This is a genomic window from Vreelandella halophila, from assembly GCF_009856365.1.
In the GTDB taxonomy this organism is placed as follows: Bacteria; Pseudomonadota; Gammaproteobacteria; order Pseudomonadales; family Oleiphilaceae; genus Halospina; species Halospina utahensis_B.
Genome location: NZ_WMEX01000002.1, coordinates 53254 through 167215, shown reverse-complemented (window position 1 = coordinate 167215; position 113962 = coordinate 53254). Strand labels below are relative to the sequence as shown.

107 protein-coding genes (2 of these 107 running past the window's edge) are annotated in these 113962 nt (G+C 62.8%); 54 read left to right on the top strand and 53 right to left on the bottom strand.

Going from position 1 to position 113962, the window contains the following annotated elements; translation table 11 throughout:
• The 9 genes from GLW01_RS04105 to GLW01_RS04065 all read left to right on the top strand — a co-directional run.
• Positions 1 to 350: the final stretch of an Hpt domain-containing protein gene (locus tag GLW01_RS04105; RefSeq protein ID WP_160898220.1), read on the top strand. It extends 6745 nt beyond the left edge of the window; only the last 350 of its 7095 coding nucleotides appear in the window; its start codon lies beyond the left edge, outside the window; its stop codon occupies positions 348 to 350.
• Positions 347 to 1387 carry a chemotaxis protein CheB gene (locus GLW01_RS04100; RefSeq protein ID WP_160898219.1) on the top strand — a complete coding sequence of 347 codons (1041 nt, stop codon included), beginning with the start codon at positions 347 to 349 and terminating at the stop codon, positions 1385 to 1387. The genes GLW01_RS04105 and GLW01_RS04100 overlap by 4 nt, the downstream gene beginning before the upstream one ends.
• Positions 1388 to 1409: 22 nt before the next feature.
• Positions 1410 to 1868 carry a chemotaxis protein CheW gene (locus GLW01_RS04095; protein ID WP_151440111.1) on the top strand — a complete coding sequence of 153 codons (459 nt, stop codon included), beginning with the start codon at positions 1410 to 1412 and terminating at the stop codon, positions 1866 to 1868.
• 38 nt (positions 1869 to 1906) lie between these two features.
• Positions 1907 to 2395, top strand: a complete 489-nt coding sequence (locus GLW01_RS04090) for a Fur family transcriptional regulator (protein WP_160898218.1) — start codon at positions 1907 to 1909, stop codon at positions 2393 to 2395.
• The gene (gene znuC / locus GLW01_RS04085; protein ID WP_151440113.1) at positions 2388 to 3122 is read left to right on the top strand and encodes a zinc ABC transporter ATP-binding protein ZnuC; all 735 of its coding nucleotides are present in this window, start codon (positions 2388 to 2390) and stop codon (positions 3120 to 3122) included. The genes GLW01_RS04090 and znuC overlap by 8 nt, the downstream gene beginning before the upstream one ends.
• Positions 3119 to 3925, top strand: a complete 807-nt coding sequence (locus tag GLW01_RS04080) for an iron chelate uptake ABC transporter family permease subunit (protein ID WP_151440114.1) — start codon at positions 3119 to 3121, stop codon at positions 3923 to 3925. Before znuC ends, GLW01_RS04080 begins: the two co-directional genes overlap by 4 nt.
• A 73-nt stretch (positions 3926 to 3998) precedes the next feature.
• The gene (locus tag GLW01_RS04075; RefSeq protein ID WP_160898217.1) at positions 3999 to 4703 is read left to right on the top strand and encodes a PAS domain-containing protein; all 705 of its coding nucleotides are present in this window, start codon (positions 3999 to 4001) and stop codon (positions 4701 to 4703) included.
• Between the two features lie 73 nt (positions 4704 to 4776).
• Positions 4777 to 5727: a DnaJ C-terminal domain-containing protein gene (locus GLW01_RS04070; RefSeq protein ID WP_151440116.1), complete on the top strand. Its 951-nt coding sequence runs from the start codon at positions 4777 to 4779 to the stop codon at positions 5725 to 5727.
• 2 nt (positions 5728 to 5729) lie between these two features.
• Positions 5730 to 6053 (top strand): chaperone modulator CbpM, encoded by a 324-nt coding sequence (locus GLW01_RS04065; protein ID WP_151440117.1) that lies wholly within the window; start codon positions 5730 to 5732, stop codon positions 6051 to 6053.
• A gap of 3 nt (positions 6054 to 6056) precedes the next feature.
• On the opposite strand, the gene GLW01_RS04060 is transcribed toward GLW01_RS04065, so the two are convergent.
• Positions 6057 to 7139 (bottom strand): patatin-like phospholipase family protein, encoded by a 1083-nt coding sequence (locus GLW01_RS04060; RefSeq protein WP_160898216.1) that lies wholly within the window; start codon positions 7137 to 7139, stop codon positions 6057 to 6059.
• Between the two features lie 8 nt (positions 7140 to 7147).
• Positions 7148 to 8047: an alpha/beta fold hydrolase gene (locus tag GLW01_RS04055; protein ID WP_160898215.1), complete on the bottom strand. Its 900-nt coding sequence runs from the start codon at positions 8045 to 8047 to the stop codon at positions 7148 to 7150.
• Positions 8048 to 8279: 232 nt separating this feature from the next.
• Between GLW01_RS04055 and folE the strand changes: the two genes are divergently transcribed.
• The 5 genes from folE (at position 8280) to GLW01_RS04030 (ending at position 13404) form a co-directional block, all read left to right on the top strand.
• Positions 8280 to 8846: a GTP cyclohydrolase I FolE gene (gene folE, locus GLW01_RS04050; RefSeq protein ID WP_151440120.1), complete on the top strand. Its 567-nt coding sequence runs from the start codon at positions 8280 to 8282 to the stop codon at positions 8844 to 8846.
• A 16-nt stretch (positions 8847 to 8862) separates the two neighbouring features.
• Positions 8863 to 9237, top strand: a complete 375-nt coding sequence (gene folX, locus GLW01_RS04045) for a dihydroneopterin triphosphate 2'-epimerase (RefSeq protein WP_151440121.1) — start codon at positions 8863 to 8865, stop codon at positions 9235 to 9237.
• A gap of 71 nt (positions 9238 to 9308) precedes the next feature.
• Positions 9309 to 10895, top strand: a complete 1587-nt coding sequence (locus GLW01_RS04040; RefSeq protein ID WP_160898214.1) for a putative bifunctional diguanylate cyclase/phosphodiesterase — start codon at positions 9309 to 9311, stop codon at positions 10893 to 10895.
• 5 nt (positions 10896 to 10900) lie between these two features.
• Complete coding sequence (locus GLW01_RS04035; protein WP_151440123.1) at positions 10901 to 11425, top strand: DUF411 domain-containing protein; 525 nt, start codon at positions 10901 to 10903, stop codon at positions 11423 to 11425.
• Positions 11426 to 11454: 29 nt separating this feature from the next.
• The gene (locus GLW01_RS04030; protein ID WP_160898213.1) at positions 11455 to 13404 is read left to right on the top strand and encodes a VacB/RNase II family 3'-5' exoribonuclease; all 1950 of its coding nucleotides are present in this window, start codon (positions 11455 to 11457) and stop codon (positions 13402 to 13404) included.
• Positions 13405 to 13410: 6 nt separating this feature from the next.
• Here GLW01_RS04030 and hemH read toward each other — a convergent pair whose 3' ends face one another.
• On the bottom strand, positions 13411 to 14505 hold the full coding sequence (hemH, locus tag GLW01_RS04025) for a ferrochelatase (RefSeq protein WP_160898212.1): 1095 nt from the start codon (positions 14503 to 14505) through the stop codon (positions 13411 to 13413).
• Positions 14506 to 14651: 146 nt separating this feature from the next.
• On the opposite strand from hemH, the gene GLW01_RS04020 reads away from it, so the two are divergent.
• A complete protein-coding gene (locus tag GLW01_RS04020) occupies positions 14652 to 15062 on the top strand; it encodes a flavodoxin family protein (protein ID WP_160898436.1) in 411 nt (136 codons plus the stop codon).
• A gap of 60 nt (positions 15063 to 15122) precedes the next feature.
• Here GLW01_RS04020 and GLW01_RS04015 read toward each other — a convergent pair whose 3' ends face one another.
• Together GLW01_RS04015 and GLW01_RS04010 are read right to left on the bottom strand one after the other, a co-directional pair.
• The gene (locus GLW01_RS04015; protein ID WP_151440126.1) at positions 15123 to 15596 is read right to left on the bottom strand and encodes a Spy/CpxP family protein refolding chaperone; all 474 of its coding nucleotides are present in this window, start codon (positions 15594 to 15596) and stop codon (positions 15123 to 15125) included.
• A 102-nt stretch (positions 15597 to 15698) separates the two neighbouring features.
• Positions 15699 to 17141 carry a phospholipase D-like domain-containing protein gene (locus tag GLW01_RS04010; RefSeq protein ID WP_160898211.1) on the bottom strand — a complete coding sequence of 481 codons (1443 nt, stop codon included), beginning with the start codon at positions 17139 to 17141 and terminating at the stop codon, positions 15699 to 15701.
• Positions 17142 to 17297: 156 nt separating this feature from the next.
• On the opposite strand from GLW01_RS04010, the gene rapA reads away from it, so the two are divergent.
• Together rapA and GLW01_RS04000 are read left to right on the top strand one after the other, a co-directional pair.
• A complete protein-coding gene (gene rapA, locus GLW01_RS04005) occupies positions 17298 to 19952 on the top strand; it encodes an RNA polymerase-associated protein RapA (RefSeq protein WP_160898210.1) in 2655 nt (884 codons plus the stop codon).
• A 125-nt stretch (positions 19953 to 20077) separates the two neighbouring features.
• The gene (locus GLW01_RS04000) at positions 20078 to 21190 is read left to right on the top strand and encodes an alkene reductase (RefSeq protein WP_160898209.1); all 1113 of its coding nucleotides are present in this window, start codon (positions 20078 to 20080) and stop codon (positions 21188 to 21190) included.
• Positions 21191 to 21213: 23 nt separating this feature from the next.
• Here GLW01_RS04000 and GLW01_RS03995 read toward each other — a convergent pair whose 3' ends face one another.
• Complete coding sequence (locus GLW01_RS03995; protein WP_151440130.1) at positions 21214 to 21627, bottom strand: hypothetical protein; 414 nt, start codon at positions 21625 to 21627, stop codon at positions 21214 to 21216.
• A gap of 240 nt (positions 21628 to 21867) precedes the next feature.
• Here GLW01_RS03995 and GLW01_RS03990 point away from each other — a divergent pair, with 240 nt between their 5' ends.
• A complete protein-coding gene (locus GLW01_RS03990; RefSeq protein ID WP_160898208.1) occupies positions 21868 to 24321 on the top strand; it encodes an acyl-CoA dehydrogenase in 2454 nt (817 codons plus the stop codon).
• Between the two features lie 79 nt (positions 24322 to 24400).
• Here the strand turns inward: GLW01_RS03990 and GLW01_RS03985 are convergent, their stop codons facing one another.
• The 5 genes from GLW01_RS03985 to GLW01_RS03965 all read right to left on the bottom strand — a co-directional run bounded on the left by GLW01_RS03985 (position 24401) and on the right by GLW01_RS03965 (position 28878).
• Positions 24401 to 25876 (bottom strand): DUF5666 domain-containing protein, encoded by a 1476-nt coding sequence (locus GLW01_RS03985; RefSeq protein WP_160898207.1) that lies wholly within the window; start codon positions 25874 to 25876, stop codon positions 24401 to 24403.
• Positions 25873 to 26223 (bottom strand): hypothetical protein, encoded by a 351-nt coding sequence (locus GLW01_RS03980; protein ID WP_160898206.1) that lies wholly within the window; start codon positions 26221 to 26223, stop codon positions 25873 to 25875. The genes GLW01_RS03985 and GLW01_RS03980 overlap by 4 nt, the downstream gene beginning before the upstream one ends.
• Positions 26216 to 27028, bottom strand: a complete 813-nt coding sequence (locus GLW01_RS03975) for a DUF6502 family protein (protein WP_160898205.1) — start codon at positions 27026 to 27028, stop codon at positions 26216 to 26218. The genes GLW01_RS03980 and GLW01_RS03975 overlap by 8 nt, the downstream gene beginning before the upstream one ends.
• Positions 27029 to 27147: 119 nt before the next feature.
• Entirely contained in the window at positions 27148 to 27585 is a 438-nt protein-coding gene (locus GLW01_RS03970; protein WP_160898204.1) for a hypothetical protein, read from the bottom strand.
• Between the two features lie 420 nt (positions 27586 to 28005).
• A complete protein-coding gene (locus tag GLW01_RS03965) occupies positions 28006 to 28878 on the bottom strand; it encodes a pirin family protein (RefSeq protein ID WP_160898203.1) in 873 nt (290 codons plus the stop codon).
• A 117-nt stretch (positions 28879 to 28995) separates the two neighbouring features.
• On the opposite strand from GLW01_RS03965, the gene GLW01_RS03960 reads away from it, so the two are divergent.
• Complete coding sequence (locus GLW01_RS03960; RefSeq protein WP_160898202.1) at positions 28996 to 30420, top strand: phospholipase D-like domain-containing protein; 1425 nt, start codon at positions 28996 to 28998, stop codon at positions 30418 to 30420.
• On the opposite strand, the gene GLW01_RS03955 is transcribed toward GLW01_RS03960, so the two are convergent.
• A complete protein-coding gene (locus GLW01_RS03955) occupies positions 30421 to 31710 on the bottom strand; it encodes an HD-GYP domain-containing protein (protein WP_151440136.1) in 1290 nt (429 codons plus the stop codon). It lies immediately after the preceding gene.
• Positions 31711 to 31823: 113 nt separating this feature from the next.
• Here GLW01_RS03955 and GLW01_RS03950 point away from each other — a divergent pair, with 113 nt between their 5' ends.
• Positions 31824 to 33008 carry a lytic murein transglycosylase gene (locus GLW01_RS03950; RefSeq protein ID WP_160898201.1) on the top strand — a complete coding sequence of 395 codons (1185 nt, stop codon included), beginning with the start codon at positions 31824 to 31826 and terminating at the stop codon, positions 33006 to 33008.
• Here GLW01_RS03950 and GLW01_RS03945 read toward each other — a convergent pair.
• From GLW01_RS03945 to GLW01_RS03865, 17 genes are all read right to left on the bottom strand, one after another.
• Entirely contained in the window at positions 32982 to 33884 is a 903-nt protein-coding gene (locus GLW01_RS03945; protein ID WP_151440138.1) for an acyltransferase, read from the bottom strand. The genes GLW01_RS03950 and GLW01_RS03945 overlap by 27 nt on opposite strands.
• A 12-nt stretch (positions 33885 to 33896) precedes the next feature.
• Positions 33897 to 35729, bottom strand: coding sequence for a glutamine--fructose-6-phosphate transaminase (isomerizing) (gene glmS, locus GLW01_RS03940; protein WP_160898200.1), 1833 nt, complete (start codon positions 35727 to 35729; stop codon positions 33897 to 33899).
• 2 nt (positions 35730 to 35731) lie between these two features.
• Complete coding sequence (gene glmU / locus GLW01_RS03935; protein ID WP_160898199.1) at positions 35732 to 37123, bottom strand: bifunctional UDP-N-acetylglucosamine diphosphorylase/glucosamine-1-phosphate N-acetyltransferase GlmU; 1392 nt, start codon at positions 37121 to 37123, stop codon at positions 35732 to 35734.
• 108 nt (positions 37124 to 37231) lie between these two features.
• Entirely contained in the window at positions 37232 to 37654 is a 423-nt protein-coding gene (locus GLW01_RS03930; RefSeq protein WP_151440141.1) for a F0F1 ATP synthase subunit epsilon, read from the bottom strand.
• Positions 37655 to 37683: 29 nt separating this feature from the next.
• Positions 37684 to 39075 (bottom strand): F0F1 ATP synthase subunit beta, encoded by a 1392-nt coding sequence (gene atpD / locus GLW01_RS03925; RefSeq protein ID WP_151440142.1) that lies wholly within the window; start codon positions 39073 to 39075, stop codon positions 37684 to 37686.
• A gap of 36 nt (positions 39076 to 39111) precedes the next feature.
• A complete protein-coding gene (atpG, locus tag GLW01_RS03920; protein WP_160898198.1) occupies positions 39112 to 39972 on the bottom strand; it encodes a F0F1 ATP synthase subunit gamma in 861 nt (286 codons plus the stop codon).
• 65 nt (positions 39973 to 40037) lie between these two features.
• Entirely contained in the window at positions 40038 to 41582 is a 1545-nt protein-coding gene (gene atpA, locus GLW01_RS03915; RefSeq protein WP_151440144.1) for a F0F1 ATP synthase subunit alpha, read from the bottom strand.
• Positions 41583 to 41651: 69 nt separating this feature from the next.
• The gene (locus GLW01_RS03910; RefSeq protein WP_151440145.1) at positions 41652 to 42188 is read right to left on the bottom strand and encodes a F0F1 ATP synthase subunit delta; all 537 of its coding nucleotides are present in this window, start codon (positions 42186 to 42188) and stop codon (positions 41652 to 41654) included.
• Positions 42189 to 42200: 12 nt separating this feature from the next.
• Complete coding sequence (locus GLW01_RS03905; RefSeq protein WP_077529950.1) at positions 42201 to 42671, bottom strand: F0F1 ATP synthase subunit B; 471 nt, start codon at positions 42669 to 42671, stop codon at positions 42201 to 42203.
• A 79-nt stretch (positions 42672 to 42750) separates the two neighbouring features.
• On the bottom strand, positions 42751 to 42975 hold the full coding sequence (atpE, locus tag GLW01_RS03900; protein ID WP_077529949.1) for a F0F1 ATP synthase subunit C: 225 nt from the start codon (positions 42973 to 42975) through the stop codon (positions 42751 to 42753).
• 55 nt (positions 42976 to 43030) lie between these two features.
• Positions 43031 to 43882, bottom strand: coding sequence for a F0F1 ATP synthase subunit A (gene atpB / locus GLW01_RS03895; protein WP_151440146.1), 852 nt, complete (start codon positions 43880 to 43882; stop codon positions 43031 to 43033).
• Between the two features lie 17 nt (positions 43883 to 43899).
• A complete protein-coding gene (locus GLW01_RS03890; RefSeq protein ID WP_158223020.1) occupies positions 43900 to 44277 on the bottom strand; it encodes an ATP synthase subunit I in 378 nt (125 codons plus the stop codon).
• Between the two features lie 106 nt (positions 44278 to 44383).
• Positions 44384 to 45268, bottom strand: a complete 885-nt coding sequence (locus GLW01_RS03885) for a ParB/RepB/Spo0J family partition protein (RefSeq protein ID WP_151440147.1) — start codon at positions 45266 to 45268, stop codon at positions 44384 to 44386.
• 46 nt (positions 45269 to 45314) lie between these two features.
• Positions 45315 to 46109: a ParA family protein gene (locus GLW01_RS03880; RefSeq protein WP_095616140.1), complete on the bottom strand. Its 795-nt coding sequence runs from the start codon at positions 46107 to 46109 to the stop codon at positions 45315 to 45317.
• Positions 46110 to 46114: 5 nt separating this feature from the next.
• On the bottom strand, positions 46115 to 46768 hold the full coding sequence (gene rsmG / locus GLW01_RS03875) for a 16S rRNA (guanine(527)-N(7))-methyltransferase RsmG (protein ID WP_160898197.1): 654 nt from the start codon (positions 46766 to 46768) through the stop codon (positions 46115 to 46117).
• Positions 46769 to 48655 carry a tRNA uridine-5-carboxymethylaminomethyl(34) synthesis enzyme MnmG gene (gene mnmG / locus GLW01_RS03870; protein WP_160898196.1) on the bottom strand — a complete coding sequence of 629 codons (1887 nt, stop codon included), beginning with the start codon at positions 48653 to 48655 and terminating at the stop codon, positions 46769 to 46771. It lies immediately after the preceding gene.
• Between the two features lie 286 nt (positions 48656 to 48941).
• The gene (locus tag GLW01_RS03865; RefSeq protein ID WP_202405556.1) at positions 48942 to 49487 is read right to left on the bottom strand and encodes a DUF3833 domain-containing protein; all 546 of its coding nucleotides are present in this window, start codon (positions 49485 to 49487) and stop codon (positions 48942 to 48944) included.
• 167 nt (positions 49488 to 49654) lie between these two features.
• On the opposite strand from GLW01_RS03865, the gene GLW01_RS03860 reads away from it, so the two are divergent.
• Positions 49655 to 51475 carry an acyl-CoA dehydrogenase C-terminal domain-containing protein gene (locus GLW01_RS03860; protein ID WP_160898195.1) on the top strand — a complete coding sequence of 607 codons (1821 nt, stop codon included), beginning with the start codon at positions 49655 to 49657 and terminating at the stop codon, positions 51473 to 51475.
• A 47-nt stretch (positions 51476 to 51522) separates the two neighbouring features.
• On the opposite strand, the gene GLW01_RS03855 is transcribed toward GLW01_RS03860, so the two are convergent.
• The 6 genes from GLW01_RS03855 to rpmH all read right to left on the bottom strand — a co-directional run bounded on the left by GLW01_RS03855 (position 51523) and on the right by rpmH (position 57782).
• Positions 51523 to 53694 carry a TonB-dependent receptor plug domain-containing protein gene (locus tag GLW01_RS03855; RefSeq protein ID WP_160898194.1) on the bottom strand — a complete coding sequence of 724 codons (2172 nt, stop codon included), beginning with the start codon at positions 53692 to 53694 and terminating at the stop codon, positions 51523 to 51525.
• Between the two features lie 191 nt (positions 53695 to 53885).
• The gene (mnmE, locus tag GLW01_RS03850) at positions 53886 to 55253 is read right to left on the bottom strand and encodes a tRNA uridine-5-carboxymethylaminomethyl(34) synthesis GTPase MnmE (RefSeq protein ID WP_160898193.1); all 1368 of its coding nucleotides are present in this window, start codon (positions 55251 to 55253) and stop codon (positions 53886 to 53888) included.
• 14 nt (positions 55254 to 55267) lie between these two features.
• Positions 55268 to 56986: a membrane protein insertase YidC gene (yidC, locus tag GLW01_RS03845; protein WP_160898192.1), complete on the bottom strand. Its 1719-nt coding sequence runs from the start codon at positions 56984 to 56986 to the stop codon at positions 55268 to 55270.
• Positions 56987 to 56994: 8 nt separating this feature from the next.
• Entirely contained in the window at positions 56995 to 57243 is a 249-nt protein-coding gene (gene yidD / locus GLW01_RS03840) for a membrane protein insertion efficiency factor YidD (RefSeq protein WP_225741705.1), read from the bottom strand.
• Positions 57244 to 57247: 4 nt separating this feature from the next.
• Complete coding sequence (rnpA, locus tag GLW01_RS03835; RefSeq protein ID WP_160898191.1) at positions 57248 to 57637, bottom strand: ribonuclease P protein component; 390 nt, start codon at positions 57635 to 57637, stop codon at positions 57248 to 57250.
• 10 nt (positions 57638 to 57647) lie between these two features.
• Positions 57648 to 57782 (bottom strand): 50S ribosomal protein L34, encoded by a 135-nt coding sequence (gene rpmH, locus GLW01_RS03830; protein ID WP_077529936.1) that lies wholly within the window; start codon positions 57780 to 57782, stop codon positions 57648 to 57650.
• A 626-nt stretch (positions 57783 to 58408) separates the two neighbouring features.
• Here rpmH and dnaA point away from each other — a divergent pair.
• The 6 genes from dnaA to gyrB are packed head-to-tail and all read left to right on the top strand — an operon-like array spanning position 58409 to position 66797.
• Positions 58409 to 59929 carry a chromosomal replication initiator protein DnaA gene (dnaA, locus tag GLW01_RS03825; RefSeq protein WP_225741706.1) on the top strand — a complete coding sequence of 507 codons (1521 nt, stop codon included), beginning with the start codon at positions 58409 to 58411 and terminating at the stop codon, positions 59927 to 59929.
• Between the two features lie 44 nt (positions 59930 to 59973).
• Positions 59974 to 61077 (top strand): DNA polymerase III subunit beta, encoded by a 1104-nt coding sequence (dnaN, locus tag GLW01_RS03820; RefSeq protein ID WP_151440157.1) that lies wholly within the window; start codon positions 59974 to 59976, stop codon positions 61075 to 61077.
• 35 nt (positions 61078 to 61112) lie between these two features.
• A complete protein-coding gene (locus GLW01_RS03815) occupies positions 61113 to 62495 on the top strand; it encodes an ABC1 kinase family protein (RefSeq protein ID WP_160898190.1) in 1383 nt (460 codons plus the stop codon).
• An 11-nt stretch (positions 62496 to 62506) separates the two neighbouring features.
• Positions 62507 to 63256, top strand: a complete 750-nt coding sequence (locus GLW01_RS03810) for a glutathione S-transferase N-terminal domain-containing protein (protein WP_151440159.1) — start codon at positions 62507 to 62509, stop codon at positions 63254 to 63256.
• 3 nt (positions 63257 to 63259) lie between these two features.
• Entirely contained in the window at positions 63260 to 64363 is a 1104-nt protein-coding gene (gene recF, locus GLW01_RS03805) for a DNA replication/repair protein RecF (RefSeq protein ID WP_160898189.1), read from the top strand.
• Positions 64364 to 64388: 25 nt separating this feature from the next.
• Positions 64389 to 66797: a DNA topoisomerase (ATP-hydrolyzing) subunit B gene (gene gyrB, locus GLW01_RS03800; protein WP_151440161.1), complete on the top strand. Its 2409-nt coding sequence runs from the start codon at positions 64389 to 64391 to the stop codon at positions 66795 to 66797.
• 3 nt (positions 66798 to 66800) lie between these two features.
• On the opposite strand, the gene GLW01_RS03795 is transcribed toward gyrB, so the two are convergent.
• The 3 genes from GLW01_RS03795 to glyQ all read right to left on the bottom strand — a co-directional run bounded on the left by GLW01_RS03795 (position 66801) and on the right by glyQ (position 70777).
• Positions 66801 to 67628 (bottom strand): hypothetical protein, encoded by an 828-nt coding sequence (locus GLW01_RS03795; RefSeq protein WP_160898188.1) that lies wholly within the window; start codon positions 67626 to 67628, stop codon positions 66801 to 66803.
• A gap of 108 nt (positions 67629 to 67736) precedes the next feature.
• Positions 67737 to 69818 (bottom strand): glycine--tRNA ligase subunit beta, encoded by a 2082-nt coding sequence (gene glyS / locus GLW01_RS03790; protein ID WP_160898187.1) that lies wholly within the window; start codon positions 69816 to 69818, stop codon positions 67737 to 67739.
• Between the two features lie 2 nt (positions 69819 to 69820).
• On the bottom strand, positions 69821 to 70777 hold the full coding sequence (gene glyQ / locus GLW01_RS03785) for a glycine--tRNA ligase subunit alpha (protein ID WP_151440164.1): 957 nt from the start codon (positions 70775 to 70777) through the stop codon (positions 69821 to 69823).
• Positions 70778 to 70892: 115 nt separating this feature from the next.
• Between glyQ and GLW01_RS03780 the strand changes: the two genes are divergently transcribed.
• Both GLW01_RS03780 and GLW01_RS03775 read left to right on the top strand, forming a co-directional pair.
• On the top strand, positions 70893 to 71789 hold the full coding sequence (locus tag GLW01_RS03780; RefSeq protein WP_151440165.1) for a lysophospholipid acyltransferase family protein: 897 nt from the start codon (positions 70893 to 70895) through the stop codon (positions 71787 to 71789).
• A 12-nt stretch (positions 71790 to 71801) separates the two neighbouring features.
• The gene (locus tag GLW01_RS03775; RefSeq protein WP_160898186.1) at positions 71802 to 73607 is read left to right on the top strand and encodes an ABCB family ABC transporter ATP-binding protein/permease; all 1806 of its coding nucleotides are present in this window, start codon (positions 71802 to 71804) and stop codon (positions 73605 to 73607) included.
• Here the strand turns inward: GLW01_RS03775 and GLW01_RS03770 are convergent.
• The 6 genes from GLW01_RS03770 to def are packed head-to-tail and all read right to left on the bottom strand — an operon-like array spanning position 73571 to position 81158.
• Positions 73571 to 75463, bottom strand: coding sequence for a sensor domain-containing diguanylate cyclase (locus tag GLW01_RS03770; protein ID WP_151440167.1), 1893 nt, complete (start codon positions 75461 to 75463; stop codon positions 73571 to 73573). The two genes, GLW01_RS03775 and GLW01_RS03770, sit on opposite strands and share 37 nt — an antisense overlap.
• A gap of 44 nt (positions 75464 to 75507) precedes the next feature.
• The gene (locus tag GLW01_RS03765) at positions 75508 to 76956 is read right to left on the bottom strand and encodes a TrkH family potassium uptake protein (RefSeq protein WP_160898185.1); all 1449 of its coding nucleotides are present in this window, start codon (positions 76954 to 76956) and stop codon (positions 75508 to 75510) included.
• A gap of 10 nt (positions 76957 to 76966) precedes the next feature.
• Positions 76967 to 78349 carry a Trk system potassium transporter TrkA gene (gene trkA, locus GLW01_RS03760; RefSeq protein WP_160898184.1) on the bottom strand — a complete coding sequence of 461 codons (1383 nt, stop codon included), beginning with the start codon at positions 78347 to 78349 and terminating at the stop codon, positions 76967 to 76969.
• A gap of 30 nt (positions 78350 to 78379) precedes the next feature.
• Positions 78380 to 79696 carry a 16S rRNA (cytosine(967)-C(5))-methyltransferase RsmB gene (gene rsmB, locus GLW01_RS03755; RefSeq protein ID WP_095616113.1) on the bottom strand — a complete coding sequence of 439 codons (1317 nt, stop codon included), beginning with the start codon at positions 79694 to 79696 and terminating at the stop codon, positions 78380 to 78382.
• On the bottom strand, positions 79693 to 80634 hold the full coding sequence (gene fmt, locus GLW01_RS03750) for a methionyl-tRNA formyltransferase (RefSeq protein ID WP_151440171.1): 942 nt from the start codon (positions 80632 to 80634) through the stop codon (positions 79693 to 79695). Before fmt ends, rsmB begins: the two co-directional genes overlap by 4 nt.
• 14 nt (positions 80635 to 80648) lie before the next feature.
• Positions 80649 to 81158 (bottom strand): peptide deformylase, encoded by a 510-nt coding sequence (def, locus tag GLW01_RS03745; RefSeq protein WP_151440308.1) that lies wholly within the window; start codon positions 81156 to 81158, stop codon positions 80649 to 80651.
• A 188-nt stretch (positions 81159 to 81346) separates the two neighbouring features.
• On the opposite strand from def, the gene GLW01_RS03740 reads away from it, so the two are divergent.
• The 7 genes from GLW01_RS03740 to GLW01_RS03710 all read left to right on the top strand — a co-directional run bounded on the left by GLW01_RS03740 (position 81347) and on the right by GLW01_RS03710 (position 87662).
• Positions 81347 to 82369: a LysM peptidoglycan-binding domain-containing protein gene (locus tag GLW01_RS03740; RefSeq protein ID WP_160898183.1), complete on the top strand. Its 1023-nt coding sequence runs from the start codon at positions 81347 to 81349 to the stop codon at positions 82367 to 82369.
• 29 nt (positions 82370 to 82398) lie between these two features.
• The gene (gene dprA, locus GLW01_RS03735; protein WP_160898182.1) at positions 82399 to 83550 is read left to right on the top strand and encodes a DNA-processing protein DprA; all 1152 of its coding nucleotides are present in this window, start codon (positions 82399 to 82401) and stop codon (positions 83548 to 83550) included.
• 57 nt (positions 83551 to 83607) lie between these two features.
• Positions 83608 to 84180: an L-threonylcarbamoyladenylate synthase gene (locus tag GLW01_RS03730; protein WP_340162429.1), complete on the top strand. Its 573-nt coding sequence runs from the start codon at positions 83608 to 83610 to the stop codon at positions 84178 to 84180.
• Positions 84181 to 84213: 33 nt separating this feature from the next.
• Complete coding sequence (hemF, locus tag GLW01_RS03725; protein WP_160898180.1) at positions 84214 to 85140, top strand: oxygen-dependent coproporphyrinogen oxidase; 927 nt, start codon at positions 84214 to 84216, stop codon at positions 85138 to 85140.
• A complete protein-coding gene (gene aroE / locus GLW01_RS03720; protein ID WP_160898179.1) occupies positions 85133 to 85954 on the top strand; it encodes a shikimate dehydrogenase in 822 nt (273 codons plus the stop codon). Before hemF ends, aroE begins: the two co-directional genes overlap by 8 nt.
• Positions 85955 to 86042: 88 nt before the next feature.
• A complete protein-coding gene (locus tag GLW01_RS03715; RefSeq protein WP_151440177.1) occupies positions 86043 to 86816 on the top strand; it encodes a motility protein A in 774 nt (257 codons plus the stop codon).
• A 12-nt stretch (positions 86817 to 86828) separates the two neighbouring features.
• Positions 86829 to 87662 (top strand): flagellar motor protein MotB, encoded by an 834-nt coding sequence (locus GLW01_RS03710; protein ID WP_151440178.1) that lies wholly within the window; start codon positions 86829 to 86831, stop codon positions 87660 to 87662.
• Between the two features lie 69 nt (positions 87663 to 87731).
• Here the strand turns inward: GLW01_RS03710 and GLW01_RS03705 are convergent, their stop codons facing one another.
• A complete protein-coding gene (locus tag GLW01_RS03705; RefSeq protein WP_151440179.1) occupies positions 87732 to 88190 on the bottom strand; it encodes an Hsp20/alpha crystallin family protein in 459 nt (152 codons plus the stop codon).
• Between the two features lie 138 nt (positions 88191 to 88328).
• Positions 88329 to 88868 carry a gamma carbonic anhydrase family protein gene (locus GLW01_RS03700; RefSeq protein WP_160898178.1) on the bottom strand — a complete coding sequence of 180 codons (540 nt, stop codon included), beginning with the start codon at positions 88866 to 88868 and terminating at the stop codon, positions 88329 to 88331.
• An 83-nt stretch (positions 88869 to 88951) separates the two neighbouring features.
• Between GLW01_RS03700 and GLW01_RS03695 the strand changes: the two genes are divergently transcribed.
• Together GLW01_RS03695 and GLW01_RS03690 are read left to right on the top strand one after the other, a co-directional pair.
• Positions 88952 to 91024 carry a M3 family metallopeptidase gene (locus GLW01_RS03695; protein ID WP_160898177.1) on the top strand — a complete coding sequence of 691 codons (2073 nt, stop codon included), beginning with the start codon at positions 88952 to 88954 and terminating at the stop codon, positions 91022 to 91024.
• Positions 91021 to 91284, top strand: a complete 264-nt coding sequence (locus GLW01_RS03690) for a YheV family putative zinc ribbon protein (RefSeq protein ID WP_198949356.1) — start codon at positions 91021 to 91023, stop codon at positions 91282 to 91284. Before GLW01_RS03695 ends, GLW01_RS03690 begins: the two co-directional genes overlap by 4 nt.
• A gap of 9 nt (positions 91285 to 91293) precedes the next feature.
• Here GLW01_RS03690 and GLW01_RS03685 read toward each other — a convergent pair whose 3' ends face one another.
• Genes GLW01_RS03685 through GLW01_RS03675 form a run of 3 tightly spaced genes read right to left on the bottom strand, consistent with a single transcriptional unit; the run spans position 91294 to position 93274 of the window.
• A complete protein-coding gene (locus GLW01_RS03685; protein ID WP_160898176.1) occupies positions 91294 to 92199 on the bottom strand; it encodes an ABC transporter substrate-binding protein in 906 nt (301 codons plus the stop codon).
• Between the two features lie 12 nt (positions 92200 to 92211).
• Positions 92212 to 92598 carry a DoxX family protein gene (locus tag GLW01_RS03680; RefSeq protein WP_160898175.1) on the bottom strand — a complete coding sequence of 129 codons (387 nt, stop codon included), beginning with the start codon at positions 92596 to 92598 and terminating at the stop codon, positions 92212 to 92214.
• 22 nt (positions 92599 to 92620) lie between these two features.
• A complete protein-coding gene (locus tag GLW01_RS03675; protein ID WP_151440185.1) occupies positions 92621 to 93274 on the bottom strand; it encodes a hypothetical protein in 654 nt (217 codons plus the stop codon).
• A 264-nt stretch (positions 93275 to 93538) separates the two neighbouring features.
• Between GLW01_RS03675 and coxB the strand changes: the two genes are divergently transcribed.
• Genes coxB through GLW01_RS03660 form a run of 3 tightly spaced genes read left to right on the top strand, consistent with a single transcriptional unit; the run spans position 93539 to position 96882 of the window.
• Positions 93539 to 94321, top strand: a complete 783-nt coding sequence (gene coxB, locus GLW01_RS03670; protein ID WP_160898174.1) for a cytochrome c oxidase subunit II — start codon at positions 93539 to 93541, stop codon at positions 94319 to 94321.
• Between the two features lie 31 nt (positions 94322 to 94352).
• Positions 94353 to 95939 (top strand): cytochrome c oxidase subunit I, encoded by a 1587-nt coding sequence (ctaD, locus tag GLW01_RS03665; RefSeq protein ID WP_160898173.1) that lies wholly within the window; start codon positions 94353 to 94355, stop codon positions 95937 to 95939.
• Positions 95940 to 95994: 55 nt separating this feature from the next.
• Entirely contained in the window at positions 95995 to 96882 is an 888-nt protein-coding gene (locus GLW01_RS03660) for a cytochrome c oxidase subunit 3 (protein ID WP_151440188.1), read from the top strand.
• 16 nt (positions 96883 to 96898) lie between these two features.
• Here GLW01_RS03660 and GLW01_RS03655 read toward each other — a convergent pair whose 3' ends face one another.
• Complete coding sequence (locus GLW01_RS03655; RefSeq protein ID WP_151440189.1) at positions 96899 to 97105, bottom strand: DUF2909 family protein; 207 nt, start codon at positions 97103 to 97105, stop codon at positions 96899 to 96901.
• Positions 97106 to 97150: 45 nt separating this feature from the next.
• Here GLW01_RS03655 and GLW01_RS03650 point away from each other — a divergent pair, with 45 nt between their 5' ends.
• The 9 genes from GLW01_RS03650 to GLW01_RS03610 all read left to right on the top strand — a co-directional run bounded on the left by GLW01_RS03650 (position 97151) and on the right by GLW01_RS03610 (position 106909).
• The gene (locus tag GLW01_RS03650) at positions 97151 to 97861 is read left to right on the top strand and encodes an SURF1 family protein (protein WP_151440190.1); all 711 of its coding nucleotides are present in this window, start codon (positions 97151 to 97153) and stop codon (positions 97859 to 97861) included.
• A complete protein-coding gene (locus GLW01_RS03645) occupies positions 97862 to 98458 on the top strand; it encodes a hypothetical protein (protein ID WP_160898172.1) in 597 nt (198 codons plus the stop codon).
• Positions 98459 to 98472: 14 nt separating this feature from the next.
• Positions 98473 to 99534 carry a COX15/CtaA family protein gene (locus GLW01_RS03640; protein ID WP_160898171.1) on the top strand — a complete coding sequence of 354 codons (1062 nt, stop codon included), beginning with the start codon at positions 98473 to 98475 and terminating at the stop codon, positions 99532 to 99534.
• Between the two features lie 15 nt (positions 99535 to 99549).
• Entirely contained in the window at positions 99550 to 100452 is a 903-nt protein-coding gene (gene cyoE / locus GLW01_RS03635; protein WP_151440193.1) for a heme o synthase, read from the top strand.
• Positions 100452 to 101117 (top strand): SCO family protein, encoded by a 666-nt coding sequence (locus GLW01_RS03630; protein WP_151440194.1) that lies wholly within the window; start codon positions 100452 to 100454, stop codon positions 101115 to 101117. The genes cyoE and GLW01_RS03630 overlap by 1 nt, the downstream gene beginning before the upstream one ends.
• A gap of 84 nt (positions 101118 to 101201) precedes the next feature.
• Entirely contained in the window at positions 101202 to 101855 is a 654-nt protein-coding gene (locus tag GLW01_RS03625) for a TetR/AcrR family transcriptional regulator (RefSeq protein WP_151440195.1), read from the top strand.
• Positions 101852 to 102934, top strand: coding sequence for an efflux RND transporter periplasmic adaptor subunit (locus GLW01_RS03620; RefSeq protein WP_160898170.1), 1083 nt, complete (start codon positions 101852 to 101854; stop codon positions 102932 to 102934). The genes GLW01_RS03625 and GLW01_RS03620 overlap by 4 nt, the downstream gene beginning before the upstream one ends.
• A gap of 2 nt (positions 102935 to 102936) precedes the next feature.
• On the top strand, positions 102937 to 106008 hold the full coding sequence (locus tag GLW01_RS03615) for an efflux RND transporter permease subunit (RefSeq protein WP_160898169.1): 3072 nt from the start codon (positions 102937 to 102939) through the stop codon (positions 106006 to 106008).
• Positions 105998 to 106909, top strand: coding sequence for an alpha/beta fold hydrolase (locus tag GLW01_RS03610; RefSeq protein ID WP_225741707.1), 912 nt, complete (start codon positions 105998 to 106000; stop codon positions 106907 to 106909). The genes GLW01_RS03615 and GLW01_RS03610 overlap by 11 nt, the downstream gene beginning before the upstream one ends.
• 9 nt (positions 106910 to 106918) lie before the next feature.
• Here GLW01_RS03610 and GLW01_RS03605 read toward each other — a convergent pair whose 3' ends face one another.
• Together GLW01_RS03605 and GLW01_RS03600 are read right to left on the bottom strand one after the other, a co-directional pair.
• Positions 106919 to 108145: an NADH:flavin oxidoreductase/NADH oxidase family protein gene (locus GLW01_RS03605; RefSeq protein WP_160898168.1), complete on the bottom strand. Its 1227-nt coding sequence runs from the start codon at positions 108143 to 108145 to the stop codon at positions 106919 to 106921.
• A gap of 37 nt (positions 108146 to 108182) precedes the next feature.
• Entirely contained in the window at positions 108183 to 108785 is a 603-nt protein-coding gene (locus GLW01_RS03600; RefSeq protein ID WP_151440199.1) for a TetR/AcrR family transcriptional regulator, read from the bottom strand.
• Positions 108786 to 108928: 143 nt separating this feature from the next.
• On the opposite strand from GLW01_RS03600, the gene GLW01_RS03595 reads away from it, so the two are divergent.
• From GLW01_RS03595 to GLW01_RS03585, 3 genes are all read left to right on the top strand, one after another.
• Entirely contained in the window at positions 108929 to 109768 is an 840-nt protein-coding gene (locus GLW01_RS03595) for an ion transporter (protein WP_160898167.1), read from the top strand.
• A 59-nt stretch (positions 109769 to 109827) separates the two neighbouring features.
• Positions 109828 to 111138, top strand: a complete 1311-nt coding sequence (locus GLW01_RS03590; RefSeq protein ID WP_160898166.1) for a serine hydrolase domain-containing protein — start codon at positions 109828 to 109830, stop codon at positions 111136 to 111138.
• 112 nt (positions 111139 to 111250) lie between these two features.
• A complete protein-coding gene (locus GLW01_RS03585; protein WP_095616082.1) occupies positions 111251 to 111502 on the top strand; it encodes a hypothetical protein in 252 nt (83 codons plus the stop codon).
• Positions 111503 to 111516: 14 nt separating this feature from the next.
• On the opposite strand, the gene GLW01_RS03580 is transcribed toward GLW01_RS03585, so the two are convergent.
• Positions 111517 to 112629: a hypothetical protein gene (locus GLW01_RS03580; protein WP_160898165.1), complete on the bottom strand. Its 1113-nt coding sequence runs from the start codon at positions 112627 to 112629 to the stop codon at positions 111517 to 111519.
• Positions 112630 to 112720: 91 nt separating this feature from the next.
• Here GLW01_RS03580 and GLW01_RS03575 point away from each other — a divergent pair, with 91 nt between their 5' ends.
• On the top strand, positions 112721 to 113962 hold the 5' portion of the coding sequence (locus tag GLW01_RS03575) for a response regulator (protein ID WP_160898164.1). 2295 nt of this gene lie beyond the right edge of the window; only the first 1242 of its 3537 coding nucleotides appear in the window; its start codon is at positions 112721 to 112723; its stop codon lies off the right edge, out of view.

Genomic DNA, 113962 nt, shown 5'->3' with positions numbered 1-113962 from the left:
CGGTTACGGTCCGCAAGGTCACCTCGCGGCTGCTGGAACGCCACGGTATGGAGGTGCTGCTGGCCAAGGACGGGCTGGACGCCGTCGGCCAGCTCCAGGACCGGCGCCCGGATATTGTCCTTCTGGACATCGAGATGCCGCGTATGGATGGCTTCGAAGTGGCCAGCTTCATCCGGCATGACAGTAAGCTCAGCGACGTGCCCATCATCATGATCACGTCCCGGACCGGCGATAAGCACCGGGAGCGGGCCGAGGCCATTGGCGTCAACCATTACCTCGGCAAGCCGTTCCAGGAGCAGGAGCTGCTGGACACCATCATGGAGCATGCCAGCGTCGGAGCGGAGCAATGAGCACGGGCAGGGGCGTGATCGTCATCGCCGACGACGTGCTCCAGCGCCACCGGCTGCAGCAGGCGCTGGACCGGCACGGCCTGCCCGTCGCGTTCATCGGCGACCCGGAGCGTTTTGCCACCCTGGACCCGGCCCCCGAGTCGGATCTCTGCCTGGTGGAACTCACCGATGAGGAGGAATATCCGGAGCTGATCGAGGCGCTGCTGGCGGAGGACGAGCGCCCCCTGCTGTTCGGCCCGGGCGCGGCCCCGGAGCCGGGTCGCCAGGAATACGTGCGCTGGGAGCGGCGCCTGTTCGCCAAGCTGGAGGACCAGCTGGGCCGCCTGGAGGCTCTTGAGAATGAAGGCAGCCTGGATGCACTGGCCGCGCAGCCGGAAACCCGGGAACGCCTGCCCATGCCCAACTGGCTGGAACCTGTGGGAGAGGACGAACCGGCCCGGGAGCTCTGGGTTCTGGGCGCCTCACTGGGTGGCCCCGCGGCAGTGAAGGCCTTCCTCGATGCCCTGCCCGGGCGTCTGCCCATCGCCTTCGTCTACGCCCAGCACATCGATGCCCATTTCAGCAGCGTGCTCAGCCGGGTGCTGACCCGCGACTCGGAATGGCATCTGGTCAATGCCGAACAGGACCGCACGCTGCGCTGCGGTGAGATCCTGCAAGTGCCCGTGGAACAGGCGCTCTGGCTGGACGGGGACGCCCGGATCCAGCTACACGAGGAGTCCTGGTCCGGCCCCTACGGCCCCTCCATCGACCAGGTGATGACCCACATCGCCCGGGTGCACGGCGGCCACTGTCACAGCATCATCTTCAGCGGTATGGGCAACGACGGCGCTCTGGCCGCGCCCGCCCTCAACCAGGCGGGCGGTCACGTCTGGGTCCAGCGCCCGGATACCTGCGCCAGCCCGGCCATGCCGGAATCCGTCCAGGCCACCGGCACGGTGGATTTCCAGGGCGATCCACGCGAGCTGGCGGCACGGCTTCTGCGCGTGCTCGAGGAACAGACCCTGCTGACGGGCCGCTCCCGATGCCATTCAGCCTGATTCGACCTGCAAGGAACCCATCATGGCGGAGAACCCCGAACAACTGTCCTGCGTGCTGATCCCGGTCCAGGACACCACCCTGCTTCTGCCCAACGTCTCCATCGCCGAGATCGTGGACTACGAGCCCGACCCGGCGGACGAGGACCAGGAATGGGTGCTCGGCCGGCTCCAGTGGCGGGGCGTGAGTCTGCCGGTGCTGTCCTGGGAGGCAGCCAACGGCGGCGACCCCTTCCCGCCCGAGGGTCGGCGCGGGCGTATACTGGTGCTCAACACCATCACCGAACACCATGAGGCCATGCCCTTCATGGCCATGGCCACCCGGGGCATCCCCCGCCAGGCCAAGGTCAGCCCCGAAGAGCTGCGCCGGGAGCCCGAAGCAGCCGGCGACGCGACCCTGATGGAGGTCGTTTTCGAGGGGGAGCACTGTGTGATTCCGGACATGTCGGTGCTCGAGGACCTGGCCCAGCGCGCCGCCGGCTGAGGTTCCGTCCCTGTGGAGCCAGTGTTACCCTGTAACATATGACGCATCCACTGCCCTACCGCTCCCACGACCATGAGGCCTGCGTCAGCCAGGCCCTCAGCGACGCCCGACGTATCTGCGCCGAGAAAGGCGCACGCCTGACACGGCTGCGGGAACAGGTACTGGAACTGGTGTGGCAGTCCCACCGGCCCCTTGGGGCCTATGACATTCTCGATATCCTCAACGGGGAAGGCCGCCGGTCGGCACCACCCACCGTCTACCGCACTCTGGACTTCCTGCTGCAGATGGGCCTGGTTCACCGGATCGCCTCGCTCAATGCCTTTGTGGGCTGTAACCAGCCGGACCATCACCATACCGGCTGCTTCCTGATCTGCCGCCAGTGCCACAACGTGCTGGAGATTGAGGCATCCGGCATACAGAAGGCCATCGACAGTGAGGCCCGGAGCCACGGGTTCCTAAATGAGGAGACAGTGGCCGAAGTGACCGGGCTCTGTCCCGCCTGTCGGGAGGAAGACGGCCATGACTGAACCCGTGGTATCACTGGAGGACGCCGGCCTGCGCTATGGCGAAACCCATGTCCTGCACGACCTGACCTTCAGCATGAGCGAAGGGGACATCGTCACCGTCATCGGCCCCAATGGCGCTGGCAAGACCAGCCTGATCAAGCTGATCCTGGGCATCGAGAAGCCCAGCTCCGGCCATGTGCGCCAGCGCGCGGGTACCCGGGTGGGTTACGTGCCCCAGCGCATGACCCTCCAGCCTACCCTGCCGCTGACGGTGGGCCGCTTCCTCGGGCTCGCCGGCGGCGACCCCAGCGCCATTGAGGCGGCCCTGGCGCGCACCGGCGTGGCCCAGCTGGCAGACGAGTCCGTGCATCACCTCTCCGGCGGCGAGTTCCAGCGGGTACTGCTGGCGCGGGCCATACTGCGCCGCCCCCAGCTGCTGGTGCTGGACGAACCGGCCCAGGGGCTGGACGTTAACGGCCAGTCCGCGCTCTACGAGCTGATCCGCTCCCTGCGCGATGAGCTCAACTGCGCGGTACTGACCGTCTCCCATGACCTGCACGTGGTCATGGCCTCGACGGACACGGTGCTGTGCCTGAACGGTCACATCTGCTGCCGCGGCCAGCCGGAACAGATCTCTCAGGATCCGGCCTTCACCCAGCTGTTCGGCGAAAACCTGGCCAACACCCTGGCGGTCTACCATCACCACCATAACCACAGCCATGACGTGCACGGAGAGACCGTGCCATGATCGACCTGATCCTGAACGACTTCTTCTGGCGCGCCATGGCGGGCGGCCTGATGGTGGCAATGGTCGCCGGGCCCCTGGGCTGCTTCGTGGTCTGGCGGCGCATGGCCTATTTCGGGGACACACTGGCGCACTCCGCCCTTCTGGGCATCGCGCTGGGCACCGCCTTCCAGGCCAATCTCAACCTGAGCATCGTCCTGGTGTGTGTACTGCTGGCAGTGATCCTGATGCTGCTCTCACGCCAGCAGTCACTGGCAAGCGACACCCTTCTGGGCATCCTTTCCCACAGCTCCCTGGCCATCGGGCTTGTGGTGCTGGGGATGATGCAGGATTTCAGCATCGACCTGACCGGTTACCTGTTCGGGGATCTGCTCGCCATCAACCAGCGGGACCTGCTCTGGATCGCCCTCGGCGGCGCCTTCATCCTGATGCTCACGGTCTGGCTCTGGCGCGGCCTGCTGATGATCACCATCCACGAGGAACTGGCGACAGTGGAGGGCCACCGCACCGGTCTGCTGCGGCTGGCGCTGATGCTGATGCTGTCGCTGGTGATCGCCACCGCCATGAAGATCGTGGGGGTTCTGCTGATCACCGCTCTGCTGATCATACCCGCAGCCGCCGCCCGGCCGCTGGCCGCCACCCCCGAGCGCATGGCGGTGATCGCCTCCCTGCTGGGCATGGGTTCGGTGGTGGCAGGCATGACCCTGTCCTGGCACGTGGACACCCCAGCCGGCCCCTCGGTAGTGGTGGCCGCTTTCGGTTTCTTCCTTCTCCTCTGGCTCGTGCGGGCTCGCGCGCCGGCCTGAGACACCCACCGCTTGGTCTGCGCACACCACTGCGCTACAGTGAAACAAGGCAGACAGCGGGGGAGCCAGGACGATGGAACCGGAAAGCGTACCCGATACCGATCAGCCGGGCTGGTACCGGGCACTGCCCCCGATCGTTCTGGGTGTGGGGCTGGCTCTGAGCCTGCTGCTGTGGTCCGAGACCCGCCAGGCACTGGCCCGTGCAGCCACCACCGGCGACGACCCGGTCTTCCCGGGCCTCCTTCTGCTGTGCGGTGTCCTTCTGAGCGTTGGTATGGCCCTGGTCACCTGGCAGCTCGTGCGTGCCCACCGACTCATGATCCGCCGCGAGGTGCGCCTGGAACGGCTGCGCCAGCGCGACAGCCGCGCCCTTGAGAACAAACGCCTCGAAAAAGAAGTAATGAGCCGGGCGCTTTCAGACAGTGAACAACGGACCCGTGACTTCATCCGCCTGGGCACCGGTATTGCCCTGGAGCTGGATGATGCCCGGACCATCGGCTATGTCTCGCCCCAGGTTGAAAGCTGGCTGGGGCATACCCCCTCCACTCTGGCGGGCGAATGCTTTGCCTCTCTCCTTCCGGAATCCGAACACGAGCGTCTTGATGAAGCCCTGGAAACCAGCCGTCGCGAGGCCCGCCACACCACCCTGGACACCTGGCTCACGGAGCCTGGGGGCGAGCCCCTGTCCGTGCAGGTACGTATCTGCGCCATCGTGGACGCGCTTTCCCACTGCCAGGGCTTCCGTGTGGTCTGCTCACCACGTGGCCCCATTGAATAGCAGTGATTCGCCACCACCTCTGTGAGCAGAGATGACCTGAACACGGCGCCAGATTCTGAACAGAGGTTCGCCAATGGAATTCAAGGATTACTACAAGATACTGGGCGTGGACGAGGACGCCTCCAAGTCCGAGATCAAGTCCGCCTACCGCAAGCTCGCGCGCAAGTACCATCCGGATGTAAGCAAGGAAGCGGACGCCGAGGACCACTTCAAGGAAGTGAGTGAGGCCTACGAGGTCCTGAAGGACGACGAGAAACGCGCTGAGTACGACCAGCTCCGAAAGTATGGCCAGACGGCGGACGGTGGCTTTGATCCGCCGCCCGACTGGGAATCCGGTGCCAGCTTCTCGCGCGGCGGGTTCACCGGTGCGGACAGCATGGACTTCAGCGACTTCTTTGAATCCATCTTCGGCGGCGCCGGAGGCGGCTTCCGGCAGCAGCGCGGCCAGGGCTTCGCCATGCGCGGCGAGGATCTCCACCACCAGCTGTCGCTGTTCCTGGAGGAGGCCTACAACGGCTGTGAGAAGTCCCTGCGCATGCAGCAGCCGGAACCCGGGCCTGACGGCGGTGTCCAGCGCCGCGAGCGCACCCTGAAAGTGAAGGTACCCGCCGGCGTGCGCGACGGCCAGACCATACGCCTGCGCGGCCAGGGCGGGCCCGGCATGGGCAGCGGTCCGGACGGGGATCTTTATCTGGACATCCAGATCGCTCCCCATCCACACTTCAGGCTGGAGGGCGGCGATCTGTATGTAACTGTGCCCGTGACCCCCTGGGAGGCGGCGCTGGGTGGTCGCATTACAGTACCCACCATGGGCGGCAAAGCGACGCTCACCATTCCGGAAGGCACGCGCGAAGGCAAGAAGCTGCGCCTGCGCGGCAAGGGCATGCCCGGTAAGACGGCCGGCGACCAGTACGTGGTACTCCAGATCGCCATGCCGCCGAAACAGACCGAGCGCAGCCGCGACCTCTTCCGCGAGCTGGGCGAGGAAGTGCCGTTCAACCCACGCGACCACCTGGGAGTCTGATCATGAGCAGCAGAACGCCTCAAGCCGAGATGATGGACGAGCTGATGCGGCTGACACTGCGCGATCTCTGCCATGACTGCCAGGTCAACGCCGAATATGTCATCGAGCTGGTGGAGTTCGGCGTGGTACAGCCGCGCGAGGGCCGGAGCCCACGGGAATGGATCTTTGCCGGTGAGGATCTGGTCAGGGTCAAGAAAGCGGAACGGCTGCGCCGGGATCTGGACGTCAACCTGCCCGGCGTGGCCCTGTCACTGGACCTGCTTGAGGAGGTCCGCGAGCTGCGCCGACGGGTGGATGAGCTGGAAAAGGACCGGACGCGCGACTGAGCCTCAGCCCAGTTCGGACAGCGGCCTCGCCACTTGGGCCACGCGGTCGTTGTCCACCAGCTCCAGGAAGTAGTCCCCCAGCCGCTGGCTCTCAGCCATGGCCCGGCGCCAGTGGGCTTCGCGCGTGGCGTCATCGTCCCGGTAGGCCGGGAAATCCCGACGGTCCGGCAGCTTGCCATCCGGCAGCCCCTCCAGGTACGCCTGTGTGGGCGCGATCAGGACCAGGTTGCGCAGGCGCTCGGGATCCCCGTTGCGCCAGGGGAGGCTCTTGTCGAACCAGCCCGGCACGATCCGCTGGGTAAAGTGCGGATAGAGGACAAGATCGTCCCCGGCGTAGGGAAGGTCCAGATGGTAATCGGTCAGGCCGCCGTCCCGGAACGAGTGGCCCGCAACACCGGGGATTGTGTCCACGGCGTTCATCACGAAGGGAATCGAGGCTGAGGCCAGCAGCGCGGCCTGCAGGTTGCCCGCGTTCAGTCCCTCATAACGCCCGGGGAAGTCGCTGAAGGCATCCAGTGGGGGCTCGGCGCGCTCATCGTGCATCACCATCCGCTCAAACCCCAGCCGGATCCAGGGCCGGTGAATGGCATTCGCCAGCACCACCGGCGCCAGACCGGCCATCAGCAGCGGCCTGTGGTCCGAAGCCACCAGCCCTTTCGAGCGTGCCACCATCACGTTCAGACGGTAACGCTGCTGCTCAAGGATGGCGGCCTCATGCCCGCCAAGCAGCGCCTGCAGCATCTCCCGGCACTGCTCGGAAACCTGCGCCGGGGTTATCCCTCTCGGAAAGCGCTGGGTGGTGTAGAGCTCCCCGAGGCGCTCCAGAGCGGCCACCGGCTCCGGCGTGCAGGCACAGGCAAAACGCCAGCTGCCAATGGACGAGCCGATCAGAGTGCGCTCTCGCGGTGCCCGTTCCAGCCAGTCCCCGAACAGTACCCGGTCCAGCCCCAGCAGCCCCAGAGCCTTGGGGCCACCCGCCGCGCCGGGAATGGTGCCCACATCCCCCGGATGGAGTCCGCGTTCACGGATACGTGCCAGGGCGCGGTCACCGGCATGGATGCTCAGGGGCGGTATGGAATCGGTCATCAGCGCGGTCAGTCATTACCCAGTGCAATACGGCGACGGAAGGCCAGGTAGTGCTGGAGCGTTTCCGCGGGCGCCTCGAAATGCGGATAGTGACCAATGTCGTCCAGCAGTGCAATCCCGCGGTCACTGACCAGCTCGCGGTAACGCGCCAGCATCGGGGCCCCGGAGACCGGATCCGCCCCGCCCCAGATCAGCAGCGCCGGCTGATCGATGGCCTGGAGCGCACCCACCCAGCGGTGCCGGTGAACCCGGCGCTCTTCCATATAGTGGATGATGCGATGGATGACGCCGCGCCCGTTGTTGTGGATCAGCAGCTGCCAGAAATCCTCGATATCCCGTGCCGTGGGCTGGGTGGCCGCGCCGAAGATGCGCCCCAGGCTGTTTTCAAACACCCGTCGGGTCAGCGCCCGGCTCACCAGCCCGCCCAGCGGCCCCAGAAGGAGTTTCTGGATCAGGATGGGCTGGTGGACCTCCGGGAAGAGCGCGGCATTCATCAGGGCGACACTCTCAAGGCGGAATCCCAGGCTGCCCTCGCGTTGGCGCGCCAGCAGCTCCTGGGTCACGGTCGCCCCGTAGTCGTGCGCCATGACATGCACCCGTTCCTCGCCCATCTGCTCCAGCCAGCCCTGGATCAGGTCCGCCTGTTCAATGATGGAATAGTCGTGATCCTGGGGCTTGTCCGAGAACCCGAATCCCAGCATGTCCGGCGCCAGCAGCCGGTAGTGCTCACTCAGCGCCGGCCACAATCGGTGCCAGTCCCAGGAGGCCGTGGGAAAGCCGTGGATCAGCAGCAGGGGCTCACCCCGACCGCCGATACGGCTGAAGACCGCATGCTCGCCGTACATGAACCAGCACCCGGCCTCCTGCCAGCGCTGCAGTCCATGGGATTCCCCCTCGATCCGGTCCATCACGGTCTCTCCCTGTCTGTTGTACGACGATTCTGTCTTCCGGCGGCTGAGTCTATCGCAATGTGCAATATGCAACGAGCCTGTAGCACTGATCCAGTGCCTTCATTGCGTCGTAAACCGAGAAAAAGAGATAATCCGTCCGCCGTCCTCCATTGAGCCTATCTATGATGGGATTCGGGCGAACGGCATAATGGATCGCTGATCAACGATGGGTTGAACCCGGGAGCACACCATGGAGCACAACACTGAGGGGCTGGCGGCCGATTACCGGGACATCATCCAGCGGCTGGGAGAGGACCCGGAACGCGAGGGCCTGGCTGAGACGCCCGAACGCGCCGCCAAGGCCATGGAATTCCTGACCCATGGCTATCATCAGGACCTGGATTCGATCGTCAACGGTGCCATTTTTGAATCCTCCAATGATGAGATGGTTGCGGTCCAGGACATCGAGCTCTACTCCCTGTGCGAGCACCACCTGCTGCCCTTTGTGGGCAAGTGCCACCTGGCCTATCTGCCCAACGGACGGGTCCTGGGGCTTTCCAAGTGTGCCCGCATCGTGGATATGTTCGCCCGTCGGCTGCAGATCCAGGAATCGCTCACACGCCAGATCGCCGAGGCCATCCAGGAGGTCACCGGTGCCAAGGGTGTGGCGGTGGTCATCGAGGCCCATCACATGTGCATGATGATGCGCGGGGTGGAAAAGCAGAACTCCACCATGAAGACCTCAGTGATGCTGGGCACCTTCCGTGAATCCCAGGCCACGCGCATGGAATTCCTGACCCTGCTCAAACGCAGCTGACCGCCACGGGGCCGCCATGACCGACGCACGCACCGCCACCATCCGCATCAAGGATCTCCGCCTGCGCACCTACGTCGGTATCAAGGAGGAGGAGATCAACAACCGTCAGGACGTAGTGATCAACATCCGACTGCTGTATGACGCCGACCAGGCCATCCGCAATAACGACATCGAGGCGGCGCTGAACTACCGCACCATCACCAAGAACATCATTGCGTATGTCGAGGGCAACAGCTTTGCACTGCTGGAACGGATGACCCGTGAAGTCCTGGACCTGGCCATGGAGCCCGAGGCTGTTCTGGAGGCCGAGGTGGAAATCGACAAGCCCCATGCCCTGCGTTTCTCGGACTCGGTGTCGGTTACACTGGGGGCGTCCCGCCAGCGCTCATAGCGGCCGTGGACATTTGTGCACACTTTCCTACACTGAGGAACCACCGCTTCCGGCCCTGAGGCCCGACCCCGATGTCACTGCGTTCGCTGTTCAGTGCTGACACCCGACCGCCGATTCTGCTCACGCTGGCCTGGCTCACCACCCTGTCGCTGGTTGCAGCCGGGACCATACTGTCCTGGCACCAGGGGCCGTTCTGGCCACCGCTGATCCTCACCTGCGGGGCCCTGGGCACCTTGGCGCTGGCACTGGGACAGGGCCTTCAACGCCATAATCAGCTGCTGGAAAAAACCCGTGCCGCCCTGCGTCAGGAAACGGACCGACGGGTGAGTGCCGTAGCTGACCTCGAACGCATTGCCAGCAACGACCCGCTGACAGGCCTCGCCAATCGGCACTTCTTCATGGAGGACCTGGATTACGCGGTCCAGCGCGCACGCCTGTCCGGTGAGAAGATCGCGGTGATCGCGATTGACCTGGACAGCTTCCAGACGCTCAACAACTCCATGGGCCACGATTACGGCGACCAGCTGCTGATGTCGGTGGCCGAGCGCATGCGCACCCTGGAAGACAGCAACCACCTGTTCTGCCGGGCCAGCAGCGACGACTTCTACCTGCGCTGCTACCCGCTGTCGGATCTGGAATCATTGATCCACCTGTTGGACCGCATCCGGGATCTGTTCCGGCGTCCCATCCGAATGGATGACGAGGACCGCTACCTGTCCGCCTCCATTGGTGTCGCCCTCTTCCCGGATCACGTGGGCGACGCCCAGTCACTGATCGCCAGTGCCGAGGCAGCGCTCAACCAGGCGGCGGCGCTTTCCGGCACCCGCTATCAGTTCTACAACGAACGCCTGCACGAACGGATCCGGGAGCGTATGGAGCTGCACTGGGGGCTGCACGATGCCCTGGAGCACAGGCGCTTCCATCTGCGCTATCAGCCACAGCAGGACCTGGCCACAGGGCAATGGGTTTCGGCGGAGGCCAAGCTGTACTGGGAGCACCCTGAACGCGGGGACCTGGGGCCCGAATCCTTCATGGAAGCGGCACTGGAAACAGGCCTGACACCGGCCATCACCCGTCACACCATCACGCTGGTATGCGATCAGCTGCGGCGCTGGCGCGAGAGCGGGGCGCACCACCTGACGGTGGCGGTGAACCTGTACGGCCCGGAACTTGAGGACGGCGGCCTGGTGGAGCATATCGCCGGGACCCTGAGGCGCTGTGAGATCGCCCCGGAAGCCCTGGAAATGGAGCTGGCCGAGGCCAGTCTCGCCAGCAACGGCCACCAGCGGGAAAAGCAGCTGCGGGCGCTGAGCGAGCTGGGCCTGCCCATCAGTATCGACGGCTTCGGACAGGGCACCGCCTCCCTCGCCTGGGTCAGGGACTTCCCGGTACATCAGCTTAAAATCGAGCCGGGCTTTGTACGGCGCGTCACCAGCCGTCATAATGACAGTGTCATCGTCAGGGCGATCATCAACCTGGCCCACAATCTGGGCATGCAGGTCACCGCAACGGGTGTCGATACCGATGCGCACCTGACGTTCGTCAACGCACACCGGTGCGATTTCGCCCAGGGTGAACGGATCAGCCCGCCCCTGGCCGCGGATGAACTGGTGAAACACATCGGTTTCAACCGAGCCAACACAACAGAGTACTCCTGACCATCATGCGCCGCCTGATCATCACTGTACTGAGCCTGGCCGCCATCGCCGCTGTCGCCCTTGGCGCCACCCAGCTGGTTTCCGGCACCCGGGAGGAAACCGCCACAGCGGAGCAGGCGAACAACAGCGCCGCCCCGGAGCAGACCCTCACGGTCTTCGCCTCGCCCACCTGCGGCTGCTGCGGCGACTGGATCAATCACATGCGCGACGCCGGTTTCCAGGCTGAAAAGCGGGAAGTCAGCAACATCAACCGCGTCAAACAGGAAGCCGGGCTGCCACGCTCACTGGCAAGCTGCCACACCGCCTTCATCGACGGCTACCTCATTGAGGGCCATGTCCCCGCCTCCGACGTGAAGCGTCTTCTGCGGGAGCAACCCGAAGCCGCCGGCCTCAGCGTGCCGCGTATGCCGGTAGGCTCGCCGGGCATGGAGGTGGAAGGCCGTGGCCGGGACGCCTTCGATGTGATTCTTTTCCGGGACAACGGTGAGCAGGAAGTCTTTGAACACTACCCCGCCCAGACCAGCCTCTGACTCCGCAATACTGACAGGTTATTCTCTCAATGCTGAACAGCGACGCCCTGAACCAGCTCCAGCAGCTCCGTTCCGACATCCAGTCCGACAAGGAGCTGTTTGCAGGCACCATCAAGCGCGTCACCGGACGCTTCGGTTTCGTCACCCTGGATGACGGCCGCGACATCTATCTGCCCAAGGACGAAGCCCAGAAGGTACTGCTGGGCGACCGCGTCCAGATCCAGATCACCCAGGGCAACGGCGGCAAGCAGGCAGGGGAGCTTGAGAGCGTCGATGAGCGGGTACTGGATACCTTCATCGGCCAGTACGTGGTCCGGGGCAAGGGCCATTTTGTGGCGCCGGACATCAACGGCTTGAGCCGTTGGTTCTTCGTACCCCCGAAACAGCGCAACGAGGCGAAGAACGGCGACTTCGTCCATGCCCGGGTCACCCGTCATCCGTTCAGCAGCGGCAACGCCCAGGCCGAGGTGTTGAGTGTTATCGGTAACGAGTCGGACCCGGGCATCGAGCGCGGCTACGCCATGGCCAAATACCAGCTGCGCGACGAATGGCCAGAGGCGGTGAACGAAGAAATCGCCACACTCTCGGAGGCGGCCATTGAACAGGCCACATCCGGGCGTGAGGATCTGACGGATCTGCCCTTCGTCACCATCGACGCCCCCAGCACCCAGGACATGGACGACGCCGTCATGGCCCAGGCTCGCCCGGAAGGGGGCTGGCGCCTGTGCATCGCCATTGCGGACCCAGCGGCGCTGCTTCCAGAGGATGGAGCCACGGAACAGGAAGCACGGCTGCGCGCCAGCTCCGCCTACTTCCCCGGCCAGCCCCGGGCCATGCTGCCCTCGGCCATCAGCCAGGACCTGGGCTCGCTCATGGCGGGCAGGGACCGGCTGGCACTGGTCTGTGACCTGCAGCTGGACGCCGAAGGCAACATGGGCGATTACCAGCTGTACGCCGCCACTATCCGCTCCCGCGCCAAGCTGGCGTACGAAAGCGTCGCAGCCCTGTTTGAGGACCGGACTGACGAGGAGATCCAGGCGCTGGACGACACCACCCTGGAGAGCCTGAACCAGCTGAAATCCGTGGGGCAGGCCCTGCGTCAGTGGCGCGAGACCAACGCCCTGGTCAACGAGGAACGGCCGGACTACCGCATCCGACTGGACGAGAACCGCAAGATCCGCAGCATCCAGAAAGCCTACCAGACCAGCGCCCACCGGCTGATCGAGGAATGCATGATCGCCGCCAACCGCTGTGCGGCGGACTTCCTGCAGCAGCGCAGCGGGGATGGACTCTTCATCACCCATGCCGGCGTGCGTGAGGAAAAGGCGGACAACATCCGCCAGCTCTTGGAACAGCACTGCCCGGAGCTTCTGGACGTTGACCCGACCACACCGGAGGGCTTTACCAGCCTCGTACGCCGGGCATCGGCACTGGAGACGGAGCTGCCGGTGAAGGCCATCGTCATGCGCCAGCTCGAACGCGCCGAAATGGCCACCCAGGCGGCGCCCCACCAGGGCATGGGCCTTTCTCTCTACACCACCATGACCTCGCCTCTGCGCAAGTACAGCGACTACTTCGTGCACCGGCTGATCCGCCACCACCTGGGTCTTGCTGGCAAACCCGAATGGGATGAGTCCGTGCTCAAGGCCCTGCAGGAGTCCCAGTGGCAGCTGCGCCAGGCGGTCAACGAAATGGAGCACAGTCTCAAGTGCCAGTTCGCCCCCAGCCTGGGGGACGCGGCGCACCACGGCACCATCGTCCAGGTCAACGCCGGAGGCTTCCAGGTGAAGCTGGATGAAACCGGCCTGGTGGGCTTTGTGGCCGCACGGGATCTGCCCGAGAAGTTCAGCTTCGACCCGGTCACCCACACCATCGCCAGTGACCAGCGCCGCTTCCGGCTGGACCAGGCGGTGACGGTGCGCTTCAGGGAGGTGGATGAGGAGCGCCGCCAGATCCGCTTCGATCTGGTCGACGCCTGACCCGCCCTACTGGTCAGCCCCGAGTGCCTCGGCGCGCTCGCGGCTGGCCGCCAGCTCCTCCGGGTTGTTCTCGGGCAGGGTCCAGCCCTGCATATGCTTTTCCACCAGGGTGGTGATCATGTCGATGTGATCCTCGTCCGAATTCAAGGCCGGAATGTAGTGGAAATCCTCACCTCCGGCCTCCATGAAGTACTCCCGGTTCTCCTCATCAATCTCTTCGATGGTCTCCAGACAGTCCGATGAGAAACCGGGACAGACCACATGGACCCGCTTCACGCCCTGGCCGGGCAGTGACTTCATGGTTTCGTCCGTATAGGGCTGGAGCCACTCCTCATTGCCGAAGCGGGACTGGAAGGTGGTCATGTACTCACCCTCGCGCAGCCCCAGCCGCCTGGCCAGCAGCCGCGTGGTCTTGTGGCATTCACAGTGATAGGGATCCCCGTTGAGCAGGTAGCGCTTGGGCACGCCGTGGTAGGACAGCACCAGCATGTCCGGCCGGCCATTGTCTTCCCAGTAGCGCTCGATCTTGCGCGCCACGGCCTCGATGTAGGGCTCAAAGTCATGGTAATGGCTGATGAAGCGCAGATCCGGCAGCCAGCGCCGCTGCTGGAAGTCCTGCGCCAGCGCATCGAAGGTGGACCCGGTAGTGGAAGCCGAGTACTGGGGGTACATCGGCAGAACCAGGAGCTGGCGCACACCCCGGCGCTGCAGATCCTCAATCGCGGATTCGATCGACGGATTGCCGTAGCGCATGGCGTAGGCCACCTCGATGTTCTGCCCGTAGCGGAACTGCAGGCGCTGCTTCAGCCCCTCGGCCTGGCCACGCGTGTGCACCAGCAACGGTGATCCGTCCTCGCTCCAGACGCTGCGATAGCCCTCAGCGGATTTCTTCGGGCGGGTCCGCAGCACAATGCCGTGCAGGATCAGCCACCAGAGAAGCCGCGGCAGCTCGATCACGCGGGGATCCGAGAGGAACTGATCCAGATAGCGGCGCAGCGCCGGCGTGGTGGGTTCATCCGGCGTGCCCAGGTTGGTGATGAGCACGCCCACCCTGGCCGGCTGGTCGTGGGTGAAGTGCTCACTCATGCCACGGTATTTCATAGGTTTGGATTCCCCGTTGCGCTGGAATGGATTGACTTGAGTCTCATACGCACCACCATAAGGACTGGTTCCCCGCAGGAGGTGGCCCAGTGACTGCCAGGCAGCTTTTGATCGTCGCCCACACCCCGTCGCCCAATACATCCCGCATGGCCGAGGCCGTACTGCAGGGCGCTCGTCATGAGGATATCGAAAACGTCGAGGCTCGGCACATACCGCCCCTGGAAGCGGGTCCGGACGATGTGCTCGCAGCGGACGCCATCATTCTCGGGACCACCGAGAATCTAGGATATATGAGTGGGGCGCTAAAAGATTTTTTTGATCGGATCTATTACCCCTGCCTGGAACAGACACAGGCCCTGCCGTTTGCCAGTTTTGTACGGGCGGGGAAGGATGGAACGGGAACACTGAAGGCCATCGATACCATCACCACCGGGCTGCGCTGGCGGGCAGTGCAGGAGCCGTTGCTCTGCCACGGTGAATTCCGGGAGGAATTCATAACCCAGTGTGAGGAACTAGGCCTTTACCTGGCAGCGGGACTGGATGCCGGCATGTTCTGATGGGTGGTTCCCAGCCTGTTCTGACCGGGGAACCACCCGTACGCATCACGCGCGTCAGTCTTACTGCTGACCCTGGCCCTGGCCTTGGCCCTGACTACGCTGCTGACGCATCTGCTGCTGCATACGCTGCATCTGCTGGCGCTGCTTCTGCATCTGCTTTTCCAGCTCTTTGCGCTGTTCCTCGGTGAACACCGACTCCACGCGGGACTGGAGCAGAATGCTTTCCGCTGTCATCTCACCGGTAAGATTACCCAGCTTTTCGGCATCCGCCCGGATGGCTTCCTCGTCATAGTCCGGGCCAACCCGGCCGTCCAGCTTCTGCTGCAGTTGCTGGATCTGCTTCTGGGTCTCCTGGATATCACCCTGCATCTCATCCAGGATGCCACGGATCTCTTCCTGCTGCTCATCAGTGAGATCGATCATGCGGGCCAGCTGATCCACCTGGTCACCACCCTGCTGCCCCATCTGCTGGGCGCCGGCGGTGAAGGCAAACGCCATGGCAAGGCCGGCGGCGAGGAGTCGGAAGGTCTTCATAGGGAACACTCCGGTTGTAGTGTTAATGATGTATGAGCCCGCGAGCATAACGCGACTCCGGGGGGTGTTTCACGCGCAAAGGCCACGAATTCATTAACACTTTTACAGATAGGGCGACATCAGCCGAGCAATGCCGTTGCGCAGGCGCACTGGCAGCCAGGCATTGCGCAGATCGGCCAGCTCAAGCGCCTCCGCGTTGGCCCGCACCTGGTCAACCATCCGTTCCAGCGAGCGCGCCAGGCGCACGTCGTAGCACTCCAGGTTGCACTCGAAATTCAGGCGCAGGCTGCGCGGATCCCAGTTGGCGGACCCGACCATGCACCACCGCCCGTCCACCGTGAACAGCTTGCTGTGATCGAATTCGCCCGGGCTGTACCAGACCCGCACGCCCCATTGGAGCAGATCCTCCAGCTGCCCCCGGCACGCCCAGTCCACCATCGGCAGGTTATTGCGCAGTGGCAGAACCACATCCACGGTGGCACCGCGCAACGCCGCCGTCTTGAGCGCGTCCTGAACGGTGGCATCAGGCAGGAAATAGGGCGTCATGACCCGTACATGGCGCCGCGCCACCGAAAGGGCCCCGACAATGACCTGACGCAGGGTATCCAGATTCTCATCCGGCCCGTCGGGAATAACGCGGCTGAGGGTGGAGCCCGGGGCATAGGGCTTGGGGAACCAGCGTTCGCCGTTGAGCCGTTCCCGACAGGCGAAGGCCCAGTCCTCGGCGAATACGGTCTGCAGCTCCGCGACCACCGGCCCTTCAATGGCGAAATGCAGATCCCGGATGGGATGGCGCGGCTGGCTCTCCACACAGTTGCCGGCGGCGATGTTCATACCCCCGCTGAATCCGAGCAGGCCGTCCACCACCAGCATCTTGCGGTGGTTGCGCAGGTTCATGAAGGGCATGGCCAGCGGTGTGCGCGTGGGCATGAAGCGGGCATAGGGCACCCGCTCACGGCGCAGGTGCCGGATGATCGAGGGAACGGAGTAGCGCAGCCCCACCGCGTCCACCAGAACCCGCACACTCACGCCCCGGCGCACGGCCTGCCCCAGGCTGCGGGCAAAATCCCGGCCCACGGCATCATTGCTGAAGATGTAGGTGCTCAGGGTGATGCTCTGGCGGGCACAGGCAATGGCCTCGAGCATGCGGGGATAGGCCTCGTCTCCGTTACTCAGCGGTGTAAGACGGTTGCCGGTGAGCAGGGGCTGGCGTGAGACCCGGTCGGCCAGGCGGGCCAGCGCCTGCATCTCCCGGGGAAGCTCCCGGCCCATGTCTTCGGGCACATAGGCCCGCACCGCCGATCCCTGATCCACCCTGGGCATTTCGCCACGCAGCTCGGCCGCCCTGCGCCGGATGCGGTTGATGCCAAACATCAGGTAAAGGAGCGATCCCATCAGCGGCGCCAGCCAGATAACGCCGACCCAGGCCACCGCCGCGCGGCTGTCTTCCTTTTTGAGGATGGCATGCCCGGAGGCCGCAATAGCCAGGCTCACGTAGAAAACCGCGAAGAGGCCAGCCAGGATGCTGCTGTCCGCCTCAGGCATAACGGGTGTCCATGTCGCTGGCTGCCAAATCCGGCTCCTGTGAAGGGCTGCTGCCGGCATTCTAGCCGGGCCCGGTACCCCCGGCCAATCACGCATTGCAATAAGCCGACACAGCCGCTACGTTTGCGCTCCCGAAACAGCCAGTCCGGAGCCTCCATGACCTTCACAATGGGCCAGCGCTGGGTCAGCCAGACCGAATCCGATCTCGGCCTCGGCCTGATCACCGACGTCAGCGGCCGCCGCGTTACCATTGCCTTTCCCGCAGCCGAGGAAGAACGCACCTACGCCATGGACAACGCGCCCCTCGCCCGGGTGCGCTACCGCGTGGGCGAGACCCTGAGGGACCGCCATGAGCGCGCACTGACCGTGCGCGAAGTGGAGGATTCCGAGGGGCTCTTTACCTACGAATGCGAGGACGAGGCCGGCGAACCGGTCACCCTGACTGAGGTCATGCTCAGCCCCCATGCCCGTTTCGTGCATCCCGAGCAGCGTCTGTTCTGCGGCCAGTTTGACCGCAATGGCGACTTCCAGCTCCGCTATGCCACCCTGCAGCACCAGGCACGACTCCAGGCTTCGCCGGCTCGCGGGCTCATCGGCACCCGGACCCAGTTGCTGCCGCACCAGGTCGCGATCGCCGAGCAGACCGCCCGCCGCCCCCATCCGCGCCTGCTGCTGGCGGACGAGGCCGGCCTGGGCAAAACCATCGAGGCCGGGCTGATTCTCCACCGCCAGGTCATCACCGGCCAGGCCGAACGCCTGCTGGTGGTGGTGCCGGACGCACTGCTGACCCAGTGGTTCGTGGAGATGCGCCGGCGTTTCAACCTGCATTTCGCGCTCTTCAACCAGGAACGCCTGGAGGCCGAGGAAGGCAACCCCTTCGAGAACGAACAGTTCGTACTCTGCCCGCTCTCGCTGCTCAGTGACAGCGAGGCCAACCTGGCCGCCGCGGAGGAAGCGGGCTGGGACCTGCTGGTGGTGGACGAAGCCCATCACCTGCATTGGACGCCGGACGGCGCTGATGCCGGCTACCAGGCCGTGGAACGGCTCGCCGGGCAGATTCCGGGGGTGCTGCTGTTAACCGCCACCCCCGAACAGGTGGGCCTGGACAGCCACTTCGCGCGGCTGCGCCTGATCGATCCCGCGCGCTTCACCGACTACGCGGCCTTCCAGCAGACGGTGCGCGAACACGGTGGCCTTCCCGAGCAACACCGCGTCCTGTTCCGCCACACCCGCGATGACGTGGGTGGCTTTCCGGAACGGGTGGTGGAATCCGCCCCGCTTGAGGCGGGCCTGGACTACGCCGAACAAGCGCAGCTGGCGGGGACTGCAGGCCTTTTCCCGGAAACCGGCCTGGACAGTGAAACCTGGCTCGCAGAGGATCCCCGTGTCGCCTGGCTCCAGCAGATGCTCAAGGCCAACCGCAACGAAAAAGTCCTGGTCATCTGTGCCCATGCGGATACCGCCGAGACGCTGGAGCATTTCCTGCAGCTGCGTGCCGGCATCCGCAGCGCCGCCTTCCATGAACGCCTGAGCATCATCGAGCGCGACCGCGCCGCCGCCTGGTTCGCGGACGACGAGCAGGGTGCCCAGGCGCTGATCTGCTCCGAGATCGGCAGCGAGGGGCGCAACTTCCAGTTCGCCCGCCACCTGGTGCTGTTCGATCTGCCCCAGAACCCGGACCTGCTGGAGCAGCGCATCGGCCGGCTTGACCGCATCGGCCAGGGGGAGCGCATCCACATCCATGTGCCCTACATCGCTGGCTCAGCCCAGCAGGTGCTCTTCCAGTGGTACCAGCAGGGCCTCAGCGCCCTCCAGGCCTACTGCCCCACGGGCGTGGCGGTTCAGCACGAGGTTGCGGAACAGCTCGACGCCGCCCTCAATGACCCGGAAGCGCCGCTGGACGGGCTTCTGGAAGCCACGCGCCAGGCACGTGAAGCCCAGGAGGAAAGCCTGCAGGAGGAGCGCCGCCTGATCGCCTCCCTCACCCGGGACGAACAGGCAGCCGCCGATGCCAGCATCAGCACCATCCGGGAAACCGAGGCGCCGGACGATCTTGCCGCCTACCTTACCCAGCTGCTGGACCAGTACGGCATCGACCACGAGGAAACCGGCAAGGAACAGTGGACCATCCGGCCCACGGACCATATGAAAACCGAGCACTTCCCGCACCTGCCGGACGACGGCCTCAGCTTCACCCTGGAGCGGGATGTGGCGCTGGCCCGGGAGGACCTGGCCTTCATGAGCTGGGAGCACCCCATGGTGCGCGATGCCATGAACATGGTGACCGATTCAGAGCTCGGCAACGCCGCCCTCATCACCCTGGAGCTCAAGGGCGTACAGCCCGGCACCCTGATGCTGGAGGCGCTCTACCGCGTCACCACCGCCGCCCCGCGCGCCGTGGCCGTGGGCCGCTTCCTGCCACTGGCCCCGGGCCGGTTGCTGCTGACCAGTGACGGCCGCGACCTGAGCGCCATGCTCACCCACGACAAGCTCAACCAGATCGGTGGCCGCATCAAGCGCAAGGACGCCCAGCAGATCCTGCCGCGCCTGCGCGACGACATCGAGGCCCTGCTGCCGGCCATCCGGGAGAAGGCCGAGGCAGGCCTGCCGGAAACCATCGCCGACGCCCGACAGGCCCTGGAGGCCCACTACAACACCGAAATCGAAGCACTCAGGGAACTGCAGGCCACCAGTGATGAACTGAAAAACCGCGAGATCGAGGCCCTGGAAGCCCAGCGCGAACAGGGCACTGCGGCCATAGACCGGGCCGGCGTGGAGCTGGAGGGATTGCGGATGATACTGACAACCTGAGACACGCTGACCGGTTGAAGGGGTCTCCTCTCACCCCCATCTTATAGAGCACATCAATCGGATTCGGTTTTCTGTCGTAGACGTATCTATCAGAAACCATCCGACCACCAAGAGGAGACCCTTCGATGACCAACGGGGACAACGTGCTTTTTGAACCCTTTACCCTGGGCGATCTCGAGCTGCCCAATCGCATCATCATGGCGCCGCTGACCCGCGCCCGGGCCAGCCAGCCGGGCGACGTACCCAGCGACATGAACGCCCGCTATTACGCCCAGCGCGCCAGTGCCGGGCTGATCATCAGCGAGGCAACGCAAGTTTCCCAGCAGGGCCAGGGCTACGCCTACACACCTGGCATCTACACCCCGGAGCAGATCACCGGCTGGCGCAAAGTCACGGACGCGGTCCACGCGGCCGGCGGCCGCATGCACGCCCAGCTCTGGCACGTGGGCCGCATTTCCCATCCGGAACTGCAGCCTGGTGGCGAACTGCCCGTGGGTCCCTCGGCCATCAAGCCGGAAGGCTCCCAGGTGTTCATCAGCGCCGACTCCGGCATGGTGGATATCCCCACGCCCCGTGCACTGGAAGCCGATGAGCTGCCCGGCATTGTTGAACAGTACCGCCAGGGCGCCGAGAACGCCCGCGAAGCCGGCTTCGACGGCATCGAGATCCACGCCGCCAACGGTTACCTGCTGGACCAGTTCATCAAGTCCGGCAGCAACCACCGCACCGACGACTATGGCGGCTCAGTGGAAAATCGCCTGCGGTTCCCGATGATGGTGGTGGAAGCAGTCAAGCAGGTCTGGCCAGCGGCACGCATCGGCATCCGGGTCAGCCCCACCGGAAGCTTCAACAGCATGTTCGACGCGGACCCGCACAGTACCTTCCGGGCTCTGGCACGCAAGGTGCAGGAAGCAGGCCTGGCCTACATCGAGGTGGTGGAGGATTCCTTCCAGGGCAACCATGAGAACGGCCGCCCGGAATCCGTGATCGACGCCATCCGCGAGGAATTCACCGGCGCCTATATCGGCAACGGGGCTTACAGCCGGAATGAGGCCATTGAACGCATCAATGCCGGGCGCTGTGACCTGGCCTCCTTCGGCCGGCCGATCATTGCCAATCCGGATCTGGTGGAACGCTTCCGGCAGGACGCACCGCTCAATGAGTGGGACGCCAGCACCTTCTACGGCGGCGATGAACGGGGTTACACGGATTATCCGACGCTGGCGGAAAGCCAGTAGAAAGGAAAACGGCGGGAGGCGGTTTACGCCTCCACGTCGATATTGGTGCCCAGCTGCTCGTCCGCGCTGACCGACTGGTTGCCGGCTACGGCTCCGCCACCCGGGCTGTTGGTGGCCTCGGCACGGCTGCTGGCACTGTTGCCCGTCTCACTGGCAGCGCTGCCGAAGTCACCGCTGGACAGTGTCGACGCCGTATTGGTATCCGTGGCGGCGGCATCGGGCACCGCCTCACCACTGTTGGCGGCAGCGGAATCCAGGCCCTGCTGGGAGATCTGGACGCTCACGTCCTGCGCTGGCCGGGCATTAGTGTTGCCGACTGAATTCTCACGAGCCTGGGGCCCCTGGTTGGCACTTTCCTGGGCGCCACGCGACTGCAACTGCTGGGCGCCGCTATCCCGGGCCAGGTTGGCCGCCTGCGGGTTCATGCCTTCAATCATGCCTCTCACCTCGCTCAGGTGGGTTGTCTACTTCCCATATTGAACAACTTCTGACCAGAGGTAAACCCCGACCACCGGCCATCCCGGGTTGTGATTTGTAACCACCAGCCCCCTCCCCTTCCCTGCCAACAACGCCACAACGCTTGCCATCAGCGGGCCCAACGGCGATACAATCCGTTGCATTGCTGGTATCGTATACAGCCAGACAATCCAACTCCAAGGCCAACACAGGGAAACACTATGGATCTCCTCATTGTTGTTCTGCTCGCTCTCGCCGGCCTGCTGTTCGTGCTGCGGCGCGAATCCGGCGCAGCGGCGGCCATCGCCGTCATGGTCGTGGTCGGCATCATCGGCCTGTTCATGGGCACCGGCTGGTTCAGCCTGCTGCTGTTCATCGGCGCCGGCATCACCGCCTTTGCCGGACTCCCCGGCCTGCGCCGCCAGTGGCTTACCCCGAGAGCCTTCGCCATGTTCAAGAAGGTGGCGCCCAAGGTCTCTGAGACCGAGAAGCAAGCCCTGGACGCGGGCACCGTTGGCTGGGACGGTGAGCTCTTCACCGGCCGCCCGGACTGGCACCGTCTGCTGACCAATCGCAACACAGGTCTCTCCCAGAACGAGCAGGCGTTCGTGGACAACCAGTGCGCCGTGGCGGCCAGCATGTGCAATGCCTGGGACATCGGCTTCGAGCGCGCGGACCTGCCCAAGGAGGTCTGGGACTACCTGAAAAAGGAACGCTTCTTCGGCATGATCATCCCGAAGGAATACGGCGGCCTCGGCCTCTCCGCCCGCGCCCAGTCCGCGGTGCTGCAGAAGCTCTCCGTGAACGAGTCCCTGATGGTTTCTGTGGGCGTGCCCAACTCCCTGGGCCCCGGTGAGCTGCTGCTCAAGTACGGCACCGACGACCAGAAGAACTACTACCTGCCACGCCTGGCCGACGGCCGGGAGATTCCTTGCTTCGGCCTCACCGGCCCGCGCGCCGGGTCCGACGCCACCTCGCTGCCGGACACCGGCATCGTGTGCAAACAGGAGATCGACGGCAAGGAAGTGGTCGGCCTGCGCCTGAACTTCGAGAAGCGCTGGATCACCCTGGCGCCCATCGCCACCGTGGTCGGTCTGGCCTTCCGCATGTTCGACCCGGACAACCTGCTGGGCGAGCAGAAGGACCTGGGCATCACCTGCGCGCTGATCCCGCGTGACACCGAGGGCATGGAAATCGGCCGCCGGCACGCGCCCATCGGCACCCCCTTCATGAACGGGCCGATCAAGGGCAAGGATGTGTTCATTCCTCTGGACTACATCATCGGCGGCCCGGATATGGCCGGCCAGGGCTGGCGCATGCTGGTTGAGTGCCTCTCCGTGGGCCGCTGCATCACCCTGCCCTCCGGTGCCAGTGGCAGTGGCCGCTACGCCGTAGGCCTGGCCGGTGGCTTCACTCGCATCCGCCGCCAGTTCAACACCCCGGTGGCGGACATGGAAGGCGTGCAGGAACCGCTGGCGCGAATCGCCGGCAAGGCCTACATCGCCCAGTCCGCGGTGATGCAGACCGCCAACATGATCGACAACGGCGAAAAGCCCGCCGTCCCCTCGGCCATCCTCAAGAGCCAGCTGACCGAGTATCAGCGTGACATCCTCTCCGATGCCATGGACGTTCACGGCGGCAAGACTGTCACCCTGGGGCCACGCAACTACCTGGGGCTGTCCTTTGCCGGCTCGGCCGTCTCCATAACGGTGGAGGGTGCCAACATCATGACCCGCAGTCTGATGATCTTTGGTCAGGGTGCGATCCGCTGCCATCCCTATGTGCTGGATGAGCTGGCGGCCAAGGACAGTGACGACATTGATGCCTTCGACGATGCCTTCTTCAACCACGCAGGCCTCGTCTTCGGCAATGCCGCCCGCGCCTTCACCCAGGCCATTGGTCTCGGCCGTGGCGACGTACCCTTCGACAACGCGGCGGCACCCTATGCTCGTGCCGTGAACCGCTTCAGCGCCGCCTTCGGCCTGGCCTCGGATGCAGCCATGACCACACTGGGCTCGGACCTCAAGCTGCGCGAGCTGCTCTCGGCGCGGCTGGGTGATGTGCTCGCCAACCTCTACCTGACCTCCATGGTGCTCAAGAACTGGCACGAAGGGCAGGCTGTGGAAGGCGAACGCGAGCTCATGGCCTACAGCTGCGAGTACCTCCTGAACCGCGCCGAGAAAGCGCTGGACGAGCTGCTGGACAACCTGCCGAATCGGGCGGTTGCCGTGGCCCTGCGCTGGGTCACCATGCCGCTGGGCCGGCGCTGGAAGGCGCCCTCCGACAAGCGCACCCAGGCGATTGCCCGCGCGATCAGCACGGACTCCGCGCTGCGCGCCAAGCTCACCAGCAACACCTGGGACACGCTTGAACAGAAGGGCGAGGTCTTCAACCCACTGGCACACTACAACCAGCTTCTGGCGGACTACCCGCGCGCGGACAAGCTCTACAAGACCCTGGACAAGGCGCACGCCAAGGGCGAGCTGCCCGCCGAGGCGCTGCACCCCGAGCAGAAGTTCGAGGCAGGGCTGGAAGCCGGCCTGATCTCCCAGGACGACGCCGAGTTCATGCGCAAGTACGAGGCCGAAGTACTGGAGATGCTGAGCGTGGACGACTTCCCGTTCGACGGGCTCGCCCACAACAAGCGCAAGCTGGTGAAGCACAACGTGCTGTAACCACGTACCAGAGTGTTAAAAACCCCGGTCAGGTTCGCCCTGCCGGGGTTTTTTGTGGCTGGATGACGGCTTTCAGTGATCAGTCGTCGTCATCCTCCAGCTCCACCTCTTCAGCAATGTAGTCACCGCCGCTTTTCTGATACTCAACCTCCACGCGGTCTCCAATGGTGAGATTTTCAAAGCTGGTGTTATCAAACCCGGTGCTGACGTTTGTCTGTATGCTGAGTCCAAGGACAATCAGGCGATTCTCTCCGCTGCTGGGATCAAGATCCGTAATGACACCTTCCAGATTGAACCCCTCACCATCATCGTCATCCCGCTCGATCTTCACGGCTTCCAGATAGCCATCACTGCCCCGATCGATACCCTCAACCTCGTAAGAGAAGCCTTCGCTCAGGTCGTCGAAGCCAAGACGCCGCCCGTCATCATCGTCGTCATCCGAGATCACGGTGCTGGCCGTCACACGGACCTCGACGCCTCCCACCCTCAGGATTTCATTATCCCGATCCGGGGTTGCGGTGAGGGTGCCGTCCACCTCGGCGTTAGCCTCGCGCTGCTCCACTTCTTCGGCGACCCAGCGACCGTCATCGAACTCGGCTTCGACCTTCACCAGTCGGCCCGCCACCAGGTCGGTGGGCTGAAGCCCGTCATCGAACTCGGTGTCATCATCCACGTCGAACTCGATGCCGTTCACCGAGAAGGTCCGGTCATTCGACTCCCAGGGGACTGTGACGGGACCAACAATCTCAAGGTCGTCATCGTCGCCCCGGCTGTAACGGGCGCTGTCCTCGCGCTCAATCTCCGTTGCGACAAGCCGGTCACCCTGAAAACGGCCTTCGACCTCAACCCCAAGATCCTCAGCGAGGTCGGATTCCGTCAGATCGTCGAATTCCGTCGTACTGGTCCACTCGGTGATCAGCCCGTTGATGGCAAAGGTGCGAGCACCGGTATCAAGGCTGCCGGCATCGATACGCCCTTCAATCTCAACGTCATCGTCACTGCCACCACTATGGGTGCCCACGAACGAGGCCCGGAAACTGCCATCCGCAAGACGCCAGCCGCTGACGCGGACGAACTGATCCGCAAGATCCTCGATACTGGCGAACGAGATGTCCCTCAGCACGGTCTGGCCATCCACCTGTACCGTCTGGTCAAGGATCGTCAGTTCCGCGGTGCCGGCAGTGGCATCCACGACGGTGACGTTCTGGACGTTGCCACGCAGGGTGTCGTCGTACTCCAACCGCTCGGCGGTTCCCCGGCCGTTATTCCGCCATTCGCCTTCCACACGCAGGATCATGCCTTTCTCAAGGTCATCCTCGCGGTCGATGCCATCGTCACTTTCCACGCGGCCATTGAGACTGCTGGTATCAAAGCGCGTGCCATTCACGAAGACACTGCCAAAGCGTGCCACGGGCCCAACGCTGGCACCGGTACCACGGATACCCCCATCGGCCACATTACCGCCGCCACTGCCGCCGCCAAAACAACCTCCCACCCCCAGAACGCTGCCAAAGACGGCCGCGTATACGGCCAGACTCAGTCGATTGCGTTTCATGATGCTTCCCCCAGCTGTTCTCTCCCGACCACTGACCCGGCGCTCGGTGCCGCCGGCGCATAGGCCGCGCGTCGTAACAGCACGCGCGCGGCGGAATCCTGTTCAACCATGCCCATATGGGTCATTTCCTCCAGCACCGAGGTCGTGCAGGCCCGGCACCCCGCCTCCACCGCCAGGCTCACGAAGCTCTTTTCGCCATCACCAGCGAGGTACAGCAGGCCGGGGGCGCCGGTGACATCCCGGAACGGACCACTGCTGACCCAATGCCGAATCACTTTCTGGGCCCGCTCGGAGAGTAACTGAAGGGCCAGCGATGAGACCTGCCACTCAAGAGTCGACTCAGTCATCATTGGCCTCCGGAGACCCGCTCGGATCCTCAAACTGGAACACGCTGACGCCGGTCCGATGGAGCGGTTCATCCATACCTTCCCCACTGACATCCGCATCCGCCCTCGCCAGCCAGTCATCCAGTTCCTCGAGCAGCGCCTGGCAGCGCTCCGCGGAATAGGCCCGCCACTGGGGCAACCAGCGTTCCGGCACCCGGTTGTAGCTCAGGGTGCGCTGGAACAGCGGTGAGCCACCGGAAAGGTTGTGGTCCATGGTCCGCACCAGGTCCGAGACGCCCTCGCCGAAGATGGCCAATCGTTCGTGGTCGTCCCCAGCGATCAGGCTGCGGCGCAGCAGGTGGACGCCGTCGGACTCGGTCGCCACGCCGACACGCTCCAGCTCCTCCAACACCGCCCGGGGCGTCATGTCACCGCTGTAACGGCGTACCAGCTCCGCGAAGCCACCGTCGAAGGCCAGCACCGCCGGAGCACCATCCTGTTCCTGGAAGGCCGGATCGTGCACCCAGCCGCTGACCACGCGCAGCACGCGGTTGCCCGCGGCAGGAACGGTCCCGTTGACGGCCTCCGACTGTTCCCGGAGGCGCTTCACGTCCTTGCGGGTCAGCCCTGTCATCACCGCCGTGCGCGAATCACTCGGCTTGCGATCCCGGCCCTGGAAATCCTCGCGCGCCGCATCCACATAGGCCCTCTTCACCAGTTCCGCGAACTGCTGGTAGGCGATCCCATTGCGCAGCAGAAGCCGGGCCAGCGGCCTCAGGATCCGGTACAGCGCCTGGGTGAGTGGAGTGTTATTGCCTCTTTCCATAATTGGGATATTATTCCCAATATTTGAAAAGTCAACAATGAGACATAAAAAATCCCGGCGCTGGGCCGGGATCATGACAGGGTCGACAGATAGAGCTGCTCAAGGCAACAACACGGCAGTCAGAAGGGCTCAGCCTGGATAGACCCTGAGCCCTCGACATCATAGGCAACCAGCAAATCATAATTGCGGTAGTTACCGGTCTTCGCCTCATCCACGAGCCACAGGAGCCAGTCATCCTGCCCGTTGTCATTCAGGTCCGTTGCTGCGACAACCTCCAGGGCGAAGTGCCAGTTCTTAGAATCAAAGCCCACTCTATAACGGGAATGGTGGACGGCTTCTGACTCCAGGTCCGCCAGGGTGTACTGCTTATCCGTTACCCTGGGTCCCAGAGACGAGGGGAAGCACCTGAGATCCAGCCGATCCATGAGTTGCTTGCCGTAAGACTCGGGGCTGTACTGGATTCCGCCTGCTTCCTCAGACTGGTTCAGCGCTGCAACCGAAGCACATAGCAGGTAATCCCCGGCTACGGTCCGGTTATCAACACCTTCAGCCAGCACATCCGTATCGGATTGCGACAGATAGTCGCGGCACGTCTCAACCGTAGTGCCGGATGAGAAAGTGAGCGGAGGATGTTGCTTCTCCAGTGTTTGCTCGTAGTTCTGGAACGCCTTCTGGAGTTCAGCGTTAAAGATGCGCTCCGTTTCCGTAGCCTAACCAGCCAGACTGCATCCAGCAATGAACGCTAGTGCACAAGGGATACCGCGTCCTCAGCTTCCCGATATGCGCCGTTTTAACCGCTTGATCAATGCTCTTCGCCTCGGATTCGGGAAGCGGAACGTATCCCTTGGTTCTGCTCCCACCTTCAAGACGACTAAGGAACTCATAGTTGATGCGGTTGGGCATTCCTCACAACTCCCTGTGATTGGGCTTTCCATGAACAGTTGTAGATTGCCCCGGCGGTTTTGGACAGTCAAGCCTCAGGACAGTGCCACATCCTCCCGCTCAAACCGCCCTTCCTGGTAATCCCGGATCGCCTGCTCAATCTCATCCCGGGCGTTCATCACGAAAGGCCCGTGCTGGACCACGGACTCCTTCACCGGGTTTGCCGCAAGCAGAAGCAGGCCGGCGCCTTCATCCCCGGCACGCAGGCGGACCTCGTCTCCGCGTGACAGGAGACCGGCGTTGGTGGCGGCTACGGGTGAGAAGCCGTCATCGCCGGCCGATACTTCCCCGTCGTACACGTAGATCATGGCATTGTGGTCCGCTTCGATCGGCAGAGTCAGTTCCCGACCCGGCTCGATCACCAGGTCCATGTAGGTCGGCGCCGTGGCCACGCCGGAGACCGGGCCCACCAGGGTATTGCCTTCGAGCACCACCTCGCCGGCGATCACGCGTACCCGGCCACCGTCGAAGGGGTATTCCGGTACCCGATCCGCCTGGATGTCCTGGTAACGGGGGGCCTTCATCTTGTCCGCGGCGGGCAGGTTGATCCAGAGCTGGAAGCCGCGCATGTAGCCATCGTGCAGTTCCGGCATTTCCGAATGCACAATGCCGCCGGCGGCGGTCATCCACTGCACCCCGCCACGGCCAATGCGGCCACTGTTGCCCAGCGAGTCGCGGTGTTGCATGCTGCCGGCGAGCATGTAGGTGACGGTCTCAAAGCCCCGGTGCGGGTGGGGCGGGAAGCCGCCAATAGGGCCGCTTCTGTCGTCGGCCTGGAACTCATCCAGCATCAGGAAGGGATCCAGGCGTGCAAACGGGCCCTGGCCCAGGCTGCGCCTGAGCTGGACCCCATCACCGTCAGAGGCGCGCTCGCCGTGGATAAGGCGTTCAACAATGCGTTCGGTCATGTCTGACTCCCTGGGTTCATACCGGTTACTGATGAGGCCAGTATTTCCCAGTGCCGTCCGGCAGACAATCAAAGGATTCTGTTCAACTCGTTCAACAGGACTGGGGTATTCCCCGTGATGATGACAGGACTGGTCCTGCTGCTTCTGGCTGTACTGCTCGGGGTGGGCCTGTACCACCGCTATAAGCCATTGCCGGCGGCAGTCGCCATGGCCTCCACCTGGTTCGAACCGGGCGAAGCACGCTTCCTGGTCGACCACCGTTACGTGGACGCCCGGGGCCGTTCCCGCAGCCGCCGCGAGCTGGTTCCAGCCATGCTCAGGCTGATCCGGGATGCCCGGAAGCGGCTGGTGATGGACATGTTCCTGTTCAATCCGGATGGTGCAGATCCTGCCGAACACCTGCCGGTCACGGAAACGCTGACCCGGGCGCTGATCGAGCGCCAGCGCCAGTGCCCCGGATTGCGCGCCACCGTTCTGGTGGATCCGATCAACAGCTATTACGGCGCCCACTGGCCGGAGCACCTCCAGCGTCTGGAAGAGGCGGGTGTGGAAATACTGGAAACGCCCCTGGCGCGGCTGAGGGATTCCAACCCGGGCTGGTCGGTATTCTGGCGCCTGCTGGTTCAGCCCTGGTCCCGCTGGCCCCAGAACGGCTGGCTGCCCAACCCCATCGGCCCCTGGCCGGTGACCCTTCGCAGCTGGCTGACCCTGTTCAACTTCCGCGCCAACCACCGCAAGGTCATGGTGGCGGACACCCATGATGGCTGGTGCGGGCTGATCAGCTCCGGCAACCCACACGATGCCAGCAGCGCCCATTCCAACGTGGGGCTTCTGGTCCATGGTGACGCAGCCCTTGCCCTGCTTGACCAGGAGCAGACCCTGCTGACCTGGGCCCGGGGGTATCGCTGCGATTTCAGGGCACCGCCGGGCCCCGCAACGGCTCCGACAGCGGAGGGACCGGGACTGAGACTGCTCACCGAGTCCCGTATCCGGGAGGCCAGCGTGGCACTGATCAACAGGGCCAACCCGGGTGATGAACTGGATCTGGCGCTGTTCTACCTGAGCCACAGGCGCGTCATAAAGGCCCTGAAGCGGGCACAGGCCCGGGGCTGCCGGCTCAGGGTACTGCTTGACCCGAACAAGGACGCCTTCGGGCGCATCAAGGGCGGTCTTCCCAACCGGCAGGTAGCGCTGGAGCTGCACGCCCACGGAATCCCGGTGCGCTGGTACCGCACCCATGGTGAACAGTTCCACTGCAAGCTGGTGCGGCTGGAACGACGGGACGGGCGGGTGGAGCTGATCCTCGGCTCCGCCAACCTGACCCGGCGCAATCTGGATGACCTCAACCTTGAAGCCGGCTGTGAACTGGTGGGGAATGAGGAGCTGCCCGCCCTGCGGGCGGCCGGAGACTGGTTTGAGCGCTGCTGGAGCAACCCGCCGGGCTTCCAGTGCAGCGTCCCCTATGGCGTCTGGGCGGACGGCCGCCGGCGCCGTTACCTGCTTTATCGTATCACGGAGTTCACCGGCTGGAGCAGTTTCTGATCAGTCCGTATCGATACCACGGAGGGCGTTGACCAGCGTACTCACCTCCGCATCCGGCTGATCCTCTTCCAGAGTCAGCCCCGCATCGGTAAAGACCTTCAAATCAATCCCGTGGCTGCCCATGGGCAGCTCACGACTGATCTGGTAGGGCATACCCGGCCGGTACTCCTCTTTCTGGCGAAGGTCCACAACACGCTGGGGGCAGGGCTGGCCCTGGGGATCCCGCACCACCAGCACCCTGGGGCGCAGACGGTTAAGCGCATAGGTGGTGATGACAATGGCTGACTCACCGCTGTTAAGCTGGACAATGGAGCCCGGCGGGTAGACGCCAATGCACTGTATGAAATCAAGAGCCAGCGCTTCATCGAACTGGTCACCGCGCTGGTCATAGATGATTTCCAGCGCTTCCTTGGACGAACGCGCGGATTCGAATACACGGTGGCTGGTCATGGCATCGTAGCTGTCCACAATGGACACAATCTTGGCAAAGAAGGGAATCTGGTGAGCCAGAAGGCCCTGGGGATAGCCCGTACCGTTCATGCGCTCATGGTGCGCATAAGCGACATCCACGGTAACCGGATCCACCCCCTTCATGCCGGTCAGAAGGCGCCGGCCATGCTCCACATGCTGACGCATGACCACCTTTTCCGCTTCCGTCAACGCTTCTGTCTTGTGGAGGATCTCCGCGGGTGTGTGCATCTTACCCACGTCATGCAGCAGACCACTGAGCGCCAGCTTTTCGATCTCGCCCCCGAGCAGCCCCAGGTGGCGCCCGAAAATGGCCGACAGGATGCAGACGTTGATGCCATGCTCAGCGGTGTAGTCATCCTTGCTGCGAACCTGGAGCAGCATCTGCAGTGCTTCATGGTTACGCATCACGCTGTCCACGCAGGATTTGACCACGGTCCGGGCCTGCCGGGCGTCAATCGTCCTGCCAAGGCGGGCGTTTCCCATGATGTCTTCAGCCAGCGCCCTGGTCTGCTCGAAGGCCTCCCGGGCGTTCGGCAACTCCGTTTCAATGTCCACGGTACTCAACCGGGGCTCCTGCCGACGGCGTTTACCGCCACCAAAACCGAAGCGCCAGGGCCGGGCTTCCGGAACCTCCTGCCCCTCCACATAGACGTACCGGCACTGTTCCTGCAGCGCCTGAATATCCGCCGTATGGCGGATAACGAAACCCTGAACGGGGAAACTGGTTTCCAGCCAGGAACGATCCAGGCGCGTTACCGTCATGCCGAGCTTCAATTCGCTGACAGAAACCCGTATTTCAACCGGCTCGATCTTTTCCATGGCAGAACACATGTGAGCTTGGATTGTAATGCATGGTAGCAACCGAGAGCCCTCGACACACCGATGGTTTCGTGCAGAATGCGTAAACGAACCTGCATAAAAGGACGCTCCGAATGCGTACTTACCTCTTCATGGCACTTCTGGCGGCTACCAGTACTGTACAGGCCATGGCATCTGATGACTTTGATCGCTGTGTGGACGGCCTGCGCGACCATGCGCTGGACCAGGGCATTTCCGAATCCGTCACCAGCCGGGTACTGGCCGGTATCGAGCCGCTCGAACGGGTGATTGAGCTGGACCGCAGCCAGCCGGAGTTCACCCGCTCGTTCCGGGACTATCTTGAAAAACGTGTAACGGAACAGCGCATCGAAAAGGGCCGGATGCTCTACCAGGAACACTCGCAGCTGCTTGAACGGATAACCCGGGAAACCGGGGTTCCCGGCCGCTATCTGATCGCCTTCTGGGGCCTGGAAACCAATTTCGGGAGCTATACCGGCAGGATGCCGATCCCACGCGCACTGGCCACCCTCGCCTGTGACCAGCGCCGGAGTGACTATTTCACCGGTGAACTGGTATCCGCCCTGCGCCTCATCGAGCGCGGCGACGTGGAGGCCGAGGCCATGGAAGGCTCCTGGGCCGGCGCCATGGGGCAGATGCAGTTCATGCCTTCCGTCTACCTGAAGCATGCGGTGGACGCGGACGGCTCCGGCCGCGTGGATCTGTGGAACAGCGTACCGGACGCGCTGACCTCCGCGGGCCACCTCCTGGAAAGCCTGGGCTGGAACGAGGCCGAACGCTGGGGCCGGGAGGTCCAGCTCCCCGAAGGCTTTGACTACAGCCTGGCAGCAGGGCTCAAGCGCAAACGCCCACTCTCCGAGTGGCGGGAGCTCGGTATCCGCAATGCCTGGGGCGGGGAACTGCCACAGGCGGACATGCAGGCAGCACTGCTGCTGCCATCCGGCCACGAAGGTCCCGCCTTTCTGCTTTACGATAACTTCCGGGTGATCATGGGCTGGAACCAGTCCGAATTCTACGCCCTGGCAGTGGGCCACCTGGCGGACCGGATCGTAGGTGCCGGCCCGTTCCAGACCCGGCCACCGGATCACGAGCCCCTGAGTCGAGACACCATCGAAGCGCTTCAGGCGGCACTGAAGGAAGCTGGCCATGACCCGGGTCCGGTTGACGGCATCCTGGGCTCCGGCACCCGCTCGGCACTGCGGGACTTCCAGAAGAAAAATGACCTCAGGGCCGATGGGTTCCCGGACCCGGACTCACTCAGTGCGCTCGGCATCGACTGAAGTGTGGATGAAACCAATGCGCTCATCCTTCTGCTGCCACAGGTCAGTAATCCACTGCTGGAATCGGCTGCGGAAGGCCGGGTCGTTGCGGTAGTCGCCACGGACCCACTGCTGGTCCAGCGGGTACTGGCGGATGTCCACGATCACCCGCGGAATCCGGTTGGCAAGAAGATCCCAGAAGCCGGGAACACCATCTGGATAGACAATGGAAATGTCCAGAATGGTGTCGATCTGGTCACCGATTGAGGCGAGTACGAAAGAAATACCGCCGGCCTTGGGCTGCAGTAGATGCCGGAAACCCGGTTGCTGCGCCTCATGCTTGGCGGGTGTATAGCGCGTTCCCTCCGGGAAGTTCACCACGGTAATGGGCATCCCCCGGCACTTCTCACAGGCCTTCCGGGTGATTTCCAGGTCCAGTCCGCGCTTTTCCGGGTGCTTCTTCAGGTACTCACTGGAATAGCGGCGCATCAGCGGGTAATCCAGGGCCCAGAAGGCCAGCCCAAGGAGGGGCACCCAGATCAGCTCGCGTTTGAGGAAGAACTTGTAGTACGGCACCCGCCCGTTGAGCACTTCCACCAGAGCGGCAATGTCCACCCAGGACTGGTGATTGCACAGGACGAGGTAGGAGGTATCAAGCCGGGGGTTGAAATCGCCTCGCAGCTCCCACCGGGTATCGAGCATACGGTTCAGCACCGCGACGTTGGCGTCCACCCACTTCTCGGCGATCCACATCACGCCCCGGGCACAGCGCTGCTGGAAAGGCTGGTGGGGAACGACCAGCTTGGCAAGCGCGATCGCCATCATGGGGCCGATGCCGATCAGTGTATTGATCAGCACTACCAACAGCCCCAGTACTGCGCGGATTGACCCCACCATGGCCGCTTTCCGTTATTCCACCGTGACACTCTTGGCCAGGTTGCGCGGCTGGTCGACGTCCGTGCCCTTGAGCACCGCGACATGGTAGGACAGCAGCTGCAACGGCACGGTGCACAAAAGTGGCGCCAGAATGGGGTCCGTGTGGGGAATGGTCATGACGTGGGTACCTTCGCCATCGCCCATCGCGGTTTCACTGTCGGCGAACACGAAGAGTTCACCACCCCGGGCCCGTACCTCCTGGAGGTTGGACTTGAGCTTCTCGAGCAGGTCATTGGAAGGCGCCACGGTAACCACCGGCATTTCGCTGTCCACCAGTGCCAGGGGGCCATGCTTGAGCTCACCGGCCGGGTAGGCCTCCGCGTGGATGTAGGAGATCTCCTTGAGCTTGAGCGCACCTTCCATCGCGACCGGGTAGAGCGAACCACGCCCCAGGAAGAGACTGTGGTGCTTATCCACAAACCACTGGGAAAGCTGTTTGATGGACTCGTCCAGGTCCATTATCGCGCGCATCTGGTCCGGTATGGCGCGCAGGGCCTGGACCAGTTCCGCCTCTCGGGCCTCGGAAAGCCCATTATGCCGGGCCAGCGCCAGAGTGAACATCAACAGCGCCGTGAGCTGGGTGGTGAACGCCTTGGTGGAGGCCACACCAATCTCCGGACCGGCGTGGGTCATGATCACCATGTCCGATTCCCGCACCAGGGAACTGCCCGGCACATTGCAGATGGCCAGCGCGGCCCGGAAACCCGCATCCCTGGCCTGGCGCAGGGCCGCAAGGGTGTCGGCGGTCTCGCCGGACTGGGAGATGGTCAGGAATAGGGTCCCGTCCTGAATGACATGGCTGCGGTAACGGAATTCAGAGGCGACCTCCACGCTGCAGGGAATACCCGCCAGCTCTTCGATCCAGTAACGCGCTACCATCCCGGCATGGAAGCTGGTGCCACAGGCCACGATCTGGACATGACGCACTTCCCCCAGCAGACGCGAGGCCTCGGTACCCAGGGCCTGCTCAAGCACCCTGCTATCAGTCACCCGTCCCTGCAGGGTGGCCTCGATCACGTCCGGCTGCTCGTGGATTTCCTTGAGCATGAAATGCCGGTAGTTCCCCTTCTCCGCGGCGTCCGCGCTGTGCTCGAAACGGTTGATGGGCCGCTCGACGCGCTGGCCGCTGGCGTCAGTGATGGTCACCGATTCGGCCCGGACCAGAGCCGTGTCGCCTTCGGCCAGATAGATGAAACGGTCCGTGACCGGCAGCAGGGCCAGTTGGTCTGAAGCGACAAAATGCTCGCCGATCCCCACCCCGATCACCAGAGGGCTGCCCTGGCGGGCTACCAACAAAGTCTCGGGTTCATCCGCGTGCAGAACGGCCAGCGCATAGGCCCCCTCAACCTGGCTCACAGCATTGTGGAAACCGGTGACCAGATCCCCCGCGCGGGCGTATTCACGCGCGATCAGGTGCGCCAGCACCTCGGTATCAGTTTCAGACGTGAAAGTGTAGCCATCGTTGCGAAGCTGGTCGCGAAGCGGCTCGAAATTCTCAATGATGCCATTGTGCACCACGGCCAGACGTTCGCCGGACATGTGCGGATGGGCATTGGCCGCGGAAGGCTTACCATGGGTGGCCCAGCGGGTATGGGCAATACCCAGGTGCCCACTGGGCGGGTTGCTGCCAACCGCCTCTTCCAGGGCGGCGACCTTGCCCACCTCCCGCTGGCGCTGGATGCCGCTGCCCGGATCCAGAACGGCCAGGCCGGCCGAATCATAGCCACGGTACTCCAGGCGCCTCAGGCCCTCGATCAGAATGCCCTGGACGTCACGGCGCGCAGCCGCTCCCACGATTCCACACATGCCTAGCTGCCCCCCTGTTCGCTGTCCCGTCCGTCTTCCACCGGAACCCAGTCCGGGATGTTGCGCTGGCGACCGCGGGCCACCGCCAGTTCGCGATCAGCGACGTCCCGCGTAATGGTGGAGCCAGCGCCCACGAGGCTTCGCTCACCCAGGGTCACCGGGGCCACCAGTGAAGTATTGGAGCCAATGAAGGCTCCGTCACGGATCGTCGTATGGTGCTTGCTGGTGCCATCATAATTGCAGGTTATCGTACCCGCGCCAACATTCACGCCCGCGCCCATGGTGGTATCGCCCACATAGCTGAGATGGTTCACCTTGGCACCCTCGCCAATGCTGCTTTTCTTGATCTCCACAAAATTGCCCACCCGGGCGTCCCGGCCCACCAGCGCATCGGGTCGCAGGCGGGCAAAGGGCCCGATCACAGCGCCCTGATCCACTCGTGCGCCCTCTATGACGGAATGGGCATCGACCCGGACATCCGAATCGAGACGGCAGTTACGCAACACCACGCCCGGGCCGATCTGGACCCGGTCACCAAGCACCACGGCGCCTTCAAATACCGTGTTCACATCGATGACCACGTCCTGGCCGGTTTCGAGATGGCCTCGGACATCCACACGGGACGGGTCCGCCAGGGTGGCACCGCCAGCCATCAGCAACAGGGCCTGCTGACGCTGGAACCAGCGCTCCAGTTCGGCTAACTGGGCGCGGTTGTTCACCCCCTGCACTTCCTCCGGTTCATCCGGCTGGGAAACTTCGATGCCCAGCCCCTCCTGGCGACCAAGGGCAATGATGTCGGTCAGGTAGTACTCACCCTGGGCATTATTCGAGGACAGCGCGGGCAGCCACTGCTTCAGCCGTTCCGCCGGAGCCCCCAGAAGACCTGTATTCACTTCGGTGATCACCAGCTGCTCCGGGGTGGCGTCCTTCTGCTCCACGATACCGGTAACGGTTCCCCTGCTGTCACGGAGGATACGGCCATAGCCTGCCGGATCCGGCAGATTGACGGTGAGCAGACCCAGCGAATCCCGGCTGATGACACCGGCGAGGCGTGACAGCGTATCGGCGGAAGTGAGCGGCACATCACCGTAAAGCACCAGCACCCGTGCGGTTTCAGGAATCCCCGGGAGGGCCTGAGCAACCGCGTGCCCGGTTCCCAGCTGCTCTTTCTGGATGACCCAATGGATATCGTTGCCGGGCGTTTGCTCCCGAACCTGGTCCGCGCCATGGCCGACCACCACATGCAGCCCGTCGGGGCCCAGGCTGCGCCCAGCCTCCAGCACATGATGCAGAAGCGGCTGCCCAGCCAACGAGTGGAGCACCTTGGGAAGGGAGGATTTCATCCGGGATCCCTGGCCGGCGGCCAGGACGACGATGTGCAGGGGTGTCGTCATCCGTTCGTACTCCTTGAATCAGAAAAACCGCATTGGATCATGCCCCAGCAGGGGCATGATCGGCAATGCGGTTTCCAGTAACAACCCGATGTCCGGATCAGCCGGTATTCAGCGCTTCTTACGGCGCAGCTTCTCCAGCGTCCGGAGCTGGGCAGCAGCCTCGGCCAGACGCGCGGCAGCACGGGAATAGTCCACTTCGCTGCTGCGGTTGGCCAGCTCACGTTCGGCTTCCTGACGAGCCCGTTCCGCAGCGGCCTCATCCATATCATGAGCGCGCTCGGCGGTATCCGCCAGGATCGAAATCTTCTTGGGCTGAACCTCGAGATACCCGCCGGAGACGAAGAAGACTTCCTCCTTGCCATCTGCCATCCGGATATTCACGGGCCCGGGAGCCAGGCCGGTCAGCATGGGCGTATGGCCTGCCATAACGCCCAGCTCGCCGTTACTTGCGGTCGCGGTCAGCATCTCCACCTCACCGGAGAAGATGCTTTCCTGCGCGCTCACAATGTCACACTGTACGGTGTTAGCCATTGGTTACGCCTCTCTCAGTCGGAAATGGTTTACGCAGCTTTGTTTTCCATTTCCTTCGCTTTTTCGACCGCCTCGTCGATGCTGCCGACCATGTAGAAGGCCTGCTCAGGCATTGAGTCGTACTCACCGTCCAGAATGCCCTTGAAGCTGCGGATGGTCTCCTTCAGCGACACGTACTTACCGGGCGAACCGGTGAAGACCTCGGCCACGAAGAACGGCTGCGACAGGAAGCGCTCGATCTTACGCGCCCGGTCAACGGTCTGCTTGTCTTCCTCGGAGAGCTCATCCATGCCCAGAATGGCGATGATGTCCTTCAGCTCCTTGTAGCGCTGCAGCACACCCTGGACGCCACGGGCAACCTCGTAGTGCTCCTGGCCAATAACCAGCGGATCGAGCTGGCGACTGGTGGAGTCCAGCGGATCGATCGCCGGATAGATGCCCTTGGCCGCGATGTCACGAGCCAGTACCACGGTCGCGTCAAGGTGCGCGAAGGTGGTCGCCGGTGACGGGTCGGTCAGGTCGTCGGCCGGTACGTAGACCGCCTGGACCGAGGTGATGGAGCCAGTCTTGGTGGAGGTGATCCGCTCCTGGAGCTTGCCCATCTCCTCGGCCAGTGTCGGCTGGTAGCCCACCGCGGAGGGCATACGACCCAGAAGTGCGGACACTTCCTGACCCGCCAGCGTGTAGCGGTAGATGTTGTCGATGAACAGCAGGACGTCACGGCCTTCATCGCGGAACTTCTCGGCCAGGGTCATGCCGGTCAGGGCGACACGCAGGCGGTTCCCCGGCGGCTCGTTCATCTGACCGTACACCATCGAGACCTTGTCCAGGACGTTCGAGCCCTTCATCTCGTAATAGAAGTCGTTACCCTCACGGGTCCGCTCACCCACACCGGCGAATACTGAGAGACCGGAGTGCTCCTTCGCGATGTTGTTGATGAGCTCCATCATGTTCACGGTCTTGCCCACGCCGGCGCCGCCGAAGAGGCCAACCTTGCCGCCCTTGGCGAAGGGGCAGATCAGGTCGATGACCTTAATGCCGGTTTCCAGCAGCTCTTCCGAGGCCGACTGGTCGGCATAGCCGGGCGCCTTGCGGTGGATGGTCCAGCGCTCTTTCTCACCGATCTCACCCACTTCGTCCGTGGGCTCGCCCAGCACGTTCATGATGCGGCCGAGGGTTTCCTCGCCCACCGGTACCTTGATGCCTTCGCCGGTCCCGGTCACGCTCATGCCGCGCTTCAGGCCTTCGGTGGTGCCCATGGCGATGGTCCGGACCACGCCGTCACCAAGCTGCTGCTGGACTTCCAGAATGGTGCCCACGTCATCGAGCCGCACGGCATCATAGATGTTGGGTACGGAATCGCGCGGGAATTCCACGTCGATAACCGCCCCGATGATCTGAACGATACGTCCACTACTCATGCTTGCTTCCTCACTAACTCAGTATTCGGTATCGCCTTAAACGGCCGCTGCACCACTGACAATTTCGGAAATTTCCTGCGTGATGTTGGCCTGACGGGCCTTGTTGTACTCGGTCTTGAGATCGTCGATGATCTCGCCGGCGTTGTCGGTCGCGCTCTTCATGGCGATCATCCGAGCGGCCTGCTCACAGGCGATGTTCTCGACCACACCCTGGTACACCTGGGATTCCACGTAACGGGTCAGAAGCCCGTCAAGCAGGGTCCGCGGATCCGGCTCGTAGAGATAGTCCCAGCGATACTTGCCTTCCGGTTCCGCTTCCGCCTGAAGCGGCAGAAGCTGCTCGATGGTCGGCGTCTGGGTCATGGTGTTCACAAACTGGTTGTACACCACGTAGAGCCGGTCAATGCTGCCGTCGCGGTAGGCGTCGAGCATCACCTTGACGCTGCCGATGACCTGTTCCGCGCTGGGCCGGTCCCCGAGCTGGGTTTCCGATGCCACGATATTGCCACCCACCACGTTCAGGAAAACGCTGGCTTTCTGACCGAGCGTGCAGAAATCCGACGGCACGCCTTTGTCGTTCCAGAAGCGGCTGTCCTGAAGCATGGTCTTGAACAGATTGTTGTTCAGACCACCACAGAGACCACGATCCGTGGAGACGACGATGTAGCCCACACGGTTCGCTTCCCGAGCTTCCATGAACGGGTGCCGGTAGTCGGAGTCGGCTTCCGCCAGATAACCGATCACATCCCGGATCTTGCTCGCGTAGGGGCGGGTCAGTTCCATGCGCTCCTGGGCTTTACGCATCTTGCTCGCCGCCACCATTTCCATGGCGTTGGTGATCTTCTGCGTATTCTGGATGCTGGAGATCTGAGTGCGTATTTCTTTTCCGCTGGCCATAGTTCAGTGCCTTTTCCGGTTGATCGCTCCGCCACAGTCACGGGGCCCGCAGGCCCCGAACGGCATTACCAGCTCTGGGTCGACTTGAACTTATCCAGCGCTGATTTCAGACCACTCTCGACCTCGTCATTCAGTTCGCCGGAGTCGTTGATCTTGGCCAGCAGCTCAGACTGCTCGGTGCGCATGTAATCCATAAGCGCCTTTTCGAAATCCACGATCTTCTTGGCGTCCACATCCTCGAGGTAACCCTCGTTGGCAGCGAACAGGACCGTCGCCATCTCACCTACGGACATCGGCGAGTACTGTTCCTGCTTCATCAGCTCGGTAACACGGGCACCGTGCTCCAGCTGCTTACGGGTCTGCTCATCCAGATCGGACGCGAACTGTGCGAACGCCTGGAGCTCGCGGTACTGGGCCAGAGCCAGACGGATACCGCCACCAAGCTTCTTCATGATCTTGGTCTGCGCGGAACCACCCACACGGGAGACCGAGATACCCGCGTTCATCGCCGGGCGGATGCCCGAGTTGAACAGGTCCGTCTCCAGGAAGATCTGACCGTCAGTAATGGAGATTACGTTGGTCGGAACGAAGGCGGACACGTCACCGGCCTGGGTCTCGATGATCGGCAGTGCCGTCAGTGACCCGGTCTTGCCGGTTACTTCACCGTTGGTGGCCTTCTCAACGTACTCCGGATTGACCTTGGACGCACGCTCCAGCAGACGGGAGTGGAGGTAGAAAACGTCACCCGGATAGGCTTCACGGCCCGGCGGACGGCGCAGCAGCAGGGAGATCTGGCGATACGCCCAGGCCTGCTTGGTCAGGTCGTCGTAGATGATAAGGGCGTCTTCGCCGCGATCACGGAAGAATTCACCCATGGAGGTACCGGCGTAGGGCGCCAGGAACTGCATGGAGGCCGGATCGGCGGCACCAGCAGCGACCACGATGGTGTTGTCCATGGCACCGTGTTCTTCCAGCTTGCGCACCACGTTGGCGATGGTCGACTGCTTCTGGCCGATCGCCACGTAGATGCACTTAATGCCGCTGTTCTTCTGGTTGATGATGGTATCAACGGCCACGGCGGTCTTACCGATCTGGCGGTCGCCGATGATCAGCTCCCGCTGGCCGCGACCGACGGGAACCATGGTATCAATCGGCTTCAGGCCGGTCTGGACGGGCTCGTTCACCTCTTCGCGGGCGATAACCCCGGGGGCCACCTTCTCAATCGGTGTGGTTTCGGTGGTTCCCGCGTCACCCTTACCGTCGATCGGGTTACCCAGGGCGTCCACGACGCGGCCCAGCAGTTCGCGACCCACCGGCACCTCAAGGATGCGGCCGGTACACTTGACCTTCTGACCTTCCGCGAGGCCCTCGTCCTCACCGAGCACAACGGCACCGACCGAATCCCGCTCGAGGTTCAGGGCCATGCCGTAGTTGCCGTTCTGGAACTCAACCATCTCGCCGTACATGACGTCGGCCAGACCGTGGATGCGAACGATGCCGTCGGAAACGCTGACGATCGTCCCTTCATTGCGAGCTTCAGAAGACACATCGAGCTTTTCGATGCGCTTCTTGATGATCTCGCTGATTTCGGATGGATTCAGTTGCTGCATGCCTGTGTCCTCAAAAAATTCTGCAAATGACCGCGTGTCGGAATTCGGTTCCTGCCGTGCCTGGCGGACTCAGGCGCTCATGGCGTTGGCCAGCCTGTTGAGGCGCCCGCGCAGCGAGGCGTCAATAACCTCGTCACCCGCTCGGATAACCACGCCGCCGATGATTGACTGATCGGACTCAACACTGAGCTCAACCGAGCGGTCCAGGCGTTTTTCCAGGGCCTGGGAAAGCCGCTGCTTCTGCTCATCGTTCAGTTCAAAGGCGGTGGTCAGCGTGACGTCGACAATCCGCTCATGATCATGACGATAGGCTTCGAAGAGTGCCGCAACAGCCGGGAACTGCGCCAGCCGGCGATTTTCAGCCATGATATGGATGAAGTTGTTGACTGACTCCGGGAGCGGGTTCTCACAGACGTCGCTGATGAGCTGGATCTTTTCCTGGGCACTCAGGCCCGGATGGCGCAGGACCGAGGCCATGCGGTCATCACTGGTGATGGCCGCCAGCAGATTGAGCGACTGACTCCAGTCATCGAACTGACCGCTGTCGCGTGCCGCCTCGAATGCCGCCCGCGCGTAGGGTCGGGCGAGTGACGTTGACTCTGCCATGTTGGACCTCGTTTACAGTTCCGCGGAGAGCTTATCCAGCATCTCGCTGTGCGCCTTGGCGTCGACGGAGGATTCCAGAATCTTTTCCGCGCCGGCGATCGCAAGAGTGGCAACTTCAGCGCGCAGCGCATCCCGTGCCTGCTGGCGTTCCTGCTCGATCTCGTCGCGGGCCTGGGCCAGCAGCCGATCGCCCTGTTCACGGGCTTCGGTCTTGGCCTCTTCCACAATCTGGTTGGCGCGCTTGTTGGCCTTTTCCACGATCGTGGCCGCTTCGTCACGCGCTTCCCGCAGTTCCTGGGTTGCCCTTTGCTGGGCCAGTTCCAGGTCCTGGTTTGCCCGGTCGGATGCGGCAAGGCCGTCGGCGATCTTCTTCTGGCGATCCTGCATGGCCTGAACCAGCGGGGGCCAGACATACTTCACGCAGAATGCGATGAAGATGAAGAAGCCGATGGTCTGCCCGATCATCGTGAGGTTGATATTCACGGCGTTCTACCTCTTTCCGATTCGTTGCGTTCGGGACGATGGGGCAGCCGCTATTGGACCACCCCTCAACCATCCGGTGTTATGCAACAACAAAGATCAGGTAAAGACCGATACCCACACCGATCATGGAAACCGCGTCCAGAAGACCCGCCATGATGAAGGTCTTGGTCTGGAGCTCAGCGGCCATTTCCGGCTGGCGTGCAGTGGTTTCGAGCAGCTTGCCACCCAGCAGGGCAAAGCCAACGGCGGTACCCAGAGCACCAGAGGCGATCATGATTGCGGCGGCGATGATTACGAGTTCCATAACAACTCCTGATTTAACGACGGTTTAGGGGTTTAGGATCATCAAAGATTGATGGTTAATGCTCTTCATGGGCCATGCTCAGATACACGATCGTGAGCACCATAAAGATGAAGGCCTGTAGCGTGACCACCAGAATGTGGAAGATCAGCCAGGGCACCTGCAGCGCCCACTGGGCCCAGAACGGCAGCAATGCGATCAGGATGAAGATCACCTCACCCGCGTACATGTTGCCGAACAGCCGGAGCGCGAGGGAAAACGGCTTGGTCAACAGCCCCACGGTCTCAAGGATCAGGTTGAACCAGGACAGAGACCAGTGGTTGAAGGGACTGAAGGTCAGCTCCTTGGTGAAACCGCCCACGCCTTTCACCTTGATGCTGTAGTAGAGCACCATCAGGAAGACACCGATAGCCATGCCGAAAGTGGCATTGGGATCGGTGGTGGGTACGATCTTGGTGTACTCGATGCCCATGGCCGAGGTCAGGGCCGGAATGTAGTCCACCGGGATGAGCTTGAGCGAGTTCTGGAGGAAAACCCACACAAAGACGGTCAGGGCGATTGGCCCGATCATGGGGTTACGACCGTGGAAGGTGTTCTTCACCAGATCCTGAGTGAATTCCACAACCATTTCCACCAGGTTCTGGAGCTTGCCGGGCTGATCACTGGTGGCGTTCCTGGCCACTATCCGGAAAAGAACCAGAAAGATGATGCCTGTCAGCGCCGACATGAAGAGAGTATCCACATGAAACGCCATGAACCCCATGGCGCGCGCCTCTTCGGCGGACTGGGCCATGGTCCAGGTGGCTTCCTGGAGTTCGGTGCCGTTCCGCTCGAAACCGGCCGGCAGTTTTCCGTAGGTGAGGTTCGTAAGGTGGTGCTGTATGTATTCCGCTGGAGATTCACCTGCCATGTTCTACTCTCGCCCCGTCATCGGTTTGCAACCCTACTGAACACAAGCGGCGTCAGCATGTGGCTGAGGATCATGGTGCCGAACCCTGTAAACAGGGCCGGCCCGTCGATTGGCTGGATCAGCATCAGCGTGCCCGCCAGAAGAACCACTGTCGCGGACAGCTTGAACATCTCACCGGCCATCATGGCCGCGAAAACCGCCCCCATCCGCCGCGCTCCGCTATGGCGGAAATAGCGCAGGGCAAAAAGGCTGTTCGGTATCCAGTAAGCAAGCCCCCCGAACAGGGCGGAGCGGGCACCGAGCGCCGACTCAAGCAGGAAAAGACTGCTGATCAGCAGCAGAATTCCCAGCTGTAGCGTGATGAGTCGGCCTACCGGAGGCCGCCTGATGTTCAAAATGCCAACCCTTGTCGGCCGTTGTTAAAGCGGGGCAGATTATAGGGCTTTGGGTGGTCTGGATCAATAAATTTGGATGAAAATTCGAACGATTGCCAGCAGCCGACTACTGGATATGATCAAGAATTCCGTCCAGCTCATCCAGGCTGTTGTATTCGATCACCACCTTCCCCTTACCACGTTTGCCGTGATTGATGGCCACGCGCGCGCCGAGCCGATCCGCCAGCCGATCCTGGAGGTTGCGGATGTCCGGATCCTCCTTTTTCGGTTCCGGCTTGGCATTGTCCTGGCCCTGCTCCAGGCTTTTGCGCACCAGCGCTTCTGTCTGACGTACCGAGAGTGACTTGCTCACCACCTGGCGGGCGACCGGCGCCTGCTGCTGCTCCGGCAAACCCAGAAGGGCGCGGCCATGGCCCATCTCGAGGTCGCCGTGTTCCAGCATAATCCGGACCTCTTCGACCAGCCCCATGAGCCTCAGCAGGTTGGTGATGGTGGTGCGTGACTTGCCCACGGCGTCAGCCGTCTGCTGCTGGGTCAGGCCGAATTCTTCCTGCAGGCGGTAAAGGGCGGCGGCTTCCTCGATAGGGTTGAGGTTCTCGCGCTGGATATTTTCCACCAGGCCCAGGGCAATGGCAGCCTCATCCGGAACCTGACGGATCAACGCCGGTATGCGGTCCAGGCCTGCGAGCTGGGTGGCGCGCCAGCGACGTTCACCGGCGACCAGCTCGTAATGGCCGCTCTCCAGAGGCCGCACCACCACCGGCTGCATCACACCCTGCTGCTTGATGGACTCGGCCAGCTCCTGCAGCGCCTCTTCATCCATGTCCCGACGCGGCTGATAGCGCCCGCGCTGGATCAGATCCAGGGGCAGCTCTTTCAGCTCGGCTTCAATGGCCGGATCCGCCGGGGCGTCATCCTCCAGGTTGGTCCGGGAACCTTCAAGAAGAGCGTTGAGGCCTCTCTGGCCCAGTCCGCGTTTGCGCGATGACATGATGGTTGCTTGTTATCCTGTTCGTTGCTGGTGCGGGTGCCTGCCGTCAAACGGCGACGGCGCCCTCTGATTGCTGGCTGCCATTACGCCTGACCATCTCCCCCGCCAGCGCGAGATACGAGATGGCACCCTTGGAGCTGCGGTCGTAGCGCAGCGCCGGCATGCCGTAACTGGGAGCTTCGGCCAGGCGCACGTTGCGCGGGATAACGGCCGAGTAGACCCGGTCGCCGAAGTAGTCGTTGAGCTGGCGCGATACGTCCAGGGTCAGGCTGTTACGGGGGTCGTACATGGTACGCAGCAGGCCCTCGATTTTCAGCGCCGGATTCACGGTTTCCTGGATCTGCTCGATGGTACCCATGAGTGCAGCCAGCCCTTCCAGCGCGTAGTACTCGCACTGCATCGGAATCAGCACCGAGTCGGCGGCGGCCAGGGCGTTGACGGTCAGCAGGTTGAGCGCCGGCGGGCAGTCGATGAGGATGAAATCATAGAGCTCGGTGATGGGCTTGAGCGCCAGGCGCAGACGGTGCTCCCGGCCGATCTCGTTCATCAGCTCCACCTCGGCGGCGGTCAGGTCGCCGTTGGCCGGCAGCACATCGAACCCGGAGTCCGGTGCTTCAGTACAGACGTCGGCAGCGTTCTGGCGGCGGGTCAGCACGTCAAAGCCGCTGACCTTGAGTTCGTTCTTGTCGAGCCCGCTGCCCATGGTGGCGTTGCCCTGGGGGTCCATATCCACCAGCAGCACGCGGCGCTTGGTCGCCGCCAGCGAGGCCGCCAGGTTCACACAGGTGGTGGTCTTACCCACGCCACCTTTCTGGTTGGTTACCGCCACGATGCGCGCCATTACCGTCAGTCTCCTGTCTCGCCCGTGGAATCCGTGCTGTTGCGCCCGATGCGCAGTATCCGCCGTTCCGCGTCCACGCCGGGTACGGTGACCCGACTGTCTTCAAGCAGCTGCCAACCGGTGGGCAGCCCTTCAACCTCGGTGGTGGCTTCCGGGCCCTTCATGGCCAGGTGTTCCCCGTCCTGCGCCAGTAGATGGGCCGTCATGGGTACCATTTCCGCCAGTGAGGCGAAGGCGCGGCTTGTGATCTGCGGGAAGGGGCCGCCCTGCCAGTACTCGACCCGGGAATGCACCACCTGCATGTTATCCAGGCCCAGCTCCAGCCGGCACTGGGTCATGAACCGGGTCTTTTTGCTGTTGCTGTCCAGCAGTGTCACCTGTCTGGACGGCGAGTGCAATGCCAGGACCAGGCCCGGGAAGCCGCCGCCGGAGCCGACGTCCAGTATGGGGCCAGGGCCGAGCCGCGGCACCAGGGTCAGGCTGTCCAGAAGGTGCCGGGCGCACATGGCGCTGCGCTCGCGTACGGCGGTCAGGTTGTAGGCCCGGTTCCACTTTTCCAGTAGATCCAGAAGCCGCAGCATCCGGTCCGCCGTCTCCGGGGCGAGACGGACACCGAGTGCTTCGGCCCCCGCCTCCAGTTCACGGCGCTCCGTGTCCATTCAGGCGCTTTCCTGCTGCAGCAGATCCCGTTTCTTGAGATGGATCAGCAGCTGGGAGACCGCCGCCGGCGTCACGCCCTGAATGCGCGAGGCCTGGGCAATGGTTTCCGGACGTGTTTCCTCAAGCTTCTGCTTCACCTCATTGGACAGGCCACCGACACTGTCGTAGTCCAGATCCTTCGGCAGGGTCATGTTCTCATGCCGGCGCAGGCGCTCGATGTCCGCTTCCTGACGGGAGATGTAGCCCTCGTATTTGACCTGGATGGCCACCTGTTCGGCCACCACCGGATCCTCGGCGCGTTCGCCCCCAATGGCAGCAACCGCCTCGTAGTCGACCTCCGGCCGGCGCAGCAGTTCGGACAGGGTCTGGTCCTTTTTCAGGGGCTGTTTCAGGTACTGGTCGGCCACCGCCGCTGCTTCCGTGCCCGGATGGATCCGTGTGCGGTCAAGGCGCTCACGCTCCGCCTGGATGCCTGCGCGCTTGGCCTCAAACGCAGCCCAGCGCTCATCGCTTACCAGACCCAGATTGCGCCCTGTTTCGGTCAGTCGCAGATCCGCGTTGTCTTCACGCAGCACCAGGCGGTATTCCGCCCGGCTGGTGAACATCCGATAGGGCTCCTTCGCCCCCATGGTGATGAGGTCGTCCACCAGTACACCGAGATAGGCTTCGTCCCGACGTGGGTACCAGGGTTCCTCACCACGCGCGGCCAGGGCCGCGTTGAGCCCGGCCAGCAGGCCCTGGGCGCCGGCTTCCTCGTAACCGGTGGTGCCGTTGATCTGGCCCGCCAGATAGAGCCCGCTGATAAAGCGGGTCTCAAGCGTGTGATGGAGGTCGCGCGGGTCCAGGTAGTCGTATTCGATGGCGTAACCCGGCCGGGTGACGTGGGCGTTCTCGAAGCCCGGGATGGTCCGGATGAAGGCCATCTGCACGTCGAACGGCAGGCTTGTGGAAATACCGTTGGGATAGAGTTCCTGGCTGTTCAGGCCTTCCGGCTCCACGAAGATCTGGTGGGAATCCTTGTCCGCGAAGCGGTGGACCTTGTCCTCGATGGAGGGGCAGTAGCGCGGCCCAACGCCTTCAATGTCGCCAGAGAACATGGGCGACTGATCCTGGGCCCCCCGGATGATGTCGTGGGTCTCCGGCGTGGTGCGGGTGATGTAACAGCACATCTGCTCTGGATGCGAATCCGCACTGCCGATGTAGGACATCACCGGTTCGCGTTCGTCGCCGGGCTGGACGTCCATCTTCGAGAAGTCCACGGTCTTGGCGTCGATCCGCGCGGGTGTGCCGGTCTTGAGCCGGCCCACGGTGAACGGGAGCTCCCGCAGCCGTTTGGCCAGGCCGATGGTCGGCGGGTCGCCGGCGCGGCCGCCCTGCTGATTCTGCATGCCAATGTGGATGACCCCCCCGAGGAAGGTACCGGTGGTCAGCACCACCGTGGGTGCCCGGAAGGCGACACCAGTCTGGGAGACCACGCCCCGCACCTGGTCATTCTCGACGATCAGGTCCTCCGCCGCCTGCTGGAAGATATGCAGGTTGGGCTGGTTTTCCAGCATGTTGCGGATGGCGGCCTTGTACAGGGCACGGTCCGCCTGGGCACGGGTAGCGCGTACGGCCGGGCCCTTGCTGGAATTGAGAACCCGGAACTGGATGCCCGCCTGGTCCGTGGCCAGGCCCATGGCCCCGCCCAGCGCATCGATCTCCTTCACCAGGTGACTCTTGCCGATACCGCCGATGGCGGGATTACAGGACATCTGGCCAAGGGTCTCGATGTTGTGCGTCAGCAGGAGGGTATCGCGCCCCATGCGGGCCGCGGCGAGGGCCGCTTCGGTGCCCGCATGGCCACCGCCGATGACGATAACGTCGAAGTGCTTGGGGTATTCCACGCTGGACCTCGGGGTTTGCCGGTATCTCTGAATGAACCGCGTAGTATAACCCGAAGCGTCAAGCCTGTGCAGGCGATCCGGACAATTTCTGAACAGATACCATCTCTCCCGGAATAACAGACACCTGCAGTGCTTTCGTCACAAAGCACTCAAAAAACTGTCCACAGATTGGAGGAGCCTGAAAAAGCCTTATTTACTACCTAGAATGCTGATGTAAAAGTATTTTTTAAATTTTCTACAGATCTCTCCCTATTCTGTAAACAGAGTTTTCCACAAGGAAGGCGACCTACTGTCTCTGGATCACCAGGACCACCTCGCCCACACGGAATCCCCACCAGGTCATTTCCGTTTCATTGATGACGGTGTCCTCGGTGACACGGTACATCCAGTCATCCATTCGGACGTTGTAGGTGCTTCCTCCGAAGGACACTTCCAACACGTAGTTCATGTGGATGGCATTGCCCTCGAACTCCATGAAACCCGGCTCTGTCACATCCCCAGCCGTGGCGTGATAGCCGCCGTCACGGGGCTCCAGGGTCCAGACGCGCGTGTCGGTCTCACCATCGCTGTACGTGAACACCTCGTCCAGGGTACCCACGCCCTCCTCATCCCATGACGCATCAATGGTGGCATCGAAATGGCGGATCACCTCGCCGGAACGGTTCTTCACCACACCACGGGCGGTCAGCTCACCCTGGAAGAACTCACTGGGCACCAGCTCCGGCTCCTGGCCCGCATAGTCGTTGATTGCGGGGCCGGAGCAGGCCGCCAGAAAGGGCAGGACCAGAAAAAGAAGCCCGTAGACGCGGCGGGCTGGATGTATGACTGCCATGGGCTGAACCTCCATCGGAATGAGTGACTGTTACTGGATACGTGGGTTTTCCCGGGAGGGTTCATTGGGTGGCCGCAGTGACGTACACAGATGTACACGTCGCCATTGGCTCGAATGACGGAGCTGTCAGAAACTGTCTTCACAGTAAACAGATGGGAGGGTCCGAGATGGCAAGCTACAAGGCGCCTCTGACCGACGTGAATTTCCTGCTCAACGAAGTGTTCGACTACCCCAGTCACTACCAGCGCCTGAGCAACGGGGCCGAGGCGACACCGGACATGGTGGACGCCATTCTCGGTGAATGTGCCAAGTTCTGTGAGAACACTCTGTTTCCGCTCTACCAGAGCGGCGACCAGGAAGGCTGCAAACTGGTGGATGGCGAGGTTAAGACCCCGGCCGGCTACAAGGAAGCCTACGACGAATACGTGGCCGGTGGCTGGCAGGGCCTCTCCAGCCTGGAGGAATACGGCGGCCAGAACCTGCCCGCCTCCCTGGGCCTGATGAAGCAGGAGATGATGGGCACCGCCAACTGGCCCTTCAGCATGTACCCGGGTCTGTCGATGGGGGCCATGAACACCCTGCAGCTTCATGGTGATGAGGATCAGCGCCAGACCTACCTGACGCCGATGACCGAGGGCCGCTGGACCGGAACCATGTGCCTGACCGAGCCCCAGTGCGGCACCGATCTTGGCCAGGTCCGCACCAAGGCTGTCCCCCAGGAGGACGGCAGTTACCGCATCACCGGCACCAAGATCTTCATCTCCTCCGGAGACCATGACCTGGCCGAAAACATCGTACACATCGTGCTGGCACGCACCCCGGAGGCGCCCAAGGGCACCAAGGGCATTTCCCTGTTCATCGTGCCCAAGTACCTGCCGGACGGGAAGGGCAACGCGGGCGAGGCCAACGGGGTTTCCGTGGGCGCGCTGGAAGAGAAGATGGGCATCAAGGCCTCGGCCACCTGCACCATGAACTTCGATGACGCCAACGGTTACATGGTCGGGGAGGAGAACAAGGGCATGGAGTGCATGTTCACCTTCATGAACACGGCCCGGATCGGTACCGCCATCCAGGGCGTGGGTCCGGCCGAACTCTCCTACCAGAATGCCCTGGCCTACGCGAAGGAGCGTCGCTCCATGCGTGCACTCTCTGGCAAGAAAGAGCCGGAGCAGGTGGCGGACAGCCTGATGTACCACGCGGACGTGCGCCGCATGCTGCTGACCCAGAAGGCGGTGGCTGAAGGCGGGCGGGCCATGCTCTATGATGCCGCTCAGTACGCGGATCACATGGTCTGCGGCCACCTGGAGGAGGACACGAAGAAGATCCAGAAGTACGACGACAAGCTCGGCTTCCTGACCCCGATCCTCAAGGGCTTCCTCACCGAGAAGGGTTATGAGGCCACCAACCTGGGCATGCAGGTATTCGGCGGCCACGGCTACATCAAGGAGCACGGCATGGAGCAGATCGTGCGCGACACCCGGATCGCCACCCTCTACGAGGGCACCACCGGCATCCAGGCGCTCGACCTGCTCGGCCGCAAGGTGCTGATGATGACACAGGGCGGCGCGGTGCGTGACTTCACCCTGCGCATGAGCAACGAGGCGCGCAAGCACCTCACCGACAGCACCCTGCGGCCCTGGGCCTGGCAGATCCTCAAGCTGGCAACCCAGTGGAACTGGCTGACGTTCCGGCTGATGGTCATCGCCCGCAAGGACCGCGACATGGTTTCGGCGGCCGCGCATGACTTCCTGATGTACAGCGGCTATGTCTACATGGCCTTCATGTGGCTGCGCATGGCGGCCGCCGCGCGCCAGGGCCTGGCCGAGGGCGGCGACCAGAGTGAGGATTTCTACAACGCCAAGCTCGCCACCGCTGAATTCTACTTCGAGCGGATGCTGCCACAGGCCCAGGGCCATGCCGACAGCATGCTGAGCCCCAGCGATACCCTGATGCAGCTGGGTAACGAGGCCTTCGCCTTCGATTATTGAACCTCTTTTACCCCTCCCCTGCCGGCCTCCGGGCCGGCTTTTTCATCTCAACCCCCCAGCGGCACCCTGAGGGTCATGCGCACATCGCGCCCGGGGCTCAGCGCATAGCCTTTGTAGGTATCCAGAAAGTCCCGGTAGGTCTTATCCGTCAGATTCCGCACTTCGAGGCTGAACCGCATGGGCGCGCCCGTAACGCCATCCACGGAAAAGCCCAGGGCCAGGTCCGCGACAGTATAGGCATCGGTCGATGCCGTGCCGAAGGGGGCGTTGTCGAACTGGGCGAAGGGTTCACCCGGGGCTGCCTCCCTGGAAGCGTTATGCCGGAGACCCAGGCGGACATAGGGACTGCGGGCCCATCCCCAGTTCCCGGGTGTCCAGGTTCCTTCGACCAGCAGTTCGTCAGCCGGCTGGAGTGGCAGGTCCTCACCGGTCTGGTCGTTTTCACCGTCAACGGCACTATAGGTGGTACTCAGCTCGAGCGTTTCAGTCATCTGTGCCCGGGCTGTCAGTTCCACGCCGGTGAGGACGGCGTCGGTCTGCTGGTACTGGAACACCGGCAGAGCGTCCTGCGTATTGCCCGTGTCGTGAAGGTAGATGTAGTTGTCAATCGCATTGCGGTAAACCGTGGCACTGGCAGACGTTTGGTGGGAACGCCACCGGAGCGACAGGTCGGTATTCAGCGATTTCTCAGCGTCCAGGTCGTCATTGCCCTTCTGGACCGCCGCAACACCAGCATGCACCCCGTCCGCATGGAGTTCGAAAAGGGTCGGCGCCCGGAAACCACGCCCGATGTTACTGGCAAGCGTCAGGTTATCGGTCAGGGCATAGGAACCACCGAACGAGCCCGATGTCACCGAGTAGTCATTGGAGTCACTGCCTGAGAACGAAGTCGGCGCCGCCGTCTTGCTGCTTTTCGCAATGGTCTCGGTCCAGTCCTGCCGCAACCCAGCCTGCAGGGTGAGACGCCCCAGTGTGCGCTCCTCAAAGGCAAACAGGCCGACATTGTTCACCCGACCTCCGGGCGTCAGCTGGGTGGTGCCCCGGGAGACCTGTTGCTTGGTGCGGTATTCAATCCCCATGCGCCCGGCGTCGAGAAACGCCAGTTGGCCGTGTCTGGCCTCGAGACGGGTGGTGTACTGGTCGAATTCAATGTCGAGGGTCCCATCAAACAGCGCATCCCTCGGGACACCGGCCGCGTTCGACTGGCGCAGGTTATTCTGCCATGCCAGGGTTGGCTGAAGGGTCCAGGTGTCATTGACCGGCAGCGTGGCGTCCAGACGAAGCTCGTCGTTCTCCAGATTCTGGCCGATGCCCTCCGGGCCCTGGCCAGGCGGCTTGTTGCCGGCCGGGGGCGGCAGCAGGAAGTTGTGTTCATTGCGCCATCCGGTATAGCGCATCCGGACCTCGCCGAAGGCCCCACGATAACCGACGCCGAGTTGACCGTTGGTCTGGTCAAAGTCCGTGTACTCCAGTGATCCGGTGTAGGCGGGTGCCCGGCGTTTGCCGGCGTCACTGGGAGGCGGCGGGAAGAAGGTCCGGTCATCCGGCACGGTGACATCCCCGGCGTCCCGGTGAATGATGCCAGCGGCAAAACTCCAGTGCTTCCCCTGGCTGGTTCCCTTGAGCCCGAGGTCATTCTGGTCGTTGTTGGTAGCATGCCCCAGTAGCGCCTCGCCCCTGTTGTGACGGGATCCATCACTGCTGAAAGTCAGTGGCAGGGGTTGTACATCCACCGCACCGCCCAGCGCATCGGACCCGTAAAGGATGCTGGACACGCCACGAACCACCTCAATACGCTCGCTCAGGAAGGGTTCAACGTTGGGTGAATGCCGGGTCCCAAACTGCTGGTGGTCCACGGCAATACCGTCGGACAGGATCCGCACCCGATTACCGGACAGGCCACGGATCACCGGCTTACCAGCCTGATTGCCGGCACTGACGGTATCGACCCCGGGAAGGTGATCCAGCGTCTGGCCAAGAGTGGCGCTTTCGCGGCGATCCTTGTCCTCGCCCTGCAGGACGTCAATCTGGGCGGCCTGCATCAGTGGCGAACCGGGAGCGGGCGCGACGGCTTCCACAACGACCTCATTCAGGGCCATCACCCCGGTGTTCGTATCCTGTCCCAGCGCCAACGCGGGTGCCATTGCAAGACCCAGAACGCCCATGGTGCCCGGGATGGCATCGGATAGCCGCCCGGCATTGAAGGGTTTCAATTGCATGGGTTCTCCTTACGACGTTATATCATTACTTCTTTAAACGGTATTCCAGCGACCACGCCCTCTATCAGATGTGTTGAACTGGAATCCGATCTGGTGCCCTATGATGAATAAACGGATGTTATAACATAACCTTAATAGGCACAACCTGATCGGCAATGATTCAGGCGGCTGATGAATCGCTTGGGTAGGAGTTATTTTCCGATGCAGAAGGAGCTGAAGATTTCGCCCAGGAGCTCATCGGGCGTCATGGCCCCGGTGATTTCGCCAAGCGCGTCCTGAGCCTGACGCAGATCCTCGGCCAGCAGTTCGCCGGCACCGAACTCGCTGAGCTGGGTCTGGCCCTGGACGACCATGGAACGCGCGCGCTCCAGGGCATCAAGATGACGCCGACGCGCCATGTAGCGCCCTTCAGCAGCAGTCTGATAGCCCATGCAGTCCTTCAGGTGTTCCCGCAGGGTGTCGACGCCCTCCCCGGACTGCGCGGATAGGCGGATGACGGGAGTGCCATCGTGGTCGGTGAACCCGGGCGTTTCTCCCGAGAGATCCGCCTTGTTGCGGAGGACGGTAACCGGGAGTCCTTCCGGCAACTGGCGTGGCAGACCGGTTCGGAGGGTCGCGGGATCAGTATCCGGCGTTGTGACGCTGTCCACCAGCAACAGGACCCGGTCGGCCTTCTCGATCTCGGCCCAGGCCCGGTCGATGCCGATGCGTTCCACTTCATCGGCGCTGTCGCGCAGGCCCGCGGTGTCAATGATGTGCAGCGGCATGCCGTCAATCTGGATCTGCTCTCGCAGCACGTCCCGGGTTGTGCCCTCGATTTCGGTCACGATGGCTGTGTCCTGGCCGGACAGGGCATTCAGGAGGCTGGACTTGCCGGCGTTGGGTTTTCCGGCGATGACCACCTGCATGCCGTCCCTCAGCAGTGTGCCCTGATGGGCTTCCTGGACAGTGCGGTCCAGTGATTCCAGCAGGGCCTGGAGATCCGCGGCAACCTTGCCGTCACCGAGGAAATCCACATCCTCGTCCGGGAAATCGATGGCCGCCTCCACATAGACCCGGAGCTGGACCAGTTCCTCAATGAGTCCCGAGACCACCCTGGAGAAGGCACCCTGAAGGGATTGCAGGGCACTTCGAGCCGCCTGTTCCGAACTGCTTTCAATAAGATCGGCAATGGCCTCGGCCTGGGCGAGGTCCAGTTTATCGTTCAGAAAGGCGCGTTCCGAGAATTCCCCCGGGCGTGCAAGTCGGGCCCCCCTGGCCGTGGCGGAAGCCAGGATCCGGTCCATGAGGACGGGTCCGCCATGGCCCTGGAGTTCAAGGACATCCTCACCAGTAAAGGAATGCGGACCGGGAAAGTACAGGGCAATACCCTCATCCAGGACATCGCCCGTCTCATCCAGGAAAGGGCCATAGTGAGCATACCTGGGCCGGGGCTCAAACCCCAGGAAGGCTTGCGCCAGGACCAGGGCCTGTGGCCCCGAGAGGCGGATAACGCCAACACCCCCGCGGCCCGGAGGCGTAGCGAGGGCAGCGATGGTATCCCGGTCAGCACCGCTCATGGCGCGTCAGAGGATCAGCCCTTGGCGGACTTCCCCTGCTCCTTCTCGATCTGGCGGTAGATGAAGAACTGCTGTGCCATGGAGAGCACGTTGTTGCTCAGCCAGTACAGCACCAGGCCTGCCGGGAACCACAGGAAGAAGAAGGTGAACATGATCGGCAGCAGCTTCATCACCTTCGCCTGTACCGGATCCGGTGGTGTCGGGTTCAGCTGCATCTGCAGGAACATCGAGCCGCCCATCAGGATCGGCAGGATGAAGTACGGATCCATCACCGAGAGGTCGTTGATCCACAGCATGAAGGGTGCGTGGCGCAGCTGAACACTCTCGAACAGCACCCAGTAGAGGGAGATGAACACCGGCATCTGCACCAGTATCGGCAGGCAGCCGCCCAGTGGGTTGATCTTCTCCTTCTTGTAGAGATTCATCATCTCCTGGGAGAGCTTCTGGCGATCATCGCCGTACTGTTCCTTGAGACGCTGCATCTCCGGCTGGACACGGCGCATGTTGGCCATGGAACGGTAACTGGTGGCCGAAAGCTTGTAGAACGCCAGCTTAACCACGACAGTCAGCAGGATGATGGCAACACCCCAGTTGCCGGTCAGGCCATGGAACCAGTCCAGGAGGTAGAACAGGGGCTGGGAAATGAAGAACAGCCAGCCAAAGTCGACCGTGCGGTCCAGGTTGGGCGCAATGCCCTGGAGACGCTCGATGATCTTGGGGCCGACGTAGACCCTGGAACTGATCTCTTTCTCTTCACCCGGAGCGACTTTGGTACCGGGACTGACAAAGCCCATGACATGGAGGTTACTGCCACGCTGGCGGGTCTGGTAGCGATGGGTCTCATCCTGGTCCGGGATCCAGGAGCTCATGAAGTAATGCTGGAGGAAAGCGATCCAGCCCCCCTCGACCTGGCGGTTCAGGGGGGTTTCCTTCAGATCCGAGAACTCGTACTTGGTATAGGGCTCCTGGGGTGTGCTCAGAACCATGCCGAGGAAAGCCTGGACGCCAAGGATCCTCTGGCCGGTGGGATCGCCACTTTCATCACGGACGATACGACCGGAGAAGTATCCGTTCCAGGGCTCACTGGAATTGTTCCGTATATGGTAGCTGACCTTCAGGCGGTAGTGATCACGCTCGAAGGTGTAGCGTTTGATGATCTGTACCCCGGAATCCGTTTTATGGGTCAGATCCACGGTCAGCTTGTCTTCACCTTCCTCCAGACGATAGCTGTCGGAGTCGCTGTTGAAGGTCAGATTCCCGTGGCCGCGTGCGGAACCACCATCACCTAGAAGACTGCTTTCAAGGATGTAGGTGAGTTCCTCGTCACTCCGGAGCAGCTGCAGGGGCTTGTCCGACTTCAGAGTTCGGGTGTGCTCGGGCAGCCAGGCTTCCACAAGATGGCCGCCGTTGAGGCTGATGCGGGCATCCAGAACGTCCGTTTTCACCCGGATGGTGTCACTGCTGTCGGCGGTCGCGCCGGACCCGGTCGCTTTACTGCTGGTCTGCTGCCCGGCCGACGCCATGTCAGATTCCGGGCGCTCAAAACCATCGCCGCTATCGCTGCTGTTCGGAGGTTGCTGGCTCTGGGTGCCCGGATCGGCGGGAGCGGACTCCTCGGCAGCCACGGGTTCGGTGGAAACGGGCTGCTGGTGATAATCCTCGTTCCAGGCCATGACGAGGAGGTAGCTGACTATGGCCAGACCGAGCCATATGGCGACGCGGGGGATATCCATGGATTGGGTCATCCTTTGCGTGAACAGGATTGATGGGTCGGGGAAACCCCTGGAACCGGATCATAACCGGAGGTGCCCCAGGGATGGCATCGGAATAGGCGGTGCAGCGCGTAGTAACCACCGCGGATCATGCCGTGCTGCTCGATGGCGCTCACGGCGTATTCGGAACAGCTGGGCGTATGCCGGCAGTGAGGGGGCATCAGTGGACTGATCCCGTACTGGTAGGCGCGAATCAGCAGAAGAAGCAGCCAGCGCATTGGGTTATCCCGTTTTTGCCGGAGACCGGGAGGTCGCCTGTTTGCCCAGCTTCCGCCACGCCCGGTCCAATTCCTGGAACAGTTCGGCATTGTCCATGGTATTGCCGCCGGGCCGGGCCAGGACAATGACGTCCAGAGCTGGCAGATCGTGCTGTCGATGCCTGAAGGATTCCCGTACGGCACGCTTGAACTGGTTGCGTGCTGTGGCCTTGGGCAGATGCCGGCGGGCCACGATGATGCCCAAACGGGGCAATGCCCGGGATTCGTCGGAACTCCGGGCAAGCATCAGGAATCCACGGCTGCCGGCCCTGAACTCGACACTGTCGAATACCCGCGTGTAATCACGACTGTTGAGCAGTCTTGCCTGGCGGGGAAATCGGAAGTCAGGCGGCAACTGGACGGGTTCAGACGCTGAGGCGCTTGCGACCCTTGGCACGGCGGCGCGCAATCACTTTGCGACCGTTCTGGGTTGCCATGCGGGCACGGAAACCATGGGTCCGTTTGCGCTTGAGGTTACTCGGCTGAAAGGTTCGTTTCATGGTGATGGTCCTGTTCAGGGCTGCGAATGTCGGAACGATGGTTTCGGCCGATGGTCCGAACACGGAGCTGCCACCGGGATGCGGGATTCTAGTCAATTTGTGGCGTTCAGACAATGGGCAGCGTTGACGGAAAAGCTGGGCAGTTACAGTAGAAACAAAGTTCTTATCTTTAATGAATCAATAAGACTGTTGTTACTGTTATTAGGGAAGCGGATTTCTGTGGATAACCGGTTACCAGCGGCTGGTGACGCCGTTTGAAGCTGGGGACGGTTCTGTTCAGTTGCGCTTGGCAAACTGGGACTAAGAGGGGGGATGGAATGGGTATAACCGGGGGTCCCTGGCCGGGGGTCGGGTTATCAAGGGGTCTGTCCGGGGTTTATACGGTCGTGAACACACGGTGTTTGCACAGGCTTCTGTGGAAAAGTCGTTTTAAGGAGAATTGATCTGTAATTTTGTGCACGACTCTGTTTTTAAGTTGGTAGTTTTCTGACTTAAAAAGAAAAAGTTATCAACAGGGTGTTTATATCGTTGGCCTGGGGGCTTTTACAGACGGTGGGCGGAGCGTAGAATACCGCTCTTGCCGGGGAGAGACCCGTCCGAAGAAGAACAATGCGAGGTCAGCAGTCGTGGCACAGGAAATCTGGCAGCAGTGTCTGGAGCTGTTACAGGATGAGTTCCCCGCCCAGCAGTTCAATACCTGGTTGCGTCCGTTGCAGTCCCGCGACGACGGAGGGTCTCTGGTGTTGCTTGCACCCAATCGGTTTGTGCGCGACTGGGTGAGCCAGAAATATCTGGATCGCATTGAGGAGGTCATCCGGGACCTGAATGGCGCCAAGGGGCTTCAGGTCGAGGTCAAGGTGGGGTCAGCGGAGGAAAACCGGTCCCGGCCGACCCATTCCTCCAGTAATCGCAGTGACAGGGCGACGAAGCGACAAACAGCGGTCAGCGCGGGTTCCGAGGTGGAGTCCGCCAGCGCGGAAGTGGCACCGCCGGTGAACGATGCCGAACTGAACACCGCTGATGAACGCCCGGTAGAGGATTCACCCGTGGCGGCGCGCATTGCCGGGCGTGCCAATGGTGGACGTGATGACCGCCGGGCGAATGTCGAAGGCGGTGTCCAGCACAGTGAGACCTTCCTGAATCAGCAGTTCACGTTTGGGACCTTTGTTGAGGGCAAGTCCAACCAGCTGGCGCGGGCCGCGTCCAGCCAGGTAGCGGAAAACCCGGGGGGATCCTATAACCCGCTGTTTCTCTACGGCGGCGTGGGTCTGGGCAAGACCCACCTGATGCACGCCGTGGGCAACGAGATCGTGCGCCGCAATCCCGGGGCACGCGTGGCCTACCTTCGCTCCGAGCGCTTTGTGGCGGACATGGTCAAGGCGCTGCAGCTCAACGCCATCAATGACTTCAAGCGCTTTTACCGGTCCCTCGATGCCCTTCTGATCGACGATATCCAGTTCTTCGCGGGCAAGGAGCGCTCCCAGGAGGAGTTCTTCCACACCTTCAATGCGCTGCTTGAGGGCGGCCAGCAGGTGATCCTGACCTGTGACCGGTTCCCCAAGGAGATCGTGAACATGGAGGAGCGGCTCAAGTCCCGGTTCGGCTGGGGCCTGACGGTCATGGTGGAACCACCCGAGCTTGAGACCCGCGTGGCAATCATCATGAAAAAGGCGGAGCAGGCACAGGTCAGCATCAGCAACGAAGCGGCCTTTTTCATCGCCCAGAAGATCCGGTCCAACGTGCGCGAGCTGGAGGGGGCGCTGAAGCTGGTTATCGCCAATTCCCACTTCACCGGCCAGCAGATTACACCGGCATTCATCCGGGAAAGTCTCAAGGACCTGCTGGCGCTGCATGAGAAGCAGGTCAGCATCGACAATATTCAGCGGACCGTGGCAGAGTACTACAAGATGAAAGTGGCGGATCTGCACTCAAAGCGCCGCACACGCTCGATCACACGGCCCCGCCAGATGGCGATGGCACTGGCCAAGGAGCTGACCAGCCACAGCCTGCCCGAGATCGGCGATGCCTTTGGTGGCCGGGACCACACCACGGTCCTGCACGCCTGCAAGAAAATCGAGGAACTGCAGGAATCGGACGCCAATATCCGCGAGGATTACCAGAACTTCCTCCGGCTTCTGACCACCTGAATCACTGACAAACCCACATCCGAACCAGGCGGAATCCGATAATCATGAAAATCCGGACCAGTCGCGAATCCCTTCTCGAGCCACTCCAGGCAATCGCCGGTGTGGTTGAAAAGAAACAGACCATGCCCGTTCTGTCGAACGTACTGCTGGTGGCCGAGGGCGAGGCCCTGACGCTGACCGGGACCAATATGGAGGTGGAACTGGTTGCCACCGTAACCGACCTGGAAGTGGAACAGGAAGGCCGCATTACGGTGCCGGCGCGCAAACTGGTGGATATCTGCCGGTCGCTTCCGGAAGCAGCGGATGTGACGCTGGCCCTGGAAGGGGATCGCATGCGGATCCGGGCGGGGGCGAGCCAGTTCACCCTGGCTACCCTGCCCGCGGATCATTTCCCGAACGTCGAGGACGATGAGGACAGCTTCACGCTCAATCTTGAACAGGGCAGCTTCCAGAGTCTGCTCAGCAGTACCGCCTTTGCCATGGCGCAGCAGGACGTTCGCTACTATCTCAACGGGCTGCTGCTCGAGATCGGGGATGACGCCATACGGGCAGTTGCGACGGACGGGCACCGTCTGGCCCTGTCGAATCTGTCCGCCCCTACCTATCTGGATGAGACACGACAGATCATTGTGCCGCGTAAGGGCGTTCAGGAACTCATCCGGTTGTTGGACGACAGTGAAAAGAATGTGGCGGTGACCATCGGCGGTAGCCACATACGGGCAACAGTGGACGGGTTCACTTTCACCTCCAAGCTCATCGAGGGTCGTTTCCCGGACTACAACCGGGTGATTCCCAGTGGCGGTGACAAGACCGTGATCGCGGATCGTGAGACGTTGCGCAGCATTCTTCAGCGCGCCGGAATCCTGTCCCACGAGAATATCCGTGGTGTGCGGCTGGAACTCGAGCCCGGTGAACTGCATGTCTACGCCAATAACCCGGATCAGGAGCAGGCGGAGGACACCATGGCGGTGGAATACCAGGGTGAGGCGCTGCAGATCGGGTTCAATGTGGGGTATCTGATCGATGTGATGAACGTCATCCGTGAGGATCAGGTCCGGATCGTTCTGTCCGGGCCCAATGCCAGTGCGCTGATTGAGAGCACTGGCCCGGATGACAATCTGTACGTTGTGATGCCGATGCGTCTTTAATCGTTTCCAGATTGGACTGACAGGGAAGCTTGGTAATGAGTGTACTGATTCAGAATAGCCCGCTAGCGGGTCGCAACAGAGGCAAACGAGCCCCTGACGAGGAAGGTAGGACGCTGGGGAGCAATCCCGCACGTGTCCTTGGGGATGGCATCAAGGGCGCGTTCCGGATCGGGCAGACGGCCATGGTGGTCGGAGGTCAGGGGGTTCGCTGGCTGCGGGGTGACCGTCATCCCCTGCCGTGGCTGATGCGGGATACCTTTGAGAGGCTTGGCGCGACCTATATCAAGCTGGGTCAATTCATCGCGTCCTCCCCGACGTTCTTTCCCCGTGAGTATGTGGATGAATTCCAGAACTGTCTGGATCAGACGCGCCCCCTGCCCTATGCGGTGATGGAGCGGATCCTGAGGGAAGAGCTGGGCAGTGCGGTGGATACGGAATTCACCCGCATTGACCGGACGCCATTGGCTTCCGCATCGATTGCGCAGGTTCACGGTGCCCGGCTGACCAATGGGGAAGAAGTGGTACTTAAGATCCAGAAGCCGGGTGTATCCAACATCCTGCTTACCGATCTCAACTTCCTCTACGTATCAGCCCGCGTTGTGGAAACCCTGGCACCGAAGCTCGCGTGGACATCGCTTTCCGGGATCATCCAGGAGATCCAGCGGACCATGATGGAGGAATGCGATTTCGTCCAGGAGGCCAATAACCTTGAGGCGTTCCGGGAGTTCCTTGATCGCACTGGTAACACTGAAGCTACGGTTCCGCGGGTTCATCGCAGGCTGAGTACTGGGCGGGTTCTGACGATGGAGCGCTTCCACGGCGTACCACTGACGGACCTGGATACCATCCGGCGCTACAGTGACGACCCGGAACGGACACTGATTACGGCCATGAACACCTGGTTTTCCAGCCTGACACAGTGTGAGTTTTTCCACGCTGACGTTCACGCTGGCAACCTGATGGTGCTGGAGGATGGTCGGGTCGGTTTCATCGACTTCGGAATCGTTGGGCGCATTGATCCCGACACCTGGACGGCGGTGTCCGACTTCATGGGCGCGCTGATGAACGCCGATTTCGGGGCCATGGCGGATGCCATGGCCAGGATCGGGGTGACGAGGGAAGGAGTGGATATCGAGGCTCTGGCGCGGGACCTCTCCGGCCTTCAACAGCACATGGAGACGGTTGTTCCGACGGATCCGCAGGAGATGCCCGATATCGAAACACTCTCCGAGGAAACGGACGATGACGTGAATGAGCTGCTGATGGATCTGGTCCGGGTGGGCGAGGATCACGGTCTTCACTTTCCACGCGAATTCGCGCTACTGATCAAACAGTTCCTGTATTTTGACCGCTACGTTCACATACTGGCGCCGGAAATGGATATGTTTCTGGATGAACGCCTTAACATGCTCCATTGAGGCTCAGGCAGATGGCACTTTTCCCCCAGCTTGTTACCTCCACCCTGGCGCTCTGGCGAGGCACCGCGATCCGCGCTCCTGACGGGGATCAGCCGGAACAGCCGCTGCAGCTGTTTGATATGGAGGGCTGCCCTCACTGCCGTCTGGTGCGGGAAACACTTACGGAGCTGGATCTGGATGCGGTGATCTATCCGTGTCCGAAAGGGGGTGACCGGTTCCGGAACCGGGCTCGCGAACTGGGCGGACGTGAACGCTTTCCGTTGCTGGTGGATCCCGAACAGGGAGAAGTTCTCTACGAAAGCCGGCGCATCAGGCGCTATCTGTGGGAGCGTTACGGTCACGGACGGGTTCCCGGGGTGAGCAGCCGGCTACCGCTTGATAAAGGGCGTGTTGTAATGGCCACCGCCTCCAGGCTTGGTCGGGGGCTTTACGCGAAGCCGGCCCGTCGGCCCGAGCGGCTTCTGGAACTCTACAGTTTCGAGTCCAGCCCGTATTCCAGGGAAGTACGCGAACTGCTGTGCGAACTGCAGCTTCCCTATGTAATCAGGAACTGTGGTAAATCGTCGGGGAGTGAGTTTGTCCTTCCTGCGGTCCGTGACCGGCTTGGACTTGAATACCAGCCACGCTCCCGCAATCGTATGGAACTGCTGGACAGAACGGGCCGTGTTGCCGTGCCTTATCTGGTGGACCCGAACCAGGGAACGGCAATGTATGAAAGCGAAACGATACTGGCGCACCTCCGCGATCATTACCAGATCTGATCCATGGCGCTGCGTGAGCTCCATCTTCATCACTTCCGCAATATTGAGCAGCAGAAACTCCAGTTCTCTTCCGACCTCAATCTGATTTATGGCGCTAACGGGAGTGGTAAAACCAGCCTACTCGAGGCGATCTACTATCTTTCCACTGCCCGCTCTTTTCGCACATCCAATCACCGTCGTGTTGTGCAGGAGGGATCCCGGTCACTGACCCTTTTCGGTGTGGTGACGGATCCGGTAAGGGGATCGCTCCGGATTGGACTGGAGCGGGAGCCCGGGGATGCAAACGGCGTCCGTCTGCAGCGTAACGGGGAGGTAGTGCGCTCGGTCTCTGAGCTCGCGAGACTTTTGCCTGTCTCAGTGATTGAACCCGGGACTTTTGAGCTGGTTGCCGGAGGGCCGGGTAATCGGCGGCGTTTTCTGGATTGGTTGGTGTTCCACGTGGAACATTGGTTCAGTGGCGTCTGGCAGGAAGCACAGAGAGCCCTTAAACAACGCAATCACCTGCTCCGGCATGGTATAATTGATCACTCGTCCATCGGCCCCTGGAACGCCAGAGTGGCGGAGCTCGGTGAGCGATTGAATCAGGGGCGTCAGGCGGGTTTCGACCGGTTTTACAATGAGTTCGAATCGATCCGCGCCAGGTCACAGGCGGAATGGCTCAACAGCGTTTCCCTGGCTTTCAGTCCAGGTTGGGATTCGAGTAACGGCCTGGCTTCGGTTCTGGAAAGCAATCTTGAGGCGGAGGCCCGTGCCGGTTTCAGTCTCTATGGCCCGAATCGGGCGGATATCCGCGTCCGGGTCGGCAAACAGCCCGCCGGGGAGGTATTGTCCCGCGGCCAGCAGCGATCCCTGGTGGTGCTTATGAAGCTGGCTCAGATGCGGGTGCTGCAATCCGTGGGCTGCGAGGGTATCTGCCTCCTGGATGATATCCATGCGGAGCTTGATGGCGAAAATCAGGCTCTTCTGGCCGGTGAACTGCTGGCCCTGAACACACAGGTTTTTCTTACCGGGATCACTGCTCCGAATGAAGGAGCTCTCGGTCACCTGATGCACAAACATGAACCTGCGATGTTCCACGTGGAACATGGCCGATTCACGGAACAATGAACGCCAAGCTGGGGGAACCCTGCGAATGTCTGATTACACCTCTACAAGCATCAAGGTACTCAAGGGTCTGGATGCCGTGCGCAAACGGCCCGGCATGTACATCGGCGACACCGATGATGGAACCGGTCTCCACCACATGGTCTTCGAGCTGGTGGACAATTCCATCGACGAGGCTTTGGCAGGGTTCTGTTCCGAGATTGGCGTTGTCATCCATCCGGATGAGTCCGTAACCGTCCGGGACGATGGTCGTGGTATTCCCACGGACCTTCATGAGGAAGAAGGCGTTTCCGCCGCCCAGGTCATTATGACCGTCCTCCATGCCGGCGGTAAGTTTGACGACAATACCTATAAGGTGTCCGGGGGTCTGCATGGCGTGGGCGTGTCCGTGGTCAACGCCCTCTCCTCGACACTCAAGTTAACGATCCGCCGCAGTGGCAAGGTCCATGAACAGGTCTACCACGACGGGATTCCGGAGGAGCCGCTCCGGATCGTTGGCGATACGGAAGCTTCCGGCAGCGAAGTCCACTTCATTCCCTCCACCGAAACCTTCACGAATATCGAGTTCCATTTCGATATCCTGGCCAAGCGGTTGCGGGAACTCGCCTTCCTCAACAGTGGTGTAAGGATCCGGCTGACCGATGAGCGCAGCGGCAAGGATGAGGTTTTCGAGTACGAAGGTGGACTCAGGGCTTTTGTTGAGCACCTGAACACCAACAAGACGCCACTGAACCGGGTATTCCATTTCACCCGGGAACGCGAGGACGGCATCGTGGTGGAAGTGGCGATGCAATGGAACGACGCGTTCCAGGAAAACATCTTCACCTTCACCAACAATATTCCCCAGCGTGATGGCGGTACCCACCTTGCCGGATTCCGGGCGGCATTGACCCGGACCCTGAACTACTACATGGAGCAGGAAGGGCTGCTCAAGAAACTCAAGGTGAACACCTCCGGGGACGACGCCCGCGAAGGTCTGACCGCGATCATCAGCGTTAAGGCGCCGGACCCCAAGTTCTCGTCCCAGACCAAGGACAAGCTGGTTTCCTCTGAGGTCAAGACGGCCGTCGAGCAGGAGATGAACCAGCAGTTCACGGACTACCTCCAGGAATATCCCCAGGAGGCCAAAACCATCGTCAACAAGATGGTTGATGCCGCCCGGGCCCGGGAAGCCGCCCGCAAGGCCCGCGATATGACACGCCGCAAGGGCGCTCTTGATGTCGCGGGTCTGCCGGGTAAGCTGGCGGATTGCCAGGAAAAGGATCCAGCACTTTCCGAACTCTTCATCGTGGAGGGTGATTCCGCGGGCGGTAGCGCGAAACAGGGGCGTGAACGCCGCACCCAGGCCATCCTGCCACTCAAGGGCAAGATCCTGAACGTGGAGAAGGCACGTTTCGACAAGATGCTGTCCTCGGTGGAGGTGGGCACGCTGATCACCGCCCTCGGCTGTGGTATCGGCCGTGAGGATTACGATCCCGACAAGCTCCGCTACCACAGCATCGTCATCATGACGGACGCGGACGTGGATGGTTCCCACATCCGTACCCTGCTTCTGACCTTCTTCTACCGGCAGATGCCGGAACTCATAGAGCGCGGCCATGTCTTCATCGCCATGCCGCCCCTGTACAAGGTCAAGCGTGGCAAGCAGGAACAGTACCTCAAGGACGAGAAGGCCAAGACGGCCTACGTCACACAGTCCGCGCTGGAAAACGCCGCTCTCTATGTGAATCCCGAGGCACCGCCTCTGGCAGGCCAGGCGTTGGAAGACCTGGTCCACGAATACCAGAGCGTGATGGAGAACATTGAGCGGCTTACCCGTGTCTATCCGGAACGGGTGCTCCAGGAGATGGTCACCCACAGGACACTGACGACCGAGGACCTCAAGGACCCAGAAACCATCCAGAAGTGGGTGGCGGAACTGGGAGAACGCCTGGTGCTGGATACCCGCACCGGTATCCGTTATGAGTTCTCAACCACTGAGGACACGGAACGCGGACTCACGCTGCCGAAGGTCACCCTCCTGATCCACGGCATTCCCTACGAATACGTGTTCCGCCATGAATTCTTCGAGTCGCCCTCGTACAGCGCGATCGCGCGCCTTGGTGAAAAACTTGATGGTCTGATTGAGCCGGGCGCTTACATCCAGAGAGGCGAGCGCCGGCATCCGGTGGACACCTTCGCGGGGGCCCTGGACTGGCTCATGCGCGAAGGCCAGAAGGGCCTGACCATCCAGCGGTACAAGGGTCTGGGTGAGATGAACCCGGACCAGCTCTGGGAAACCACCATGGATCCGGAGACACGCCGGATGATGAAGGTGACAATCGAGGATGCCATTGCGGCGGACCGGATCTTTACGACCCTGATGGGCGACGAGGTGGAGCCCCGCCGGGAATTCATCCAGACCAATGCGCTGGAAGTGGCAAACCTGGATATCTGAGGGTTACGAGTCCCAGGTATCCGGTTTCAGGGCCTGGAAGCGGGTGGCCAGATCCGCCAGGCGGTCGGGCAGGGATGGCCCGAAACACATCAACTCCAGCATCGGAAGCCGGGCCCAACGCTCCGTTTCCGCTGCCGGTGACAGCATCAACGGCCAGTGCCGCGCCAAAGCGGATTCCCCCTCCTCCCCGGTCCAGGCTTCGAGAATCAATACGGCGTCGTGTTCCACCATGCTGAGCGTCCGGACGCTCAGCTTCTCACCCGCAACCCTCTCTGAAGGCGCACTGATCCAGCCAAGCTGCGCGAACATGCTGTGGCAGGGGTGATCCGGCGCTGTCAGGCGGTACCGACCACGCCCGGTTTCCACCAGTACCAGAACCCGCGGACCCGGTACGTGCAGCCGGGCGCGCAGCCCCTCGAACGTTTCCCGGAAGCGCTGGGCAGGGACCATTTCACCCATGGTATTGCCAAGGATGCGGGCAATGCGTTTCAGGTTATCCTGGACATCGGATGCGCCGCGCGCTCCCTGAACCATGGAAAGGCGAGGCTGGTAGCGGGTAGGCAGCCAGGTCGGGCACAGGCTGGTCCCGCCGGCGATCTCGTGGGCCAGGATCAGGTCGGGGTCCGGCCCATCATCGCGTCCGAGATGCTGCCAGGGAACCAGCCGGTCCCCGAAGCCCAGTGCTCGGACGTAGTCCTCAATGACCGCATCACCGGCCATAACACGCCGGATCTGGGGCATCGTCGTGGCATGAAGGACCAGCGCGGTTTCGATGCAGGCACTGACGGTGGCCTGGAGTTCGGGCAGGAGGCGGGTGAAAGACTGGCTCATGGCGATTCAATGGTTCCTGTGGGGTCATCGAATCGCCAGTATTGCCGGCCTTTTTCTATATGTCAATGAGAATGGTTCGCACTAATGATAGCGATCTCCGGATCTTCCCTAGTCACTGCCAGTCTGCAGCAGTGAAATATCCGCGACCCTGAGGAACAGCTGCCTGAGTCGTTCCAGGAGTGCCAGCCGGTTGGCTCTCAGGCTGTCGTCATCCGCCATCACCATGACGTCGTTGAAGAACCGGTCCACCACCTCACGCAGCTGCGCCAGGGACTGGAGGCCGGCATCATAGTCGCCGCGGGCGAACAGCGGTTCGACCTGCTCTTCCTGGGACTGGAGCGCTTCATACAGTGCCCGCTCAGCCTCTTCCTGGAAACGTTCGGGATCCACGTTGCCGGCCCGGGTGCCGCCCTGTTTCTCAAGGATGTTGGAGACCCGCTTGTTGGCGGCTGCCAGTGCCTGGGCTTCCGGCAGGGCGATGAAGTTGTTCACCGCCAGAACGCGGCGATGGAAATCCAGGGGCTGGGTGGGCCGGCGTGCCTGGACCGCCAGGAAAACCTCCGCCGGAACCCCCTGGTCTTCGAAGCTGGCCCGGAACCGCTCAAGGATGTAGTCCACCACCGGATTGACCGGGTCGTTCACGGTAAGGCTGTTGAATTCCCTGGCGGCCCAACCGGCCAGCTCTTCGAGATCCAGGGTCAGTTCGCGTTCCACCAGTATGCGGATCACGCCCAGTGCCGCCCGGCGCAGTGCGTAGGGGTCACGTGTGCCGCTGGGGGGCTGGTTGATCCCGAACAGGCCCACCAATGAATCAAGCCTGTCCGCGAGCGCAACGCAGGCGCCAATGTCGGTCTGCGGCACACGGTCCCCGGCAAAGCCTGGCAGGTACTGTTCGCTCAATGCCCTTGCGACCGATTCGTCCTCACCATCATGACGTGCGTAATACTCGCCCATGACACCCTGGAGGTCGTCGAACTCCTGGACCATCTCGGTCAGCAGATCGGTCTTGCTCAGGGTTCCGGCACGCCGTGCCTTGTCCGGATCCGCGCCAATGCCCTCGGCAATACGCCCGGCCAGGGAGGCAATCCGGAGTGTCTTGTCGTGCAGGCTGCCCAGATCCTGCTGGAAGACAATGGGTTTGAGATCGTCCAGCCTGTCGATGAGCGGGGTTTTCCGGTCGGTATCGTAGAAGAAGGCGGCGTCCGCCAGCCGGGGCCGGATGACCTTTTCGTTGCCCGCGATCACCGCCGAGGGGTCGTGGCTCGCGATATTGGCCACTGTGATGAAACACGGCATCATGGTGTTATTGGCATCCACCACGTGGAAGTACTTCTGGTGTTCCTCCATGGAGGACACCAGGGCTTCCGGCGGTACGTCGAGGAATCGCTCCTCAAAACGGCCGAGCAGCGGTACCGGCCATTCACACAGCGCGGTGACCTCGTCCAGAAGGTCCGGATTGATGACCGCGCTACCTTTAGCCTGTTCTTCCGCCACACGGGTCACCCCGCTACGGATCGTCTCCCGGCGTGTCGCGAAATCCGGTTCAACCCAGCCGTGCTGGCGCAACACCAGTTCGTAATCCGCAGGCGTGGAGATGATGAGCTCACCCGGGTGATGGAAACGGTGACCACGCGTGGCCTGCTCGGCTTCGCAGCCCAGTACGGTGCAGGGTACTTCCTTACTGCCATAGAGCATGATCAGCCAGTGAACCGGGCGAACAAACTCCTCGCGGCGGGACCCCCAACGCATGCGCTTGGGGATGGGCAGTCCATTGAGCGCTTGCTCCACCATACCGGGAAGCAGCTCGGCCGTGGGGCGGCCTTTTTCCACGCCACGGTAGACCAGCCAGGCGCCTTTATCGGTCTCCATGGTGTCCAGCTCGTCCGGCTGGATGCCCAGGTTGCGCGCAAAGCCTTCCAGGGCGCGCGTGGGGTTGCCCTGATCGTCAAACGCCGCTTTCACGGCCGGGCCCTTCTTCTCGAAGGGAGTGTCCGGCTGGGCGTCCGCGAGCTTATTCACGCGTACGGCCAGTCGCCGGGGTGTGGCGAAGGTTTCGATCTCGCCGTACTCAATGCCCGCGTCCGCCAGCGCGCTGCGCAGGCCCTCCCCGAAGGATTCCGAAAGTGTCTTCAGCGCCTTGGGGGGTAATTCTTCCGTGCCGACTTCAACCAGGAAATCCGGTGTGGCCATGATCATGCCTCCTTCTGGGTGTCGTCGTCGGCGAGCAGTTCGCGCCGGATGGTCTCGTCCGCCATGGGGAAGCCGAGATCCCGGCGCCGGTCGTAATAGGCCCGGGCCACCGCCCGGGCCAGGGTGCGTACCCTCAGGATGTAGCGCTGGCGCTCGGTGACCGAGATCGCATGCCGGGCGTCCAGCATATTAAAGGTGTGGGAAGCCTTCAGAACCTGTTCGTAGGCCGGCAGGGGAAGGCCCGCATCGACCAGGCGCTGGGCCTCACGCTCATGCACCCCAAAGGCGTGGAACATGAACTCGACATCCGCCTGCTCGAAGTTGTAGTGGGACTGCTCGACCTCGTTCTGGTGGTAGACGTCGCCATAGGTTACTTCGCCGGCCGGTGTCCGCGTCCAGACCAGGTCATAGACGCTGTCCACCTCCTGCAGGTACATGGCGATGCGTTCCAGGCCGTAGGTGATTTCACCGGTCACGGGGTAGCATTCAATACCGCCCACCTGCTGGAAATAGGTGAACTGGGTGATCTCCATGCCGTTGAGCCAGACCTCCCAGCCCAGGCCCCAGGCCCCCAGGGTTGGCGACTCCCAGTTGTCTTCCACAAAACGGATGTCGTGCACCAGTGGGTCCAGGCCCAGGACCCGCAACGAGTCCAGGTACTGTTCCTGGATGTCGTCCGGCGAGGGCTTGAGCACCACCTGGAACTGGTAATAGTGCTGCAGCCGGTTGGGGTTCTCACCGTAGCGACCGTCCGTGGGGCGGCGGCTGGGTTGGACATAGGCGGCATGCCAGTTTTCCGGCCCGATACTGCGCAGGAAGGTGGCGGGATGGAAAGTCCCCGCGCCCACTTCCATGTCCAGCGGCTGCTGGATGATGCAGCCGCGCTCGGCCCAGAACTGCTGGAAGGCCAGGATCAGCCCCTGGAAGGTTGTTACATCGGGTTGTGCCTGTTCGCTCACGGCGTCCACCTGCTGGGGATTGAGGGGATCGGTTTCCCGTTCTACCAAAGGCGCGTATTATACGCTCCGCCTCCGGTTCTTAGGAAACCCCGGCCCGGGAGTCGTTCAAATTTCCATGAAAACCCTGCGCATCAGGGGCCTGCGCGCCCTGCTCTGGCTCATCGGTCACCTGCCGCTGGCGCTCGCCCAGTCGCTGGGCCGTGTTGTTGGCCTCTGTCTATGGGCCGCGCGCGATCGTACCCGCAAGGTAACCGAGCGCAGTCTCACCCTGGCCTATCCGGACATGCCGGAAGCCGAGCGCCGTACCCTGGCCCGCGACAGCCTGCGGGAGACCGGCAAGCTGATCGCGGAAATCCCCATCATGTGGGAAAGCCCAGTCCCGCGCTGCCTGGGCCTGATCCGTGAATTCGAGGGCCAGCATCTTCTGGACGAGGCACGGGCCGAGGGCCGCGGCGTGGTGCTGATCGTGCCCCATCTCGGCAACTGGGAACTGCTGGGGCTCTACTACTCCACCCGCTTTTCCATGGCCGCGCTCTACAGCCCGCCCAAGATGGCTGAGATGGAAGACTACATGTCGAAGGTGCGGGGTCGTGGTGGGTCGGAGCTGGTCCGGGCGGACCGCAAGGGGGTGCTGCGGCTGTTCAGCATCCTGCGCGAAGGCGGTGTTGTGGGGATACTGCCGGACCAGGTTCCGGATGCCAGTGGCGGCACCTACGCGCCCTTCTTTGGTATCGATGTTCTGACCATGAAGCTGGTTTCCCGCCTGGTTCAGAAAACCGGCGCCCGGGCTGTGGTGACCTATTGCGAACGGCTGCCTGGCGCCCGCGGTTTCCGCCTGGTTGCGGACGAGGCGGATCCACGGCTCTACGCGGCGGACACGGAGACCTCGGTGGCCGCCCTCAACGCCAGCGTGGAATCCGTTGTCCGGCGGATTCCGGAACAGTACCAGTGGGAGTACAAACGCTTCCGCAAGCAGCCATCCGGCAAGCCCAACCCCTACAGAGACCTCTGACGGAGCCATTGAGTGCGCGCCTACGCGGATAACGACTACCCGGGCGACTACCGCCCGGACTGGCGGGTGATCGCCAGCCTCTGGCCCTACCTGAAGGAATTCCGGGGCCGCGTTGGCATCGCGGCTGCCTGCCTGATCGTCGCCAAGCTGGCGACGGTGGCCACGCCTGTGGCACTGAAATACATCGTCGACCATCTGGACGCGAAAGACAGCGGCGACATGGTCCTCTGGATTCCGGTTCTCCTGGTGGTCGCCTACGGGTTGCTGCGCTTCAGCGGCACCCTGTTCAACGAGGTGCGCGACGCGGTCTTCGCGCGCGTCGCAGAGCGGGCCATGCGTCGTGTTTCGCTGCAGGTCTTCCGTCATCTGCACCGGCTGGAGCTGGGCTTTCACCTGGACCGCCGTACCGGGGGCCTCGCCCGGGATATCGAGCGCGGCACCAATGGCATCAGCTTCCTGCTGCGCTTCACGCTGTTCAACATCGTGCCCACTATCCTGGAACTGGTGATGGTCTGCGGCATCCTGTTGTTCGCTTTTGATCCCGGCTACATGCTGACCGTCCTGGTGGCCGTCGTGATCTACGTGGTGTTTTCGATCCGGGTCACCGAGTGGCGGACACGGTTCGTGCGCGAGGCGAACGCCAAGGACAACGAGTCCAACAGCCGTGCGGTGGACAGCCTGCTGAACTACGAGACGGTCAAGTACTTCAGCAACGAGGACTTTGAGGCCGAGCGCTACGATGCCAACCTGGCCGAGTGGGAACAGGCCCGGCTCAACAACCGCCTTTCACTGGCGACGCTGAATGCCGGTCAGGCCCTGATCATCGGCATCGGGCTCATTGCGGTCATGGCCATGGCGGTAACGGATGTGGCGGCTGGGGACATTACCCTGGGCGATTTCACCATGATCAACGCCTACCTGCTGCAGCTGTTCATTCCCCTGAACGCCCTGGGCTTTGTCTACCGCGAGATCCGGCAGGCACTGGTCAACGTGGAGCGCCTTTTCGGGTTGCTGGAACAGCCACCAACAGTGGTGGATGCGCCGGACGCGAAACCACTGGCGGTCACCGGGGGCCGGATCGAATTCCGCCATGTTGAGTTCGGCTATCGCCCGGACCAGCGGATCCTGCAGGATGTCTCCTTTGAGGTGCCGGCCGGCTCCCGGGTGGCGGTGGTGGGCGCCAGCGGCGCCGGCAAGTCGACCCTGGCAAGGTTGTTGTTCCGCTTCTTCGATGTGCAGGAAGGCGCCATTACAGTCGATGGTCAGGATATCCGCGAGGTCACCCAGCAGAGCCTGCGCGAGGCCATCGGCGTGGTGCCCCAGGACACCGTGATGTTCAACGACAGTCTGCGCCGCAACATCCTCTACGGACGGCCCGATGCCAGTGAGGAGGACCTGCAGCGGGCGCTGCGCATGGCCCATCTGGAGGACTTCGTGGCACGCCTTCCCGAGGGGCTGGAAACGCGGGTCGGTGAACGGGGCCTGAAGCTTTCCGGGGGTGAGAAGCAGCGCGTGGCCATCGCCCGTGTCATCCTCAAGGATCCGCCCATACTGGTGCTCGACGAGGCCACGTCGTCACTGGACTCGGTGGCGGAGCAGCATATCCTGGAGGCGTTGGACGAGGTCGCCAGCAACCGGACCACGCTTGCCATTGCCCATCGCCTGTCCACGGTGAATGACGCGGACAGCATCCTTGTCATGGATGCCGGCTGTATTGTTGAACGCGGCACCCATGAACAGCTGCTTGCCCTGGGCGGTCGTTACGCCCGGCTATGGGAACGTCAGGCGCTGGGCGATGAGCCATCGGCGGATGCCTGAAGGGATTCGGGGGTGAGCATGTCGATACCGCCATCAGCGTTCTGTCGGGCCACAACCGTGCGGTTACGGCCGCGCGTCTTGGCCTGATAGAGGGCTTCGTCAGCGGTACGGATCAACCACTCATGGTCCCGCTGGCAGTCCGGTATACAGCACGCCAGCCCAATGGAAACGCTCAGCGCAATGGGGTTGCCCTCCCATTCAAATTCCACGGATGCCGCGGCCTCGCGTATGCGTTCGGCCAGCAGGGTCGCGCCCCCGAGATCGGTCATGGGCAGCAGGATCACGAATTCCTCGCCCCCGTAGCGCGCGACGGTGTCGGCGACCCGTCCCACTCCCTCTTCGCAGATCGCTGCAATCCGGCGCAGCGCGTCATCACCGCAGAGGTGGCCGTAGTCGTCGTTAACCGCCTTGAAATGATCAATGTCCAGCATCAGAAGGGACATGGTATGGGTCTCACGGCAGCTGCGCCGCCATTCGCGCTCCAGGGCCTGGTCAAAGTAGGGTCGGTTCTTGAGCTGCGTGAGGCCATCCAGCTCGCTCAGCTGCTTGAGCTGATCATAGGCGTGGCGGAGCTCCTCGGTGCGCTCCTCCACCCGTGCTTCCAGCTTGAGGTTGGCGTCCTGCTGCACCCGCAGCGCCTCGGCCTGGGCCTGCTGGCGCTGTTCGCGTTCCTGGTTGATGCGCCAGGCCAGAGCAAAGGACAGCAGCAGCATCTGGATGACGGCGCCGATCTGGGTGCCATGGTCCACCAGCATATTGGTGGGAATCACGCCGGTCTTGCTGACGGTATAGGCGATGTTGGCAAACAGGAAGATGCCCCAGGCAATGACGTAGAAGCGGGCCAGCACTTCACCGCGCCACCACAGATAGCAGGCACCCACCAGCGCCAGTACCGCCTCGCTGCTGACGACCCCGAGCATCAGAGCAATGGCGATGTGATAGGGCACGAGCACGCTGATGATTGCCAGGGCAATACCCGACCAGCCGATGGCCCGGAAGATGATGGACCACAGGCGGCTGTGCCTGGGGGCATTGAGGAACTGATGGGTAAAGAACCCCACGGCGGCAAGGCTGAGTGAGAGAAGCACCGTCAGGCTGATGCCGTTGAACCAGGGCGCGCCGGGCCACAGGTACTGGAAACCGAAGCCCCGCAGCGCCGCCTGTGACAGAACGAAGGCCAGCAGATAGAGGACGTACCAGAGATAGGCGCCATCCCGCACCGCAAAGTACAGCAGCAGGTTGTAGATGGCGAGCGCCCCCATGATGCCGAAGAACATCATGTGCAGTGCCGAGGACACCTGGGTATCCCTGAGGAAGGCCTCCGGCTCCCACAGACGTACCGGGGCCTGCAGGGCCCCTTCGGTCTGGATGCGGATCAGCAGCAGGTAGCGGGTGTCCGGAGCCAGTGTCAGCCGGCTCACGAAATCGTGATGCGCGATCGGTCGGGATGAGAATGGCAGGGTATCCCCGGTGTGGACCTCGGTGACGGTTTCACCGTCACTGGCCCGAAGAAGCTGGATCCGGACATCATCCAGTGGTGGATAACCTATCTGGAGATAGCGGTCGATTTCCGAACTGCTTTTGAGCCAGACGCCCATCCATACGGGGGCGCTCTCCAGCCCGAGGTTGAGGATCCGGCCGTTGGTGGTCTGCCAGTCCGGCTCCCCAGGCGCCTGTAACAGCGATTGCGCGCTCAGTTCAGAGTTGGGGTCGGCCACCCACCGCATATCAGCGCTGAGGTCCAGTTCCCTTTCATCATCGACCTCGACGAGCTCAAGCGCCGCTGCTGGGCCGCTGCCGAGTACCATGAGGACCAGGATGACGACTGCAAACCACGTTCCGACAATACGTTTCATGTTCCGCAGTCTAGTTGAGCCGCAGTGGTTGTCACATTGGCCGTTCAGCGCCGCCAGAACTCCGGTGTGAACAGTACCAGCAGCGTGAAGATTTCCAGTCGTCCCAGGATCATGGCGGCCATGCCGCTCCATTTGGTGACATCCGGCATGCTCTGAAAGGTGCTTGAGACCTCCCCGAGGCCCGGCCCGAGATTGGTCAGGGTGGCGACCACGGCGGTCCAGGCGGTGACCTGGTCAAGGCCCATGGCGAGGTTGATCAGCAGCAGCACCACGAAGACCACCATGTACATGGAGAAAAAGCCCCAGACCGCCTGGAGGATCCGGTCCGAGACTGGGCGGTGACCCAGTTTGATGGGAATGACCGCGTTCGGGTGCAGGATGCGCCGGATCTCCCGCGCGCCCTGGCGGTAGATCAGCAGGATGCGCATGGCCTTCATGCCGCCGGCGGTGGAGTTACCGCAACCGCCCATGAAGGCCATCAGGATCAGCATGACGGGCAGTACGCTTGGCCAGTAATGGAAGTCGGCCGAGGTGAAGCCGGCGGTCGTGGCAATGGACAGGACCTGGAAGATCCCGTTGCTGAGGCTGTGCCAGGGATCGTAGGTGGCGGTCAGGATCAATATGCCCACCGTTGCCACGCAGGCCCCCCCCATGACACCGGCATAGAACCGGAATTCCGGGTCACGGAAGTAATGCCAGGGGCCTCGCTGATTCCAGGCCATGAAATGCAGCGCAAAGTTGACGCCGCTCAGGAACAGGAAGAAAGACGCGATGAGCTTGATGGCATGGCTGTCGAAGTGGCCCATGCTGGCGTCGTGGGTGGAGAAGCCGCCGATGGCGACGGTTGAGAAACTGTGGCCGATGGCGTCGAACAGCGTCATGCCCGCAACCCAGTAAGCAAGCGCGCAGGCAATGGTCAGCCCCACGTAGATGTACCAGAGGGCCTTGGCGGTCTCGGCAATCCGGGGGGTCAGCTTGTTGTCCTTGACCGGGCCGGGCACTTCCGCGCGATAAAGCTGCATGCCGCCGATGCCCAGCATTGGCAGGATGGCCACGGCCAGTACGATAATGCCGATGCCGCCCAGCCACTGCAGCTGCTGGCGGTACCAGAGGATGGACTCCGGGAGTGCGTCCAGCCCTGTAAGCACGGTGGCGCCCGTGGTAGTCAGGCCCGAGACTGCCTCAAAGAGGGCATCCACGTAGCGCATGCTGGGGTCGGAGCTGAAGAAGAACGGCACGGAACCGGCCAGACTGAGCACGATCCAGAACAGGGAGGTGATCAGGAAGCCGTCGCGGACGCGCAGATCATCGCTGTTGCCGCGGTTCGGCCACCACACCAGGGCGCCAACCAGAAGCACCACACCGAAACCCTCGAGGAAGGCATAGGCCTGGCCGTCATCATAGATCAGCGAGACCACCACTGGAGGCAGCAGCGTCAGGCTGAATACCATCATCAGCAGGCCAAGGATTCTGGCGATGACCCCGTAACGCATGGTATGTCCTTTAGAAGAACGTCAGTCCGACCTGGAAGAGTTTCTCCACCTCGCGGATGCGTGATTTGTCCACCAGGAAGAGGATGACGTGGTCGTCGGGCTGGACCCGGACGTGATCGTGTGCGATCAGCACTTCGTTGTCGCGCACGATGGCGCCGATCGTGGTGCCCTCTGGCAGGGGAATCTCGTCCAGACGCTTACCCACGACCCGCGAGGAGCGCTGGTCGCCATGCGCAATAGCCTCAATGGCCTCGGCCGCCCCGCGACGCAGGGAGTGGACGTTGACCACATCGCCCTTGCGCACATGCGTGAGCAGGCTGCCAATGGTGGTCTGCTGCGGCGAGATCGCCACATCGATCTCACCGCCCTGGATAAGGTCCACGTAGTCCGGATTGTTGATCAGCGTCATCACCTTGCGCACGCCCAGGCGCTTGGCGAGCATCGAGGCCATGATGTTGGCTTCGTCGTCGTCGGTGACCGCACAGAAGACGTCCGTATCCTCAATATTCTCCTGCAGCAGCAGATCCTTGTTGGCGGCGTCACCCTGGAGGACGATGGTGTTGTTCAGGTTCTCGGAGAGTTCGATGCAGCGGTCCTGACTGCGCTCGATGATGCGCACCCGGAAGCGGTCCTCGAGGGTGCGCGCGAGCCGGTGGCCGATGTTGCCGCCGCCTGTGATCATGATGCGTTTGTAGGGCTTCTCCAGGGGCTGGAGTTCGCTCATGACCGCACGGATATGGTCACTGGCGGCGATGAAGAAGACCTCGTCGCCCTCCTCGATCACGGTGTCGCCCTGGGGAATGATGGGCCGGTCACGGCGGAAGATGGCCGCCACCCGGGTGTCGATGCGCGGCATGTGCGCGCGCAGGTACGACAGCTCATGCCCCACCAGTGGGCCGCCCTCGGTCGCCCGGATCGCCACCAGCCGCGCCAGGCCCCGGGAGAAATCCAGCACCTGAAGCGTGCCGGGGTATTCGATCAGTCGTGTGATGTGCTCGGTGACCACCTGCTCCGGGCTGATCAGCACGTCGATGGGGAAGCCTTCCTTCTTGTCCCGCTCGAACAGCTCCGGGCGGGCCAGATAGGCGCCGGTGCGCACACGGCTGATCTTGGTGGGGGTTCGGAAGCAGGTCCAGGCCACCTGGCAGGCGACCATGTTGACCTCGTCACTGTTGGTGGTGGCGATCAGCATGTCCGCGTCCTGGGCCCCGGCCTGCTTGAGCACGCGCGGATAGGAGGCACGCCCGAGCACCGACTGGATGTCCAGGCGGTCCTGGAGCTCGCGCAACCGGCCCGGGTTGTTGTCCACCACGGTGATGTCGTTCGCCTCGCTGGCCAGGTTTTCCGCGAGCGTACCCCCAACCTGGCCGGCGCCGAGAATGATGATCTTCATGGGTAACTGCTGACTCCCTCGCCGGATCCGTCAGACCCAGTGGGCCGGGTTTTTCTCCAGACAGGCGTAGAAAAAGCCGTCCTGTTCCCGCTCCCCCGTGATTAACTGGCGACCGTAACCGGTCTCGATGCCCCAGTCCAGCGTTATGGGGACCAGCTGGGCATCCATGTGGCCATTGATGAAGCGCTGGATGATACGCGCATTCTCCTGCTGAAGCACGGAGCAGGTGGCGTAGACCAGCCGGCCGCCGATGGCCAGCGTCTGCCAGCAGGCCTCAAGCAGGCGCAGCTGGGTATCCGCCAGCTCGCGGATGTCGGTCTCGCGGCGCAGCAGCTTGATGTCGGGGTGGCGGCGGATCACACCGGTGCCACTGCAGGGGGCATCCAGCAGGATGCGGTCGAACGCGGTGCCGTCCCACCAGGCGTCCGGATCGCCGGCATCCGCCGCCACCAGCCGGGCGCCGGCGCCGATGCGTTCAAGGTTTTCGGTGATCCGCCCGAGTCGGTCCCGGTCCGAGTCCAGCGCTACTACTTCCGTGAGGTCCGGTTCGTGCTCCAGGATGGCGCCGGTCTTGCCGCCGGGGGCAGCACAGGCGTCCAGCACCCGCTGGCCCGGGGCCAGCTCAAGCAGTTGCGTACACAGCTGCGCGGCTTCGTCCTGCACACTGAAGTGGCCTTCGGCGAAGCCTGGAATGCGTTCCACGGGGCAGGCTTCATCCAGCTGCAGGGCATGGGGCGCGAGCTGGCCGGGTTGTGCGGACAGCCCGGCGTCCGCCAGTGCTGCCAGGGCACTGGCCTGGTCATGATGACCGGTATGATAGCGCAGGCTCATGGGGGCCCTGCGGTTGTTCGCCTCCAGCATAGCCTGCCAGTGCTCCGGCCAGTTGGCACTGAGCTTGGCTACCAGCCATTCCGGATGGCTGTAGCGGATGGCATCGGTAACGGGCTCTGATTCGCCGTCACGCAGGCTTTTCCGGAGTATGCCATTGACCAGGCCGGTGAGCTGGTGCGCGCCGAGTTCCCTGGCGGTCTCGACGCTCTGGTGAATGGCCGCATGGGGCGCTATCCGCGTGTGGCGAAGCTGGTAGAGACCGAGAATCAACAGGGATTCCAGCTGCGCATGGCGTTTCGGCAGGGGCTTGTGCAGCCGCTGCTGGAGTTCCGCGTTGAGGCGGTGCCACCAGCGGCAGCTGCCGAAGCACCAGTCCTGAAGCCGGCCGCGCTCATCCGCCGGCAGACCCTCAAGGGCGGGGGGCAGGATCTGCCCAAGGGACTGGCCGCTGTGAACCACCTGGTGGATGATGCGGGTTGCCGTGGCGCGCAGGGAGCCCCCTGTCACGCCGCTCATGCTCCCAGCCTCTGACCGGGGAGGAGCACGGGCCTGCCGCCATTGATGAGGTCCTGCATGGATTGGGGGCGGCCGCCGGGCAGCTGGACCCGGGTGATGCGGAGGACGCCCTCGCCGCACTGCACCAGGGCGCCGGAGGGCTCGCGCTCGAGAACCGTCCCCGGCTCGGCATCCGTCACCTCGGTGTTCACCGGCTCCGCGAAGAGCACGCGCACAGCCTCATCATCCACCGTGGTGTGAGCCATGGGCCAGGGATTGAAGGCACGGATACGGCGCGCCAGGGACTGCGCCGATCCCTGCCAGTCGATGCGGCCATCGCTGCGCTCGAGTTTGCGCGCATAGGAGGCCCTGTGATCATCCTGGGGTTCGGGGTCCAGGCTGCCGTGCGCCAGTTCGTACAGTGCTGCCGTGATGGCTTCGCCACCAAGCCCGGCCAGCCGGTCGTGAAGGCTGCCACCCGTCTCGTCGTCCGCGATGGTAAGGCGGTGGCGGCTGAGCACATCCCCGGTATCCAGCCCGGCGTCCATCTGCATGATGCTGATGCCGGTCTCGCTGTCGCCGGCGGCGATGGCCCACTGGATGGGCGCGGCCCCGCGCCAGCGTGGCAGCAGCGAGGCGTGGACGTTCAGGCAGCCGTGATCCGGAATGTCCAGAACGGACTGGGGCAGGATAAGGCCATAGGCGGCGACCACCATCACATCCGGGGCCAGTTCCCTCAGCGTGGCCTGCGCCTCTCTGTTGCGCAGGCTTTCGGGCTGTTCAATCCGGAGCCCGTGATCATGGGCCAGCTGGGATACCGGGCCGCGACGTGCCTTTCGGCCCCGTCCGGCGGGGCGGTCCGGCTGGGTATAGACGGCCAGGATCTCATGCCCCGCTTCAATCAGGGCGCTGAGGCTGGCCGCGGCAAAATCCGGGGTGCCCGCGAAAACGATCCGCACGGTTCAGTGACTCCTCAGGAGGCTTTCTGGCGCTGCTGTTTCTCGACCCTGCGCCGGATGCGGCTGCGCTTGAGCTGGCTCAGGTAGTCGATGAAGAGCTTACCGTTCAGGTGGTCCACCTCATGCTGCAGACAGACCGCCATGAGACCGCTGTGTTCCTCGTCGAAGGGCTCGCCGTGGTAGTCCAGCGCCCGGACCCGGACGGACTGGGGACGGGAGACATCCTCGTAGACGCCGGGAATGGAGAGGCAGCCTTCCTGCATGGGCTCCTTCTCGCTCTCAGGGATCTCGAGTTCAGGGTTGATGAATACCCGGGGGGTGCTCTGGTCCTCGGAAAGATCGATCACCAGTACCCGCCGGTGGACGTTCACCTGGGTGGCGGCCAGCCCGATGCCCGGGGCCGCATACATGGTTTCGATCATGTCATCGACCAGGCGCCGGATGCTGTCATCCACGGATGCGACCGGCTCGGCGACGGTCCGCAGCCGCGGGTCCGGAAATTCCAGAATGCTGAGAGTCATGATGCTGCTCCGAAGGGTTACTGGCGCCATTATCACGCATCAGGCAATGACCGTACAAACCGCCACGCTTACAAATCATTGCAGTGTTGTGGACGCGGTCCACCCGCTGGGATCGCAAATGGCGTTATTTCTTCTATAGTGGTGAAATAATGACGTCGATCGATCGAGACAAGCCAGCAAGGAAACCGAGCATGAGGATTCTGTCGATTCTGCTCACGGTGGCCCTCGGGCTGGGCGCCACCGGGGTCATGGCCGAGACACAGCTGCGGGATGACCATCCCGAGCAGTACACCGTCCAGCCCGGGGATACACTCTGGGACATCAGCGCACGCTTCCTGAAGGAACCGTGGAACTGGCCGGAGATCTGGCAGGCCAATCCCCAGGTGGACAATCCGCACCTGATCTACCCGGGGGATGTCCTGGAACTGACCTGGGTGGATGGCCAGCCGCGGCTGTCACGGGCCACGGACACGGACCGGGAAATTAAGCTCTCCCCGGAGGTGAAGGAAACTCCGCTGGACACCCCTATCCCCACCATTCCCCTGGAGGAGATCCGGAGCTTCCTGTCCAACACGCGGATCGTTGATGAGGCCACGCTGGAGGAAGCGCCCTATATCGTGCAGGGCCGTGATCGGCGTTCGATTATGGGTGCCGGGGATCGGGTCTACGCAAGAGGCGAGGCGCAGCCCCGGGAGACCCTGGCGGTGTTCCGTCGCGGTACCCGGCACGTGGATCCGGAAACCGGTGAGTTTCTGGGCCTCGAGGCACGCTCCATGGGTCGGGGCCGTGTGGCTAAGGTCAACGGCGAGCTTCTGAGCGTGGATCTGACAGCCAGCCGCGAAGAGATTGAAGCGAAGGACCGGCTGCTGCCCACGGAGTCGCGCGAGATCACCACGCGTTTCCAGCCCCGTGCGCCCGAGACGGATATCCAGGGGCGGATGATCGATGTCGAGGATGGCGTCAGCAACATCGGCCAGTATAATGTGGTCACCATCAACCGCGGTGAACGCGAGGGCCTGGAAGCGGGTCATGTGCTGGCGGCCTACAAGAAGGGCAACCAGGCGCGGGACCCGGTGACGGATGAACTGCTGCAGCTGCCTTCGGAACGGGCGGGGCTGGTGATGGTTTTCCGCACCTATGAGAAGCTCAGCTACGGGCTGGTTCTGCAGGCGACGCGACCACTGGAGATCATGGACGAGGTCCGTAACCCCTGAAACAACCATTCTGACAGAGGAAGTCACTGATGACGGTCATGGAACGACCCACCCTTCCCGGCCCGGAGACGGGCGACGCCCATCATCTGCTGGCGCTGCTGCCGGGCATGAATCCGGAACACTGGCAGGTGGTGCTGGATCAGCTTGAGGATCCCGCACGGCTGCTGACCATGACGCCGGACAGCCTGCGGGCACTTGGGCTGCCCAGGTCCACCCGCCAGACCCTGAATGCCTGGCAGGCCCAGGGGCTTGAGCCCACCACGCGACAGCGCCTGGAGCATGCCCGGCAGCAGTGCGGGGAACTCGGGATCCGTGTTATCCATTGGCGGGATCCGGACTATCCGGAGGCGCTGAGGCACATCCATGGCCCGCCGCCAGTGCTCTACTGCCGGGGTGACATCAACGCGCTCAATCGCCCCTGCCTCGCCATGGTCGGCAGCCGGCACGCCAGCCGCGATGGCCTCAATCACGCACGGCGCTTTGCCCATGCCCTGTCCGAGGGTGGTTTCAGTGTGGTCAGCGGCCTCGCCCTTGGCATTGACGGGGCGGCCCATAAGGGGGCGCTGGAAGGCGGTGGCGCCACCGTGGGCATCCTCGCCAACGGCGTGGACCGCCCCTACCCGCGCCGCCACGAGGCGCTGGCCAGGGACATGCTCCAGGCCGGAGGGCTCCTGATCTCGGAGCTGCCTCCGGGCACCCCGGCCCGTGCCCACCTGTTTCCCCAGCGCAACCGCCTGATCAGCGGGCTCTGCCTGGGTGTGCTGGTGGTGGAAGCCGGGCTGCGCAGCGGCTCGCTCATCACGGCACGGCTGGCGGTGGAGCAGGGGCGGGAGGTCTTCGCCGTTCCCGGCTCCATCCATCAGCCAAGCGTCCGGGGCTGTCACCGGCTGATCCGGGAAGGCGCCGTGCTGGTGGAGACAGTGGATGACATCGTCTCGGAGCTGGGGGTCTGGGAATCCGTGCCCGCCAGAACGGAACCGCAAGCTGAAACCACACCCGCCCATCTGGATGAAAGCAGTCGTCGCGTTCTGGAGGCGGTGACCTATGAACCGGTGGATTCGGACAGCCTCTGCCGCGCCACGGGCATGGCGGCTGCCGATCTGCTCCAGGCCACGCTGCTGCTGGAGATGGAGGGGCTGGTGGAATCAACGCCGGGCGGTTATCGACGCCGATCGGGCTGACGTGGGCCGCCGCTGGGGATAGACTTCCGCCTGACGATTCTGGAGATGGAGGTACCGGTGACAGCGCAGAGCCCGGACTGGTGGCATATTGAACAGGCAGCGGACTCACTCATGGCCGGCGGCGTCTGGGCTTACCCTACGGAAGCGGTCTGGGGACTGGGTTGTGATCCCTGGGACCCGGAGGCCGTGGAGCGGATCCTGGCGCTCAAGGGCCGGCCCTGGCACAAGGGCCTGATCCTGGTGGCGGCGGATACGCAGCAGCTGGATTTCCTGTTGGCGGACGCACCGGAAGAGGTCCGCAAGGCGGTGGACGACTACTGGCCCGGCGCCAATACCCTGCTGTTGCCGGATCCCGGTGAGCGAGTGTCTTCGCTGGTGCGCGGCGATCACGACCGGGTGGCCGTGCGGGTGCCGGATCACCCCCAGGTCCGGCGTCTGTGCCGGGCTTTCGGTGGGCCACTGGTGTCCACCTCCTGCAATCGCGCCGGCGGTTCGCCGCTGCGCTGGTCCTGGCAGATCCACCGGGCATTCGGCAGTGAGCTGGATGGCATCCTCACCGGAGCCCTGGGTGGCGCCCGACGCCCGAGCCGCATCATCGACCCCATGGATGGTACCCTTCTGCGTGACTGACAACGCCCGTCCACGGACAGCCGAGGAGCATCCATGAACAACACCCCCGACCCGGACGCCGTCTACCAGTACCTGATTGATCTCCAGGACCGGATTACCGATACCCTGGCAGAGCTGGATGGTGGTGCCGGTTTCCGGGAGGAGACCTGGGAGCGGGAAGCCGGAGGAGGTGGCCGCAGCCGCGTGATCGAGGACGGGGATCTGATCGAGAAGGGCGGCGTGAATTTCTCCCACGTCATGGGCGCGGAACTGCCGCCCTCGGCCTCCGCCAGCCGCCCGGAGCTGGCGGGTGCGAGCTGGGAGGCCATGGGTGTATCGCTGGTGATCCATCCGCGTAATCCCTATGTGCCCACCTCCCACGCCAACGTGCGCTTCTTCATTGCCAGGCCGGAAGGCCGTGAACCGGTCTGGTGGTTCGGTGGCGGTTTCGACCTGACGCCCTATTACGGTTTCGTGGCGGACTGCCGGTACTGGCACGAAATGGCCCGGCAAGCCTGTGCGCCGGCCGGTGATGACACCTGGCACCGTTTCCGCCAGTGGTGTGACGACTATTTCCACCTCAAGCACCGTGGCGAACAGCGTGGTATCGGCGGGCTCTTCTTCGACGATTACAACGAAGGCTCCTTTGAACACAGCTTTGAACTGATGCGCTCCATCGGGGACAGCTACCTGCCGGCCTATGTGCCCATTGTGGAAGCACGCCGCCATACGCCCTACGGCGACCGGGAGCGCCAGTTCCAGCTCTACCGCCGGGGGCGCTACGTGGAGTTCAACCTGGTCTACGACCGGGGCACGCTGTTCGGGCTGCAGTCCGGAGGGCGCACGGAGTCCATCCTGATGTCCCTGCCGCCGCTGGTGCGCTGGGACTACAACTGGCAACCGGAGTCCGGAACGCCCGAGGCGTGGCTGAGTGACTACTTTCTGCAACCCCGCAACTGGCTGGAGGAGACGGATGACTGAACAGGCCCGCTATGCAGTGGTCGGCAATCCCATCGAGCACAGCCTGTCGCCGCGCATCCATACGGCATTTGCTGAACAGACCGGCGAGTCCCTGGTCTATGAGCGGCTGCTGGCGCCGCTGGAAGGGTTCCGGGATAGCGTGGAACGCTTCTTTGCGGAGGGCGGTGCCGGGCTCAACGTGACGGTGCCGTTCAAACAGCAGGCCTGGGAGATCGCCGGCCGCCATGAGCCCAGGGCGGCCCGGGCCGGCGCGGTGAACACCCTCTGGCGGGAAGCGGACGGAACCCTGGTCGGGGACAACACCGATGGTGCCGGGCTGGTGCGGGATCTGCGTGTGAACAACGGCGTGACCCTGGCCGGTGCCCGGGTGCTGGTGCTGGGCGCCGGCGGCGCCGTGCGCGGTATTCTGGAGCCACTGCTGAAAGAAGCACCGGCAGAAGTGGTGATCGCCAACCGCACACTGGCGCGCGCCGAGGGGCTGCGGGATCTCTTTGGGGATACCGGTACCGTGGCGGTCAGCACCTTTGAGGCTCTGGTGGGGCCCTTCGATGTGATCATCAACGGCACCAGTGCCAGCCTGCAGGGCGAGCTGCCACCTCTGCCGGGCGCTCTCGTCAATCCGGCAACCGTCTGCTACGACATGATGTACAGCCAGGCGGAGACCGCCTTCAATGCCTGGGCTCAGCAGCAGGGTTCCAGGCTGCGCCTTGACGGGCTGGGCATGCTGGTTGAGCAGGCGGCGGAATCCTTCCTGCAGTGGCGCGGGATGCGCCCGGATACAGGTCCGGTCATGGCCCTGCTGCGGCCCGACTGAAGGCTGTTCCGCTGAATCTGGACTATGCTGGGGCCATGGAGGCCAGCCGGGAGGATCTCCCGGCCCCTTTCGGAGACAGTGAGGCGCCATGGATCTTCTGACACTGCTCGGCCTGCTGGTCGGCATCACCACCATTGTTGCCGCGATCGCCACCAGTTCCGGTCTCGCGTCCTTCCTCAATATTCCGGGGTTCCTCATCGTGGTGGTGGGCACCCTGGCGGTAACCCTCATCAAGCACCGCATGACCTCAGTGGTCAGCGCCTTCCGCATGGCGTTCGGCGAGGCCTTTCGGGACCGCACCGAGGAGCCCCTGGACCTGATCCTTCAGATCCGGGACCTGGCGGACATCGTCCGCAAGAAAGGCATCCTGGGCCTGGAGGATTACGACACCCGTTACCGGTTCCTGGCCAGGAGCATTGAACTGGCCGTGGACGGTCATCCGCCGGAATTCATCGAGGAGGCCATGACCCATGAGTTCCAGCAGACGCTGGAGCGCTATGAGAACGCGGAAAGGGTCTTCCGGGGCATCGGTGACTCCGCGCCGGCACTGGGCATGATCGGCACACTGGTGGGGCTGGTGCAGATGCTCAACCAGATGGAGGACCCCTCGGGCATTGGCCCCGCCATGGCGGTGGCCCTTCTGACCACCTTTTACGGCGTAGCCATCGGCCAGGTGATCTTCCTGCCGCTGGCGGACAAACTCCAGCTCAAGATGCAGGACGAACAGCGCAACATGACCCTGGTGCTGACCTCCATGCAGAACATCCTGCAGGGCCAGAACCCCCGCGTCATGCAGGATGTGCTGGCCGCCTATCTGTCACCCGAGGCGCGCGAGCGGCTCGACCAGGGCCGGCAGGCCTGACGGAGGGCGTTGATGGCGGCACTGCCGAAGCGCCGGTCCAGACGCGGCAACACCAGCAGCAGTTCTCCCGGGTGGATGACCACCCTGGCGGACATGTTCATGCTGCTGATGACCTTTTTCATCCTGATGCTGTCCTTTTCCAGCATGGATGCGGAGAAGTACCGGGCCATGGTCACGTCCCTGGTTGAGGCATTCAATATGGCCCCGGATCAGATGCCCGAGCCCCAGGGGCTGGCGGATGAGGATACGGAATCGCCGGCCATCAGCGAGGACGTCCCCATCCCCATGGACGGGGCACCCGCGGCCCCTTCCGAGGGCGACGCCATGCTCCGGGGGCAGGCCTCGGCGGAACCGGCGCGCCCGGATGTGCATCCCGGGGTGGAACAGCTCGCCAGTATGCTGATCTCGGAAATGGAGAAGGCGGTCAGTGAGGAGCAGATCGACGTCGGGTTTGATCGCCAGAGGGTGGTGATCCGCTTCAATGACGAGGCGACCTTCCCGGTGGGTAGTGCTGAGCTGATTCCCGACATCCGCCCTGTGGTGGCCGACATCGTGGAGATTGTAGCCCGCTGTGACGGCGAGGTGGTCGTCACCGGCCATACGGACAACCGGCCCATCGTCAGTGACCGTTACCGCTCCAACTGGGATCTGTCCGCGGCGCGGGCCGTGTCCCTGGTGCATGAGCTGGTGCTCAATCGGGCCATACCTGCGGAGAATGTGGTGGCTGCGGGGAGGGCCGAAACCCGGCCGATCGCTGATAACGACACCGCGGAAGGCCGCGAGAAGAACCGGCGCGTGGAGATCGAGATCTATGAGCCGGACTGTGACACTGGTGGTGGGGACTGAGTTCCGGGCATAAAAAAGGCGCCGGCAGTGCCGGCGCCGGAGCACCATGGGGCGTCCTGCCCCGAGGGGTCAGTTGACCTCCACCTCGATGGCCCGGGGCTTGGCCTTCTCCTGCTTGGCGAGGGTCAGCTCAAGCACGCCATCGTGGTAGTTGGCCTTGATGTTCTCGTCGTCCACATGCTCGGGCAGTGTGAAGCTGCGGGCGAAGTGGCCGTAGAACCGCTCCACCCGGTGCCGTTTCGCGTCGTCTTCGGTGGTCTCGAAGTTACGCTCGCCCTGAATGGTCAGCACGCCATCGTGCACCGAGACTTTGACGTCTTCCTTCCGGATACCGGGCAGTTCCGCGGTTATGACGAAGGCATCCTTGTTTTCGGTGATGTCCACCGAGGGAGCCCAGTCGGTTTTCTGCAGGATTTCCCGATTGCCGTTGGTCGCCGGTGTTGTATCGCGGCCGGCCATCTGACGGTTGTACCGGTCGAGAATGTCTTCGAACTCGGCAAAGGGATTCCAGCGGGTCATGGCTGTCATGGTTATCACCTCCTCTCAACGAACCTGAAATCATGTCGGGACAACAGCTTCGTCAGGGGGAGCGTGGCTGACCGGCGCCGGATCATCAGTCCGCTTCCCTAACGCCCTATTGGATAGATAGGGACTGCCCGCGTATTTTCAAGGGGCGTCGGCAAGGAATTCGTCCTTGAGCTTGACGTAATTTCCGGCAGTGTAGGTGAAGAACTCAAGCTCCTCGTTGGTGAGGGGGCGGGCCTGGCGTGCTGGGCTGCCGCGGTACAGGTAGCCGGATTCCAGGGTCTTGCCCGGCGGTACCAGGGTGCCGGCGGCGATGATGACTTCGTCTTCCACAACGGCACCGTCCATGATGATGGAGCCCATGCCGACCAGCACTCTGCTGCCGATGGTGCAGCCGTGCAGCAGGGCCTTGTGCCCGACCGTGACATCATCGCCCACAGTGAGGGGGAAGCCGTCCGGGTTGTAGGGGCCGGCGTGGGTGATGTGGCACACGGAGCCGTCCTGGATGCTGCAGCGGCTGCCGATGCGGATGCGGTGCATGTCGCCGCGGATAACGGTCATGGGCCAGACCGAGCAGTCGTCGCCCAGTACCACGTCGCCGATGACGGTGGCGGTGGGATCAATCCATACGCGGTCCCCGAGCTGGGGGTGATCGCCCTTGTGGCTGCGGATCCGGGTCATGGTGGGTCCTCCATCTGAACTTAGGGTGGTTACGGGAAGTATGTCATCATGATTGCATCAAGGTCACACGCAGGAGACGCTCCATGAACAATCCTCTGCTGGCTCAGGACCAGCTGCCGAAGTTCGATGCCATTGATGTCGAGCACATGGAGCCGGCCATCGACCGGATCCTGAAGGAGAATCGGGCGCGCGTGGCGGAACTGGCGGAGCAGCAGGCGCCGACTTGGGCGAGCCTGGCCCAGCCCATGCAGGCGCTGGACGACCGCCTCAACAATGCCTGGGCGATCATTTCCCATCTCAATGGCGTGATGAACGACGAGGCGATCCGCGAGGTTCACAAGCGCTGCCTGCAGAAGATTACCGAGTACGGTTCCGAGATCAGCCAGAACGAGGCGCTGTGCGAGGCCTATAAGCGGCTCGCGGCCAGTGATGAGTTTGGCCGGTTGCAGGAGGACCAGCAGGAGGCCATCCGCCAGACCCTGCGTGACTTCCGGCTCGGTGGCGTGGATCTGCCAGAGGCGCAGAAGGCGCGTTTCGCCACCCTTTCCCAGGAGTTGGCGGATCTGGAAAGCCGCTTCGGCGACAATGTGCTGGATGCCACCCAGAACTGGTACCGCCAGGTGACCGATGAATCCGAGCTCGCCGGCCTGCCGCAGACCGCTCTGGACAGCGCCCGCCAGGCGGCGGAGCAGCGTGGCATGGACGGCTGGGTGATCACCCTGTATTTCCCCTCCTTCTACCCGGTACTGACCTACTGCGATAACCGTGAGCTGCGCCGTGAGGTGTACGAGGCGTTCACCACCCGCGCCTCGGATCAGGGCCCGGATGCGGGGACCTGGGACAACAGCCCGCTGATTGACGAGATCCTGAAGCGCCGGCACGAGCAGGCGCAGCTTCTGGGTTACGACAACTACGCCCAGCTGAGCCTGGCAACCAAGATGGCGGCCAGCGAGGACGAGGTGCTGGGCTTCCTGAACCGGCTGGCCGGGCGAGCGAAGCCGGTGGCCGAGCGCGAGCTTGAAGAGCTGCGTGAATTCGCCCGGGAACAGGGTGGTCCCGACCCCCTGGAGGCCTGGGATCTGGGCTATTATGGCGAGAAACTGCGCCAGGCCCGGTTCAGCATCTCCGAGGAGGAGGTCCGGCCCTGGTTCCCTGTGGGCCGTGTGATCAAGGGCCTTTTCCAGGTCGTCGAGAAGCTGTTCGATGTGCGCATCGTGGCGGATGAGAGCATTCCGGCCTGGCACGACGACGTGACCGCGTACCGCATGGAGCGCGGTGGTCAGCCCCTGGCCTTTTTCTATCTGGACCTCTATGCCCGCCAGGGCAAGCGTGGCGGCGCCTGGATGGCCGACTGCCGTGTCCGCTGGCGCCATGACGACGGCAGCGTGCAGCTCCCTGTAGCCTTCCTTACCTGCAACTTCACCCCGCCGGTGGGCGAGCAGCCCTCCCTGCTCACCCACGATGAGGTGGTGACGCTCTTCCATGAGTTCGGTCATGGGCTGCATCACATGCTCACCCAGGTGGACGTTGCGGATGTCTCCGGCATCAATGGGGTGGCGTGGGACGCGGTGGAACTGCCCAGCCAGTTTCTGGAGAACTGGTGCTGGGATCGTGAATCACTGGCGCTGATTGCCGGCCATCACGAGACCGGCGAGCCGCTGCCGGACGACATGCTCGAACGTATGCTCGCGGCGCGCAACTTCCAGAGCGGCATGCAGATGGTGCGCCAGCTGGAGTTTTCGCTGTTCGATTTCCGTTTGCACAGTGAATACGACCCGGCTGACCCCGTGGACCCGCTGGCGCTTCTGACCGAGGTCCGCAACCAGGTGGCCGTGGTGCATCCACCGGCGTTCAACCGTTTCCCGCAGGCGTTCGGACACATCTTCGCTGGCCCTTACGCCGCGGGCTACTACAGCTACAAGTGGGCGGAAGTGCTGGCCGCGGATGCCTTCTCGCTGTTTGAGGAGCAGGGCATTTTTGATCCGCAGGCGGGGCGTGCTTTCCGCGAGAATATTCTGGAAAAGGGTGGTTCACGCGAACCCGCAGCGCTCTACCGGGCCTTCCGGGGGCGCGAGCCCAGCGAGGAGCCACTGCTGCGCCAGTCGGGAATCACTGAATCGGAGCGGGCGGCCTCAGCCGCGGGAGAGCCAGCTTGAAGAAACGTTTCATCGCCGGGGCGGTCTGCCCCCGTTGCAGTGCCATGGACCGGATCGTGATGTACACCACCGAGGAAGGCACCTTCCGGGAGTGCGTGGACTGTGGCTTTGAGGATCGCCAGCCCGAGGCGGCGGACATGACCCCGGCCTCGGAAACCCTGAAGACCCGCGTCACACCCACCGAACCGGATCCGCCGAAAAAGGACGATACGCCACAGCCGGTGCGGATCCTGCCTTCCGGGTCCGGCGGGACCCATTAAGGCGGGAGGTCAGCGGCTGCCCTCAGGCACCGGCAGCAGAAGGTCCGGGCGTATCGGCAGCAGCGGCAGCTGCACCGGTGATCCCCCATTTTTAAGGAAGGGGTTCGGCAGGGGAATGAAGACCCGGTCCATGACGTCCAGCTTCTGGATCGGCCTGCGGAAATAGGTGCTGAACCATTCCTCGTAGTCGCCGCTGAGCATGGCACGGTGCAGCCCCACGGTAAGCCGCTCGGCCATGTGCTCGTCATCCGGGGCCACGAACAGATATGAGGGCATCCGATAGGTGAATACGAGCCCGTCCTCTATCGTCAGCCGGTCGCCCTGATACTGTTGCAGATCGATCAGGATCTCACCAACCCCGCGCAGGAAGCAGTCGAAGCGGTCCCTCTCAAGCATCGTCAACAGGTTACTGAAACGCGGCGAGGTCACGACCTCAAAACCGGACTGGCGCAGGATGCGGGTATCGGGCCAGTGCGTACCCTGGCCAATGGTCAGGCCCTGCTGCTGGAAGTCGTCGGCGGAGAAGATCCGGTCAAACCGCGCCTGGTCACCCTTGCGGATGATGCAGATGCGGAATCCCAGCATGCCCTGGGCAATGGGAATCGGTACGGGTCTGAGTTCGCGGTTGCGTTCCGGGGAAGAGGCAACGTTCGCAATGCGGACCCGGTTCCTGTGCCCGGCGCGCAGATGCCGGGTCGCCCGGGCCTGGGCCATGGGCATGCTGGCGCGGATTTCCGTGGGCCCGTAATCCGGCGTCTTCGCCAGTGCCATCGTCACGAGTTCGCGGATGGCCGGGCTCTCATGGTTGCGCTTCCAGAGCGTGATGGGCCCGTCGTCGCCGTCAGTGCCCGCCAGCAGGGGGGGTGCCAGCGCGAGCAGCAGAAGAATGGCAACTGACTTCCGTGTTGTCAGCATGGTCCGCTCCAGTCAGGAATGGGCCCGGTAGCGGCCAGGCCCGAGCATCAGGACCACCACCGCATTCACCAGGAAAAGCACCGGCAGCTCCAGGGCCCAGCCGCCATTGGTCTTGAGCGTGAGCAGCTCGTGCTGGTGTGCGAGAACCAGAGCGAACACCATGTTGATGGCTACCAGCACCGCTGCGACACGGGTGTGAACACCCAGGATCAGCATGGCGGGCGCCAGGATTTCACCGATCAGAACGCCCCACGCGAGTATGGCCGGAAGGCCGTGCGCAGCCAGAAGGTTCTCGATTGGCCCGATGCCGTTGAGCAGCTTGCTGATCCCGTGCAGCAGGATCAGAAAACCCAGCGCCAGACGCAGTATGAGACGGGCAAGATCCGGTTGGTTGAGCACCTGAGTCCCCTTCGGTCATTTCCTACAGTGCTGAGCGGAACGAGAACCGGAAATGGATTCCGTTGCGCGCCAGCAGGTTGGTCCAGTATTCGTGCATCCACTGCCAGGCCTCGTCGCTGGCCTGGGCGACAAAGGGCGCCAGATCCAGATCGTAATAGTCGCCCGAACCGACAATCTGGCGTACCGTGATCAGTATGGCCTGATCGAGCTCGTTGGCAAAAGGCTCGCCGATGAGATGATGCACCAGGAGGTTCGCCTCGGTGGCTTCTGGTTCCAGAAGATTGCTGTTGCGGAACGACCGGTTGTTCTCGTACATCTCCTCCATAAGGCGGTGGCACTGGTAAGCTTTCACCAGCAGCCCCTCCAGACCCTCATAGCCTGCCAGAAGCACGGACGGATGGGCGAAATAACCGGTGGCTGTCTTGAGGAAGGGGTGAAACAGTGCATCGACCCCTGCACGTTCGGCGCAGATCCGGACGCAGTGGATGAGCCCGGGCGTCATTTCCACGTATTCGCGGGCAAATCCGTACAGCGCCGCTGCCGGGTCTTCGGCCTCCACCCGGAACAGCCCATGCAGGACTTCCGCCCTGGTGCGGAGTGCCTGCTGGAACTGGCCACCGGCGGATTCCCGGGCCACGGCCTGGGCGATGATCTGGGTGATGGACTCCGGCGTCATGGACCGTACAGCGCTGGTGGATGGAGACCGCAAGCGGTTTAGTCTCAGTGTAGCTGAGTTTGCGGGCAGTGCCCGCCGGGTGGTCGGGGCTGGCCGGACACGATAGAATTGGGTCTTGACGGTTGTCATACGCGCAAAAAACGATAAACTCTGCGTAACTTTGCGCGAGAGACCCATACATATCCCCGCGTTCCCCAGGGTTCGACGCCACGGCCCGGTTTATGGTGCGCGGGGCCGAAACACAATTCTTGTTGGAGACGAGGTATGAGCGTGCAGGCCCTGCGTGCCGGTGCCCTGGCGACTGCTGTAACGGCGCCGTCCAGCGCCCTTGCCGAGTGGGGGGTTAACCTTCCTGAAGGTGTCACCTCCATAAGCAACACCATCTATGACATTCACATGTGGGTGTTCTGGATCTGTGTTGTGATCGGTGTGGGTGTTTTCCTGGCCATACTCTGGTCGGTTCTGGCCTACCGTCACTCAAAGGGGGCGAAGCCGGCGCATTTCCACGAGAACACCACGGTGGAGATCATCTGGACCGTCATTCCCTTCCTGATCCTCATCATGATGGCCATTCCGGCCACTGGCACTCTGGTCGACATGTACGACACCTCCGACGCCGAGATGGAGATCAAGGTCACCGGGTACCAGTGGCGCTGGCAGTATGAGTACATGGATGAGGACATCAGCTTCTTCAGTTCTGCGGATACACCACGTGATGCCGAGAGGAACCTGATCGAGAAGACGGAAGACTACAAGTATTCGGTCGACAACCCACTGGTTCTGCCTGTTGATACCAAGATCCGGTTCCTGATCACGTCCAACGACGTCATCCACAGCTGGTGGGTACCGGAGTTCGGCTGGAAGCAGGACGCGATTCCCGGATTCATCAACAAGAACTGGACAAAGATCGAGGAGCCCGGCACCTACTACGGTCTGTGTGCTGAGCTGTGCGGTCAGGGGCACTCCGATATGCCGATTGAGGTCAAGGCAGTGCCGAAGGACGAGTACCGCGAATGGGTCGCCGAGCAGACCGGCGACGACGGTTAAGTATTCAGCGTTTGAGTAACGGGGGTTCATCATGAGTTCGGTCGCAGACGCTCACGCCGCTGATCACCACGATCACGGCCCCGCCAAGGGGATTGGACGGTGGTTGTTCACCACCAACCACAAAGATATCGGCACCATGTACCTGGTGTTCTCGTTCGCGATGTTCCTCGCGGGCGGCGCCATGGCCATGATCATCCGTGCCGAGCTGTTCCAGCCAGGCCTCCAGATGGTGGAGCCGGCCTTCTTCAACCAGATGACCACCATGCATGGTCTGGTCATGATCTTCGGCGCCGTCATGCCGGCCTTCGTGGGGTTGGCCAACTGGATGATCCCGCTGATGGTGGGGGCACCGGACATGGCCCTGCCGCGCATGAACAACTGGAGCTTCTGGCTGCTGGTGACCGGTTCCCTGATCCTGATGTCCACCCTGTTCATGGATGGCGGCGCTCCGAACTTCGGCTGGACAGCCTATGCGCCCCTGTCCACGACCTACGGGCCTGACAGCACGACCTTCTTCATCTTCTCCGTCCATATCCTGGGCATCTCCTCCATCATGGGCGCGATCAACGTGATCGCCACCATCATCAATATGCGCGCCCCCGGCATGACCCTGATGAAGATGCCCATGTTCGTTTGGACCTGGCTGATCACCGCTTTCCTGCTGATCGCGGTGCTGCCGGTACTTGCGGGTGCAGTGACCATGCTGCTCATGGATATCCACTTCGGCACCGCATTCTTCGATGCCGCGGGTGGCGGTGATCCGGTGCTCTACCAGCACATCTTCTGGTTCTTCGGTCACCCGGAGGTCTACATCCTGATCCTGCCGGCGTTCGGCATCATCTCCCAGATCATCCCGACCTTCTCGCGCAAGCCGCTGTTTGGCTACACCTCCATGGTCTACGCCACGGCCGCGATCGCTATCCTGTCGTTCCTGGTCTGGTCGCACCACATGTTCACGGTTGGGCTGCCGCTGCCCGGTGAGCTGTTCTTCATGTACGCCACCATGATCATCGCGGTGCCCACAGGGGTGAAGATCTTCAACTGGATCACCACCATGTTCCGTGGTTCCATCAGCTTTGAAACCCCCATGCTGTTCGCCATCGGTTTCGTGGTGCTGTTCACAGTGGGTGGGCTCTCCGGCGTGATGCTGGCCATCGCGCCCGCGGACTTCCAGTACCATGACACCTACTTTGTGGTTGCCCACTTCCACTATGTCCTGATACCGGGCGCCATCTACGGCATCTTCGCTTCCGTGTACTACTGGCTGCCCAAGTGGTCCGGCCGCATGTACAGCGAGGCACTGGGCAAGGCGCACTTCTGGCTGTCTTTCATCGGCCTGAATATCGCCTTCTTCCCGATGCATTTCCTGGGTCTTGCCGGTATGCCACGGCGTTATGCGGACTACCCGATCCAGTTCGCCAACTTCAACCAGGTTTCGACCATCGGTGCTTTCCTGTTCGGCGCCAGCCAGCTGCTGCTTGTTTTCATTGTCTACAGGGCTGTGAAGAACGGTCCCAAGGCGGACGCCAAACCCTGGGAAGGTGCGGAAGGTCTGGAGTGGACGGTTCCGTCTCCGGCGCCCTATCACACCTTTGAGCAGCCGCCGCGGGTCGACTGACCCCGGCGGTCCGGAAAAACGGAAACCGTAACGGAACAAGAACAGCGGAGGCTGCATGTCGAGCAACCAGTCCTATTACGTCCCGGAGTCGAGCATCTGGCCCATTGTGGGCAGCATCGGGATGTTCCTGACCTTCTTCGGGCTTTCCACCCTCCTGGTGAATCAGTCCAACGGGGATCCCACCACCACAGCCTGGGTCGTATTCACGATCGGGGCCCTGGTCCTGATCTACATGATCACCGGCTGGCTCCGGGATGTGATCCGCGAAAGCCGCGCCGGGCTCTACGATGCCCAGATGGATCGTTCCTTCCGTCAGGGCATGAGCTGGTTCATCTTCTCCGAGGTGGCTTTCTTCGCGGCACTTTTCGGCAGCCTCTTCTATATCCGGTTCTTCGCCGTTCCCTGGTTGGGTGGTGAAGGCGCCAAAGGCACCGCCAATATGCTCTGGGAAGGCTTCCAGGCCCAGTGGCCCCTGCTGAGCAATCCGGATAACAGCCAGTTCGCTGGCCCGGATTCAGTTATCGGTCCCTGGGGGCTGCCGCTGCTGAATACCCTGATCCTGGTGACGTCGTCCATCACGTTGACGCTGTCTCACAAGGCGCTCAAGTACGATAAGCGCAAGCAGACCATCTACTGGCTGGCGGCCACCGTGGCCCTGGGCGCGATTTTCCTGTTCTTCCAGATCGAGGAGTACATTGAGGCCTACAGCCATCTGAATCTGACGCTGGACTCCGGTATCTACGGCAGCATATTCTTCCTGATGACCGGATTCCACGGACTGCACGTACTACTGGGTGGGATCATCCTGTTCGTTGTCCTGATGCGGCTGATCAAAGGGCATTTCAGCGCCCATGATCACTTCGGCTACGAGGCAGGTGCCTGGTACTGGCACTTCGTGGACGTGGTCTGGATCATGCTTTTCGTCTTCGTCTACGTAATCTGAAAAACTGACGCGCCGCTCAGAAGGGCGGCGCGTTCAGTTGCAGATTGCCCGTCATCGCCGCCACCCCAATAAGAACCAGCAGCAGCGCGGACAGCGACACCCGGACGATCAGTCCATTCACAGTTCTGTGACGACTGCCCTCATCCTTCATCATGAAAAAGAAACTGCTGGTCAGGCTGGCAACGATGCCGATGAGTACGAGGACGATCAGTAACTTGAGCATGGCGAATCTCTTGACGCTGAAACAACCCGATCACTATAACAGAGCATGACTGAATCCCGGAGCCAATGGCGCTGGCGGCCGAATCGGGCCATCTGGGGTATTGCCATCGCGTTCCTGCCGCTGCTGCTCGGGCTGGGCGTATGGCAGCTTGACCGGGGCTTTGACAAGGCGGAGCGCCAGGCTCGCTGGTCGGACACCGATGGGCCTGTTGAATGGCCGGTCGAGCGTCCCCTCGAAGGGCAGCCGGTGGCGCTCTCGGGTGAATATGACCCAGAAGTCCAGTGGCTTCTGGACAACCGGACCCGGGATGGCCGGCCCGGCTACGAGGTGCTCCAGCCCTTCCATACCGAAGACGGGCCGGTTGTGGTCAACAGGGGCTGGATTGCGGCACCGGGGGAGCGTGACCGCCTTCCGCACCCGGAGACGCCCGACGGTAGGCGGACGATTGAAGGCCATGTCTGGTCCTGGCCCACGCCCCTGGTGCTTGGCCGGGTCGAAGCGGTCAATCCGGATGGCTGGCCGAGACGGGTGGCCAGCCTGGACCGGGCGGATGCCCGGGGAACCCTCTCCAATGTCGCCGCTGCTCCTGTCCGGCTGGCGGATGAGGGGCAACCAGGGGCGCTGCGTACTGGCTGGACGCCGGACCGGATGGACGCCGCAACCCACTACGGCTATGCCGTGCAGTGGTTCGGGCTGGCAGTCGTGCTGTTGACTCTGACCATCGCAACCAGCTTTCGCCGAGATGAGGAATCCTGAGTGAGCCAGAACAGTTTCAGTGACGAGGAAACCCGGCGCGCCCGCCGCAAGGCCGCGCTGCTGTTCCTGATTGCCATCCTGCCCCTGATGGCCGCTACGGTTATGTACTATACCGGCTGGGGTATGCCGGGCAGTACCACCAACAAGGGCGAATTCGTTGAGGGCAACGAACAGGTGCTCGACCAGGGGATCCGCGACCCGGATGGCGAGCCTTTCCGGAGTCATTTCCTGCAGGAAAACGAGGATGCCAAGTGGTGGATCCTGGTCACCGCGGCAGACTGCGGTGATGCCTGCGTGGAGTGGCTCGACCGCACAGGCAGCGTCCACCAGCTCCTGCACCGCGACTGGAATCGCGTGCGCCGTGGTTTCATCAGCAGGGATGGCAGTGTACCGGAGGGTGCGGATGACCGGAGGCTGGTACCGCTCTCCGCCGGGGAGGCCAATCCCCTGGCGGCATACACGGCGGATGATGCCGAGGCGACCGTCTTCATCGTCGACCCCATGGGTAACCTGGTCCTGCGCTACGACCAGCGCCATTCCGGGGATGATGTGCTGGAAGACCTTGAACATCTGCTGGAAGTTTCCCCACTTGGCTGAATCCGGATAAAACGATGAGTACAGCTTCGGGCCGCTCACCGGCCACTGCTTTCCCACGTCTGCGCCGGGCCGCGCTCAGCGCACTGGTTCTGGCCACGATCGTGATCCTGCTCGGCGCCTGGACCCGGCTGGTGGATGCGGGCCTGGGTTGCCCGGACTGGCCCGGCTGTTACGGTCATCTGACGGTCCCCAGCGGTGAGGAGACCATTGCGAAGGCGCAGGCCCGGTTCCCCGAGGCCCCTTTTGACGCCAGCAAGGGCTGGCCCGAAATGATCCACCGCTATGCGGCCGGTACCCTGGGTCTTGTGATCTTTGGCATTGCCGCCGCCTGCATTCGCCACCGCAGGGCGGGCGCACCCGCCGGGCTGGCCAGCTTCGCGGCGGGATTCGTGGTGTTGCAGGCGGCTTTCGGTGCCTGGACCGTCACCCTTTCCCTCTGGCCCCAGGTCGTAGCGGCTCACCTGCTGGGCGGCTTTACCACCTTCTGCCTCATGTTTCTGCTGTTCAGGCGTCTTGAAGGTCGAACGGGCCATGACGATCTGCCTCCGGAACCCCGGGCCCGTGTCCTGGCCATGCGGCCCTGGCTTTATGGGGGGCTGGTTCTACTGGTCCTGCAGATTGCGCTCGGGGCGTGGACGGCCGCCAACTATGCCGCGGTCGCCTGCACCGACCTGCCAACCTGCCAGGGCGCGCTCTGGCCGGAGATGGATTTCGCTGAGGGGTTCAATTTCTTCCAGTCCGTTGGGCCCAACTACCTGGGTGGTCAACTGGGCAACGACGCGCGCGTGGCCATCCACCAGAGTCATCGCATCGGAGCACTGGTGGTTCTGGTGACCCTTGGTACGTTATTCTTGGCAGTGATCCGAAGAGCACGGGGATCCGCCCTCGCCGGCGCTGCCGGTGCTGGGCTCGCGCTGCTCCTGGTGCAGGTTGCTCTGGGTGTTCTCAACATTCTCCTCCAGGTTCCGTTGGCGATCGCCATGGCCCACAACGCATTCGGGGCCTTTCTCCTGCTGGGTCTCGTCAATCTCCTCGTGCGGGTGGAAAGACTGCGCGTCGCGCCCTCGAATCCGTGAATACCGGAATTTCCTATGAGTGACAATACCGCATCCGCGAAACGAGCCATTACATGGCGCGACTATCTTGAGCTGACCAAGCCGAAGGTAGTCGCACTGATGCTGATGACCGTCATCATCGGCATGCTGGTCGCTGAGCCCGGGCTGCCGTCTCTGGCCACCGTTTTCTGGGGCAACCTGGGTATTGCCCTGCTTTCCGGCGCCGCTGCCGTCATCAACCATGTTGTGGACCATGAGATCGACGCCCGCATGGCCCGTACACGGCGCCGGCCGGTTGCCACCGGGCGCCTGAGCAACGCCGATGCCCTTGGCTTCAGCGCCACCCTGGGTCTTGCCGGAATGCTGGTGCTCGTCTGGCAGGTAAACATGATCACCGCCTGGCTGACGCTGGCATCGCTGGTGGGCTATGCGATCATCTATACCGTCTTCCTCAAGCGCGCCACCCCCCAGAACATCGTTATCGGCGGGCTTGCTGGTGCCATGCCGCCCCTTCTGGGCTGGACCGCCGTAACCGGAACCGTGGACCCCAATGCCCTGCTGCTGGTGCTGATCATCTTTGCCTGGACGCCGCCCCACTTCTGGGCCCTGGCGATTCATCGCAAGGAGGAATACGCCCAGGTGGATATTCCCATGCTCCCGGTTACCCATGGCAACCGTTTTACCGAACTGCATATCCTGCTCTACACCTTCATGCTGTTCGCCGTGAGCCTGCTGCCCGTAGCGACCGGTATGTCCGGCATGATCTATCTGGTCGGCGCCACCCTGCTCGGGCTGCGTTTCCTGCAGTACGCGTTTCGGCTGTGGTGGGGGGATGACCGGCGTGTCGCGCTGGATACGTTCAAGTATTCCATCACCTACCTGATGCTGCTGTTTGTCGTCCTGCTGGTTGACCACTTTGTCCGCTTCCCGGAGATCTGATGTCCCAGAACCGCAACATCGCCATTACCGTCATCATCCTTTTCATGGTCGCGGCCGGTGTGATGGCACTGACCATCTACAACGTCTGGCTGGGCTCCCAGTACAGCAGTGGCGGGAATGCCAAGCCCCCTGAGGTGGCTGCGGACAACGTCTACCTTTATGACAAGCCGCGCGCGATTGCTGATTTTTCCCTTGTCGATGAACAGGGCAACACGGTGGATGAGTCCATCCTCCGCGGCCAGTGGACGCTGGCCTTTCTGGGCTTCACCCATTGTCCGGACATCTGCCCGACCACCATGGCAACACTCTCCAAGGCAGACAGCCGCATTTCGGACCGGGCTACGGAGCCCCAGTTCCTTATGATCACTGCGGATCCGGAAAGGGATACACCGGAAGCCCTGAGCCGCTACGTCACTTTCTTCGGGGACGATTTCCGGGGCCTCACAGGCGACCTCGAAACCCTGAGAAGCCTGGCCGCGGATCTCAACGCCACCTTCACCCACAGTACGGATGCCAACGGCAACCCTGTGGTCGAGCACAGCGCCCACCTGTCGATCATCTCCCCGAACGGCCGCCTTGCCGGGCTGATCCAGAAGCCCTTTGACGCCGATACCGTGGCGGACACCTATGAAGCCATCCAGAGCTGGCAACCCGGCAGTCAGTGACTCCAATGCCCCGGTCGGGGCTGCTTGCCGGCTGTGACTTCCGGTCATACAATGACCGCTGGTCACTAAAGGAGTCCGACACCGGTGCGCTATCAGGATGAACTCTTCCAGCAGCGGGAAACCCTGCTGCTGGATACGGCTCTGTCACTGTTCCGCGACAGCGGCTGGGAGCGCGTTACCATCGCCCAGCTCGCCCAGCATGCCGGTGTCGCCAAGGGTACGGTCTACAAGCACTTCAGCAGCAAGGAGAGCATCTATGCCCGCCTTGCCCTGCGTTTCTCCCGTGACTGTCTGGCCCATTACCGTGCCCTGGAGCCGGCCGGAACCCCTCTGAAGAGCATCCGGCGCGTCCTGCACGAAGCCTTTGCCCTGATGCAGGCCCACCCCGTGGATGTCCAGCTGTGTCTGCATTGCGACCGCCCCGAACTCCAGGCCCGCCTGGGAGAAGACGAACGCGCGGCCATGGAGGCTCTGGACCGGGACTACCAGGTGTTGTTCCATGAGCTGGTCCGGGCTGCCATCGAAGCCGGCGAAGTACCGGACAAACCCATTGAGGGCCTGTTCTGGGGCGTGGATGCCATCTTTCAGGGCGTTATGGAACGTATTGCCGCCGGCGGCCTGGGCCCGGAGCGCCATGGGACCCCCAGTCTCGAGGCCTATTTTGAGCATGTGGTGGAATTCATCGTCGCTGGCCTGACAGGGCCGGATCCGGTCCAGGGAAGGGAGGTAGCTCAATGATCAACAGAATCCCCCGGGGGCCGGTGGCAATGGCGATTGCGCTGGTCATCCTTCTGGTGCTCTGGCTGCTCAGCGGGGATGTCCGCCGCAGTGCCAGCAACATGGAGGATCCCTACGAGGAGTCAGAGCCAATCATTTCCCGGGTTGAGGTGAGCGAGCGTCTGGCCACGCCTTTCCAGCCGGAAGTTGTGATCCAGGGCCAGGTTGAGCCCTGGCGCACCGTGGTGATCCGAAGTCGCATCGCAGCACAGTTGGAGAGCCTTGAGCCTCTCGGTGCCGAGCTCGCCAAAGGCGATCGCATCGCCCGGCTTTCCGAGGAGGATCGGGAGGAGCAGCTGGAAAAGGCACGAGCGGAACTGGAGCGTGCCCGTACGGACGTCGAGGCTGCCTCCCGGCTGCGTGGCGCGGATCTGGCCTCCCAGTCCGAGTACCTGGCGCGGCGTGCTGAAATGGCAGCGGCCGGGGCGGAACTGGAACAGGCCCGGATTGCCCTTGATGACCTCACGCCCCAGGCGCCGTTCGACGGCAGCATCAACAGCCATGAAGCCGAGATCGGGGACGAGCTCCAGCCCGGCGACCCCCTTGCGGAGTTGGTGCAGACCCGACGCCTGAAGGTCAGTGGCCGGGTTCCCCAACAGAAGGCCGGAAAACTCGCCAATGGCCAGTCCGTGCGGGTGGAGCTGCTTGATGGGCGGGAGCTCAGTGGCAATCTGTCTTTCATTGCCAACTCCGCGCATCCGGAGACCCGAAGCTTCCGCATTGAGGCTGCCGTGCCCAATCCCGACCACTGGCGTGTGGCCGGTTCCAGCGCCACGCTGCGCATCGGCCTGGCGCCGGAACTGGCCACCCGCCTTTCCCCGGCACATCTCAGGCTCAATGATGCGGGCCGTCTGGGTGTCCGCCATGTCTCCGCCGACAACGAAGTGGTGTTCACCCCGGTACGGCTTCTGAGTACCGATGATGATGGCGCCTGGGTGACCGGCCTGCCGCTGCGCACACGACTGATCACCCGCGGCGCTGGTTTTGTCCGTGAAGGTGAGCAGGTCACACCGGTCGCTGCCGGCGGGAACGGGGACTGAGCATGCGTGGCCTCATCAACGCGGCCCTGGACCGCGCACGCACCACCATACTGACCCTGATCTTCCTTGTGGTGGCGGGAATAGTGGCCTTCCAGACCATACCCAGGGAAGCCAATCCCGATATCCCCATCCCCATGATCTACGTCTCAATGGCGCTGGAGGGCGTCAGCCCGGAGGATGGGGAACGGCTGCTGGTCCGCCCGATGGAACAGGAACTGCGCTCGCTGGAAGGTGTCGAGGAGATGAGCTCGACGGCCAGTGAGGGCCATGCTTCGGTCATGCTGGAATTCGACGCCGGCTTTGACGCCGATCAGGCGCTTCAGGATGTGCGCGAAAAGGTGGACATTGCCCGGGCGGATCTTCCTTCGGAAGCCGAGGAGCCGCGCGTGAACGAGGTCAACGTGGGGCTCTTCCCGGTGCTGACCATTGGTCTTTCCGGTCCACTGTCCGAGCCGGAACTGATCCGTATGGCGCGGGATCTCCAGAACGAGATGGAGGGGATTCCGGAAGTTCTGGAAGTGGAGATCGCCGGTGACCGGGAGGACATGGTCGAGGTGGTCGTGGATCCGCAGGTTCTGGACAGCTACGGGATCGACTACGCCACCCTGGGTAACCGGGTGGCCCGCAACAACCAGCTGGTGGCGGCCGGCAGTCTGGATACCGGCGCCGGCCGCATGGCCCTCAAGGTGCCCGGGGTGGTCGAGACCCTGGAGGATGTCATGTCCATGCCCCTGAAGGTGGCGGATGATTCCGTGGTCACCTTCGGGGACGTGGCCACCCTCCAGCGCACCTTCAAGGATCCGGAGGGTTTTGCGCGCATCAACGGCGAACCTGCAGTGGTCCTGGAAATCTCCAAGCGCACAGGCGCCAACATCATCGAGACTGTCCAGAAGGTCCAGCACCTGATGGATCAGGCGCGCGAGCGGCTGCCCGATGCGGTGCGGATCACCACCATCATGGACCAGTCGGACGAGGTCAATGACATCCTTTCCGACCTGCTCAACAACGTCCTGACGGCCATCGTGCTGGTGCTGGTCATCGTGGTGGCCGTCATGGGCCCACGTTCGGCGCTGCTGGTGGGCCTGACCATTCCAGGTGCCTTCCTTTCGGGTATCCTCCTGATCTGGCTGCTGGGCTATACCCTCAATATTGTGGTTTTGTTCAGCCTGATCCTGGTCGCCGGCATGCTGGTGGACGGCGCCATCGTGGTGTCGGAACTGGCGGACCGGAACCGCCTGTCGGGCATGCCGCCGCGCGAGGCCTGGGCCGAGGCCGCCATCCGCATGGCCTGGCCGGTCATCGCCTCGACGGCCACCACCCTGGCGGTGTTCATCCCGCTGCTGTTCTGGCCCGGGGTGGTGGGCGAATTCATGAAGTTCCTGCCGATCACGGTGATCCTCTGTCTGCTCATGTCACTGGTCATGGCACTGATCTTCCTGCCCATACTGGGTGGAGTCAGTGGCGGGCGCGCGAAAGGCGGCGATAACCGGCCGAGCCGTTTTGGTCAGGCGTATCGGCGGCTGCTGGACCGCTCCCTGACCTGGCCCGGCCGTACCCTTCTGCTGCTCCTGGTGGCCATGGCTGGCATCTATGGCGCCTACGGGGCCTTCAATCATGGCGTTGAGTTCTTTCCGGACGTGGAGCCGGATTCCGCCCAGGTGCACATCCGGGCCCGTGGCGACCTGTCCGTGTACGAACGCGACGCCATTGTCCGGGAAGTGGAGAAACGGATGTACGGGCTCCGGGAGGTCGAGGCGCTGTACGCCCGTTCCCGGGCCAGCGCCGGGGACCAGATGGCACCCGATGTGATTGGCACCATCCAGTTCCAGCTGGTCGACTGGGAGAAGCGCCGCCCGGCCAGCCGTATCCTGGCGGATCTGCAGGAGCGCACCCGGGATATTCCAGGCATCAAGCTGGAATTCCGGCAGCAGCAACAGGGGCCCGGCCAGGGCAAGCCCGTGGAGCTTCAGGTGCGCGGTGTGGGTGAACAGAAGCTGGATACGGCCACGGATCGGATAAGAGCGACCATGGAGGAAGTGGGCGGTTTCGTGGATGTTGAGGATGACCGCAGCCTGCCCGGCATCGAGTGGCAGATCGACGTGGACCGTGAGGCGGCATCGCGCTTCGGGGCCGATGTGGTCAGCGTGGGCAATGTGGTCCGGCTGGTGACCAACGGCCTGGTACTGTCCACCTACCGGCCGGAGGGCGTGCGGGATGAGGTGGATATCCTGGTGCGGCTGCCGGAGCTGTGGCGCAACCTGGACCAGTTCGAGCGTCTGACCCTGCACACGGAAGGCGGCCAGGTGCCGATCACCAACTTCATGGATCTTGAGCCGGCGCCCAAGACGGGCGTGATCAAGCGCGTGGACGGCCAGCGGGCCATCACCATCAAGGCGGATGTGGCCTCCGGCGAGCAGGTTACGGAGCGGCTGGAGACGCTGCAGTCGGCCATGCCGTCACTTCCGGACGGTATCCGCATCGAAGTGGCCGGTGAGAACGAGGATCAGCAGGAGTCGGCCCGTTTCCTGAGCACCGCGTTCGCGGTCGCCCTGTTCCTGATGTTCACCATCATGGTGACCCAGTTCAACAGCCTCTATCAGGCGGTTCTGGTTCTCTCCGCGATTGTGCTGTCCACGGCCGGCGTGCTGCTGGGGCTGCTGCTCAATGCCCAGCCCTTTGGCGTGGTGATGGTGGGTATGGGCATCATTGCGCTGGCCGGCATTGTGGTGAACAACAACATCGTGCTGATCGACACCTTCAATGTGATGCGCGGGGAGGGCCTGTCACCCTATGAGGCCGCCCTTGAGACTGGATGCCTGCGTCTGCGGCCGGTCCTTCTGACGGCCGTGACCACAATACTGGGCCTGATGCCCATGGTGCTGGGTGTGAACGTGGACCTGCTCACCCCCGCGCTGGGCATCAACGCCCCGTCCACCCAGTGGTGGACCCAGCTTTCCAGCGCCATTGCAGGCGGTCTGGCCTTTGCCACCGTGCTTACGCTGCTGGTTACCCCGATTCTGCTGTTGCTGGGTGAGCGTTGGCTGCCCGGCAGAGGAGGTAAGAGTGACACCTGAAACCCGGTACATCGAAAGCAATGGTCTGACGTTCTGCGTGGAGGAACGGGGGGACCCGGAGGGACCACCTCTGTTATTGATCATGGGTCTGGGGGCACAGATGACCCTGTGGCCGGAAGCCATGCTGGAGCGCTACGCTCGCGCGGGTTTCCGGGTGATCCGGTACGATAACCGGGACATCGGTCTTTCCTCGGAGATAGAGGCGTCGGTGGACGGCCATCCCGTGATGGCCATGGCCCGGTTCCGCATGGGCCTGAAGCTGGACGCGCCCTATACCCTTCATGATCATGTCCGCGACGCCGTGGGGCTGATGGATGCCCTCGGCATCCAGAGTGCCCACGTTAAGGGGGTCTCCATGGGTGGCATGATCGGCCAGCTTCTGGCGGCGACTCATCCCCGGCGGGTGCGCAGTCTGGCGCTGGTCATGACGTCCAACAACAGTCCTCGCATGCCCCTGCCCAAACCAGAGGTGATCTGGTGGCTCCAGGGTGGCGGCGTCAAAGGCCATGACGAGGAGGCGGCCGTCGCCCGGGGGCTGGGACTCTGGAAGCGGATCCAGAGCCCGGCGTACCCGCGCGACCTGGTGGAGACGGAACGCCACATCCGTGCCGACTACCATCGCAGCTACCGGCCCAGGGGGATACTGCGCCAGATGCGGGCCATCCTCGCCACTGGTGATCTCTCGGACTACAGTCGCCGCATCCACGCGCCCACCCTGATCCTGCATGGCACCGCGGATCCCCTGATCCGGCCCCAGGCCGCACGCCGGTTGCACCGGCTGATACCGGGGGTGCGTCTGGCCTGGATCCGGGGCATGGGCCATGACCTGCCGGATGAACTGGTCAACCGGATCGTGGACCAGACCATCGCCCTCACGCGCCGGGCTGACGAGCCCCACTGACGCCGGCGTTCAGCCGCGGCGCGGCTTGAAGGCGTTCGCGCCCATGGCAGCGAAGGTGTTGGCGACGGTGATCCAGGGGCTGAGCCCGGGTTTCGGCTTTTTGCCGTCTGCATGTCGGGCGAGCTGGGACTCGTAATAGGTGATGTCCAGCATCAGTGCCTTGTCGAGCCCCTTGAAGCCGGTGGACGGCCGCTTGATGGCCAGCTTAGCCTGAGGGTTGCTGAGCAGGGTGCGTGGCAGCTCCGGGTCCACGGCCATCGGGCGGGCCAGACCGATGAAATCGGTAGCACCGGAGTCCAGCGCCTGCTGCATGGCGGTGGCGGAACGGAAGCCGCCGGTGACCATCAGCGGGACGTCCGTGTGGCGGCGGACCGCGTCCGCGTAATCCAGGAAGTAGGCTTCACGGGCGTTTTCCTTCTTGGCCTTGAACCCGGTCATGGCGGGTGCCTCATAGGTGCCGCCGGAAATCTCGATGAGATCGATGCCGGCCTCGGTCAGTGCCCGCACCACATCCATGGATTCCTCTTCGCTGAAGCCGTCCTTCATGAAATCCGCCGAGTTGAGCTTGATGCCCACCGGAAAGTCCGGGCCCACCACCTCACGGATGGCCTCATGAACGGCCAGCACGAAGCGGCGGCGGTTCTCCGGTGAGCCACCCCATTCATCGTCACGCTGGTTGTGGCGTGGAGAGAGGAACTGGCTCACCAGGTAGCCGTGGGCGCCGTGGATCTGGACCCCCGAGAAGCCGGTTTCCCTTGCAAGATGCGCGGAACGGGCGAACTGGCCGATGATGGCCTGGATCTCATCCCCTTCCAGGGCCCGGGGTGTGGCGAACATCTTCTCCAGCCCGCCTCCCAGGGGCACCGCGGAAGGCGCTACCGGCTGGCTGTTCAGGAACTTCGGGATCTGTTTGCCGGGATGGTTGAGCTGCATCCATACCTGGGTGGCGTTGGCCTGGCCCTGTTCGGCCCAGTTCCGGAAGGCGTCCAGGTCGGACTGTTCGTCCAGCACCACGTTCTTCGGTTCGCCCAGTGCGTTGCGGTCGATCATGACGTTGCCGGTCATGGACAGACCGATGCCGCCGTCCGCCCAGGCCCGGTACAGGCGGGCGAGCCGTTCATCCGGGTCGTGCCGGGCGTTGCCCAGCTGCTCGCTCATGGCGGATTTGATCAGGCGGTTCTTGATGGGGCGGCCGCGCTGCAGTGTTTTTTCGTCATTCAGTGTGGGTGTTGCCATGGAACGGATACTCCATAAAAGGGATTGGGATCGGAAATCAGGGGGCGGGCGCCATCAGGCGGTCCAGGAGCCAGTCCAGATCAGCGCGCAGCAGATCGGCCTGGCCCTCGAGCTTCATGCGCAGGATGCCGCCCTCCCAGTGGTTCCAGAAGATGTCGGTCAGGGCGCTGGCGGGAATGTCGTCGCGGAACTCGCCAAGGCGCTGGCCCTGTTCCACCAGTGGCACGAACCGTTCCCGCCAGTCGCGGTAACCTTTCTGAAGGGCCTGCTGGCACTGCTGGCTGGCGGCACCGATTTCGGCGGCCAGGTTGCCCAGCAGGCAGCCCCGGATGCAGCCCCGGCGTTCAAACTCGGTGATCATCAGCCCGTACATCTGGCGGATGGTCTCGCGGGCGGAGTCGCGGGGCTGGTCCAGGTGGCGGTCCATCAGCGCCAGCAGATCCTCGGTGTAATCCTCGATGATCTCGGCGGTGAAGCCTTCCTTGCTGCTGAAGTAGTGATAGAAGGACCCCTTGGGGACCTGGACCCGGTCCAGGATCTCCTTGATACCGGTGCCGTGGTACCCCTGCTCGGACAGCAGGTGAACACCTGCTTCAAGGAGTTCCTGGCGGAGGTTGGGATTGCGCTGGGCTCTGGACATGATGATTGACTTTCTGTGCCAATTAGACCGGTCGTCTACTCGATGTTTTGAACATTATCTGTTCTCCGGAGGGAGGTCAAATCCTCGTGTGAACGGGGTGGATCAGTGATAATGCCGTTTTCCGTCCACAGGAGGTTCAGTGAATGGCTCAGAGTGCCAGCGACCTGAAGCGCCGACTCGACGCGCTGCACCGTAACCGCCTCTTTGAGGGCGCGGTGATCAGCATCATCATCGTCTCCGCCCTGCTCATTGGCGCCCGCACCTACGAGGGCGTCAGTCGATTCGACCAGGTGATGGGGGTACTGGACTGGGCGGTGACGGTCTTCTTCCTGATCGAGATCCTGATCCGGATGGCGGCGGAGGAGCGCCTGCGGGACTTCTTCCGTGAGCGCTGGAATGTCTTCGATTTCATCATTGTGGTGGCAAGCCTGATCCCCATCGACGACTCGGAAATGGTGCTGCTGGCACGCCTGCTGCGCATCTTCCGGGTCCTGCGCCTGGTGTCGCTGATCCCGGAGCTGCGGATCCTGATGGGGTCGCTGTTCAAGGCCATCCCGCGCATGGGTTACGTGGTGTTGCTGATGTTCATCATCTTCTACATCTACGGTGCCTTTGGCAGCTTCCTGTTCGGCCACATCAATGATTTCCTCTGGGGCAACATCGCCCGCTCCATGCTGACGCTTTTCCGCATCGCCACTTTCGAGGACTGGACGGATGTGATGTACGAGACCCAGGAAGTGTACTCCCTGAGCTGGATCTATTATCTGAGCTTCCTGTTCCTCACGGCGTTCATTTTCCTGAATATGATGATCGGTATCGTGCTGCAGGTGATGGAAAAGGAAAGCCAGCGTGTGGACGAGGAGAACGGTGAGGGCGAGGCCGTGGAGGTGCACCGGATCCATGAGCACATGCAGGAGCTCCAGCAGCAGCTGGATCGCATCGAGACCAGCCTGGAGCGCAGGGACGGCACGCGCAGCGGCTGATTCCGTGCCATACTGGAATGTCACATTGAACAAGGGAACGGCAGGAGGGAGCAGCTCCGATGAACGAATGGCTCAGGAAACGGCTTCACAGCAGTCGCATCCCGGGGGATCTGGATACGGCCACAACCGTGGACAGGGACGGGGAGCAGAACGCCGCCGAAGCGGGTGTGAGCAGCGAGTCCGTTGAGGCCGTCTGGGAGAAGGTGGCCGCGCTGTATCGTACCGGGACCCATCCGGGCCTTCAGATCACGCTGCGCCACCGGGGCCAGCTTCTGCTGAACCGGGCCCTTGGCCATGCCCAGGGCAATGGGCCCGAGGATCGCCCCGATGGGCCCCGGGTGCCCATGACAACGGAGACACCCGTCTGCTATTTCTCCGCTTCCAAGGCCGTGACCGCCCTGCTCGTTCACATGCTGGCGGAGGATGGGCTCATCAATCTGCTGGACCCGGTCAGCTTCTACTGCCCGGAATTCGCCCGCAACGGCAAGAAGCACATCACCATCCACCAGATCCTGTCCCATCGCGGGGGCATCCCGGGTCTGCCCAAGGACACACCCATCGATGCGCTCTGGGACGAGCGCTACATCTGGAAGCTGCTGTGCGATGCCCGGCCCATAGAGGCGGACGGCAGCACGGTTGCCTACCATGCCATCACGGGTGGTTACGTCCTGGGGGAAGTGGTTCGGCGGGTCACCGGGGAAAGCATTGATAGCCTGCTGGACAAGCGCCTGCGCCAGCCCATGGGCATGCGCTACTTCACCTACGGCATTGACCATGACAACCTGCTGGATCTGGCCTGGAACTACGCCACAGGCCCCAAACTGGTGTTTCCGGTGTCCTGGATCGTGCGCCGGGCCCTGGGTGGTGATATCAATACCGTGGCCGAGGTCAGCAATGATCCGCGCTTCCAGGAGGCGGTCATCCCCGCCGGCAACCTGTGCGGCACCGCTGAGGAGATGGGGCGCTTCTTCCAGATGATGCTCAATGGGGGCACCTGGAACGGTAAGCGCATCTGCGACCGCCAGACGGTCATCCGCGCGGTGCAGGCCTACGGCCGCATGCAGATTGACCGCACCATGATGATTCCCATGCGCTTCAGCGCCGGCTTTATGCTGGGGGCGGATCCGGTGGGGCTCTGGGGGCCGCAGTCGGGCGAGGCCTTCGGCCATGTGGGCCTGATCAACAAATGGTGCTGGGCCGACCCGAGCCGCGACATCAGCGTGTCGCTGATCAATACCGGCATTCCCATCGTGGGGCATCATCTGCCGGTGCTGGCGGGTTTCGTGAATCAGGTGTGCAGCAGTTTCCCCGTACTGGAGGAATCGGAGCGGCCGCTGGGAGTCGTTCAGGGTGCTCCGGGCGCGACCTGAACGCTTGTGTAAAATGGTGAAAGCCTGTTCACATCTTATTGCAATCCGATGTCAGTCGGGGCAGAATGCGCAAGAAGTAGTCAGTATAACCAGGCAGGGACGGGTTATTACGATGCGCAGCGAACAACAGGATGTGATGAGGGCTGAGACCGATATCGCCCTGGATCAGTTCGAGAGTGTCCACGACCATCTTCATCAGCGGCTCTGCAGTGAACTGCGGTCACTGCAGGAACGGGTGGATGCCCTTCGGGAATCACCCACCGCGCACAGCGCCAGCATTGTCAGCACCTACGAGCGCCTGATCCGCAAGAAGCGGGCCTTCATGGAGCAGTGGGGTATGGATACGGGGTGCAGCCGGCGGTGAGCCCGCACGGCTGCTCAGTTCCGGACCTGCTCAACGGTTGGGTCAGCTGACTTATAGGTGAAAGATTTCTCCGCGTTGAAGTCTGTGGGATCACTGATGCTGGGGCACGCTTCCGAGGCCAGTTCCACGGTTATACGATCCTGCGAGGTGCTGTCCGAGTAGTCAGCCGTAACCCGCACGCACTTTGCCCTGTCGATTCCAGAATCATAGCCAGAGAAATCCGTGGTTCCTTCCTCAGAACTCCAGGACCAGCGGTCGGTCTGACTGCGGTCATCACCCCGGTCGTCCTGTGTGTTCTCAAGGAAGGATTCGAAGATCACCGAGTCTGGATCTCCTCCGTCATTACCTGAATCCCCGGAACTCTCCTCTTCGTTCACGGTTTCCTCGAAGTCCGCGTTGAAACCGGCGATCAACTTGCTTGGCTGTTTGAATCCGGATGAGGGCCCGATGCCCTGAAATGCCTGGTTGGGGTAGAGCGTGAATACAAAGCTTTCCGGTGTGAAAGCCACGCGCGCGACGTTGGGACCAAAGGGCGTGGGATCCGTCAGTGGTTCCGGGTTGTGAGCGTAGTTCACGCCCAGCTCCCATGTTTCCCGCTCGTCTTCGGGGACCTCTGTTTCCGTGACTTTCAGTGTGTTGACCCTGATGCTGCCGGGGGCGTCCTCGCGAACGCAGTTCGCCATGGCATCCCGGGCGGTCTGGAGGGGGGCGACATTGCCGGAGGCGATCATGGCTTCCAGAAGGTCAAAGCCGTTTCTCACCTGGTTGTAGTCCGGCAGGTTGTCTTTGTTGAACCCTATGAATTTTTCAGTCTCTTTTTTGAAGAAATCATAGGCTTCCGTTGCCTGATTCTGGTTCTCCGTCCCGTCAGCCGGTTCTGCAATCCTTGCGAACTGGCGGAACAGCGTCTTTTCAAGGTTCGCGCCAGCGGGATTGGTGTTCTGATCCCCATCGATGGTCAGCGACCCGTATTGCACTTGCGACGGATCCTCGAAGGTGAAGCCATCCGTGCAGGACCCCGGGCCGCCCCCGGAGGAGCCGGTGTCAAGCTCACAGCCGGTGAGCCCGGCGCTCAGCAGAACGGCCAGAGACGCCGCATACGCTCTGAAACACAGGCGCGTTTTCATCAATCCACTCCAGCGACCATACTGTTCCGGTGAATGCACATTTACAGCATAATGCGCGATTGCTTTCCCCGCGTCCGGAGAGATCACAGTTTTGAACGCCAGATTGCCCGCACATCCCCGGTATGCCTGGCTGCTCCTTGCGCTGGCGGTGCTGTGCCCTGTTGTGGTGTCCGGGGCCAGCGCGCAGGAAGCCGGGAGCTGCCTGGCGGGCCCCGTGGAGATCCGTGACGGGGAGGAGCACCACAATATCGGCAGCTGCTTCCGTTATCTCCAGGACGAAGCCCACGAATACAGCCTGGAGGATGTGATCGCCGGCAATACGCCGGAGTTCAATGAGCACACTGTAGGGGTGCTCAACTACGGCTATACCGAGTCGGTATTCTGGATCAAGCGCGACCTTGTCTACCGTAACGGCAGTCACCCGGTGGCCGACTGGGTGGTGGAACTGGTGCTGCCGCTGGTGGATCAGGCGGACCTGTACCTGGTCAATGAACAGGACGAGGTGGTGACGCGGCAGCAGCACCGCTATTCGGATGAGTGGTCTGAGCGGGAATTCGCGGTGCCCAACCCGTCCTTCCGTCTGAACCTCGCGCCCGGGGAACGCTATACGCTGCTTCTGCGCGTGGAAACCCGAAACACCATGCGCCTGCCCCTGAACCTGTGGGAGCTGGACAGCTACCTGGGCAAGGTCGCGGTGGATGAGTGGATCCAGGGGCTGTTCATGGGGGCGCTGTTCGCCCTTCTGGCCTATAACTTCTTCGTCACCCTGGTGGTGCGCGAACCGGGCTACATCTACTACACCACCTACATCCTGTTCGCCATGCTGTTCGTGATGACCGAACAGGTGCATGGCATGCAGGTGTTCGGCGGGCTCCAGTCCTGGCTCCACAAGGAGTACCTGCACATCTACATCCAGCTGAGCTGGATCTTCGGCACCATGATGGCGCGGGAACTGCTGGATACCCGCAACCGCGCCGCCCACCTGGACCAGGTGCTGAAGCTCTGCCTGTACGCGGCCATTACCACGCTGGTGATCAGCCTTTTTCACGACTACCACGTGGCGATGGAATGGACCGTGGTCGGCTCCGTGGGCCTGGCGGTGGTGATCATCGCGCTCAGTTACTGGGCCTGGCGCAATGAGCTGCCCAGCGCCGGGATCTACTTTGTTTCCTGGCTGTGCACCCTGGTCGGTGTGGGCTTCTACGGCACCGCCGTGATGGGGTATTACCCGCTCAACAGTTTCACCAGCCACGCCCCCCAGATCGGGTTCGTGGCCCAGAACATCCTGCTGTCACTGGCGTTCGCCAACCGCATCAAGATCGTCCAGCGCGAG

Excerpts from the sequence above, each read along its gene's own strand:
- GLW01_RS04100 (WP_160898219.1), top strand. The coding sequence starts at position 347 with ATGAGCACGGGCAGGGGCGTGATCGTCATCGCCGACGACGTGCTCCAG.
- GLW01_RS04095 (WP_151440111.1), top strand. The coding sequence starts at position 1,410 with ATGGCGGAGAACCCCGAACAACTGTCCTGCGTGCTGATCCCGGTCCAG.
- GLW01_RS04090 (WP_160898218.1), top strand. The coding sequence starts at position 1,907 with ATGACGCATCCACTGCCCTACCGCTCCCACGACCATGAGGCCTGCGTC.
- znuC (WP_151440113.1), top strand. The coding sequence starts at position 2,388 with ATGACTGAACCCGTGGTATCACTGGAGGACGCCGGCCTGCGCTATGGC.
- GLW01_RS04080 (WP_151440114.1), top strand. The coding sequence starts at position 3,119 with ATGATCGACCTGATCCTGAACGACTTCTTCTGGCGCGCCATGGCGGGC.
- GLW01_RS04075 (WP_160898217.1), top strand. The coding sequence starts at position 3,999 with ATGGAACCGGAAAGCGTACCCGATACCGATCAGCCGGGCTGGTACCGG.
- GLW01_RS04070 (WP_151440116.1), top strand. The coding sequence starts at position 4,777 with ATGGAATTCAAGGATTACTACAAGATACTGGGCGTGGACGAGGACGCC.
- GLW01_RS04065 (WP_151440117.1), top strand. The coding sequence starts at position 5,730 with ATGAGCAGCAGAACGCCTCAAGCCGAGATGATGGACGAGCTGATGCGG.
- GLW01_RS04060 (WP_160898216.1), bottom strand. The coding sequence starts at position 7,139 with ATGACCGATTCCATACCGCCCCTGAGCATCCATGCCGGTGACCGCGCC.
- GLW01_RS04055 (WP_160898215.1), bottom strand. The coding sequence starts at position 8,047 with ATGGACCGGATCGAGGGGGAATCCCATGGACTGCAGCGCTGGCAGGAG.
- folE (WP_151440120.1), top strand. The coding sequence starts at position 8,280 with ATGGAGCACAACACTGAGGGGCTGGCGGCCGATTACCGGGACATCATC.
- folX (WP_151440121.1), top strand. The coding sequence starts at position 8,863 with ATGACCGACGCACGCACCGCCACCATCCGCATCAAGGATCTCCGCCTG.
- GLW01_RS04040 (WP_160898214.1), top strand. The coding sequence starts at position 9,309 with ATGTCACTGCGTTCGCTGTTCAGTGCTGACACCCGACCGCCGATTCTG.
- GLW01_RS04035 (WP_151440123.1), top strand. The coding sequence starts at position 10,901 with ATGCGCCGCCTGATCATCACTGTACTGAGCCTGGCCGCCATCGCCGCT.
- GLW01_RS04030 (WP_160898213.1), top strand. The coding sequence starts at position 11,455 with ATGCTGAACAGCGACGCCCTGAACCAGCTCCAGCAGCTCCGTTCCGAC.
- hemH (WP_160898212.1), bottom strand. The coding sequence starts at position 14,505 with ATGAAATACCGTGGCATGAGTGAGCACTTCACCCACGACCAGCCGGCC.
- GLW01_RS04020 (WP_160898436.1), top strand. The coding sequence starts at position 14,652 with ATGGCCGAGGCCGTACTGCAGGGCGCTCGTCATGAGGATATCGAAAAC.
- GLW01_RS04015 (WP_151440126.1), bottom strand. The coding sequence starts at position 15,596 with ATGAAGACCTTCCGACTCCTCGCCGCCGGCCTTGCCATGGCGTTTGCC.
- GLW01_RS04010 (WP_160898211.1), bottom strand. The coding sequence starts at position 17,141 with ATGCCTGAGGCGGACAGCAGCATCCTGGCTGGCCTCTTCGCGGTTTTC.
- rapA (WP_160898210.1), top strand. The coding sequence starts at position 17,298 with ATGACCTTCACAATGGGCCAGCGCTGGGTCAGCCAGACCGAATCCGAT.
- GLW01_RS04000 (WP_160898209.1), top strand. The coding sequence starts at position 20,078 with ATGACCAACGGGGACAACGTGCTTTTTGAACCCTTTACCCTGGGCGAT.
- GLW01_RS03995 (WP_151440130.1), bottom strand. The coding sequence starts at position 21,627 with ATGATTGAAGGCATGAACCCGCAGGCGGCCAACCTGGCCCGGGATAGC.
- GLW01_RS03990 (WP_160898208.1), top strand. The coding sequence starts at position 21,868 with ATGGATCTCCTCATTGTTGTTCTGCTCGCTCTCGCCGGCCTGCTGTTC.
- GLW01_RS03985 (WP_160898207.1), bottom strand. The coding sequence starts at position 25,876 with ATGAAACGCAATCGACTGAGTCTGGCCGTATACGCGGCCGTCTTTGGC.
- GLW01_RS03980 (WP_160898206.1), bottom strand. The coding sequence starts at position 26,223 with ATGACTGAGTCGACTCTTGAGTGGCAGGTCTCATCGCTGGCCCTTCAG.
- GLW01_RS03975 (WP_160898205.1), bottom strand. The coding sequence starts at position 27,028 with ATGGAAAGAGGCAATAACACTCCACTCACCCAGGCGCTGTACCGGATC.
- GLW01_RS03965 (WP_160898203.1), bottom strand. The coding sequence starts at position 28,878 with ATGACCGAACGCATTGTTGAACGCCTTATCCACGGCGAGCGCGCCTCT.
- GLW01_RS03960 (WP_160898202.1), top strand. The coding sequence starts at position 28,996 with ATGATGACAGGACTGGTCCTGCTGCTTCTGGCTGTACTGCTCGGGGTG.
- GLW01_RS03955 (WP_151440136.1), bottom strand. The coding sequence starts at position 31,710 with ATGGAAAAGATCGAGCCGGTTGAAATACGGGTTTCTGTCAGCGAATTG.
- GLW01_RS03950 (WP_160898201.1), top strand. The coding sequence starts at position 31,824 with ATGCGTACTTACCTCTTCATGGCACTTCTGGCGGCTACCAGTACTGTA.
- GLW01_RS03945 (WP_151440138.1), bottom strand. The coding sequence starts at position 33,884 with ATGGTGGGGTCAATCCGCGCAGTACTGGGGCTGTTGGTAGTGCTGATC.
- glmS (WP_160898200.1), bottom strand. The coding sequence starts at position 35,729 with ATGTGTGGAATCGTGGGAGCGGCTGCGCGCCGTGACGTCCAGGGCATT.
- glmU (WP_160898199.1), bottom strand. The coding sequence starts at position 37,123 with ATGACGACACCCCTGCACATCGTCGTCCTGGCCGCCGGCCAGGGATCC.
- GLW01_RS03930 (WP_151440141.1), bottom strand. The coding sequence starts at position 37,654 with ATGGCTAACACCGTACAGTGTGACATTGTGAGCGCGCAGGAAAGCATC.
- atpD (WP_151440142.1), bottom strand. The coding sequence starts at position 39,075 with ATGAGTAGTGGACGTATCGTTCAGATCATCGGGGCGGTTATCGACGTG.
- atpG (WP_160898198.1), bottom strand. The coding sequence starts at position 39,972 with ATGGCCAGCGGAAAAGAAATACGCACTCAGATCTCCAGCATCCAGAAT.
- atpA (WP_151440144.1), bottom strand. The coding sequence starts at position 41,582 with ATGCAGCAACTGAATCCATCCGAAATCAGCGAGATCATCAAGAAGCGC.
- GLW01_RS03910 (WP_151440145.1), bottom strand. The coding sequence starts at position 42,188 with ATGGCAGAGTCAACGTCACTCGCCCGACCCTACGCGCGGGCGGCATTC.
- atpE (WP_077529949.1), bottom strand. The coding sequence starts at position 42,975 with ATGGAACTCGTAATCATCGCCGCCGCAATCATGATCGCCTCTGGTGCT.
- atpB (WP_151440146.1), bottom strand. The coding sequence starts at position 43,882 with ATGGCAGGTGAATCTCCAGCGGAATACATACAGCACCACCTTACGAAC.
- GLW01_RS03885 (WP_151440147.1), bottom strand. The coding sequence starts at position 45,268 with ATGTCATCGCGCAAACGCGGACTGGGCCAGAGAGGCCTCAACGCTCTT.
- GLW01_RS03880 (WP_095616140.1), bottom strand. The coding sequence starts at position 46,109 with ATGGCGCGCATCGTGGCGGTAACCAACCAGAAAGGTGGCGTGGGTAAG.
- rsmG (WP_160898197.1), bottom strand. The coding sequence starts at position 46,768 with ATGGACACGGAGCGCCGTGAACTGGAGGCGGGGGCCGAAGCACTCGGT.
- GLW01_RS03865 (WP_202405556.1), bottom strand. The coding sequence starts at position 49,487 with ATGGCAGTCATACATCCAGCCCGCCGCGTCTACGGGCTTCTTTTTCTG.
- GLW01_RS03860 (WP_160898195.1), top strand. The coding sequence starts at position 49,655 with ATGGCAAGCTACAAGGCGCCTCTGACCGACGTGAATTTCCTGCTCAAC.
- GLW01_RS03855 (WP_160898194.1), bottom strand. The coding sequence starts at position 53,694 with ATGCAATTGAAACCCTTCAATGCCGGGCGGCTATCCGATGCCATCCCG.
- mnmE (WP_160898193.1), bottom strand. The coding sequence starts at position 55,253 with ATGAGCGGTGCTGACCGGGATACCATCGCTGCCCTCGCTACGCCTCCG.
- yidC (WP_160898192.1), bottom strand. The coding sequence starts at position 56,986 with ATGGATATCCCCCGCGTCGCCATATGGCTCGGTCTGGCCATAGTCAGC.
- yidD (WP_225741705.1), bottom strand. The coding sequence starts at position 57,243 with ATGCGCTGGCTGCTTCTTCTGCTGATTCGCGCCTACCAGTACGGGATC.
- rpmH (WP_077529936.1), bottom strand. The coding sequence starts at position 57,782 with ATGAAACGAACCTTTCAGCCGAGTAACCTCAAGCGCAAACGGACCCAT.
- dnaN (WP_151440157.1), top strand. The coding sequence starts at position 59,974 with ATGAAAATCCGGACCAGTCGCGAATCCCTTCTCGAGCCACTCCAGGCA.
- GLW01_RS03815 (WP_160898190.1), top strand. The coding sequence starts at position 61,113 with ATGAGTGTACTGATTCAGAATAGCCCGCTAGCGGGTCGCAACAGAGGC.
- GLW01_RS03810 (WP_151440159.1), top strand. The coding sequence starts at position 62,507 with ATGGCACTTTTCCCCCAGCTTGTTACCTCCACCCTGGCGCTCTGGCGA.
- recF (WP_160898189.1), top strand. The coding sequence starts at position 63,260 with ATGGCGCTGCGTGAGCTCCATCTTCATCACTTCCGCAATATTGAGCAG.
- gyrB (WP_151440161.1), top strand. The coding sequence starts at position 64,389 with ATGTCTGATTACACCTCTACAAGCATCAAGGTACTCAAGGGTCTGGAT.
- GLW01_RS03795 (WP_160898188.1), bottom strand. The coding sequence starts at position 67,628 with ATGAGCCAGTCTTTCACCCGCCTCCTGCCCGAACTCCAGGCCACCGTC.
- glyS (WP_160898187.1), bottom strand. The coding sequence starts at position 69,818 with ATGGCCACACCGGATTTCCTGGTTGAAGTCGGCACGGAAGAATTACCC.
- GLW01_RS03780 (WP_151440165.1), top strand. The coding sequence starts at position 70,893 with ATGAAAACCCTGCGCATCAGGGGCCTGCGCGCCCTGCTCTGGCTCATC.
- GLW01_RS03770 (WP_151440167.1), bottom strand. The coding sequence starts at position 75,463 with ATGAAACGTATTGTCGGAACGTGGTTTGCAGTCGTCATCCTGGTCCTC.
- GLW01_RS03765 (WP_160898185.1), bottom strand. The coding sequence starts at position 76,956 with ATGCGTTACGGGGTCATCGCCAGAATCCTTGGCCTGCTGATGATGGTA.
- trkA (WP_160898184.1), bottom strand. The coding sequence starts at position 78,349 with ATGAAGATCATCATTCTCGGCGCCGGCCAGGTTGGGGGTACGCTCGCG.
- rsmB (WP_095616113.1), bottom strand. The coding sequence starts at position 79,696 with ATGAGCGGCGTGACAGGGGGCTCCCTGCGCGCCACGGCAACCCGCATC.
- GLW01_RS03740 (WP_160898183.1), top strand. The coding sequence starts at position 81,347 with ATGAGGATTCTGTCGATTCTGCTCACGGTGGCCCTCGGGCTGGGCGCC.
- dprA (WP_160898182.1), top strand. The coding sequence starts at position 82,399 with ATGACGGTCATGGAACGACCCACCCTTCCCGGCCCGGAGACGGGCGAC.
- hemF (WP_160898180.1), top strand. The coding sequence starts at position 84,214 with ATGAACAACACCCCCGACCCGGACGCCGTCTACCAGTACCTGATTGAT.
- aroE (WP_160898179.1), top strand. The coding sequence starts at position 85,133 with ATGACTGAACAGGCCCGCTATGCAGTGGTCGGCAATCCCATCGAGCAC.
- GLW01_RS03715 (WP_151440177.1), top strand. The coding sequence starts at position 86,043 with ATGGATCTTCTGACACTGCTCGGCCTGCTGGTCGGCATCACCACCATT.
- GLW01_RS03710 (WP_151440178.1), top strand. The coding sequence starts at position 86,829 with ATGGCGGCACTGCCGAAGCGCCGGTCCAGACGCGGCAACACCAGCAGC.
- GLW01_RS03705 (WP_151440179.1), bottom strand. The coding sequence starts at position 88,190 with ATGACAGCCATGACCCGCTGGAATCCCTTTGCCGAGTTCGAAGACATT.
- GLW01_RS03700 (WP_160898178.1), bottom strand. The coding sequence starts at position 88,868 with ATGACCCGGATCCGCAGCCACAAGGGCGATCACCCCCAGCTCGGGGAC.
- GLW01_RS03695 (WP_160898177.1), top strand. The coding sequence starts at position 88,952 with ATGAACAATCCTCTGCTGGCTCAGGACCAGCTGCCGAAGTTCGATGCC.
- GLW01_RS03685 (WP_160898176.1), bottom strand. The coding sequence starts at position 92,199 with ATGCTGACAACACGGAAGTCAGTTGCCATTCTTCTGCTGCTCGCGCTG.
- GLW01_RS03675 (WP_151440185.1), bottom strand. The coding sequence starts at position 93,274 with ATGACGCCGGAGTCCATCACCCAGATCATCGCCCAGGCCGTGGCCCGG.
- coxB (WP_160898174.1), top strand. The coding sequence starts at position 93,539 with ATGAGCGTGCAGGCCCTGCGTGCCGGTGCCCTGGCGACTGCTGTAACG.
- ctaD (WP_160898173.1), top strand. The coding sequence starts at position 94,353 with ATGAGTTCGGTCGCAGACGCTCACGCCGCTGATCACCACGATCACGGC.
- GLW01_RS03660 (WP_151440188.1), top strand. The coding sequence starts at position 95,995 with ATGTCGAGCAACCAGTCCTATTACGTCCCGGAGTCGAGCATCTGGCCC.
- GLW01_RS03655 (WP_151440189.1), bottom strand. The coding sequence starts at position 97,105 with ATGCTCAAGTTACTGATCGTCCTCGTACTCATCGGCATCGTTGCCAGC.
- GLW01_RS03650 (WP_151440190.1), top strand. The coding sequence starts at position 97,151 with ATGACTGAATCCCGGAGCCAATGGCGCTGGCGGCCGAATCGGGCCATC.
- GLW01_RS03640 (WP_160898171.1), top strand. The coding sequence starts at position 98,473 with ATGAGTACAGCTTCGGGCCGCTCACCGGCCACTGCTTTCCCACGTCTG.
- cyoE (WP_151440193.1), top strand. The coding sequence starts at position 99,550 with ATGAGTGACAATACCGCATCCGCGAAACGAGCCATTACATGGCGCGAC.
- GLW01_RS03630 (WP_151440194.1), top strand. The coding sequence starts at position 100,452 with ATGTCCCAGAACCGCAACATCGCCATTACCGTCATCATCCTTTTCATG.
- GLW01_RS03620 (WP_160898170.1), top strand. The coding sequence starts at position 101,852 with ATGATCAACAGAATCCCCCGGGGGCCGGTGGCAATGGCGATTGCGCTG.
- GLW01_RS03615 (WP_160898169.1), top strand. The coding sequence starts at position 102,937 with ATGCGTGGCCTCATCAACGCGGCCCTGGACCGCGCACGCACCACCATA.
- GLW01_RS03605 (WP_160898168.1), bottom strand. The coding sequence starts at position 108,145 with ATGGCAACACCCACACTGAATGACGAAAAAACACTGCAGCGCGGCCGC.
- GLW01_RS03600 (WP_151440199.1), bottom strand. The coding sequence starts at position 108,785 with ATGTCCAGAGCCCAGCGCAATCCCAACCTCCGCCAGGAACTCCTTGAA.
- GLW01_RS03595 (WP_160898167.1), top strand. The coding sequence starts at position 108,929 with ATGGCTCAGAGTGCCAGCGACCTGAAGCGCCGACTCGACGCGCTGCAC.
- GLW01_RS03590 (WP_160898166.1), top strand. The coding sequence starts at position 109,828 with ATGAACGAATGGCTCAGGAAACGGCTTCACAGCAGTCGCATCCCGGGG.
- GLW01_RS03585 (WP_095616082.1), top strand. The coding sequence starts at position 111,251 with ATGCGCAGCGAACAACAGGATGTGATGAGGGCTGAGACCGATATCGCC.
- GLW01_RS03580 (WP_160898165.1), bottom strand. The coding sequence starts at position 112,629 with ATGAAAACGCGCCTGTGTTTCAGAGCGTATGCGGCGTCTCTGGCCGTT.